This is a genomic window from Aeromonas sp. 2692-1 (assembly GCF_013085505.1).
Lineage (GTDB): Bacteria > Pseudomonadota > Gammaproteobacteria > Enterobacterales > Aeromonadaceae > Aeromonas > Aeromonas hydrophila.
The window spans coordinates 2,151,087-2,266,429 of record NZ_CP038513.1 but is presented as its reverse complement, the minus strand read 5'-3'; the positions used below and the strand labels follow the sequence as shown (position 1 = coordinate 2,266,429).

Here is a 115,343-nt window from a genome sequence, read left to right as displayed (position 1 = left end):
GCCGTGCCAGGCGGCCAGCAGGGGCGGTTCGCCGCGCTGCAGATGGTGGTGAATGTTCTCCACCACCACGATGGCGTCATCCACCACCAGACCGATGGCGAGAATGAGCGCCAGCAAGGTGATGAGGTTGATGGAAAAGCCGAGATACCAGGCCCCGATAAAGGCCGAGATGAGCGACACCGGCACCGTGATGGCCGGAATGAGGGTGGTACGCCCCTGCCCCAGGAACAGATAGAGCACGGCCACCACCAGCACGGCGCAGATGGCGAGGGTCTCGTACACCTCGTCGATGGCCTGCTTGATGAAGATGGTGGAGTCGTAGTCGACCTCCAGCGTGGCCCCCTCCGGCAGGAAGCGCTGCATCTCGGCCATCTTCTTCTCGACCCCCTGCGCCACCGCCAGCGGGTTGGCGGTGGACTGGGCGACGATGCCTATCCCCAGGCTCTCACGGCCGTTGCGCTGGTAAGCGCTGTCTTCGTTCTTGGCCCCCACCTCCACATCGGCGATGTCGGCCAGATAGATGCTCTGGCCGTTGGCGGCAGTGCGCACCTGCAGCGCCTGGAAATCGGCGGCGGTGTGATAGAGCCGGGCAATCTGCACCGCCATGGTCATGCTGTTGTTGCGGATCTCGCCGCCCGGCAGTTCGATGTTCTCGCGCTTGAGGGCGTCCTGCACGTCCGCCACCGTGACGCCGCGCGCCGCCATGTCGGCTGGGCGCAGTCGCACGTACATCACCTGGGTCAGATCGCCGGAGAGCGACACCTCGCTCACCCCGTCCACCAGGCTCAAGGGATCCACCAGTACCCGGTTGGCGTAGTCGGTCATGGCGGTGCGGTCCATCTGGGTGCTGCTGAAATTGAGCCAGACCGCCACGTCGCCGTTGCCGTTGTCCTTGGTGACCAGGGGTTCATCCACCTCGTCCGGCAGCTTGGGGCGGGCGCGGGAGATGGCGTCGCGCACATCGGAGATCCCCTCCACCATGTTCCAGCCGAGCTTGAACTCCACCGTGATGACCGAGCGCCCCTTGCGGGTCACCGAGTTGATGTTCTTGATGCCGCTGATGCCGGAGAGCTGATCCTCGATGGGCTTGGTGACCTGGCTCTCCATGACGGCGGGGGCGGCCCCCTCGTACATGGTGGTGATGGAGACGGACGGCGTCTGCACGTCCGGCATCTCCCGCACCGTCAGCTTGGAAAACGCCACCAGACCGAACACGGTGAGCAGCGCGCTCAGCACCACCGCCACCAGCGGGCGGCGGACAGAGATATCGGAGAGCCACATCAGCCTTTGACCTCCGCCAGATCGTGCACGCTGACGCCGTCACGCAGGTTGACCAGCCCCTCGACCACGATGCGATCGCCCACCTTGAGCCCTTCGGTCACCCACACCTCTTCACCATGGGTATCCCCCAGCACCACCGGCACCCGCTTGACCTTGCCATTGGGCTCGAGACGATAGACGAAGCGCTGCTCGCCGGCATACTCCACCGACTGGGCGGGGATCAGGGTCATCTTCTGTGGCGGCAGGGAGAGTTCGACGTTGAGCAGCATGCCGGGGCGCAGCTGACCGTCAGGATTGGGGATGATCACCCGCGCCTTGATGTTCTGGGTATCGTTGGAGACGCGGCTGTCCAGCGTCTCCAGTACACCGCGGAAAGATTGATCCGGCCAGGCCGAACTGGTCGCCGTCACCGCCATGCCGGGGCGCAGCAGCGAGAGGTAGCGCTCGGGCACCGCCAGATCGAGCCGCAGCTTGGCCAGCTCGTCCAGGTGGAGCAGGGTATCGCCGCTGTTGACCAGAGCCCCTTCGCTCAGATCGATGAGGCTGACCGAGCCGTCGAACGGCGCCAGCAGGGTGCGCAGGGAGAGCTCGTACTTGGCGGCATCGGCGCGGGCCTGAGCCTGGGCGACCGTGGCCTCCTGCCCCTCCAGCTCCGAGGTGGTGATGGCACCGCGCGCCACCAGCCGGCGCATGTCCCGCAGCTTGCGGCTCTCGTCGCGCACGCTGGCGCTCTGCTCGGCCAGCTCCGCCTGCTGCTTGCCGGCATCGAGGGCGATCAGCACGTCCCCCTGCTTGACCTGCTGGCCGGATCGCACCGCGATCTTGACGATGCGGCCGGTCACCTCCGGGCTTATCACCACGGAGCGGTTGGCGGCCAGCTTGCTAACCAGCTTGATGGAGGGTTCGGCCAGGCTCTGGCTGACCGTCTGCGCCCTGATGTTGACCTGACGTGGCTGGGGTTTGCCGGCAGGGGCGGAGTGGCGGTAATACCAGCCGGCGGAAATCAGCAAAGAGAGGCAGGCAAGCACCAGCCATATACGCATTTTCATCAAGCAATCCATGAAATTAAGAGAAAAGAGGGCACTTCATCAATGATGGTCACCATGTTACCCCCTGACTATGCCGTGACTATGTATAAATGTGACAAAACGTAACAGAAACGGCGATATTTGATTGAAATAGCAGTAGCAGAAGACGGGCTTCACGATTGTGCCCTAAACTGATGCTCCGAACCTGTCCGGATCCCGCCTAACGCCTATGCCTGAACCCAGATCTCATTTTGTTACCTGTCGCCTGCAATGGCTGCTCTGCGCCTTCGTCGCCCTGCTGCTGGCCATCACTCTCAAGCTGACCCTGACCCAGGTCACCGACCATTATCAGAGCGATACCCTCAGCACCGCCTCCCGCTTGAAATCCCAGTTTCAGCAGATGGAAACCTTTCTCGAGGCGATGCGCGGTCAGGCAGAGGAGCGGCTGCGCAGCAACCCGCAATCCGCCCTCACCCAGCAGCTCTATGGCGCCCTGCGGGAGAATGGCGACCAGGGCTTTGCGCTGGATAAGGTGCCCGCCAACCTGCCCAAAGGGCTGAGCGGCAACCTGACCGGACTGGGGCCGCTGCCAGCCCCCGGCAGCCCGCGCGCCGCCAGGTTACACCTGGCGCTGAGCCTCTCCCCCCTGCTCTCCACTGCCAGCAAGCTGCTGGGGGACAAGGTCGGCTGGCTCTACTTCACCGGGGTCGATGACTTCGTCTATCTCTACCCCTGGGTTCCCGCCAGCCAGTTTCACTTTAGGCGCAACATCTATCTCAAGTCCTACTGGCAGGATGCCCTGAAACAGAAGGAGAAGAGCCTGCACGCCACCGTCTCGCGCCCCTACGAGGACTTTGCCGGCGCGGGCCAGATGATCACCCTGTCACAACCCATCGTGAAGGATCAGGTGCTGGTGGGCGTCATCAGCATCGACGTGCTGCTCTCCCGGCTGGAGCAGCTGCTGCGCGAATCCACCCCCGGCATAGGCACTCTGTTTCTGGTCAACCAGCATCAGCAGATCCTCGCCAGCAGCAATCAGGAGGTCGACTTCGTCCCAAAGCCGTCAAAGGCTCGGGATGGCTACCACTGGCAGCAGGGGGCCTTTCAGTTCCAGTACGACATTCCTGACACCGAGCTCACCCTGCTTCACCGCATCCCCCTGTCCTCGCTGCTGTGGGCCCTGCTCTGCCAGTCCGCCCCGACCCTGATCGCCCTGTTCTTCATGGCCTGGGCCGTGCTCGCCAATCTCAAGTCCCGCCGCCTGAACCGGCAGCTGGACTACCTCTCTCGCCACGATGCCCTGACCGGTGCCTTCAACCGCCACTACTTCGATGAGTTTGAGCGCCGCCATCAGCAGCGCGGGGGCAGCGTCGGGGTGATCATGTTCGACTGCGATCACTTCAAGCAGGTCAACGACCGCTTTGGTCACGAGGTGGGCGATCAGGTGCTGATCCAGCTGGTGCGCCTGTGCCAGCAGCACCTGCGGCGGGAAGACGCCCTGATCCGCTGGGGCGGCGAGGAGTTTCTACTGCTGGCAACCAAAGGGAGCGAACCACTCGACCAGCTGGCCGAGCAGCTGCGTCTGCGCATCGCCCGCCACCCCTGGCAGGAGCTGGCGCCGGCCCTGGCGGTGACCGTCAGCCTGGGTTACCACCACAGCACTACCGATACCCAGATGCAGGAGGCCATTCGGCGGGCCGACGTGGCGCTCTATCAGGCCAAGGCCAACGGTCGCAATCGCAGCGAACGCTGGCAGGATGACGGCGCCGGCAACTGCGGGTAAGCTGGCTTTCTCACTCACTCCTGGAGAGACAAAGTGGCACGAAAACCCCGTGTGGGACTGGCTCTTGGCAGCGGCGCGGCCCGTGGATGGGCACACATCGGCATCATACGGGCGCTGGAGCGGCTCGGCGTCAAACCGGATCTGGTGGCGGGATGCTCCATCGGCAGCTTTGTCGGCGCCGCCTATGCCGCCGGTGAACTGGACAAGCTGGAGAGCTGGGTACGCGGCTTCAGCCGCTTGCAGGTGGTCAGCCTGCTCGATCCGGCCCTCTCCGGCGGCCTATTTCGCGGCGAGAAGGTGTTCGGCATCGCCGCCAACCACCTAGGCGATCCCGCCATCGAAACGCTGCCGCTGCCCTTTGCCTGCGTCGCCACCGAGCTCGATACCGGCCGCGAGATCTGGCTGCAGCAGGGGCCGCTGCGCCAGTGCGTGCGCGCCTCCTGCGGCATGCCCGGCATCCTGACCCCGACCCGGGTCGAAGATCGTTGGCTGGTGGACGGCGCCGTGGTCAATCCGGTGCCCATCTCGCTGGCCCGCGCCATGGGGGCCGAGGTGGTGATCGCCGTCAACCTCAACGCCGACATGCACCAGCCCTGGACTGACGAGCCGGATGAACCGAGCGGCGGCAACCGCTTCAGCCAGTGGTTCAACCGGGGCGACAGCCCCAACACGCCGGGCATGTGGAGCGTGATGACCGGCTCCATCAACATCATGCAGGAGCGCATCACCCGCGCCCGGATGGCAGGCGACCCGCCCGAGATCCAGCTCTGCCCGCGCCTTGGCAGCTTCTCCATCATGGATTTCCACCGCGCCAGCGACGCCATCAACGAGGGCGAGGCCTGCGTCGAGCGCAACCTCGACCAGCTCAAGGATGAACTCGGCCGCCTCGGTGTGCTCTAGCGCGGTTCACCATCTGCAAGACGGGACATCTCCAATGAAAAGAGCGCCTTGCGGCGCTCTTTTTCTATGCAAACTGCTGGCCCAGCACAGCTGGCTAGAACAGCCCCAACCCTTTGAGCATTACGATCAGGATCAGCAGCGGCGACACGTAACGGATGATGAAGAACAGCGGCTTGAGGATCGCCAGCTCCAGCTCGCCGCCGTTGGTCAGCGCCTCCTTCATCCGCTCGAAGCCCCACACCCAGCCCACGAACAGGCAGAGGAAGATACCGCCAAGAGGCATCAATACGTTGGAAGAGACGAAATCGAACAGGTCGAAGAAGGTCTTGCCGGCGATATGAACGTCCGCCAGCGAGCTGTTGGAAAGCGCGCAGGTCGACCCCACCGCACCCAGCACCAGCAGGTTGAGCAGGGTCGCTTTGGGGCGGCTCATGCCAAATCGCTCTGACACCACCGAGACCGGCACTTCCAGAATCGAGAGCATGGCGCCGGTGGCGGCGATGGCGGAGAGCACGAAGAACAGCACCATGAACAGGTGGCCGAACGGAATGCTGGCGAAGACCGCCGGAATGGTGATGAACAGCAGGGAGGGACCGGCAGTGGGCTCAAAACCGAAGGCGAATACCGCCGGGAAGATGGCGATGCCGGCCAGCATGGAGACGAACAGGTCGGCGCACATCACCCGGAAGGTGGTCAGCGGGATGTTCTGATCATCCCGAAAGTAGCTGCCATAGGTCATCATGCAACCCATGCCGATGGAGAGCTTGAAGAAGGCCAACCCCATGGCGGTCAGCACCACCCCGGCCGTTATCTTGGAAAAATCCGGTGAGAACAGAAAATGCAGCCCCTGGCTCGCACCCGGCAGGGTCAGACTGCGGATACCGATAACCAGCAGCAGGATAAAGAGCACCGGCATCAGCTTCTTGGTTACCGCCTCGATCCCCTTGGAGACCCCCATCAGCAAGATGCCGCCCATCAGAGCCAGCACCAGCCACTGCCAGAGCAGGCTCTGCAGCGGGTCGCTTATCAGCGCCCCGAAGGCCGCCCCGGTCACCTTGGGATCGGTCGACAGGATGGAGCCGTCAACGGCCTTGAAGATGTAGGCAAAGACCCAGGCTGCCACCTCGGAATAGAAAGACATGATAAGGAAGGCGGCCAGCACCCCCATGGCCGCGATCAACCACCAGGGCTGCCCCTTGGGGGCCAGCTTGCTGAGGGTGGTGACGGCATCGGACTTGCCTTTTCGCCCCAGCATGATTTCAGAGATCATCACCGGCAGCCCGACCAGCAGCGTCGCGATGACATAGACCAGCAGAAAACCGGCGCCGCCGTTTTCGCCCGTCAGGTAGGGAAACTTCCAGATATTTCCCAGCCCGACGGCTGAGCCCAGGGTGGCGGCAAGGACGCCGAATTTGCTGGTAAAGCCATCTCTGGCCTTGGGGGTGATTTGACTCATGCTTGTCTCACTGTGCGCATCATGCGAGGGATACCGCTAATTTTAGCGGTCAGAATTTTCTGAGGATTAATCCGGCTTGCCAAGGTATTTTCGTGAAAAGCCTTGGTGAGAGCACAATTAGCCAAATTTAATTAATTTCGCGGGTTATTTGATGGATAAAAAAATGCCGCCTCGATGGCGGCATTTTTGTCAAAGCTCAATCAAATCAAGCTTTGGCAATATCGTCCGGGCCGATCTGACCGATTTCGGCGACTTTTTTGTCAGCCAGCAGCCAGAGGGTGAACTTGTGCAGTTCCGGGTGATGAGCCAGTGCCACCAGGAAGGCGCCACCAACTTCACGATAACCCAGTTCGTAGTTCTTCAGGGTGGTCGGGGGAACGCCCAGCAGATCTGCAAACTTGGGACGGCTCAGGCCGACCGCTTCACGGATCTGACGGATCTTCTTGCCAACAGTTACGATATTTGAATTCATGTGTTCCATACTCCGTACGGCGGATTGACTCCACCTTTATTTTTCGCGACGACTCGTAGTCAAGTGTATCAGTTTTGAACGGACTCGTTATGGTCGAGCCTCTATCTTTAATCAGCGTCTTTCGACGACAACCCTTGCAAACATCGGGGATGGTAATCGCTCAACCGCCTCAGGTAAACAGTCTCGAAAAGAAACCTTTATTGTTGCCACAGGAATAACTCGTATAATTCGCCGGCTATCCCTTAAGAGTAAGAACTCATGGCGCTTCCCGGCATAATCTCCTGTTTACACCCTGTCACCCCCCCCGCAGAACTCGCTCGTCAACTGCAGCAAGGCCAGCAGACTCGTGCCGAGGCCTTCTGGTTGCCCACCGCGCTGCACGATCAGGCGGCAGCAGTTTTGGCTGAGCTCGATGACAAGAGCAGCCTGTTTCTTGAGCGGCCCGCAACCGGGCTGCCATTGCGCAGTCACGATGGCATCATGCAGGAAGATGGAACCCTGCTGCTTGGCAATGGCCAGCATCTGGCACTGGCCAAAGAGCCGGGCGATGGCGGCCTGGTCCCCGTCAACGGTCTGGCCGAGATGGCCGACTGGCTCGAAGCAGGCCACCTGCATTTCTGCTGTTCAGCTGCAGTACAGCCTGTGGCGCGGGCCATCCTCAACATCTGGCCGCTAGATCCCTACCTGGCCCGTCATTTTTTGTGCAGTTTTACACCCTTACTGTGCGAAGCAACCGAGGCCGATTACCTGGCCGTGTTCCAGGCGAGGGAATTTCCCGCCATGGCGCAATCTGACTGGGCTCAGGCCTATATGAAACTCGAGAAGAGACTGCACCGAGCCTATTTGGATCACTAATTAATTTGGATAAACAGCCAGTTATCCACACGACACAATTTGCCATATGGATTATGTGTGAGCTTGATCATGTTTTGAAATCGGCATAGAGTGCGCCACGTCATCGGAATGACATCGGCTGTTCGTGAAGGGTTGAAGGCATTGCTTACGCTGCCACCCGCTCGCTTGTGCACCAGGAATGTGTGCCTCCCGGATGGATCCGGGATCCCTGCCAGACTCAACGCTGTTGTTCGGCAGAGCCTGCAGCTTACATAAATTAAAAAGTGCGAAGCACGTGAACAACGTGCCATCTCAACGAGGATTTTTTTATGATGAAAATGGCTCCTTCCCTGATCGCCATCGCCATGGCTGCCATGGGTGCAACTGCAGCTCACGCCGCTGACGACATCTACTTCGGTGCCGGTGTCGGTGCTGCCCACTTCAACGGTCTGAACAAGATCGAAAGCACCAACGTTGGTGAAGAAGACGCAGCTGCAGCCAACGCCTTCGTCGGTTACAACTTCACCGAAAACTTCGGTACCGAGTTCGGCTACCAGTACGCTGGTCGTGGCAACACCGACGGCAACCGTTACGAGAACCAGGGTGCCACCCTGTCCGGTATCGCTCGTCTGCCGCTGGGCGGCGACTTCTCTGCCTTCGCTGAAGGCGGCGCCTACTGGGCTCACACCGATGGTCTGGGCGTAAGTGACACCAAAGTGTCCCCGCTGGCCGGCCTGGGCGTGACCTACAAGGTTAACGACGCACTGGATCTGCAAGCTCGCTACCGCTACATGTGGGACGTGGCTGACCTGCACGCTGACAATGGTGACCGTTACAAGTCCAACCAGAGCGTTGCAACCCTGGAAGCCGTGTACCACCCGTTCCGCACTTCCTACGTAGCCCCGGCTCCGGCCCCGGTTGTTGAAGAAGCGCCGGCTCCGGCTCCGCAGGTTGTCGAGAAAAACTTCGCCCTGAACTCCGACGTGCTGTTTGCCTTTGGCAAAGACAGCCTGAAGCCGGAAGGCGTTGCTGCCCTGAACGGTCTGTACCAGCAAATCGTTGAATTCCAGCCGAAAGATGGCAACGCTGTTGTCGTTGGTTACACCGACCGCATCGGTTCCGACGCTTACAACCAGAAGCTGTCCGAAGCCCGCGCTCGCACTGTTGCCAACTTCCTGGTCAGCAAAGGCATGGCCGCCAGCAAGGTTGCTGTTGAAGGTCGTGGCGAAGCCAACCCGGTCACCGGCACCAAGTGCAACGGCGTGAAAGCCAAAGCTCAGCTGATCTCCTGCCTGGCTCCGGACCGTCGCGTTGAAGTGCGCGTATCCGGCGTACAAGAAGTTCAGAAGTAATCTGACTCCGTTCAGATGATGCGAAAAGGGGATGCCACGGCATCCCCTTTTGTTTGCCTCCTCGCCGCCAACTGACCAAAAACACAGCAAGGCGCGTCACTTTCTGTCAAATCATTTCCCTCCGCCAGTTTTCTAGCCCCCCGTGCAGAGCCGCGCCAGCGCTGGATATCTGTACAGAAACTTGATCAACGCGAGTCAAAAGAATACAGTAACTCCGCTTGTAAGGCATTGGATGAACTATTAAAAGTGCTTCCGGCCCGGTTAGTTGTCCATGGAGCCAAGGCTTCGTGAGTATCCAGGAACCATCTCTTTTTTCATTCAGGCCAACCGTGGTTCACCATGGCGGTCGCAGCTGAATTGTCACTTGTGACCGGTATAACTGAAGAGTGCGCAGTACGCCCTAGCACGGCAAACTCAACGAGGATAAAACGATGAAAATGAAAATGGCACCCGCCCTGATTGCTCTGGCCATCGCGGCCATGGGGACTTCCACCGCTCAGGCTGCCAACGACTGGTACACAGGTATCGGTGCTGGTTGGGCTTATGGCCACGACCTGAACGACTTTGGCAAAGATGCCGACAAGGATGCCACCGCGCTCTCCCTGTTTGGCGGCTACAACTTCAACGATAACTTCGGCGCCGAGCTGGGTTATCTCTACGCCGGCAAGGGTGGCGTCGATGGCGTTGACTTCAAGACCCAGGGCGCAACCCTGTCCGGTCTGGCTCGTCTGCCGCTCGGCGACATCTTCTCCGTGTTTGCAGAAGGCGGCGCCTACTTCAACCACGTCAACGGCAACGGCAGCAGCGACAACGGTACCGCGCCGCTGGCCGGTCTGGGCGTGACCGCCAAGCTCTCTGACCTGATCGATCTGCAGGCCCGTTACCGCTACATGTGGAACCTGGGTGACGAGCAGAAGACCTGGGAAACCAACATGAGCGTGGCCACCCTGGAACTGGTGATGCACCCGAACCGCTCCACTTACGTGGCACCGGTAGCGGCACCGGCTCCCGAGCCGGTTCCTGAGCCGGTCGTGGTCGACAAGAACTTCGCCCTGAGTTCAGACGTGCTGTTTGCCTTCGGCAAATCCACCCTGAAACCGGAAGGCGTTGCCGCTCTGAACACCCTGTATCAGCAGATCGTCGACGTACAGCCGAAAGATGGCAGCGCCGTGGTCGTTGGTTACACCGACCGCATCGGCTCCGACGCCTACAACCTGAAGCTGTCTGAAGCCCGTGCCCGCACCGTGGCCGACTTCCTGGTCGGCAAGGGTCTGCCTGCCGGCAAGGTAGCCATCGAAGGTCGTGGCGAAGCCAACCCGGTCACCGGCACCCAGTGCAACGGCATCAAGGCCAAGGCTCAGCTGATCGCCTGCCTGGCCCCGGATCGTCGCGTAGAAGTGCGCGTCACCGGCGTACAGCAAGTCACCCAGTAAGTCACCTTGCTGACCGAAAAGGAGGCCATCAGGCCTCCTTTTTTATTGCCTGGCGCTCACCCTGAGCACCTCGGCTGACCAGCAGCTCCCCGCTCATTGCCATCCTCGATACCACCTAAGTGGTTAAAAACCCTGCATCGCCTATAAATAGTGGTGGTTGTACACAACAGGGCTTGCGCCCTACTACACCAGACATCGACGAGGATACGCGATGAACATAAGAGTAAAACCTGTTTGGATTGCATTGGCACTGGCAGCCACGGGCGCACAGGCGGCGCCGGACAACGACTGGTACGCCGGGGTGGGAGGTGGCTGGGCCATCGCTCACGATCTGGGTGACTTTGGCAAGGATGCGAGCAAGGACGCCACCGCGCTCTCCCTGTTCGGCGGCTACAACTTCACCGAGAATCTGGGGGCTGAACTGGGCTACCTGTCGACCGGTGACTGGGACGTGCAGGGCAACGACTTCAGCAGCCAGGGCGCCACCCTGTCGGTGATTGGTCGGCTGCCGCTGGGGGATATCTTCTCGGTGTTCGCCGAGGGCGGCGGTTATGTCTACCACGTCAAGTCCATCAACGGCGGCGACAACAACCTGGCTCCGCTGGCCGGGCTCGGCCTCACCGCCAAGCTGCACGACTGGGTCGACATCCAGGCCCGCTACCGCTACATGGTCCGGGTCGGCGACGATCCCGACAATGACAAGGTGGGCAGCGGCACCCAGCGCTGGGTCAGCGACATCAGCACCGCCACCCTGGAGCTGGTGATCCACCCCAACCGCAGCAAACCGGTCGAACCGGCCCCAGCCCCCATGGTCGTTCCCCCGCCACCGCCCGCTCCCGAGCCGGTGGATCAGACCTTCAACCTGAGTTCGGACGTGCTGTTTGCGTTCGGCAAGGCGGAGCTGAAACCGGAGGGAATGCAGGCGCTGGAGTCGCTCTATCAGCAGATAGCCGACGTCAAGCCCAAGGATGGCAACGCCGTGGTGATGGGCTACACCGACCGCATCGGGTCGGATGCCAACAACCAGGCGCTGTCGGAGGCCCGCGCCAGCACGGTCGCCAACTTCCTGATCGGCAAGGGGCTGCCCGCCGACAAGGTGAGCATCCAGGGCAATGGCGAGAGCAACCCGGTCACCGGCAGCCAGTGTGATGCCATCAAGGCCAGGGCCGCCCTCATCGACTGCCTGGCACCGGATCGCCGGGTGGAAGTCAGGGTCACCGGCACTCAGGGTGCCCCTGAAGCAGCCGCCGCCCCAGCCGAGCAGTAATTCCAGCTACGAAGAGAGCACAGCGCCAGACGTGTGAAGAGGTGCAGATAACAACAGGTGGTGAGCAAGCCCACCCACAACGCGATGCACAAAAAAGGGATGCCGAGGCATCCCTTTTGCTTTGCGCCTTCCCGCAGAAATCAGAAGGAGGTACGGCGATAGCGACGATACTCGGGGCGCCAGAAATTGGCCTCGATGGATTGATCGATCACCTCGTCCGGGGTCTGTACCGCCTTGCCCTGCAGCATGGCGGTCTTGGCCACCATCTTGGCGATGTAGCGGGAGACCTGGTGAATGTCCGCCAGATCCGGCAGCAAGGAGCCCTCCTCCCCTTTCACCAGCGGCGAGCACTCTGCCAGCGCGCGGCTGGCCGACATCAGCATGGCATCGGTCACCCGGGTGGCACCGGCGGCGATGACGCCAAGGCCGATCCCCGGGAAGATGAAGGAGTTGTTGCACTGGGCGATGACGTAGCGCTTGCCCTTGTACTCCACCGGTGCAAACGGGCTGCCGGTTGCCACCAGCGCCTGGCCGTCGGTCCAGCGGATCAGATCTGCCGGCGTCGCCTCGACCCGGGAGGTGGGGTTGGAGAGCGGGAAGATGATGGGGCGGGCACAGTGCTTGTGCATGGTCTTGACCACCTCTTCGGTGAACAGCCCCGGCTGGCCGGAGACCCCGATCAGGATGTCCGGGCGACCGTGCTCCATCACCTCCAGCAGGGAGATGTTGTCTCCCACCGGCCAATCGGCGATGCGCTCCACCGGCTGGGAGAGGCGGCGCTGGAAGTCGAGCTGGTTGGGAATCTTGTCGGTGATGAGGCCAAACCGGTCCACCATGAAGACCCGGCTGCGGGCCTGGGCATCGGTCAGCCCCTCGGCTTTCATCTGCGCCACGATCTGCTCGGCGATGCCGCATCCGGCGCTGCCGGCGCCGAGGAAGGCGACCCGCTTCTCGGAGAGCTTGGCGCCGGAGGCCTTGCAGGCAGCGATGAGGCTGCCCAGGGTCACGGCGGCGGTGCCCTGAATGTCATCGTTGAAGCAGCAGAGCTCGTTCTTGTAGCGATTGAGCAGCGGCATGGCGTTGTTCTGGGCGAAGTCCTCGAACTGCAGCAGGATGTCGGGCCAACGGCGCTTGACCGCCTGAATGAAGGCGTCGACGAACTCTGCATACTCTTCGCCCGAGATGCGCGGATTGCGCCAGCCCATGTAGAAGGGGTCATTCAATAGCTGCTGGTTGTTGGTACCCACGTCCAGCACCACCGGCAGGCAGTAGGCTGGCGAGATGCCGCCGCAAGCGGTGTAGAGCGACAGCTTGCCGATGGGAATGCCCATGCCGCCGATGCCCTGATCGCCGAGGCCCAGGATCCGCTCACCGTCGGTGACCACGATCACCTTGACGTTCTGCTTGGTGGCGTTTTGCAGCATGTCATCGATCCTGTCCTTGTCCGGATAGGAGATGAACAGGCCGCGGGCGCGACGGTAGATGTTGGAGAACTCCTCGCACGCCTTGCCGACGGTCGGGGTGTAGATGACCGGTAGCATCTCGGTCAGGTGGTTGGTCAGCAGCCGGTAGAACAGCGTCTCGTTGGTGTCCTGGATGTTGCGCAGGTAGATGTGCTTGTCCATGTCGTTGCCGAACGCCATGAACTGACGGTAGGCCCGCTCGGCCTGCTCTTCGATGGTCTCGATATTCTGGGGCAGCAGGCCTTCGAGGTTGAAGTTGCTGCGCTCTTCGCTGGTGAAGGCGCTGCCCTTGTTGAGCAGCGGGGTCTCCAGCAGGGCCGGACCGGCATAGGGGATGTAGAGGGGACGTTTCTGGTTATTATCTTCAAACATGGATCGGGTACCTAAACGATGACCTGGACGAAGGAGTCCGCCGATCCTATGGGCTTGCGCCATTAATTTCAAAGAGTTTGCACATCCGTTGCAAAAGGTTTGCGACCCAGGCGACGAAAGGCGCCGGGGGTCAGACCAGTGAGCCGGCGAAAGCGGTTGGCAAAGTTGGCGCCGTCGCTGTAACCGACCCGGCCGGCCAGCTCGCCGAGGGGCCAGTTGGTGTAGAGCAGCAGTTGGCGCGCCTTGTTCATCCTGAGCTCGGTCACCTTCGCCATGGGCCCCATGCCGAACGCCTGCTGGCAGAGCCGATGCAGATGGGGCACCGAGCAGGCCATCTGATCGGCCAGCAACGCCACGCTCCAGGGCTCGTCAAGGCGTGCCTCCACCCGCCGAAACAGCGCCTGCAGCCTGAGTTCCGGCGTGCCGCGCACCTCTCCCTGCAGGGTGCGCTCCAGGAGCGCCAGCAGCAGGCTCAGCAACTGGGGCTGCAGCGGTGAACGCGTGCCCTCCCCCTGCATCAGGCTGAGCAGGTGATAGATCTGCTCCCCCTCCTCCCCCTGCCAGATGCGGTGGCCGAGCCGGTGCAGGTGCTGCCAGCGCGGCACGTCATCCAGCAGGATCCAGCTGGTGCGCCACTGCGCCCTCACCAGCTTGAGACCACCGGGCACTGCCGCCGGCAAGAAGATGAGCGAACCGGCCGGGATGGGCTGCTCGCCGCCATCGGTGAGCAGGGCCCCCCCTCGTCGTGACTCACCATCAGGATGTGGAACTCCGGCCGGTTGCGACGGATCAGGTAGTGATCGCGGATGCTCGAGAGCCCGGTCAGGAAGATGCCCGCCTCGCCGAGCAGCGGCAGCCCTTCACGCCCCAGCATTCGCTCCTCGCAGGCCGGGGCGATTTCCAGACACTCGCTGACAAACGGCATAACACCTCAATAGGATAGTTTTACACAAGAAAGCCGAGAGAGGCTCACAGTGAAGCCGCCCGCCACTCCCCCTATCATACCCATGACGAACCTTGCTTTTTATCTACCCGGTTAACATAAATGAATTATTGGCAAGCGATTTTAAAACAAACCACCGATCGTGAGTTCATGACCCGATTGTGGCGGCTGGCCCTGCCGGTCTCGCTGCAATCCATGATGTTCTCCCTGCTCGGCCTCATCGACATCATGATGGTGAGCCAGCTTGGCACCACGGCTGTGGCGGCGGTCGGCTTGGGTAACCGGGTCTTCTTCTTCAATCTGCTGGTGATAGCGGGGCTCTCGGGCGGGGTCTCGGTGTTGGCGGCACAGTATTACGGTCGCGGCGAGATGGCCGGGGTGCGCCGCTCGCTGGCGCTGGCGCTGGTGGGGGCCCTGCTGGTGAGCCTGCCGTTTGCCCTGGTCTACGTGCTCTCACCGGGCAGCGTGCTCGGCTTTGCCAGCCAGGAGCCCGCGCTGCGCGAGCTGGCCGATCAGTTTCTGATGATCACCGGCGCCACCATCCTCTGCACCGCCGTGGTGGTACCGCTGGAGTCGGCGCTGCGCTCGGTCGGCAATGCCGCCGCCCCCACCCGCATCGGCATCATCGCCATCATCGCCAATGTCATCCTCAACTACGCCCTCATCTTCGGCCATTTCGGCTTCGAGGCCATGGGGGTAGCCGGCTCGGCCTGGGGCACCACCCTTTCCCGGCTGCTGCAAACGACCCTGCTGCTGCTCTACGTGAGACGCTATGAAGCGCGCCTGATCCCGCGAAAAGATGACTGGCTGGCCGCCTTCAAGCGCAAGGAGGTGGTGCGCTTCACCCTGATCGCCCTGCCGCTCTTGTTCCACGACGGGCTCTGGGCCTTTGGCATGCTGCTCTACGGCTTTCTTTACGCCCACCTTGGCACCGACTCGCTGGCCATCATGACCACCCTCGGGACGCTGGAGAGCATCCTCATCTCCCTCTTCTTCGGGCTGGCGGTGGCCTGCTCCACCCTGCTCGGCCACCGGCTCGGGGCGGAAGAGTACGAGGTTGCCTGGCAGCACTCCCAGCTCTTCCTGCTGCTCGCCCCCATCGGTGCCCTGCTGGTGGGGATCGCGGTCTGGCTGCTGCAGACCCACCTGCTGCAGTGGGTCGGCAACCTGCCGGGCGAGCTGATGACGGAGGCCGGCCAGGTGCTCGCCATCATGTGTCTGGGCATGCTGCTCAAGGTGTTCAACATGGTGGGCATCATAGGGGTGCTGCGCTCGGGCGGGGATGTGAACTACAGCATCTTCATCGACATCGTCGGCATGTGGTGCATCGGTCTGCCGCTCGCCTGGGGGGCGGTCAACCTGCTCGGCTGGCCCCTCTCCTGGGTGGTGGCGGTGGTGTTGCTGGAAGAGCTCAGCAAGGTGTTGCTGGTGCAGCGCCGCATTCGCCAGCGCCGCTGGCTCAGAAACCTGGTGCTGGGATAAGGGAAGAGAGCAAAGCGGGAAAATGCGGGGTCATATCAATGACAGAAAATCCCTGTTTGCAGTATGCTGGCCCCCTCTTCAATCAGAGGCAGGGCTCACCGCGTGCAGCGACATTATGCCCCTGCCCAGTAGTCGTTTAAGGAGACGAGCATGCAACCACAAAAAGAGCTGATCACCGAGACTGCCCTGCTGGAGATGGCCAACAAGATCATCAAGGAACACGAAGACTTCATCCACGGCATGCGTGCCGATTCGGTGGAGCAGAAGGGGGAGATCCTGGTGTTCAAGGGGGAGTTCTTCCTGGCCGAAGATGGCACCCCGACCGGCAAGACCATGGCGGTGTTCAACATGTTCAAGCTGCTGGCCCAGCAGCTCTCCGGCAAGTACCAGCTGGGCTGAGTCCGCTCAATCCCACTCAAGCAAGATGCCGCCCTCAGGCGGCATCTGTCTGTATCGCGGCAGGCTGTGCCGGCTTGCCACCCAGCTCCCCCACCACGCAGTTGCGCCCGGCCATCTTGGCCATGTAGAGGCACTCGTCGGCCCGGTTGAGCAGATCCTCGACCCCCTCGCCGCGTAGGGCCAGGGTCAGGCCGATACTCACCGTCACCTCCAGCAGTTCGTCGGAGGTGGGGCTCTTCACCAGCCGCGCCTCCACCGCCACCCGCAGCCGCTCGGCCACCCGCTTGGCCTGGGCCAGCTCGGCGCAGTTGGGCAGCAGGATGGCAAACTCCTCGCCGCCGTAGCGGCCCAGCACCATGCCGGGCTCCAGCTGCTCCGCCAGGGTCGCCGCCACCTCCTTGAGCACAGCATCCCCCGCCAGATGGCCGAAGGTGTCGTTGATGCGCTTGAAGCGGTCCAGATCCAGCAGCAGCACCGCGAACGGCGCCTGCTTGCGGATCATGCTCATCCTCGCCTTCTCCAGCTGTTTCATCAGCAGACGGCGGTTCATCATGCCGGTCAGCTCGTCGGTGGTGGACTCCCGGTAGAGTTGCAGCAGCATGTTGAGCTGGCCGCACTGCACCCAGCTGCTGGCCAGGGCAAACAGCCCCAGCAGCCAGATCTGGTTGAGGGTCTGCACACTCCAGAGCGGCTGCCCCACCAGCAGCCAGTTGCCGGCCAGCATGGTGACCAGAATGCCCCCCGCCAGCTGCAGGCCGAGGGAGAGCGGAATGGGGAAGATGGCGAACAGGCTGATGAGCAGGTAGGGGAAGGCCATGTAACCCGCCTGCAGCTCCTGATCCGCGCCGAAGCTGTGCAGGCAGATGAGGGAGAAGAGCATCATCACCGCCATCAGGTAGCCGAGCGCCAGCTTCATGCGTTCGCGTCTGAAGTGGATGAGGTAGGAGAAGGGGATGAGCGGGGAGAGGGCGAGCAGGCAGAAGATCCGGGCCTGAAACAGTTCATCGAACTGGGCGGAGGGCAAGGTCAGCCAGTCCACCACCGCCCAGGCGGGCAGGCCCACCATCAACAGACAGGTGAGCAGCCGAAGACGCACCGTCATAAAGCCCATGCGGGTCAGGGTAAAATCTTCGGAGTGGGCACGGGCACTCCAGAACTCCGACAGCTTCAGCATCCAGAGCCTCCAAATCGCAACAGAGGGCTCATTCTACGCCGTGCGGCGGCAAAATCCTATGCAACCGGCCCCATTTCCGGGCGAGCGCCGTCACACAAACCGGCGGATCATAATTGCCACGCGCAAACGTTTCAACCCATCAGAAAATAAACCCGTTGCAACCCGAATTAGCGCTGGTCAGCCCGTTCTCAATCACTAAAATAGCGCCCAATTTTCTGCCCCCTCCCCCACACATTCGAGGTATTTATGGAACAGGCTGCCGCCGTACGCGCAACCCGAGAGGCCCATCCACCCAGGCGAGCCCACAGCGAACAGGTCTATGGCATAGAGGATGTCCCGCCCCTGCCCCAGACCCTGTTCGCCGCCCTGCAGCATATGCTCGCCATGTTTGTCGCCATCATCACCCCGCCCCTCATCATCGCCAACGCCCTCGGCCTCCCTGCCGCCGACACCCGCTATATCGTCTCCATGTCGCTGGTCATGTCCGGCATCGCCTCCTTCATCCAGACCCGCCGCTTCGGCCCCATCGGTTCCGGCCTGCTCTCGGTACAGGGCACCAGCTTCAACTTCCTCGGCCCCATCATCGCCTCCGGCCTCGCCCTCAAACAGGCCGCCATGCCCACCGAGGATCTGCTGGGCACCCTGTTCGGCACCATGCTGGCGGCCGCCCTCACCATAGTGGTGATGAGCCGCTTCCTGCACCTGGTCAAACAGATCATCACCCCGCTGGTGACCGGCATCGTCGTGCTGCTGATCGGCCTGACCCTCATCAAGGTGGGCCTCATCAGCATGGGGGGCGGCTACGGCGCCCTGTCAGACGGCAGCTTCGCCAGCCACACCAACCTCTTCCTCTCCCTGCTGGTGCTCGGCCTTATCGTGCTGCTGCAGCGCAGCCGCAACCCCTGGTTGCGCCTCTCCGCCATCATGATCGCCATGCTGGTGGGCTATGCGGTGGCGCTGCTGCTGGGCAAGGTCAACGCCCCCACCTTCGACGGCCCGCTGCTGATGGTGCCGATCCCGCTCCACTACGGGCTCGGCTTTGACTGGCAGCTGTTCGTGCCGCTCGCCATCATCTTCGTGGTGACGGCGCTCGAGGCCATCGGCGACATGACAGCCACCTCCGACATCTCCGGCGAGCCGCTGGAAGGGCCGGTCTACATGGAGCGGATCAAGGGCGGCGTGCTGGCCGATGGCGCCAACTCCATGCTGGCGGCGGTCTTCTCCACCTTCCCCATGTCCACCTTCGCCCAGAACAACGGCGTCATCCAGCTGACCGGGGTGGCCAGCCGTCACGTCGGCCTGTTCATCGCCGCCATGCTGGCGCTGCTCGGCCTGTTCCCGGCGGTGGCCAGCCTGGTGCAGCAGATCCCCGAGCCCGTGCTGGGGGGCGCCACCATCGTCATGTTCGGCACTATCGCCGCCGCCGGCGTACGCATCATCTCCCGCGAGGAGCTCGATCGCCGCGCCCTGATGATCCTGGCGGTGTCGCTGGCCATGGACCTCGGGGTGGCGCAGGTGCCGGAAGTGCTGCAGCACCTGCCGGATCTGGCCAAGAGCGTGCTCTCCTACGGCGTCGCCACCGGCGGCCTCACCGCCATCATCATGAACCTGCTGCTGCCCAAGCGCGCCGCCGCACAGGCCTGACACTCCGCCATCCTTGCACCAAAGCCCCGCCATGCGGGGCTTTACCTCCTTCGCTGCCACGGGTAGTGTGCTGGGCAGCCTCTGCTCAGGATGCCTTTCATGCCCTATACCCTGCTTCCCTCCCTGCCCAGCAGTCACACCCCAGACCAGATCCTGGCCGAGGAGCAGCGCTGGCTGCGAGAATGTGCCCATGACCGCCAGCCCCGCGCCCACCTCTGGCAGGCACCCCAATGCCTCATCGTCACCCGCAAGGACACCCGCTTGCCCCGCTACCAGGCCGCCTGCGAGCAGCTTGCCGCCGAGGGCTGGCCCGTGCATGTGCGCGACAGCGGCGGCACTGCCGTGCCCCACGGCGCCGGCATCCTCAATCTGTCGCTCATGCTGCCTCGCACCACCACGGATCTGGCTCACTACTACCGGCTGCTGGGGGCGCCGCTGCTCGCCCTGCTGGGGGAATACGGTCTCGCGGGCAGCTATGACTTCGTGCCCGGCTCGTTTTGCGATGGCCAGTACAATCTGGTGATCGGGGGTCGCAAGGTGACCGGCACCGCCCAGCGCTGGCTGGCGCCGGGTCAGGATCACCGCGGGGCCGTGCTGGCCCAGGCCATGCTGCTGGTAGCCGGCAACGTGGACCAAGGCACCCGGATGGCGAGCCGCTTCTACGAGCTGGCGGGCGGCGAGCTGCGCTTTCTCCCCGCCACCTCCACCACCCTGGCGCAAGCCATCGCTTGGCAAGGGAGCGAGGGCGAATTGGTGGAGAGGGTGCGAACCCGGCTTACCGCGCTGCTGACCCAGGAGTGAGCCCAGCGCCCTGCTGCCGGGCACCACAACCCGCCCCCTCATCAAAAACGCCCATAAAAAAGCCACGACCCGGGTCGTGGCTTTCGTTTGGATGGATGGTCGCGGCATCAGGCTGTCTGCGGCTCGGGCTCGGACTCCGTATCCCGGTCCCGGCTGAAGTAGGCGCGGGTCTCGGCGATCACCACGTGGCGCAGGCCGATGAGACCGATGAGGTTGGGCACCGCCATCAGGCCGTTGACGATGTCGGCCAGCAGCCAGATCAGGTCCAGATGCAGGAAGGCACCGCTCGCCACCAGCACCAGATAGATGAGGCGGTAGGGTTTGATCGCCTTCACCCCGAACAGGTACTCGGTGCAGCGCTCGCCGTAGTAGTTCCAGCCAAGGATGGTGGTAAAGGCGAAGAACAACAGACCGATGCTCACCAGATACTGGCCGACATGGGCATCGAGCCCCTGGGCAAAGGCCAGACTGGTCATGGCCGCGCCGCTCACATCGCCGCTCCACACCCCGGTGACCACCAGAGTCAGGCCGGTCATGGTGCAGATGATGATGGTGTCGATGAAGGTGCCGGTCATGGAGACCAGCCCCTGTTCCACGCACGAATCGGTCTTGGCCGCCGCCGCCGCGATGGGCGCCGAGCCCAACCCCGACTCGTTGGAGAAGACCCCGCGCGCCACCCCGGACTGGATCGCCAGCATGATGCCGGCGCCGACGAAGCCGCCGGTGGCCGCATGGCCGGTGAAGGCACTCCCGATCACCAGGGCGATCGCCTCCGGCAGGGCGGCGGCATTGTTCACCAGCACACCCAGGCAGGCGACGATGTAGAAGATGGCCATGAAGGGTACCACCTTGCTCGACACGCTGGAGATGGACTGGATGCCCCCCAGGGTCACCAGCGCCACGATCAGGGTCAGCACCACGGCGGTCACTTCACGGGGTACCGAGAAGGAGAGGCTCATGGCGTCACTGATGGCGTTCACCTGCGGGAAGGTGCCGATGCCAAAAAACGCCACGCCGATGCCGAACAGGGCGAACAGCTTGGCCAGCGGCTTGGAGCCGAGCCCCTTCTCCAGATAATACATGGGGCCGCCTGCCATCTGGCCGTTGGCGTCCTGCTGGCGATATTTCACCGCCAGCAGACACTCGGCGTACTTGGTGGCCATGCCGAACAGGGCTGCCATCCACATCCAGAACAGGGCACCCGGGCCCCCCAGCTTGATGGCGGTGGCCACCCCGACGATGTTGCCGGTACCGATAGTGGCGGAGAGGGCGGTGCAGAGCGCGCCAAAGCTGGAGACATCCCCCTGCTTGCCATGGCCCTGATCGCGACCAAAGACCAGACGCAGGGCGAGCGGCAAGCGCACCACCTGAAGCAGACCCAGACGCAGGGTAAGGTAGATACCGGTCCCGACCAGCAGGATCAGCAGGGGTGGACCCCAGATAAAGCTATCGATGGCGGCGAGAGCCGATTGAATTGATGACATGCATCCTCCTTAAGAAACAGAAATTAAGGAGGAGAAGGATGATCTTCCCATAGGTGTCGCGATCCCCAAAGGCGATCGGATGCGGGCCAAGAACTTGTTTACGCTCTGACTGCGAGGCCGTGATCAAGGCTCATGCGCGACTCGGAATCCTCACGTATGTCTATACGCTCCGGTTCCTGCGCTGCTCTTTGCCTTGCTGACGACCTCTCGTTACCGATCGTGAACAGTTCCAAGCTCAGGTACAATCATCCCATCCCCTCTGTCCTTTTGCCTGAGAGTTTCCGGCGCCAGATTGCGATGCAATCACGGTGCCTTGCTCCTTCGGCGCCCGATTCAACGGGTCTCTCCAGAGTATCGTCCAGTAGCAGTCCACACCGGTTGCCCGGTACCTGAAAGATTCACTTCTTCGGTGGATGGTTGCCCATCGCTCTCCTGCTACCTTCATCCGAACTAGTTTGGATTAGGAAGCGGGCATGGTAATCCAAAAAGTGTGAGCTGTCTCCCACTCAGCCACCCCGGCCGCCGTTCTTTTTCGCACCGAACCATCTGTTATTTGTTCGTTAACTATCAATAAGTTATTCCCACTTGCCACAGATGGCCCAGCTTCACTAGCCGATACGGCCGCCATATCAAGATGATATTTCGTCTCGACCAGAAAAACTTGCCGACATATCCAATCAAAAGGGTTGCACACAAACGCAATAAGCCGATAATCCCGCGCATAACTAAGCACTTTGCAATGGAGTTATGCAATGTGCCTGGTTGGTCCCTCCGGACCGCTCGCCTGAGCCGGCCGTCGCCGGTTCAACCCCATATGGCTTGGGCATATCACGCCCCCTAAGGATGACCAAAAGAGAATGAACGAGACCCTGGTAGCACAAGATTACCGTCAGCTGGTTGAACAGTTCGGCTCCCCCCTCCTGCTGCTCGACAAGGCAGCCGTCCGCAAACAGTATCGGGCCCTGGCGGCCGCCCTGCCCGATGTACGATTGCACTATGCACTCAAGCCCCTGCCCCACGAGGCAGTGGTCTCTGTCTTGAAGGAAGAGGGGGCCTGTTTCGATCTGGCAACCAATGGCGAAGTGGATCTGGTGCGCAGTCAGGGTGTCCGCCCGGGACGCTGCATTCATACCCATCCCATCAAGCGCGACAGCGACATCCGCTATGCGCTGGAGTACGGCTGCACCGTGTTTGTCTACGACAACCCGCTGGAGCTGGAGAAGTTCATCCCCTACAAGGACGAAGTGAAACTGCTGCTGCGGGTCAGCTTCCCCAACCCCGAGACCAAGGTGGACCTCTCCAAGAAGTTCGGCTGCACCCCGGAGCAGGCGCTGCCGCTGCTGCAACTGGCCCACGCCAAGGGCATCAAGGTGATGGGGCTGTCGTTCCACGTCGGCTCCCAGGTGCCCCACGCCCGTCGCCACGTGCAGGCCATCGATGCCTGCCGCGAGATCATGGAGCAGGCCTGGGAGCTTGGTCTCAAGCCCTGGGTACTGGATATCGGCGGCGGCTTCCCGGTGGATTATGAGGGGGGCGAGTTCGACATCGACGGCTTCTGCGCGCCGATCCGCGAGGCGCTGGCCAAGCTGCCGGCCACGGTGCAGAAGATTGCCGAGCCGGGCCGCTTCATCAGCGCGCCGGCCATGACCTCGGTCTCCAGCGTGATGGGCAAGGCCCATCGCGGCGACAAGATCTGGTACTACCTGGATGACGGCCTCTACGGCAGCTACAACGGCCAGCTCTACGATCACGTCACCTACCCGGTGAGCACCCCGCTGGCGCGCGGCGAGCTGCACAACTCGGTGCTCTCCGGCCCCACCTGCGACAGCGTGGACGTGATCCGTGACGGCATCATGCTGCCGGACCTGGCCATCGGCGAGCTGGTGGTGGGCCGGGTGATGGGGGCCTACACCTGGGCCTCGGCCTCCACCTTCAACTTCTTCCCCAAGGCGAGCATCCTGATTCTGGACAGCAGCCAGAAAGGACAGAAGCTGGTGGCGGTCGCCTGACAACAGGTCGAATGCAAAGAGGGGAAGCCGCGGCTTCCCCTCTTTCGTTTCATCCAGCTCAAACGGCTAGATGAACTGACTGGCCAGCAACCAGCCGGTATAGCCGACGAAGCAGGCGAGCAGCAGGCCCCCCTCCAGCCGGTTGATCCGCCCCTGCCCCTTGCGGCCCAGGCACATCACCAGCAGCAACAGGGTCAGCCCCATCATCACGCTCCAGTCGCGGGAGAGCACTTCCGGTGCCACGTCGAGCGGGTGGATCCCCGCCGCGATCCCCACCACCGCCAGGGTGTTGAACAGGTTGGAGCCGAGCACGTTGCCAAGGGCCAGGTCGTGCTCGTTCTTGCGAATGGCGATGAGGGACGAGGCAAGCTCCGGCAGCGAGGTGCCGACGGCGACGATGGTGAGGCCAATCACCAGATCGCTGATGCCAAGCGCCTGGGCGATGGTCACCGCCCCCCACACCAGCAGGCGGGAGGCCGCAATCAGCAGCACCAGTCCGACGATGAGCCAGCAGATGGCCGCCTTGAGGGACATCCCCTCGCTGTCGATGCTCTCCTCGGTTTCCGCATCCAGCGCATCCCCCTTGCCGCGCATGCCGGCCCGGATCGACCAGCCCATCAGGCCGACGAACACCACGCCGAGGATGGTGGCGTCCGTGCGGTCCAGATGACCGTCCAGCAGCAGGGCGCCGGAGAGCAGGGTGATGCCGAGCAGGATGGGGATCTCCTTGCGCACCACCTGGGAGGCCACCGCGATGGGGCTGATCAGAGCGGTCAGCCCCAAGATCAGGGCGATATTGGTGATGTTGGAGCCATAGGCGTTGCCGAGCGCAAGGCCGGGGTTGCCCTGGGAGGCCGCCAGCGCGGAGACCACCATCTCGGGGGCCGAGGTGCCAAAGCCGATGATCACCATGCCGATCAGCAGCGGCGGCATGCCGGCGTAACGGGCGGTGGCGGCGGCGCCATCGACAAACTTGTCCGCACTCCAGACCAGCAGCGCCAGTCCGGCAATCAGGGCAACAAAAGCCAGGGTCATAACATCTCCATTCCATCGCCAGCAAACGCAAGAGCCAGGCGATGGCCCGGCTCTTTGCAGAAGTGGGCCCAGTGTAGCGGGCCGACTTTCCATTTCAAGAAGAAATCAAACGACGATTGATATTTTACAGCGCCGCCAGCAGGCTCTGGGCATCCGACACCTCGAACTTGCCGGGCGCCTCCACGAACAGCTGCTCGACCACGCCATCGTTGGCGATGAGGGCAAAGCGCTGGGCGCGCACGCCACCAAAGGCCCCGGTCTCCTTCGCCAGACCCAGTGCCCGGGTCCAGCTGCCATCGCCGTCGGCCAGCATGGTGATGGCCTCGGCGTTCTGGGCATCCTGCCACGCCTTCATCACGAAGGCGTCGTTGACCGACAGACAGCAGATGGTATCGACCCCCTTCTCCTTGAACTTGTCCGCCAGCACCACGTAACCCGGCAGGTGGGCGTTGGAACAGGTGGGGGTAAAGGCACCGGGCACCGCAAACAGCACCACCCGCTTGCCGCCAAACAGGCTCTGGCTATCCCGCTGCTGCTTGCCCTCGGCGGTGATGAAGGTGAATTCGCCCGCAGGCAGGGCTTGGCCAATCGCTATCATGATCTCTCGTCCTCAACTGGATGGCAGGGGCTCCAGTCTACCCCACTCCCGCCATGTGACACAGACCCCGATCCCATCCGCCTTTTGGGCTAACCTTGAGCAGGATCAGCCGACCAAGGAGGCCTCATGCAGCACTATTACGATGGACTGGAAATTCGCCCCTCCGCCTTGCGAGAGCAACAACAACTGGATCAACTCAATCACCTGCTTACCCATGTCGGCCAGTATTGCGCCGGTTATTCCAGTGCCTACCGCCAGCGTCGCCTGCAGGATCTGGGCGAGCTGACCAGCCTGCCCCTGCTCAATGCCAGCGAACTGTTCGCCGCCCAGCAGGCTCACCCGCCCTTTGCCGGCCTCACCGGCCGCCCCGCCAGCCAGGCGCTGCGGGTCTTCGCCTGCCCGGGCCAGCTGGCCATTCCCGAATACGCCGGTGCCGACTGGTGGGGGGCGGCCCGCGCCCTGTTCGCCGCCGGTTTCAAGGCCGGGGAGGTATTGCTCAACGGTCACGACTACCACATCAGCCCCACCGCCTTCATCTTCGACAACGGCGCCCGCCAGCTGGGTGCGCCCGTGGTGCCCTGCGGCCCTCACGATACCGGGCGCCAGCTGGAGGCGCTGCAGCGCTATGAGCCGACCGGGTTCGTCGGGCCGCTGGCGGTGCTGCTGGATCTGCTGGAAGCGGCAGAGCGGGCCGACGTACCGAGCGACAGCCTGCGCTGCGCCCTGCTGTGCGAATCCTCCCACCCCGATACCCGGCCGCTGCAGGCGGTGCACGGCATCCGGGCGCTCAACTGCCTGTTGCTGCAGGATGCGGGGGTGATCGCCTATGAGAGCCAGCCCGGTCAGGGCTTCATCGTCAACGAAAGCTGCCTCATCGAGATCATCGATCTGGCCAGCGGCGAGCCGGTCATCGGCGATGGTGTCGGTCAGCTGGTGGTGACCCGGCTCGATCTGGAATACCCGCTGCTGCGTCTGGTCACCGAGTGGCAAGGCCACTGGCTCGCCGGCGCCAGTCCGTGCGGGCGCACCAACCGCCGGCTCAGGCTGGTCTAACATCCCCCGCCCGAAACAAAACGGGCAGCCAGTGGCTGCCCGTTTTACATGCTGGGTACGCGTCAGCGCCGCGCCTGCCAGGTGGCGATGGCAAGCAGGGAGTCGGGGGTAAATTCGGCGGCCCGCGCGGCGATCTCCGCCTGGCTCATCCAGCACACCTCGCTCACCTCTTCGGCCTGCAGTCGCAACGGCCCCTGATAGCGGCAACTGAAGAGACCGCCCCAGACCCGATACCCCTCCCCTTCGGCATAGAAGTCACCGAATGCCTGCAGCGGCACATCGCGGATCCCCAGCTCCTCGGCCAGTTCGCGGCGGGCGGAGGGCTCCATCAGCTCGCCCGTGGTGACCACGCCACCGGCGCAGGCATCCAGCATGCCAGGGCAGAAGTCCTTGCTGAGGGTGCGGCGCTGCACCAGGATGCGGTCAGCCTCATCGAGCACCAGGATATAGCTGGCGCGGTGGCAGAGGTTCTCCCGCCGTACCTTGGCACGCTCGGCAACCCCGACCACCCGATTGTTTCCATCCACCACATCCACCCATTCCACACGCAGACCCTTCTTGTTCATGGCGTTAAACTGCCCGCAGTATATCGGGGCAACGGCTTGTCATGGCAGCCTTTTTTCACTCCCGCCCCACATGGACAGCCAATCCTGGTGGAGGACAAACCGGATTCATACAAACCTCCACAAACTGTCACATCCGTGTCACCTGACAACGCCATAGTGTGCCCTGTCCACGCAACAGGTGTTTTGTGATGAAGGTGTTCAAGAACTTGTCTCCCCGCCAGATTGCCCGCTACATCAAGAGCTTCCATCACGGCAGCTTCATGGTGGAGGCCCACGGGCGGTTCGAGTTCAGCGGTGGCGAGATCAATCTGGAGAGCCTGACCTGCCGGCAGACCCTGAGTCTGGCCCGGCAGATCAATCTGGAGGTTCGCGGCCTGCGTCACACCACCCTGCTGTTGGGGTAACTTCCATAGTCCTTTCTGTTTTGTAGTCTGCGTCCATGCACATCTTTGCCCACCGGCTACTCGCCGCGCGGGCCGTTTTCGATGTCGGTGATCACCCCGTTGCGCACGGTGACGAAGCGCATGAACTCGTTCTTGCCGAAGTTGTAGGTCCAGCGCTCCCCATACTTCACCTGCATCAGGTTGCCGAACTGGTTCTCCTCGTTGCGGGTCAGCTCCTCGCGCAGCATGGGTTCGCCGCACTTGAGCAGCATCTCGGCGGTGCTGTCCCCTTCGGTGATCAGCGCATTCTTGCAGCGCATGGCGCCGGCACTGGCCGGCAGACTCAACAGCAGGGCCAGCAGGGCCCCGCCAACCAGCGGTAGTGACTTCATCGGTGACTCCATTTGAACAGGGCGCTGCCCAGGGTGATGCAGCAGAGCGTAAACAGCAGGACCCAGCCCAGTGGCGCCGCCACCTCGGCCCAGCCTGCCCCTTCCAGCATGACGGCGCGGGCCGCCGCGATGATCTGGCTGAGCGGCAGCCAGACCGCCAATTGCTGCAGCCAGGCGGGGGCCCCTTCCAGCGAGAACCAGACGCCGGAGAGAAACATCATCGGCATGCTGATGACGTTGAGCAGCCCGCTCGCCAGCTCCTCGTTCTGGATGCGAGCCGCCACCAGCAGACCGAGGGATGCCATGGACGCCCCGCCCAGCAGGGCGATCAACAGCAGCAGCCAGCCCGAGCCCAGCAGCGGCACTCCGAGCAGTCCGTAGGCCACCAAAAATACCAGCAGGCTCACCACCAGGGTGATCAGGATGCGCGACAGCAGCTGGGCGCAGAGAAACTCGGCAGCCGAGAGCGGAGTGGCCCGCAGCCGCTTGAGCACCCCATTCTTGCGGTAGCGGACGATGACGAAGCCCACCCCGAACAGGCCGGAGAACATCAGGTTCATGCCGATCACTCCGGGCAGCAGCCAGTCACCGTAGCGAATGGCGCGCCCGCTCAGGGTCTCCCGCACCAGCTGCGCCGGCACGGCCTGGCGCAGCAGATACTCGGCCATGGCTCCCTGGTGAGCGTCCGGGTTGATCCAGTAACGGCCCGTGCCGGGTGAGAGCAACAGATCCAGCTGATGGTGGCGCACCTTGAGCCGGCCCTTCTCCTCCTCGTCATAGGGGATGAGCTTGAGCAGCGGCACGGCGCGCAGCGGGGCATAGGCTGCGGGCAGCTCCCCCACTACGCCCATCTGCACCAGCGGCTTGGGTGGGCCGGAGAAGATGAGGGTGAACCCCAGCACCAGCAGCAGCGGAAAGGCCAGGTTCCAGACAAGCGCCGCCCGATCCCGCACAAACTCCAGGTTGCGGGCATAGAAGAGTGCCCCGATGCGCTTGAGAGATCCGGTCATCTGGTGCTCCTTGGGCTGGCAGGCTGGGGCGACATGCAGGCAGATACCGCTGCGGGGTACCACGGGGCCGCCTTCATGCGCCGCTCCGCAGGCTGTGGCCGGTCAAGTGCAGGAAGAGATCCTCCAGATTGGGGGATCGCACCTGCATGCCAGTCAGCGGCACGCCCAGGCTCAGCAGCCGTGGCAGCAAGTCCGCCACGTCAGGACAGCTCAGCTCCACCTGCTCGCCCAGCGGGCGCAGGGGATAGCCGAGACTGGCGAGGGCCGGGTGAGCCGCAAGGCGCACCAGCACGCCGTCAAAATGCTTGGCCAGCAGGGCGACCGGGGTATCCAGGCTGAGCAGATGGCCGTGATCGACGATGGCAATCTGATCGCACAACTGCTGGGCCTCGTCCATGTAGTGGGTGGTGAGCACCACCGTCTTGCCCTGCGCCTTGATCGCCTCGATGCGCTGCCAGAAGTGGTGACGGGCCTGGGGATCGAGACCCGTGGTGGGCTCGTCCAGAAACAGCAGCTCGGGGTCGCCGAGCAGGGCCAGCGCCAGCAGCAGCCGTTGCCGCTGACCGCCGGAGAGCTTGCGGCTGTCCCGATCGATGAATTCCCCCAAGGCGCACAGTTCGATGAGCTGGGCCTGGGGCAAGGGGGCCGGGTAGAGGCTGGCGAACAGTCGCAGGGTATCGCGCACCGTCAGGAAATCCTGCAGCGCCGTGTGCTGGAACTGGATGCCGATGCGGGAGCGGTAGTCGGGGCCGCGCGGAGCACCGTGGAACAGGATCTGGCCGCTGTCCGGGGTGAGGATCCCCTCCAGTAGTTCGATGGTGGTGGTCTTGCCCGCCCCGTTCGGGCCGAGCAGGCCGAAACAGCTGCCAGCGGGAATGGCAAAGCTGAGCCCATCCACCGCCTTGACGCCGGGGAAGTGCTTGACGAGATCGACGACTTCAATGATGGCAGCCATGGGTGCTCTCCCAGCAGGAGCCATGACTATATCCAAAAGCGCAGGCGCTGCCCATGCCCCGCCGCGCGCGGCGCAAAAAAACAGACGGCGACCCGAGGGTCGCCGTCTGTATCAATCAAGCCAGCCGGATCACAGGATGTCCAGCAGCTCCACTTCGAATACCAGGGCAGAGTACGGCGGGATGGAACCGGCACCGCGTGCACCGTAGGCCAGATCCTGCGGAATGTAGAGCTTCCACTTGGAGCCAACCGGCATCAGTTGCAGCGCTTCTACCCAACCGGCGATCACGCCAGTGACCGGGAATTCGGCCGGCTGGCCGCGGGCGACGGAGCTGTCGAACACGCCACCGTGGGTGAAAGTACCGTGGTAGTGCACACGGACGGACTGACCGGCTACCGGTACGGCACCGTTGCCTTCCACCAGCACTTCGTACTGCAGACCGGACTCGGTGGTCTTCACTTCGGCGCGCTTGGCGTTGTCGGCCAGGAAGGCTTCGCCGTCGGCGGCGGCAGCCTTGGCAACGGCTTCCTGCTCTTCCTGCATGCGGGCGGTGATGACCTGGAAGGCATCGTTGATATCGTCACGGCTGACCGCGAACTCCAGACCATTCAGGGCATCTGCCAGACCTTGCTGCAGGGCCGGGATATCCAGACCGGCGAAGGCTTGCTGCGCCAGTTGATCACCCATGTTGCGGCCGATGCCATAGCTGGCCTTCTGTTCGATAGAGTCGTATTGGGACATTGAGAAGTTGCTCCGGGTCCTGAGGGTAAAAGAGACGGGATAATATCAGACTTTTGCGCCGGGTGCTGCCGGCCTGGCGCCTGATTTCCCCCACCGTGGGAGAGAGTTCACACTAGCCGGCAGAGGGGCGCCGACATGCGGCGCCCCATTTTTTCGTGCGGTTACCTCTCTCGCCGAGCCGGTATCAGGCCCTGTCCAGCAGAGCCCGTACCGCGGCAACTTTGGCGCCGTCGGTGATATTGACCCGGCCATCGTCCGAGGTACCCATGTTGACGCCATGGGGCACCATGCCGCCGCGCCAGCCCATGCCGGACATGTGCACTTCGTTCACCCCGGTGAACTCCACTATGGTGCGCACGTTGTCGGCATTGACCCCGGCCCCCGGCATCAGGCTGGCCCGCCCCGCCAGCGCCTGCTGCATCGCCTGCAGGGTCTCGAGGCCCGCCAGCGCGGTCGGCGCGTGGCCCGAGCTCAGAATGCGCTCGCAGCCGGCGGCGACTATGGTCTCCAAGTCGAGGCGCCAGTCGGAGGAGAGGTCGATGGCGCGGTGGAAGGTAACGCCAAGGGGCCCTGCCGCCTCGACCAGCTGGGTGAGTTTGGCGGCAGGCACCCGTCCCTGCTCGTCCAGCAGACCGACCACCACCCCTTGCAGGCCGGCGGCACGGGCCGCCGCGATATCCTGCAGCATCATCTCGAACTCCCCGTCGCCAAAGCAGAAGTCGCCGGCCCGGGGCCGGATCATGGCGTAGACGGGAACGGTGGCATGGCGCGCCGCCAGCTGCATGAAGCCATAGGAGGGAGTCAGGCCGCCCAGCCCCAGCGCAGAGCAGAGCTCGATGCGATTCGCGCCAGCCTCCTGGGCGGTAAACAGGGATTCCAGATTGTCGATACAGATTTCAAGAGAGGTCATGATGGACTCCTTTATTGGGGAGATCAGACCCCGGATCTGATCTCATAAATTGAGCAAGGCGGCCCCGCGCACCCCGCCGGCGCCGCCAAAGCGGGCCTCGCGGATCTCGGGCAGGGCGACCCCAGGCAGCAGATGGCCAGGCAGCCGCAGCGGCAGCTGTTCGTAGAGCGCGGGCAGGCCGCTCAGGCCGCCCCCCAGCACCACCACGTCGGGGTCGACCACCGAGATGGCGGTAGCCAGCCCGGCGGCCATGATTTCGAGCCAGCAGTCGACCGTGGCCACCGCATGGGGCTCGTGCGCCTCGAAGCGCCCCACTATCTGGTGGCCGCTGGCACGCTGACCGTGGAAGTGGTGGTAGAGCCGCTCCAGCCCGGTGCCGGAGGCATAGGTTTCAAAACAGACCAGACGGCCGCAGCCGCAACGGGGACGAGGCAGGTCGGGGTACTTCATCAGCATGGTGGCCGGCAGCGGGTAGTGGCCTATCTCCCCCGCCAGCCAGTTGCGGCCCTGGATCAGCTTGCCCGCCAGATAGACGGCGCCACCGATGCCGGTGCCGATGGTGACGCCGAGGGCGCTGTCGGCTCCCGCCGCCGCGCCCTGATGTACCTCGGACCAGAGGAAGCAGTTGGCATCGTTGTCCACCTTGACCGGGCGCTCCAGCAGTTCGGCCAGATCGGCGCCCAGGTGGCGACCATTGATGGAGGGCAGATTGGCCGCCACTATGCTGTGGTCGTGCCGGTTGAGAATGCCGGGGAAGCCGATGCCCACCGCACCACGGGCGCCGAAACGGGCATCCGCCTGTTCGACCCGCGCGCGGATCAGCTGCTGCAGCCCTTCGTAATCATTGCCGGGAGTGCTCATGCGCTCCTCGTGACAGAGATTCAAGGCGCCGTCATACACAGCGAACGCTATCTTGGTGCCACCAATATCAAAGCCGTAATACATGCCACACTCCCTTGTCGATGAGTCGCCTCACCTCAGCCTGTCCAGAGGGGGACATTGTATTAATTCGCAAAAAAAATAAAGTGACCGGAGGCGAAAAACGGGAGAGAGATCAAAGCAAACGAAACATTTGTCGCTGCAGGCAGGGCTGGCCGAGGCTCATCAGGGTTCGCTCCTGACCATCAAACATGAAGCCGCGGCGCAGGTAAAACCCCTCACCGATGTGGTTGCCATCGAGCAGCCACAATCTGACGCCTTCACAGCCGGCGCGCCGCATCTGCATCGCCACCGCCTGCCACAGCCGCTTGCCGTGGCCCTGGCGCCAGTGGTCGGGATGCAGGTAAAAGGCGCGGATCCAGGCGGTGGGGTGCTCCCCCGTCATCTCCGGCTGCCAGTAGAGCAGGCCGATGACCACTTCGTCCTGGCACAGCAGCATGGGCCTGGGGCCCGTCTCCGCCAGCCGGCGCTGCCAGATCTGCAGATGCTCGGTGACCGCCAGCTGGGCCAGCATGTCGGCACCGAGCACGCCGCCGTATGCGGCGAGCCAGCTGGCCCGCTGCATCACCGTCATGGCGGCGGCGTCATCGGGCCGCGCCATGCGCAGGCTTATGCCTTGCATTGGGGTACCAGTCCGGAGGCGCGGGCCTGCTCGTAGAGCGGCACGGCTTCAGCCTGCTGGGCCTGCAGCTCGGCGATCCGGTTCTCGTTGCTGGGGTGGGTGGAGAGCAGCTGGGGCGGTGCATTGCCGCCCGCGGCCGCGCTCATGTTCTGCCACAGCGGAATCGCTTCGGCCGGATTGAAACCAGCGCGGGCCATCAGATCCAGACCGAGGCGGTCCGCCTCGCTCTCCTGTTCGCGGCCATAGGGCAGCATGACGCCGACCTCCACCCCGAGCCCCAGCGCCGCCATGGTGGCGCCGCGGTATTCGCTGCTGCCCATGGCGATGTCGGCCGCCGCCAGGCCAAGGCCGGTCAGCTGGCTGCGGGAGAGCCGCTCGTTGGAGTGCTGGGCCAGCACGTGGGTCAGCTCGTGGCCGATGACGGTGGCGAGCTGATCCTGGTTCTTGGCCACCTTGAGCAGGCCGCTGTAGACCCCGATCTTGCCGCCGGGCAGGGCAAAGGCGTTGACCTGCTTGGAGTCAAACACCACCACTTCCCAGCTGGTGATGCCGTACTGGCTCGGCACCTGGGCGGTCACCGCCTTGGCGACGCAGGAGACATAGGCGTTCATCTTCGCATCCGTGCTCACCTTCTCCTGCTTCTTCATCTCTTCGAAGGAGTCGGCCCCCAGCTTGCTCATCTGCTGGGGCGAGAACAGCAGCATCTGGCTGCGGCCGGTAGGAGACTGGGCACAGCTGGCGAGCAGGGTGGAACAGAGTGCCGCCAGGCCGAGCTTGAACAGGGGAGATGTCATGGAGGTGTCCTTCACCATAAAGATGCCCTATTTTCGGAAATGCGGGCGTCCGGTGCAAGTCGACAAATCACCCGGTCTGGCGAAAGCGGTCACATACCGCCAACATGCGGCGGCCAAAAAACAAAACGGGCCCCGCAGGGCCCGTCTGGCAAAGGAAACCGGCTTACATGATGCCCAGTTTCTTCAGGTCGGCTTCGACCACCTTGGCCGGTACCGGTACGTAGCCATCTTTGGCAACGATGTTCTGGCCCGCCTTGGAGAGCACCATCTTCAGGAACTCTTGCTCCATCGGAGAGAGCGGCTTGTTCGGGTGCTTGTTCACGTAAACGTACAGGAAGCGCGACAGCGGGTACTTGCCGGTGATGGCGTTGTCAGAGGTCGCCTCGATGAAGGTCTTGCCATCCTTGGAGAGCGGTACGGCGCGCACGCCGGAAGTGACGTAACCGATACCCGAGTAGCCGATGCCGTTCAGGGAGGAGGAGACGGACTGCACCACGGAGGCAGAACCCGGCTGCTCGTTCACGCCGCTCTTGAAGTCACCGTTGCACAGGGCGTGTTCCTTGAAGTAACCGTAGGTACCGGACACCGAGTTGCGACCGAACAGTTGCAGATCCTTGGAAGACCAGTTGCCGTCCAGACCCAGATCAGCCCACTTGGTGGCGGCCTTGGCTTCGCCGCACTTGAGGGTGCTGGAGAAGATGGCATCCAGTTGCGGCATGGTCAGCCCCTTGATGGGGTTGTCCTTGTTGACGAACACCGCCAGGGCATCGACCGCGACGCGGATGGCGGTCGGCTTGTAACCGTAGCGCTTCTCGAAGGCCTCTTCCTCGCCGGATTTCATGGCGCGGCTCATGGGACCGAACTGGGCAACGCCTTCAGTCAGTGCGGTCGGCGCGGTGGAAGAACCGGCGGCCTGGATCTGCACGTTGACGTTGGGGTACATGCGCTTAAATTCTTCGGCCCACAGGGTCATCATGTTGGCCAGGGTGTCCGAGCCGACAGAGGACAGGTTGCCCGAGATGCCGCTGGTCGGAGTGTAATCCGGCAGGTTTTTATCCACACCGGCAGCCAGGGTGCTGACGGAAAACAGGGTAGCTGCGGTGAATCCGATTACACCAGCCAGTTTGTTGAGTTTCATCCAATCTCTCCAAGGTTGCAGAACGCAGTCCATCAAAACACGGGTTAACTTGGCTCACCGCCGGTCACGCCGGACGATGTGCTGAGTGTCATTTCCTGCCCTCTTCCCCCAGTCCTGTGGTGGCAGAAGGCAAGCGTCAATCTGAGGCCGAAAGTGGTCACATCCCGAGCACAGCGATCGGCCGGTCGCGTTTCGTACTCTCCCTGCGCCAAACCGGCGACAGGTCCGTTCTCAAGACGGCGCCAGTATCTGACCTGGCAGTGACAAATTTATGGATTTAATGTGACACTTTAATGACATGGGGGGCTTGTTGAACAAATGAAAAAAGGGCCGCCATCGCCGCCCTCTTTTGATGCCAACCCCTTGCTGGCAAAGACTATTTCACCACCACCATGCGGCCGGGGATGAGAAAGCTGAAGCGGCTGCCGAGGCCAACCCGGCTCTCGATGTCGAGCTGGCAGTCGTGGTGACTCAGGGCATGCTTGACGATGGCAAGCCCCAGCCCCGAGCCGCCGGTGTGGCGGGAGCGGGCCTTGTCGACCCGATAGAAGCGCTCGGTGAGCCGTGCCAGGTGCTCGGGCGGGATCCCCTCCCCCTCATCCTGCACCGCAAACAGCGCCATCGCCCCCTGCTTGCGCCACTCCACCGTGATCTTGCGCCCCGCCGGGGTGTAGTGGATGGCGTTGTAGACCAGGTTGGAGACGGCGCTGCGCAACTGATCCTGATCGCCACGCACCAGCAGATTGGGCTGCACCATGAACTCGATCTGGTGGGCCCGCTCGCCGGAGAGCGCCCGCGCCTCCTGCTCCAGCAACCCCAGCATGGCGGGCATGTCCACCAGGTGGGAGAGATCCACGGTCGGCGCCGCCTCGATGCGCGACAGGGTGAGCAGCTGATTGACCAGATTGTCCATCCGGATGGTCTGCTCCATCATCACCTTGTGCGCCTTGGCCCACATGGCGGGCGGCGGCGGCTCCTCGGTCATCTCCAGATAGCCCTTGAGCACGGTGAGCGGCGTGCGCAGCTCGTGGGAGACGTTGGAGACGAAGTGCTTGCGGGTCTTCTCCAGACTGCGCAGCCGGGTGACGTCCCGCACCACCAGCATGGCCTGATCCTCGGCGTAGGGCATGATGCGAAACTCGAGAAACTTCTCCTCGTTGATGGGCGAGGTCATCTCGAACGGTTCGTCATACTGCCCCTTGCCGAGGTAGGCGCCGAAGGCGGGATTGCGAATGAGGTTGCCGATGTGCTGACCGGCGTCTTCCGGCCAGCGAAAACCGAGCAGCTGCTCGGCCAGCCGGTTGCACCAGAGGATGCTGCCGTCGGTGCGAAACACCACGGCCGCATCGGGCAGAGCCTCCGCCCCTTCCCGAAAGCGGCGGATCAGCCCCGCCAGCTCGCGGCGGCGGGCCCGGTGGCGCTGCTGCAACTTGTAGATGCCGTTGAAGATGTACTCCCAGCTGCCGCTGCCGTTGGGGGGCACCAGGCTGCGATCGTGCCACAGCCAGTCCGACAGCCGCTTCTGGAAGCGATAGTGCCAGCCCAGGTGCAGCACAGTGGCCGCCAGCAGGCAGAGGGCGAGGGTATTCGTCAACCAGCCGACCAAGGCGAAGGGCGCATAGAAGAACGCCATTCGCCACAACTGGCGCCGCCAGGCATAAGGTTGCAACATAACTTCCTCTACAGACGGGTTGAGAAGCGATAGCCTGCGCCGCGCACCGTCTGGATCAAGCGATCGTGCCCCGTCTCTTCAATGGCCTTGCGCAGGCGACGGATGTGCACATCCACGGTTCTGTCCTCGACGTACACATTGGTACCCCAGACATTGTTGAGCAGCTGCTCGCGGCTGTAGACCCGCTCCGGGTGAGTCATGAAGAAGTGCAGCAGCTTGAATTCGGTCGGCCCCATGTCGAGCGCCTTCTCCTCGGCGCTGACCCGGTGGGAGACGGGGTCCAGCTTGAGCCCCTGCACCTCGATCACCTCGTCCACCGAGGTGGGAGAGACGCGGCGCATCACTGCATGCAGACGGGCGGTTAGCTCCTTGGGCGAGAACGGCTTGGTGATGTAGTCATCGGCCCCCGCTTCCAGCCCGCGCACCTTGTCCTCTTCCTCGCCGCGCGCGGTCAGCATCACCACCGGGATCTGGCGGGTCACCTCATCCTGCTTGAGCTGCTTGATGAACTGGATGCCGCTGCCGCCCGGCATCATCCAGTCCAGCACGATGAGTTCGGGGTAGGGTTCGCGCACCTTCGCCAATCCGTCGGCAAAATCTTCAGCTTCTACTGTTTCATATCCCTTCTGCTCAAGCACGAAGCAGAGCATTTCGCGGATCGGTGCTTCGTCCTCGACCACCAGAATTCGCTTAGCCATATCCCTTCTCTCTCCTCTGTGAAGATGGGTGCGCCAATTATTAGAACTTTCTGTGACACTTTTATGACTTTATGACAGGCGGGATGATAAACGTTTTCAGATTCAGTTGGCAGCAGCGAGTTGCAGCAGATCCCAGCGGTTGCCACTGATGTCCTCGAACACCACTACGGTGCCGTAAGCCTCGATACGCGGCTGTTCACAAAAGTGGACACCGTACGCCTGCATGCGCTGGTAATCGCCCCAGAAGTCATCGGTTTCGAGGAACAGGAAGACCCGGCCGCCCCCCTGTTGGCCGATGGCGGCCCGCTGCTCCGGGGTCGCGGCACGCGCCAGCAACAGGGCGGAACCCGGGGCCCCCTTGGGGGCAACCCGCACCCAGCGCTTGCCCGGTTTGCCCGGCTCGTCGAGGGGCGTGTCTTCCAGCAGCTCGAACCCCAGTCCCTGGGTAAAGAAGGTGATGGCCAGGTCGTAATCGGCCACCAGCAGGGCCAGGGCGCCAATGTGTTGTGCCATGGGAAGTTCCTCAACAGATGAATGGACGGGGCGCATCATAGCGGGGGACGGCCCCGGGCTCCAGCACCGGGGCAGATGAGAGAACAGAGGATAGAAGGCGGGAGCATCCCGCCGGACAGGTGCGACTTCCCGCCTAAAGCAACCGGTTCAGCCCTGCCCGAGCCAGTCGCGCAGGACGCTATCCCGGTCTCCGTCCAGCGCCGGCGAGGCGCGCCCGTAGCGCACCGGGGTGGCCGACAGATGCAGCGGATTGGCCAGGGTGGGCAAGGGCTGCTCGCCGCGTTGCACCTGCTGCACCCAGCCGCGCACCGCCCCCTGCTCGAGGGCAAACAGCGCATCCAGGGTGAGGATGGGGCCGCCCGGCACCCCGGCCGCCTCCAGCATGGCACTCCACTCGGCGCTGCTGCGCGCCAGCAGCCGCTCGGCAATCAGGGCATTGAGCCGGTGGCGCTGGCGCACCCGGGCGCTGTTGCTGGCAAAATCCGGGTCCTGCGCCCAGCCGGGCTCCCCCAGCAGGGCCGCCAGCGCGGCAAACTGGCCGTCGTTGCCCACCGCGAGGATCAGATGACCATCCCGGGTGGGATAGACGTCGTAGGGGACGATATTGGGGTGGCCGTTGCCAAGGCGCCCGGGTGCCTGACCGGTGGCGAGATAGTTCATCGCCTGGTTGGCCAGCACCGCCACCGACACGTCGAGCAGGGCCAGATCGATCTGCTGCCCCTCCCCGGTTCGCTCCCGGTGGCACAGGGCCGCCTGGATGCCTATGGTGGCGTAGAGGCCGGTGAGGATGTCGACGAGCGCCACCCCCACCTTGACCGGCCCGCCGCCGGGGGCCTCGTCCGGCTGGCCGGTGATGCTCATCAAGCCGCCCAGCCCCTGGATCAGCAGGTCGTAACCGGGTCGCTGAGCCCAGGGACCGTCCTGGCCAAAACCGGTGATGGAGCAGTAGATGAGCGCCGGACGGCGGGCCTTGAGGCTCGGGTAATCGAGGCCGTAGCGCGCCAGCCCCCCCACCTTGAAGTTCTCGATCACCACGTCGGCCCGGTCCACCAAGGCCAGCAGGGTTTCGCGATCGCGGGCCAGGTCGAGGGCGATGGAGCGCTTGCCCCGGTTGGCGGCATGAAAGTAGGCCGCCTCCCCCGCCACCAGCTCGGGCGGGCCCCAGTGACGGGTGTCGTCACCGCGCCCAGGGGCCTCCACCTTGACCACGTCGGCGCCGAGATCGGCAAGCAGCTGGCTGGCCCAGGGGCCGGCCAGCACGCGGCTGAGATCCAGCACGCGCACGCCGGCAAGGGGCCCCATCACTCAAACGCCTGCAAGTCGGTCTGGGCCCGCCCCAGGATCAGGGCGTGGATGTCGTGGGTCCCCTCGTAGGTGTTAACCGCCTCCAGGTTCATCACGTGGCGAATGACGTGAAACTCGTCGCTGATGCCGTTGCCGCCGTGCATGTCGCGGGCAACGCGGGCTATTTCCAGCGCCTTGCCGCAGCTGTTGCGCTTGATGAGCGACACCAGCTCCACCGGGCAGCGCCCCTCGTCCATCAGGCGCCCGGCCTGCAGGCAGCCCTGCAGACCGAGGGCAATCTCGGTCTGCATGTTGGCCAGCTTGAGCTGGAACAGCTGGGTGGCGGCCAGCGGGCGGCCGAACTGCTGGCGATCCAGCCCGTACTGGCGGGCGGCATGCCAGCAGAACTCGGCGGCGCCGAGCGCCCCCCAGGCAATGCCGTAGCGCGCCTTGTTGAGGCAGCCGAACGGCCCCTTGAGGCCGCTCACCCCGGCCAGCCGGTTCGCTTCCGGCACGAAGACCCGCTCCATCACTATCTCGCCGGTGACGGAGGCGCGCAGGGAGAACTTGCCCTCGATCTTGGGGGCAGAGAGCCCGGCCATCCCCTTCTCCAGCACGAAGCCGGTGATCTCGCCATCCAGCTTGGCCCACACCACGAACAGATCGGCGATGGGGGAGTTGGTGATCCACATCTTGTTGCCGCTCAGCAGATAACCGCCGTCGACCCGCTCGGCACGGCTCTTCATGGAACCCGGATCGGAGCCCGCATCCGGCTCTGTGAGGCCAAAGCAGCCCACCAATTCACCCCGGGCCAGCCCCGGCAGCCAGCGCTGGCGCTGGGCCTCGTCGCCATAGGCGTGGATCGGGTGCATCACCAGGGACGATTGCACGCTCATGGCCGAGCGGTAGCCACTGTCGACCCGCTCCACCTCCCGGGCGATGAGGCCGTAGGCCACGTGATTGACCCCGGCGCAGCCGTACTGCTCCGGCAGGGTGGCGCCTAGCAGCCCCAGCTCCCCCAGCTCGTTCATGATGGTGCGGTCAAATTGCTCGCGGCGGTTCGCCTCCAGCACCCTGGGCATCAGCCGTGCCTGGCAGTAATCGCGGGCGGCGTCGCGGATGAGCCGCTCCTCTTCGCCGAGCTGGCCATCGAGAAAGAAGGGGTCTTGCCAATCAAATCGGGTACGCGTCATAAAGCACTCCATGCCATGCAAAAGAATCATCAAAGGGTCTCTTGTGGACCCATCTTAACCACGAAAAAGCTCGGGTAACAAACACCTCAGCCTGCCTCCCGCAGCGCCCGATAGAGGGTGGTGCGGCTGATGCCGAGCCGGCGCGCCGCCTCGCTCACGTTGCCATCGCACTCCGTCAGGGTCTGCTGCACCCGTTGCCGGTTCTGCTGGCGCAATGTGCTGCCCGCCACCACCGCGGTGGCGGCCGGCGCCACCGCCACGGCCGGCAGATGCAGATGGGCAGGCTCAATCCAGCCCTGCCCCTCCGCCAGCACGCAGGCCACTTCCAGCGCCTGCTTGAGTTGGCGCACGTTGCCGGGCAGCGGGTGGGCCAACAGTTGGCGCTCGGCCTCATCGGTCAGGCGCAGGGCAGGATCCATCTCGGCCAGCAGCCGCTGGAGCAGCGCCTGCCGCTCGCGGGTCGGCCAGTCGCGCAGCGGCGCCAGCTGCTGGCGCCAACCGCAGATGCGGTAGTAGAGATCCTCGCGAAAGGTGCCGGCCGCCACCATGGCCGCCAGATCCCGATGGCTGGCGCTGACCAGCCAGAAATCCACTGCCTCGGGTTTGTGGCTGCCAACCGGGGTGACGGCGCGCTCCTGCAACACCCGCAGCAAGCGGGTCTGGGCCAGCAGCGGCAGCTCGCCGATCTCGTCCAGCATCAGGATGCCGCCGTGGGCGGCGCGCAGATACCCCTGGCTGCCCTGGCTGCGAGCGCCGCTGAAGGCCCCGCCGACGTAGCCAAACAGCTCGGCCTCCACCAGATCGGCCGGCAGGGCGCCGCAGTTGACGCACACCAGGGGCTTGTCCTGCCGACTCGACTGGCGGTGCAGGGCCCGCACCAGGTGCTCCTTGCCGCTGCCGGTCTCCCCCTCGATGAGCAGCGAGATGCCGCGCTCCAGCATCTTGAGCGGCACCTGCTGGCCGTGCGAGCCGCCGGCATCGGCCGGCAGGCCGGGCTGGGCCAACACGGGACTGGCCTCCGGCACCAGCCGCAAGCCGCGCCGATCCCGCAGCAGCTGCTTGCCGTCGAAGGGGTGCTGGCCGAGCCAGAGCCGACCGGCCCGGTTGGCCCCGAGCAGTTCGCCCTCCTCCCCCAGCAGCAGACGGGCGGACCAGAGACTCTGGGGCTCGAGATCCACCAACCAGCCCGGCTGGCGCGCCAGCAGGGCGTTCTCGAGCGTCATGGCCAACAGTCGCACCGTGCCCAGCATGTCGCCATCGTGATGGGCCGCGTCAGTGGAGATGTCGAGCACCCCGAGCAGTTGCCCGTCTGGCCCGAGCAACGGGCAGGCGCTGCAGCTGAGAAAGCTGTGCTGGGCGAAGAAGTGCTGATTGCCGAGCACCTGCACCTCGCTCTGCTCGGCCAGTGCAGTGCCGATGGCGTTGGTGCCCTTGCTCGCCTCCCCCCAGCGGGCGCCGCTGCGCAAAAAAATGCGCTCGGCGTGGCGGGCGAAGCCGTCGTCACCGCTGGCGGCCAGGATGGCGCCCTCGCCGTCGCACAGCAGCAACCGACAGGGGCGCCCTGCCAGCAACTGGCCAAACAGCGGCAACACGAAGCGCTGGAAGCTGGCGATCAGCACCCTGTGCTGCTCCTGACGGGCCGACAGCTCCCCTGGGGCAGCAAGTCCAGCTCGGCGCTCTGCCGGCGGCTCAGCCCTGATGCAGGCAGCGCTGCCAGGAACGCTCGATCGGGCTGGCACTGGATTGAGATAATTCGCTCATCACGCCTCCTGTTCACAAACGGCACGACTGTCACGGTCACTGTCCAGAATCGGCACAGTTTCCTCACCTTCGCCCTGGTCATTGGTTAACCAAGATACGCTGCCGCACCTCGTTTGATAACGTTTTTGTAACTTTCCCTGTGCTGGTCAGACCCTCTGGCACGCCCCTTGCGATACACAGCAGCAACCGGGTTGCCCGCCAGCCCGGTCAGGACCACACACATAAAGGATGATGAGATGATTTATACCGCTCCCGGTCAGGCAGGTGCCCTGGTCAGCTTCAAGTCCCGTTACGACAACTTCATCGGTGGTGAGTGGGTGGCGCCGCGCGCCGGCCGCTACTTTGAAAACATCTCGCCGGTGGACGGCAAGGTGTTCTGCGAAGTGGCCCGCTCCGACGCCGCCGACATCGAGCTGGCACTGGACGCCGCCCACAAGGCGTTCGCCAGCTGGAGCAAGACCAGCGTCACCGAGCGCAGCAACCTGCTACTGCGCATCGCCGATCGCATCGAACAGAACATCGAAGTGCTCGCCATCGCCGAAACCTGGGAGAACGGCAAGGCGGTGCGCGAGACCCTGGCCGCCGACCTGCCACTGGTGGTGGATCACTTCCGCTACTTCGCCGGCTGCATCCGCGCCCAGGAGGGCTCGGCCGCCGAGCTGGATCAGAACACCGTCAGCTACCACTTCAAGGAGCCCATCGGGGTAGTCGGCCAGATCATCCCGTGGAACTTCCCGCTGCTGATGGCGGCCTGGAAGCTGGCCCCGGTGCTGGCGGCCGGCTGCTGCAGCGTGCTCAAGCCCGCCGAGCAGACCCCGGTCACCATCATGCTGATGATGGATCTCATCAAGGACATCCTGCCTGCCGGGGTGGTCAACGTGGTCAACGGCTTCGGCGCCGAGGCGGGCCAGGCGCTCGCCACCAGCAACCGCATCCAGAAGCTCGCCTTCACCGGCTCCACCGAGGTGGGCGCCCATATCCTGCGCTGCGCCGCCGACAAGCTGATCCCCTCCACCGTGGAGCTGGGCGGCAAGTCCCCCAACATCTACTTCGCCGACGTGATGCAGCACGAGAGCAGCTACATCGACAAGGCGGTGGAAGGGATGCTGATGACCTTCTTCAACCAGGGCGAGGTATGTACCTGCCCCTCCCGCGCCCTGGTGCAGGCCAGCATCTATGACGACTTCATGGACAAGGTGCTGGCCCGCGCCCGCACCATAGTGCAGGGCAACCCCCTCGACACCGCCACCCAGGTCGGTGCTCAGGCGTCGCGCGAGCAGTTCGACAAGATCCTGAGCTACATGGAGATCGGCCGCGGCGAAGGGGCCAAGATGCTGATCGGCGGCGGCCCGGCCAGAGTGAGCGGGCTGGAGGGGGGCTTCTACATCCAGCCCACCATCTTCTCGGGTCAGAACAAGATGCGGGTGTTCCAGGAGGAGATCTTCGGGCCGGCGCTCGGGGTCACCACCTTCAAGGACGAGGCGGAGGCGCTGGCGATTGCCAACGACACCCAGTACGGGCTGGGGGCGGGCCTGTGGACCCGTGACAGCAACCTGGCCTGGCGCATGGGACGCGGCATTCAGGCCGGCCGGGTCTGGGTCAACTGCTACCACGCCTACCCGGCGCACGCGGCCTTTGGCGGCTACAAGAAGTCAGGGATCGGCCGCGAGACCCACAAGATGATGCTGGACCACTACCAGAACACCAAGAACCTGCTGGTGAGCCACGACATCAATCCCCTCGGCTTCTTCTAAGCCCCTCTTATGATCAACAAGGGCGCCTGCGGGCGCCCTTTTCATTGCTGGAGCGTTCCTTGCTAGAGCGCCGCCTGCCCGGCACCGATGCCCAGCTGCTGGCGATAGCGCTGGGGCGAGCAGCCCAGCTCCCGATTGAACATGGCGATGAAGGCCGAGGTGGAGCCGTAACCGAGCCGCCAGCCAATCTCCTGCACCGGCAGTTCGCCCTTGAGCCAGGCCAGCGCCTTGAGCAGCTTGAGGCGGGCCCGCCACTGGCCGAAGTTCATCCCCAGTTCCCGCACGCAGCGCCTGGCCAGGGTGCGCTCGGTGGTGTGCAGCTGCTCGGCCCACTGGGCCAGGGTGCGCGGGTCGGCGGGGTCGCTGTAGAGCGCCGCCAGCATGGGAGCCAGCAGCTTGTCCTGACTCATGGGCAGGTAGCTGTCCTGGCAGCGGGTGCGGGTCAGCTTCTCCACCAGCAGCTCCGCCTGGCGCACGTCCCACTCATCCGCCATGTGGCCCAGCTTGCGATCGCAAAAATCGGCCAGGATGGCGCGGATCAGCGGGGTCATCTGCAGCAGCCTGGGCTCGGCCGGCAGCCGCGCCGCCAGGGCGTGATTGACGTAGATGGAGGTGTAGTCGAGGGCCTGCTGGTTGTAGGAGGCGTGCTCCAGATCCGCCGGCACCCAGATGAGGTAGTCGGCCGGTGCCACCAGCCGGTGATCGTCCAGCACTATCTCCATCACCCCCAGGCTGATGAGGCTGAGCTGGCCCCAGGGGTGGCTGTGGGGCGCACATGCGCTCTCGGCCTGGATCTGCTGGTAACGCAGATAGAGCGGGTTGGGCTCTGGCAGATGCAGGTCCGTCGGATGGTAGTGACGTATGGCCATGGCGGGCTAATTGTCCTTTGCGCGGGATGATTTGTCAGTTTTACGTTACTTGATATCAGAAAGACAAGGGTAGACTGGTCACCTCGATAATAAGGAGTCTTTGATGCGTATCTTCTACCCGCTGATGTTTCCGCTGCTCGCCGTGCTGATCTGGGCCACCAATACCGTGGTGTCCAAGGCCGCCGCCGATGTGCTGGATCCCGCGGCCATCTCCTTCTACCGCTGGGTGATCGCCGCGCTGGCACTGACCCCCTTCTGCCTGCCGCAGCTGTGGCGCCGTCGTGGCGAGATCCGCCCCTGGCTCGGCAAACTGCTGGTGCTGGCGGCCCTTGGCATGGTGCTTTATCAGTGCCTCGCCTACTACGCAGCCCACACCACCTCGGCCACCAACATGGGGGTCATCGGCTCCCTCATCCCGCTGCTGACCCTGCTGCAGAGCGCGCTCTTCTTCGGCCAGCGGCCGGGCAAACAGGCGCTGCTCGGCATGAGTATCTCCCTGTTCGGGGTATTCTGGCTGCTGAGCCTGGGTCAGCCGCTGGCGCTGCTGCACGACGGCATCAATCAGGGCGACGGCCTGATGCTGCTCGGCTCCGCCAGCTACGCCCTCTATGGCCTGTTGATCCGCCGCTGGCAGCTGCCGTTCGGCCCCTGGCTCAATCTCTACCTGCAGATCCTGCTGGCGGTCTTGCTGCTGGTCCCGGTCGCCCTCTGCGCCGAGTCGCTGGCGGTGCCGGCCGAAGGCTGGGGCCTGGTGCTGTTTGCCGGCATCGCCTCCTCCCTCTTCGCCGCCTACTGCTGGATGCGCGGCCTCGCCTGCATGGGGGCGGAGCGCACCTCGGTGTTCATGAACCTGATGCCACTGTGCACGGCGCTGATCGCCGTCATCAGCCTGGGGGAGCCCATTCACGGCTATCACCTGCTCGGCGGCGGTCTCATCCTGGCGGGGGTCATGCTCTCCCAGTTCAAACCGAAGGCCCGCCCGGCCCTGCTGGAAGAGGCCTGAGCGGCCTGCCGTACCGGTTTTTACACCAACGGCAGACACAAAAAAGGGAGCTCAGGCTCCCTCTTTTGTTGGTATGCATCCGCGTGCGGCAAACGGCTCAACTGCCCCGCCGCCAGTGGTAGCGGCGCTCGGGCCGGCCGCGCTGACCGTAGTTGAGGTCCACATCCACCCGGTCCTCCGACTCCAGATACTCCAGATAGCGGCGCGCCGTGGTGCGGCTGAGGGACAGGCGCAGCGCCACCGTGTCGGTGGAGAAGGCGCTGTCCGGCTCGCCCGCCAGCAGCTCCAGCACCTGGCGCAGGGTGATGGCGTCGATCCCCTTGGGGGTGTCGCGCACCTCGCGCCCCTGGGGCCTCACCTTGCCCATCAAGCGGTCCAGGTCGCTCTGCTCGAGGGAGCCGCGCTCGCAGATGCGCCGGTGCAGGGTGAGGATCTCGTCCAGGCTCTGCTGGATGCGAAACAGCCGCAGCGGTTTGATGATGTAATCCTGTACCCCTGATTGAGGGCCTGCTGGATGGTCTCCACGTCGCAGGAGGCGGTCACCATGATGACGTAGGCTTCGCGGTTGTGGCTGCGCAGCCGGTTCACCCACTCCAGGCCTGAGCCGTCGGGCAGCGAGATGTCCACCAGCAGCAGTTGCGGCTGGGCCGCGCGCATCATGAGATCGGCCTGGGTCAGGCTCTCGGCCCGACCCAGCAGGGAAAATCCGGGGGTGGAGGAGACCAGCTCGGCCAGAATGGATCCTATCCGTTCGTCATCCTCGATCACCAGAGTGAAAATGGGCTCCATAGATCACACCAATTGGTTTTTATTCAAGTAGATACCGAACAGCGTCGTCTGTTCGGCGGTGCGGCGCCATTCTATCACACCCCCTCGCCTGGCCACCGTCTCCTTGACCAGGAACAGGCCGACACCGTGATCGCCGGTCTGGCGACTGATGCCGTAATCAAACAGATGGTCCGCCAGCGCCTCGTCCACCCCCTCACCGCTGTCCTCCACCTCGATCACCAGCCGGCGCCCGAAGTCATTGAGGGAGATGAGCACCCGTGGCGGGCACTGCTTGCGCCGGGCCCAGGCGGCGCGGATGCCGTTGTCCAGCAGGTTGCCGATGAGGGTGATGAGATCCGCCGACACCGCCGCCGGGTATTCGCCCAGCGCCGAATCGGGATCCAGCACCAGCTCCACCCCGAGCTCACGGGCCCGGCTGAACTTGCCGAGGATGAGCCCGGCCACCGGCTTGTCCTCGATGGCCCGCAGCAGATCGTGCAGTATGGTCTGGCACGCCTCGCTCTCCTGCTGGATAAGCTCCACCGCCTGCTCCACGTGGCCCAGCTGCAGCAGGCCGGAGAGGCTGCTGAGCTTGTTGGCGAACTCGTGGGTCTGCATCCGCAGCATCTCGGCATACTGGCGCAGGTGAGTCACCTGCATGCCGAGGCTGCCGGTCACCTCGGGGCGGCTGAAGATCAGCAGCCGACCGGGGATCTTGCCCTCCACCGCCTGCCAGCGCCCGATGAACGACTCGCCGTGCACGGTGAAGCCGAGCTCGGTCTCGAGCTGGGTCAGGGCGGGGGCGAGCGGCGGCGACAGCTCCGCCAGTGGCTGACCGAGCAGGGAGTGGCGGCCGGTGCCGGGCAGGCGCAGCTGGTAAAAGGCGGCGCTGTTGAGCATGCGGATGTGGCCCTGGCTGTCGAGGGCGATCACCCCCTCCGAGATGTGCTCCAGCACCAGCTCCTGCAGCACGAAGCGGTTGACGATGGTCTCCGGCTCCAGATCCAGCAGGGTGCGCCGCAGCCGATACTGGATCCAGAGCGCCAGCAGCAGGCCGCAGCCCAGCACGGCGCCGATGGCGCTGATGAGCAGGGCGATCCGATCCAGATAGATGCCCTCCACCGTCTGCATCAGATAGCCCACCACCACGGCGCCGATGGCGCGTCCGTCCGCCCCGATCACCGGGGCGAAGCAGCGAATGGCCGGCCCCAGGGTGCCCACATCCTTGGAGCAGTAGCTGCTGCGCTCGTTGAGGGAGGGCCAGATATCCTCGCCGCGAAACAGGCCGCCCACCAGCTCCGGGGAGGGGTGGCTCAGCCGGCGGGCGTGCTCGTCGGTCACCACCATGTAGGCGGCGTCGGTGCGGCTGCAGATCCCCTGCACATAGTCGCGCAGACCCGGATCGCTCCCCCACTCCAGCGCCTGTACCACTCGGCTGTCCGCCGCCAGTACCCGCGCCAGATCCCCCCCTTCTCCTCCAGGTTCACTTCCAGCAGGTGACGGATAAAGAGCGCCAGCAGGCTGCCCAGGATGACGATCAGGAGCAGTGACAGGCCCAGGGAGAGGGTGACCAGTTGGTGACGCAGTTTCATCGATTAGCCTTGCAACATCAGGACGCGGACCAATAGTGCGGGCGCCACCAGGTCTGGTCAATCAAAGGTGCGGGATCGCCGGCAAAATCGGCCAGCCCCTCGGCACGGGCACACAGTGCCACCGCCCTCGCCACGGCGCGGGCCACCTCCCCCACCTGTTCGATGGGGGCAGCAGCCGCCCTTCGGCCAGCGGATAGGCGCCCACCGCCTGCACCGCCGCCCGCAACATGCCGTCGCTGATGCGCCGCGCCTTGACCGCGCAGGCGCCGAGGCCGATACCCGGGAACACATAGACGTTGTTGCACTGGGAGACCACCCGCGGTGCCCCGTCCACCGCCACCGGCGGGAAGGGGCTGCCGGTGGCGAGCAGGGCGCGCCCGCCGGTCGCCTGCCACACCTGGGCCGGGGTCGCCTCGGCGCTGCGGGTGGGGTTGGAGAGCGGCAGGATCACCGGCCGCTCGCACACCTCCCCCATGGCCGTCAGCACCGCCTCGTCGAACAGGCCGCCCTGACCACTCACCCCGATCAGCACCCCGGGGCGCAGCCACTCGATGAGTGCGACCAGGGAGTGGCACGCCTCCGCCGCCGGACGGGCAAACGGCTGCTGGGCCGGGGTGAGCCCGGCGCGGTCCTGGCAGACCAGGCCATCCTGATCGAACAACTGCACCCGCTCCGTGCTGCCCGCCAGCTGGGCCAGCATGGAGGCAATGCCACAGCCGGCTGAGCCGGCCCCGACGATCAGCACCGGGGTCTCGGCCAGCGCACTGCCCGCCTGCTGTAGGCCCGCCAGCACGCAAGCCGATGCCACCGCCGCCGTGCCCTGGATGTCGTCGTTGAACATGCAAAGCTCATCGCGGTAGCGAGCCAGCAGATTGGCGGCATGCTTGCCGGCAAAGTCTTCAAACTGCAGCACTACCTGGGGCCAGCGCTTGCGAATGGCGGCCACCACCTTGTCCATGAACTGGTAATAGGGCTCGCCATCCACCCGCGGCGCCTGCCAACCGAGGTAGGAGTCATCTTCCAGCAGCTCGGGGTTGTTGGTGCCCACGTCCACGCACAGTGGCAGGGTGCGCGCCGGGTTGATGCCGCCAGCGGCGGAGTAGAGCGCCAGCTTGCCGATGCAGATCCCCATGCCGCCGATGCCGAGATCGCCGAGCCCCAGCACCCGCTCGCCATCGGAGATGACGATGACGTCCACCTCCTGCTTCACCGCCGCGAAGATGTCGTCCAGCTCGTCCCGGTCGTGCCAGGAGAGGTAGAGGCCGTGGCTGCGCAGATAAAGGTCGCTGTGGCGCTGGCACGCCTCCCCCACCACCGGGGTGTAGATGATGGGCAACAGCTCCGGCAGGTGGTGGCGCACCAGCTCGTAGAACAGTACCGGGTTGTCCTCCTGCAGCTGGCGCAGCAGCAAGTGCTGATCAAACGGGCTCTGCATGGCCGAAACCAGCCGGTAGATACGGCGCCGCTGCTGGGCCAGCGACTCCTCCTTGTGGGGCATACGCCCCATCAGTCCCTGTCGCTTGCGTTCGGCATAGGGCAGGCTGGTACCCATCATGATGTCGTTCATTATCTTGTTCCTTATGCCAGCAGCGAAATGAGCAGGGTGGCCAGGATCAGCATGACGGCGCCCCCGAGACGAGAAGAGATCTGGGCAAACGGCATCAGGGTCATGCGCTGGGCCGCCGAGAGCACGGCCACGTCGCCGGTGCCCCCCATGTTGGCCATGCACAAGCCGCCGGTGATGGCCGCCTCGATGGGGTAGAAGCCGATCATCCGGCCCACCAGCGCCGCCCCCAGGGCACCGCCGACCACGGTCACCAGCACCAGCACGAAGTAGCTGACCGAGAAGGCGCTGATGAGCTCGGGGATACTGGTGTAGGCGACACCGATCCCCACCAGCAGGGAGGGCGTCAGGTTGCTGACCACGAACTGGTACCAGTCGGCCGCCGCCTGCTCGTAACGACGGGGCAGCAGGCCGCTCACCTTGATGACGGCCACCGCCAGGATCATCAGGGCGAAGGGGTGCATGGGGATGAAGTTGCCGAGCAATGAGCCCAGCACGAACATGCTGGAGCTGATGAAGAGCCCGAGACCCAGGCTCTCCAGCGTCGGCGCCTGCACCTTCTCTTCGGCCACGCCAGCGGCACTCTCTTTTATCATCAGCTTGCCGTTGCCGGTCAGGGAGGGGTAGCGGCGACCGAGGCGGGCCAGCAAGGTCCCCACCAGGATGGCCAGGGTGTTGGCGATCACCACCGCCGGCACCATGCGCGACAGCAGGTCGGCGCTCGACATCTGCAGCGGCCCGGAGAGGATCTCCACCAGCGGCACGGCGCCGGCCCCCATGCCGCCCCCCATGATGGGCAGGCCGATCAGCAGCACCGCATTCTTGAAGCCATACCCCATCAGGGCACCCACCAGACCGACGCTGAGCAGCGCCAGCGCGACGCCCCCCAGGATCACCGGCAGGTAGCGCATGGCGGCGTTCTTCAGCAGGGCGCCGCTCATGCCGAACACCGAGCCGGTCACCAGGCTGGCGATGAAGAAATTGAGAAAGCCCCCCTCCTTCATGAAGCCGATGATCACCTGGCCCGCCTCGACGGGCAGGATCCGGTATTCAAACAGGGCGGCGCCGCCGAAGATGGCGAGTATGGTGCCGCCCCCCAGGTATTCACGGATGGGGGTGATGCGCTCCCCCAGCTCGGTCAGCAGGGTGCCGAGCACGAACATCAATGCCAGCGCGCCGACCATGCCGAGTGGCAAAGAGCCGTTCCAGCCCGAGAAGAGTACGCAGGTGGCAAGTCCGAGGAAGATCATCATGGGCATGCCGGCAATCTGTCGGTCGCCAAACAATGCGATCCGGGTCTGTGGGGTAGAGAGGTTTTTCATTGTTATGCTCCAGCGTGTGGTGTGGCGCCACTCTAGCCATCTCTCTCCCCCCTGTCGGTTAGCCTGTCTGCAAAGGCATATAAAAACATTAAATTCTTAAACGTTATGGCTGCTGCCCGGCCTGTCATTGGCATTATTCGGGCGCGCTATTGTGCCGCGCCAATCAAACCGGTGAGCCCTCATCCCTCAATGCCAACAGGCTCTTGATGGTGCCATTATCAAATAACGATTAAATAATGGGCGGCATGCTTCTCAATAATGGGAAACCATGCTTGTACCGCTCCATGCTATTTCGATTGATCACCGGCAAGGATTGAGTGGCGATCTCAAGAGCAGCAAATGCCAATCGGATAAACCGCCACAGACCGGAAGAGACAACTGGAAGATTGCGGGTGTGCGATCACTCCGAGGCCCGCAAAGAGGATCTGCCCATGGCAGGCCGTGCCTGCCTCAGGGGAGCGTTTGAGCCGATACAAGCGGGCCCTGCAACAGACCGTCAAATGATGATGACGGCCTCATGACACCAACCGAAAAACTATTCGGCTAATAACAGTGGAATATTGGCAGGGTCAAATTCATGACAGGTTTCGGTACTTTCCAGGCTGAGCCCATAATGGCCATCGGCAACATATTCCACCTCCACCAACAGGCTCTCGATGGAGAAATGGGGGTCACCCGATTCATATCGTTCCACAGCTATCGTCTCCCTGTTTAGCTGACCCATCAATATTAGTGGATAAAAAACAGTCTGCCGAATTCGGATAATATTTTTCTGCCACCAACATTATCGGCCATGGCTATTCCAAGGCTATTTTCAGCATGATTGGTGAGATGATTTGGTTATTTCGCCGGCCCATGGCGAGAATGGTTCACCCAAATAGTCTCGCGGCAGACACGGGTTGCTGCCGGCGGGGTGCTCAAGCCCAGCAAGCAAGCTCCATAAGAAACCTACCTCCAATTTTCATAAACAAGATCGCGATCACACTATTTACTTAGCCTGCTAAACAACTACAATGCTTAGCAAGCTAAGTAAATGGAGAATCTCATGATGAAGGATCTGGAAATGCTGCGCGAGCTGTCCCTCGCCGAGCGGGTCGGCCGACTGCATCGGCTGTGGCGCACCGTGGCCGATCTCGAACTGGCCCCCTCGGCCTCACCCACCCCCGCTGGACGGCGCTGTGGAAGCTGAGCCGGCTCGGTGGCCACCTCAGCCAGAAGACCCTGGCCGAAGCGCTGGAGATCGAACTGCCCTCCCTGATGCGCACCCTGGGCCAGCTGGAAGAGCAGGGGCTGGTGGAGCGCCACTGCTGCAGTCAGGACAAGCGGGCCCGCATCGTCACCCTGACCCCGGCCGGCAAGGCGCTGCTCGACCAGATTGAAGATCGCATCATGGAGATACGCCGGGAGCTGCTCGCCGGCATCAGCCAGCGGGAGCTGGAACAGTTTGAAGATATCGTGCACCGCATCTGCGCCAATGCCCTCGGCAAGATAGGTGCACAGAGTGAAGAGAGAGAGTGAAATGACCCCGGATCAACAATTCAAGCGCTGGATAAAATGGGCCATGGGCGCCTTCGTACTGGTCTTTGCCTACTTCCTGCTGGCCGACCTCAAGATGCCGCTCACCCCGCAAGCCATGGCCACCCGCGTCGTGACCAAGATGGCGCCCCAGGTCAGCGGCAAGGTGGTCGAGGTGGCCGTCGGCAACAACCAGCACGTCAAGCAGGGCGACCTGCTGTTCGTGCTCGATCCCGCCCCCTTTGAACTGGCGGTGGAGCAGGCCCGCCTCGCCCTGGCCCAGGCCGAGCAGCAGAATCGCCAGCTCGATGCCACCCTCAATGCCGCCAGCGCCGACTTCAGTTCGCTGCAGACCCAGGCCGCCCTCAAGCTGCGGGAAGCGGAGCGCATCGACGCCCTCTATCGCCGCCACATGGTCTCCGAACAGCAGAAGGATGATGCCGACAGCGCGTTTCGCACCGCCCAGGCCAACCTGCTGGCCAGCAAGGCTCGCATGACCCAGGCCCGGGTCAACCGCGGTCTGCCCGGCGACGACAACCTGCTGCTGCGCCAGGCCCGCAACCGCCTCGCCCAGGCCGAGCTCAACCTCGCCTACAGCCGGGTGCACGCCAGCCAGGACGGCATCATCACCAACCTGCAGCTCAAGCCGGGCAGCTTCGCCGCGGCGGGTGCACCGCTGCTGGCGCTGGTCTCCGAGCAGGTGGACGTGATCGCCGATTTTCGCGAGAAGAGCCTGCGCCACGTCAATCAGGACAGCCAGGCACTGGTCGCCTTCGATGGCGAGCCGGGTCGCCTCTATCCGGCCCGGGTCACCAGCCTGGATGCCGGGGTCAGCGCCGGCCAGTTCGATGCCAACGGCCTCCTGGCCAGCCCCACCGAGTCGGATCGCTGGGTGCGCGACGCCCAGCGCCTGCGTCTGCACCTGGCGCTGGAACAGCTGCCCGCCCATCTGCCGGCCGGTGCCCGCGCCACCGTGCAGCTGCTGCCCGACAACGCCCTGACCGGACTGCTGGCCCGCGCCCAGATCCGCCTACTCAGCCTGCTGCACTACATCTACTGAGGTGACGGCAATGACGCTATGGCACAGGCCCCTCACCGCCAACGAACTGCGCCAATGCCTGCGCATCGCCTTTGGCAGCACCACCGGCTTTCTGCTCTGCAAGCTGTTCGGCTGGAACTATGGCGTCTTCTACACCGTCACGCCGGTGCTGCTGCTGGGCATGGTGCCGGTGATGAACGGCCATGCCGCCCGCCAGCTGATCGCCGCCGCCGTGGTCTGCGGGCTGGAAGTGGGGCTGCTGGGGGGGCTGTTTGGCGGCCATCCCGGCCTGATGGTTCCCATCGCCTTCCTGCTGTTTCTCTACCGCTTCGCCGCCATGTCGCGGGGCAGCCTGTTCCTGTTCGGTGCCAACGGGGTGTTGAGTCTCAGCATCATGCTGCACTTTGCCAGCTACCCGCAGACCGATCTCAACGACCTCATCTTCAGCAACCTGTGGGCCAGCGTGCTGTCGGTGCTCATCGCCTACCTGATGACGGCGCTGATCCCGGACGTGGAGGAGCGCCCCAAACCGGCCCCCTCCCCCAAGGCACCGCACCGGATGCGGCACGAGGCGCTGCTTGGCGCCAGCATCGCCACCCTCTCCTTCATGGTGTTCCAGATCTTCGATCTGCGGGACTCCATGTCGGCCCAGGCCACGACCCTGCTGGTGCTCTTCCCCATGCACTGGGACGGCGCCCTGAGCTATGCCCGCAAACGGGCCATGGGCACCCTGCTCGGGGTGAGCTTCGGCCTGGTCAGCCAGCTGGTGCTCTACGACTGGTCGGGACTGCTGTTGCTGGTCGCCCCCATGCTCTGGCTCGGCGCCATGCTGTTCAGCCATGCCCACGTGAAGGAGGCGAGCGGTTCCGGGGTCGGCTTCGGCGCCCTCACCACCCTCGGCATCCTGTTCGGCCAATACCTGACGCCGGGCAACGATCTGGTGTTCAGCGCCCTTTACCGGGTCAGCAGCATCTTGTTTGCCATCGTCGCCACCCTGCTGGCCTGTTACCTCATCCACCGACTGCTTAACCGTTTCGAGGCCACTCGGTTCGGTTATTGACCCCCTGTTGTTGGCTCAAGGATGTGCTGCCTTTCGCCCCGCTATGCCTACCGGGGCGTTTTTTTGCCTTCCGTTTGGCGGCACCTGCGGCCAGCCCCAGCAACTATGCTTGCTAGGGCAGTCGGCAACAGGAGAGAGACCATGGCACGAGCAGCATACATCCACTGGTTGGCAATCACTCTGCTGCTGGGGATGACCTGTGCCCGGGCAGAGCAGGTGCTCATTGCCGCCGAGGATGACTGGGCCCCCTACTGCGCCCTCGACAAGCAGAGCGGTCAGCCGCAGGGGCTGGCCCCCGAGCTGGTGAAGGCGGCCTTTGCCGCCGAGGGGGTCGACGTCGAGTTTCGCACCATCCCCTTTGCCCGCTGCATGTACGAGGCACGCAGCGACAAGGTGCTAGGCTGCTTCGATGCCACCATCACCGAGGAGAACCGCTACCAGTACTTCTGGCACGAGACCCCCATGTTCGAGGAGGATCTCGCCATCTTCGCCCTGGCCCGCGAACCGCGCCGGGACCTGAAGCTCACTTCGCTGGAACAGAAGACGGTGGGCATCACCCTTGGCTACACCTACCCCACCGACTTCATGGAAAACCCCAGGATCACCCGCTTCCAGGCCAAGTCCGACGCCCAGATCATCGAGATGCTGGTGCGCGGCCGGGTCGACTATATCCTGATGAACGAGATGCCGGGCTACCTCAAGATCCAGCAAAAGCAGCTGAGCGGGAAGGTGGTCAAGGTGGGCAAGATCTCCACCGACGGTTTCTGGCTCGCCTTCTCCCGCGCTCATCCCCAGGGTGAGGAAATGGCCAAACGCTTCGAGGAGGGGCTGCAGAAGATCCGCAACAACGGCACCTACGAGACGCTGGTGCGCGCCTTCGAGGCCAGACTCGGTCTGCATTGAGCCACTGCTCATTAGCGCTTCTTTTGACGCCCATGGACGCATATCGACGCAAGCCGGGTCGAGGCGCATTGCGCCCCTTTGGCAAGCTGTTAGGATCACGCCCGGATGACACCGATGGAGAATCAACATGAAGCACGCCAACCTTCTGCTGCTGGGCATCACGAGCCTGACCCTGCTGAGCGGCTGCGAACGCGGCGCCGGTACCCTGAGCGTGACCGGTGGCGACCCCGTCACCTATCTGTGTGAACAGGGCCAACGGGTGCAGGTACGCTACTTCGCCCTCTCCGATCAGAGCCTCAACTTCGTCAAACTGGCACTGCCAGATGGCAAGGATTACACCCTGCCGCAGAGCGTTTCCGCCTCCGGCGCCCGCTACACCGACGACCATGAGGCCGTCTGGTGGAACAAGGGAGATGAAGGCTTTGTCGAGATGCGCGACAAGGATGGCGAGTGGCAGAGCGTCTACAACGACTGCAAGCAGCAGTAAACAACAACCCCGGCCAGGCCGGGGTTGTTCATTACTCCACTTCAATCTCGTAGCGACCCACCACTCGTACCGGAATGGCCTGCGGGTTCTGCTCCGACACGCGATAGCGGGTCTTGGCCAGCCCCGACAGGGCGATCAGGTCCAGCACGCCGGGCGGCTCCGAGGCCAAAATCTCTGGGCTGAACAGATTGCCGTTGGAGTCGATGAGATAACAGATCTCCACATAGCCCTTGACGGGCCGCTTGGCTGGCGCACCGCCCACTGGTTCAAACGGAGGCACCTCGCCATCCTGCACCCAGTATTTGCCAAGCTCCGCCATGGTCACCTCCAGCGGCGGCTGGTTCAGTTTCACGGTGGGACTGGGGCTGGCACAGCCCCCCAGCAGACCGAGCACAATGCCCAGCAGCAAGACCTTCAAACCCATTCAACACTCCTTGTTGAGTCAGATCAGAGGGGTCACCCCTCCCCGGCAGGGTTACCGGCCCGTTACTGTAACAATCGGAACCCGTTTGAGCAGCATAAAAAAAGCCAACCCCATCGGGTTGGCTTTTAGCAAAGCGGCTCAGCGTCAGCCGCGCTTGTCGCTGACCACCAGCCAGAGCGCATGCACCATGCCGGGCAGGCCGCCGAGCAGGGTCAGCACTATGTTGATCAGAAAATGCAGGCTGAAGCCCACCTGAAGAAAGGCACAGACCGGGGGCAGAAAGATGGCCAGCAGGATCTTGAGCAGATTGTTCATCTCGGATTTCCTCGTCAACGATGTCACAGGGATAGCAATGGGCTAACCATAAACATCCCTGGCTTCAACTGCAAACCAGACAGGGAATGCGCTCACCCCCTTCCCGCCAGGCGTTGAGGTCGTGGATGACCTGATTGCTGCTGCCGCGCCAGAGCAGGCCGGGATCCGCCAGCCCCTTCTCGAACTTGCCGTCCACCAGCACGTCCAGCAAGGCCACCAGCTCGCGCTGGGCCGGGCTGAGATCTGCCAGCAGATAGCCGGTCCAGCACCAGATGTCCTTGCCGGGGCACTCGGCGCGCACCCGTTTCACCAACGCCAGCACCTGGGGCACGTTGGCGGGGTGAAGCGGATCGCCGCCGGAGAGCGACAGCCCGCGCCGCTTGATGCGCGTGTCGTTGAGATCCGCGATGACGCGATCGTTCATCGCCTCATCGAACGGCTTGCCGCCATCGAGCCGCCAGGTGCTCTGGTTGTAGCAGCCGGGGCACTGGTGCTCGCAACCCGAGACGAACAGGGTGGCGCGGGTGCCGGGGCCGTTGATCACATCGACCGGGTAGTATTGGTGGTAGTGCATCGCTTGTTTCCTGCCTCCTTCATGGGTGTGCAAACGGTCGCCACCCCATGAAAATGGCCCCTTGCAACAGGGGCCAGAGCTTCATCGTTACCGCACTTACATATGTTTGACGCGGCGCTTCACCTCTTCCTGCTTGCCCGCATTGAAGGGGCGCGCATCCGGGCTGCCGAGGTAGCCGCAGACACGGCGGGTCACCGACACCTTGGCCGGGTCGTGGTTGCCACAGCGCGGGCAGGTGAAGCCCTTGGAGGTGCACTCGAACTCGCCAGTGAAGCCGCAGTCGTAGCACTCGTCGATGGGGGTGTTGGTACCGTAGTAGGGCACCTTGTCATAGCTGTAGTCCCAGACGTTCTCCAGCGCTTCCAGGTTGTGCTGGATATTGGGGTACTCGCCATAGCAGATGAAGCCGCCGCTGGCGATGGGCGGATAGGGCGCCTCGAAGTCCAGTTTGTCGTACGGATTGACCTGCTTCTCCACGTCGAGGTGGAAGCTGTTGGTGTAGTAGCCCTTGTCGGTCACCCCCGCCACCACGCCAAACTCCTTGGCGTCGATGCGGCAGAAGCGCGAGCAGAGGTTCTCGCTCGGGGTGGAGTAGAGGCTGAAGCCGTAGCCGGTCTCCTCCTTCCACTCGTCGGTGGCCGCCTTGAGCCGCGCAATGATGGCGATGGCCTTCTGCTGCAGTTCGGCGCTGTCAAACAGGTGCACCTGATCGCCAAACAAGGCGTTGATGGTCTCGTGTACCCCGATGTAACCAAGCGAAATGGAGGCGCGGCCGTGCTTGAAGATCTCGCTGACATTGTCGTCCGCCTTCAAGCGGACCCCGCAAGCCCCTTCCATGTAGAGGATGGGCGCGACTCGGGCCTTGACCCCGTCGAGGCGCTTGATGCGGTACATCAGTGCGGTCTTGGCTACCCGCAAGGCGGCGTCCAGCTTGCCCCAGAAGTCCGCTTCATCGCGGGATTTCAGGGCGATGCGCGGCAGGTTGAGGCTCACCACGCCTAAGTTGTTGCGCCCTTCGTGGACCAGCTCGCCGTGCTCCTCGTAGGCACCGAGGAAGGAGCGGCAGCCCATGGGGGTCTTGAAGGAGCCGGTCACCCTGACCACCTGGTCGTAGTTGAGGATGTCCGGGTACATCCGCTTGGAGGCGCACTCCAGCGCCAACTGCTTGATGTCGTAGTTGGGATCGCCCTGCTTGTGGTTGAGGCCATCCTTGATGGCGAACACCAGTTTCGGGAACACGGCGGTCTTCTTGTTCTTGCCAAGGCCGGCGATGCGGTTGCTCAAGATGGCGCGCTGGATCAGGCGTGACTGCCAGCTGTCGCCGAGGCCAAAGCCGAAGGTGACGAACGGGGTCTGACCGTTGGCGGTGTGCAGGGTGTTGACCTCATACTCCAGCGACTGGAAGGCGTCATAACACTCCTTCTCGGTGCGGGCCATGGCGTAGGCATCCACATCGCTGATGCCCCACTCCAGCGCCACTTCCCGGTGCTTCTCCCAGCTGATGGTCACATAGGGAGCCAGTACTTCGTCGATGCGGTTGATGGTGGTGCCGCCATAGATGTGGCTCGCCACCTGGGCGATGATCTGGGCCGTGACCGCGGTGGCGGTGCTGATGGACTTGGGAGTGTCGATCTCCGCATTGCCCATCTTGAAGCCGTGGGTCAGCATCCCCTTCAGGTCGATCAACATGCAGTTGAACATGGGGAAGAAGGGGGAGTAGTCGAGATCGTGGAAGTGCAGATCGCCGCTCTCGTGGGCCTGCACCACATCGCGGGGCAGCATGTGACTGGTGGCGTAGTGCTTGGCGACGATGCCCGCCAGCAGGTCACGCTGGGTCGGGATTACCTTGGAATCCTTGTTGGCGTTCTCGTTGAGCAGGGCTGCGTTGGTCTGCTCCACCAGGCCGCGGATCTCCTGGGCCAGCCGGCCGCGGGCCTCGCGGGCCTGATCCCGGTCGTGACGGTATTCGATGTAGGCACGGGCGATGGCCTTGTCGTCGGAGGCCATCAGGTGGTTCTCGACCCGGTTCTGGATCTCGTGGATGTCCACTTCCCCTCGTCCTTCCAGCCCCTGGGTGACGGCGGCGGCAATGCGCTCGGCCAGCGCCGGACTGGCCTGATTGACCGCTTCTGCCGCTCGGCCCACCGCCTCGGCAATCAGCTGGGCATTGAATGGTGCGCGACATCCATCACGTTTGATCACAACCGGTTTCATGGATTTTCCCCGTTAAAAAGGCCAGGCTCTCGCCCTCGGCTTACCCTTGTTTGGCCCCCTCCTCCACGCCTCGTCCTCGGCGCAAATAAATTCAGCCTAGGCTTGACAAGCCAGGGCTGACGATGAGAAGGGAACAGCTTGTACACAGCTTAATAACACAACATATAGGGATTAAAAACGAATGCAGCCCTATATGTGGTGTCTATTAGGCACCAAAGCGTGACCGTATTTCTTGATCCAGAACAGGTTTTGAGGCGAGTGGCGCAGTTCCCGACCAGTCACAAACGGCCCCATACAAGACCCAATTCAAGCCTGATGCGGGCTGGCGCCCGATACCGGCCAGAGGGAAAAAGATTTCCCTTCCGACAGTAATTGACCGGGACAGGTTTGCACCAAGATGGACATAATGAATGACAACTCCTCTTGTTCGATGGGAAGCGACATGACCAACCCGCTATTGCTGTTACTGCTGCTGTGTGCCCTCCCGTTGCGGTTGTGGGCGGCCGAGATTCTGGTGATCAGCAGCTACCACCCCGAATACCTGTGGGATCAGAGCTACAACGCCAGCCTGGCCGCCAACCTCAAGGGCGACCACCACATCAGCCACTTCTACATGGATACCAAACGCCGCCCCGCCGAGGAGTTTGATCAGATAGCCGAGCAGGCGCTCGCCTACTATCGCCAGGTGAAACCGGATCTGGTGGTGCTCGGCGATGACAACGCCATCAACTACCTGGCCAGCGACATCGCCTCCCTCGGCACCCCGGTGGTGTTTCTCGGCATGAACGAGAACCCGCGCCACAAGGGGCTGGTCGGCCACCCCAAGATCACCGGCGTGCTGGAGCGCCCCCTGCTCAAACGCAACATCAGCGAGATGAGCCAGCTGATGGGGGGATCAAGAAGGCACTGGTGCTGTTTGACTCGAGCAACGTGGCGCTCACCGCCATCGAGGATGAATTCAAGACCCAGACCGAGCTGCGGGTCGGCCAGACCCGGGTCAACAGCCAGCTCATCGGCGACTACAGCCTGTGGCAGGAAGCCGTGCTCAATGCCAAGCAGAGTGGTTATGAAGCCATCTTCATCGGCCTCTACCACACGCTGGTGGACGATGATGGCAAGCACGTGAGCGAGCAGACTGTGCTGGAGTGGACCAGCGCCCACAGCCCGGTGCCGCTGTTCTGTTTCTGGGAATTTTCGGTGGGCAAGGGCAAGGCCATCGGTGGCCTGGTGCTGGATGGCCGCGATCAGGGGGCCAAGGCGGCCGAGCTGGTCAACGCCATCCTGGCGGGCGCCCAGCCCAAAACCCTGGCACCGCGCGCCGCCCTGCGTGGCGAGTACGTGTTCAGCAAGAGCGAGCTGGCCCGCTGGCAGCTCACCCTGCCGGACAAGTGGCGCTACAAGATCCTCTGGCGCGATTGAGCGCTGATCAGTGCCCCCATAACAAAGAACCCGGCCATGCCGGGTTCTTTGTTTCTCTTTCTGCGTGAGCGACTCAGCCCTGCAACGCCTGTTGCAGCTCCTCTTCACTCCAGACCGTGATGCCGAGCTCCTGGGCCTTGACCAGCTTGGAGCCTGCCGCCTCCCCCGCCACCAGCACATCGGTCTTGGCCGACACCGAGCCCGCCACCTTGGCCCCCAGCGCCTGCAGCGCCGCCTTGGCGTCGTTGCGCGACAAAGTGGTGAGGGTGCCGGTCAGCACGAAGGTCTTGCCGGCAAAGGGTTGCTCCGCGGCCTCTTTCTTCTCGATGGCAGGCCAGTGGATGCCGGCGGCCAGCAGGGCCTCCAGCACCTCTATGTTGTGGGGCTGGCGCAGGAAGTAGTAGACATGCTTGGCCACTATGTCCCCCACGTCGGCCACTTCCAGCAACTGCTCCACCGAGGCGGCGCGCAGGGCGTCCAAAGTGAGGAAGTGGTTGGCGAGGTTCAAGGCGGTCGCCTCCCCCACTTCGCGGATCCCCAGCGCAAACAGGAAGCGGGGCAGCGTGGTGCTGCGGGCCGCATCGATGGCCGCCACCAGATTGAGGGCCGACTTTTGCCCCATCCGCTCGAGCCCGGCCAGCTGAATGGCGTTGAGGCTGAACAGATCGGCCGGAGTCTTCACCAGCCCCTTGTCCACCAGTTGCTCCACTATCTTGTCGCCAAGGCCGTCCACGTCCATGGCACGGCGGGCGGCGAAGTGCTTGATCGCCTCCTTGCGCTGCGCCTCGCAGAACAGGCCGCCGGAGCAGCGGGTCACCGCCTCTCCCTCCAGCCGCTCCACCGCCGAACCGCACACCGGGCACTCAGTCGGGAACAGGATCGCGCGGGCATCCGCCGGGCGCTGCGCCTCCACCACCGCCACGATCTGCGGGATCACGTCCCCGGCCCGGCGCACGATCACGGTATCGCCGATCATGACGCCAAGGCGCTCAATCTCGTCGGCATTGTGCAGGGTGGCGTTGGAGACGGTGACGCCACCGACAAACACCGGTTTGAGCTTGGCAACCGGGGTCACGGCGCCGGTGCGGCCGACCTGGAACTCGACGTTCTCAAGCTCCGTCATCTCCTCCTGGGCCGGAAACTTGTGGGCGGTGGCCCAGCGCGGGGCGCGGGCCACAAAGCCCAGCTCCTCCTGCAGGGGGATGGCATCCACCTTGTAGACCACGCCGTCAATCTCGTAGGGGAGCTCGCCACGGCGCGCCAGGATATCGTCGTGGAACGCCTGGCAACCGGCCGCCCCCTCCTTGAGCTTCACTTCAGGGCTGAGCGGCAGGCCCCACTCTTTGAGCTGATTGAGGCGACCGAAGTGAGAGCCACCGAGCTGCTCACCACCCACCCCCACTCCATAGGCGTAGAAGGCCAGCGGGCGGCTGGCGGTGATGCGTGAGTCGAGCTGACGCAGGCTGCCGGCGGCTGCATTGCGCGGGTTGACGAACACCTTCTCGCCGGCGGCCAGCGCCTTGGCGTTCATCGCCTCGAACCCCGCCTTGGGCATGAACACCTCGCCACGCACCTCAAGCCTTGCCGGCCAGCCCTCGCCGCGCAGGGACAAGGGAATGGCCTTGATGGTGCGCACGTTCTCGGTGATCTCCTCACCCGTGGTGCCATCGCCCCGGGTGGCGGCCTGCACCAGCTGGCCATCCACATAGAGCAGGCTCACCGCCAGCCCGTCCAGCTTGGGCTCGCAGCAGAAGGTAAAGCTCACCTCCCGCTTGAGGCGATCGCGCATGCGCTGCTCGAAGGCCTGCAGCTCCTCACCGCTGAACACATTGTCCAGACTCAGCATGGGGATCTCGTGGCGCACCTGTTTGAAGGCGGTCAGCGGCTGGCCACCCACCCGCACGCTCGGCGAGGCTGGCGTCTTCAGCTCGGGGTGCTCGGCTTCCAGCGCGATCAGCTCGCGCATCAGGCGATCGTATTCGGCGTCCGGCACCGTGGGGTTGTCCAGCACATAGTACTGATGACCGTACTCGATCAGCAGCTCACACAGTTGACGGTGGCGGGAGAGGATATCGCTCATGAAAAAGTCTCGAAGTGTGATGGAAAAACCGGCCAGCGGACCAATAAAAATGCGGCACCTGGGTACCGCACTTTTTATTCATTCGACCCGCATGGCGTATTAGTCGCGACTGGCCTCGTAGGCGGCCAGCTCATGCCGGTAACGGGCGATGGTCTCGTCGCTCAGCGGGCTGCGATCCATATCCGTCAGCATGGCATCGAGATCGCTTGCCAGCTGATCGGCGGCCTGCAGCATGTCCTCGAAGGCAAACGCAGCGTTGCTGCGCAGCGGCAGCTGCATGAAGAGTGACACGCCCGGGGTGGCGAACTGCTCCATCCGGTACGGGTTGAAGGTGCCCGGCTTGACCATGTTGATCATGGAGAAGAGCACTTCACCCTTGCCGTTCGGGTCTTCGTGACGGTGGAAAATATCCATCTCGCCAAACTTGAAGCCCAGCGCCAGCAGGGAAGAGAGCAGGGTGGCCCCTTGCAGATCGTGACCCGGACGGCCCATCAGGTTGATGACATAGACATCCTGCCAGATCTTCTCGACCGGCGCGGCACGTACCGGCTCCTCATAGACGGGCTCCTCGTAGGCAGGCTCGGGGGCTGCATGACGGGGCTGTGCCTGGTATTCGGGAGCGGCGACCGGGGCCGGCTCGCGGGCACCGAAAGTGGGTGCGGTCGCGTAGGCGGGCTCGACCAGCGGCTCTTCGTCCAGCGGTTGCAGCAGCGGCTCGCGCTGGGGACGGGAACGGTGGACCGGGGTACGGCGAATGACCTGGGCGGGCTTGCGCACCGGCGCGGCAGGCACTTCCTCGACGGCTGCGGCAACCGGCTCCTCGAACTCCTCCTCGTCTTCTTCATAGACGGGGGGCGGCGGCACGGGGCGGGCGGCAGGCTTGCGTACCACGGGCGGCGGCAGATCGGCGTCGTCATCTTCATCATCGAAGGCGGGCGCAGGCGCACGACGGCTGACTTCCGGCTGGCGGGGCTCATCATGGTGGAGTTTGGGCTCGGCACGACGGCCACCGCTGACCACTCGCACCTGACCGATGCCATCGCTGTCGAAGGCGTCGTTGTCACGATCCCGTGATTTGGATTCCATCCGGCCCAGAGGTTTCTCTTTGATCGGTGCCTGACGATTCTTTCTGTTGCTCCACAACCCGTGAATGAGCAATGCCGCGATGGCAATACCGCCCAGGGCAACCAAGATGTAACGCAATTCCTGCATTAGCTGCTTCTCTTTCTAGTTTTGCTCAGCCAAAGCGACGGCTTCACCGATATCGACCGACACTATGCGCGAAACCCCGGGCTCTTGCATCGTGACGCCAACCAGCTGCTCAGCCATCTCCATGGAGACCTTATTATGACTGATGTAAACGAACTGTACTGTGCTCGACATCTCTTTGACAAGAGAACAGAAGCGACCGACGTTCACTTCATCGAGCGGTGCATCCACCTCATCCAGCAGACAAAATGGTGCTGGGTTGAGTCTGAAGATGGCAAAAACCAGCGCAAGTGCGGTTAACGCCTTCTCCCCCCCGGAAAGCAGGGCAATGGTAGCATTCTTCTTACCCGGAGGTCTCGCCATGATGCTCACTCCGGCCTCCAAAAGATCATCGGAGGTGAGCTCAAGCCAGGCACTGCCCCCCCCGAACACTTTCGGAAAGAGGGATTTTAAATCTTCGTTGACCTTATCGAAAGTATCCCGGAACCGTATTTGTGTCTCTTTATCAATTCTTTTAATGGCTTGGCTCAAGGTTTCCAGCGCCTGTTCCAGATCCTGACACTGGTTTTCCAGGTAGCTTGAGCGGGTTTTCGCCTCTTCATACTCCTCGAGGGCCGCCAGGTTGATGGCGCCAAGCGCCTCCACCTGTGCCTCCAGGGTCTGGATCTCCTGGCGCAGCTTGCCGCGATCAGCGGCAATCAGCACCGCCTGATCGAGATCCACCAGCCGCACGCCCAGCTCTTCGAACTGCTCGTGCAGCCCCTGCCGGCGCGTCAGGTTGCGTTCACGCTCAAGGCGCAGGGTCGCCAGCTTCTCCTGAATTTGCACCAGCTGCTTGTGATCGGCGCTTCTGGCCTGCTCCAGTTCGGTCAGCTGACGCTCCAGCTCCGCAAGCCGCTGATGACAGGCAAGCTGCTGTGCCTCAAGATTGCGCTGCTCGGCCAGCAGGGGCGACAGATCCTGACCCGGCGTAGCGCCCGGCTCCTTGAGCTCGGCCAGCTCCAGCCCGAGGCGGGCCAGCTCCTGTTCGCGCAGGGCGATGAGCTGGCGCAGGTTCTGCTGCTCCAGTTGCAGCCGCTGGCAGGCGGCCTGCTGCTGCTCCCGGCGCAGGCGCGCCTCCTCCAGCGCCCGCTCCGCCCCGCTTGCCTGCTCCTGGGCGAGCAGCAGCGCCTCGGCGAGCCCCTCGCCCTGTTCCTGCAACTCGCCAAGGGCCGCTTCGCCCTGCTCAAGCCGCTCCCCAGCCGACGCCAGCCGCTCGGCCTCCTCGGCCTGCTCCTGGTCGAGCCTGATCAGCTCTTCCCCCAGCTGGCCGAGGCGCTGCAACCGCTCCTGCCGTTGCCCCTCGCGCAGGCTCCAGGCTTCGCGCAGTTGCTGCCACTGCAGCTCCTGCTCGCGCAGGGTACGCTGAGCCAGCTCATGGGCGCCGTGCAGCTGGGCCCGCGTCGCATCGGCGGCGGCAAGCTGCTCATCGAGCCGGCGCAGCGCCTGCCGACCTGCGCTCTGCTCGGTGTGCAACCGCTCACGCTCGCCGAGCAGCGCCAGGGTACCGAGGGCCATGCCCTCCCCCAGATCCGCCCAGTTGGGACCAAACCAGTCGCCCGCAGGAGTGAGCAGCGACTCACCGGCCGCCAGGCTCGGCTGGCGGGCCAATGCAGCCTCCTGGCTCTCCACCAGCCAGATGGCATTGAGGAAGGAAGGAATGTGCTCGCCGTCCAGTTGCGCCGCCAGGGTACCGGCAACCGCCGGTTGGGCCGGGCCGATCCAGAGCCCGGATTGCGTCAGATTGCACTCATCCGCCGGGGTGGCGGTGAGCCAGCGGCCGAGCACCTTGTCCAGCCCCCGGGCCCACTCGGGGGGCACCTGCAGCCGATCCGCCAGGGTGGCGCCCGCCATCTGCTCTCCCAGGATCTGATCCAGGGTGGCGAGGCGAGCCTCCAGCTCGCGCAGCAAGCCCTGCTGGTGACCCTGCTCTGTCTTGAGTGCTTCATGATGTGCCACCGCGGCCTGCCACGCCGCTTCGGACTCCTCATGGCGGGCGCGGGAGAGCGCGAGCTCCGCCGCCAGCGCATCGAGCGCCGGTTGCAGGTTCTCCCCTTCCCCGCCAAGGGGCCCGGCCTGTTCATCTTCCAGCTTGAGACGGGCCAGCCGGGTCTTGGCCTGCAGTTCCTGCAGACCGTTCACCTCGGCGCGGGTCTGGTTTAGCCGTCCCTGTAACTGGCCCAGCTGCTGCTGCCACTGCTGCTGGCGCTGACGCGCCTGCTCGAGCCGCTCGGTCGCCGCCGCGCGCACGCTCTGCTGGTCGGTAAGCAACTGCTCACACTGCTCGAGGCGCGCCGACGCGACCTCGCCCTGCAACGTGCTTTCGCTCAGCTGTTCCAGCTGGCCGGCCAGCTGGGCCTTGAGCCCCTCGCTACGCTCGCCGAGGGCTTGCCGCCTTGCCTGCCAGTCGCGGCCAAGCTCGCTCTGGTGCAGTTGCTGCTGCTCGAGACGGGCGATGGCCTGCCCGCCGAGAAAAATCTGTTGCTGGCGGCTGGCCTGCTCGGCCTGCGCCTCCTGGCGGGCCACCGACAGCGTGACGTGACGCCCCTCGTCAGCAGTGCGCTTGGCATCGAGCGCCGCCAGCGCCTGCTCGGTCTGGGCCAGTTCGGTCTTGGCCTCGCCGAGGCGCGTCTCCAGCGCCCACAGTTCCGAGCCGATCAGCTCGGCGCGGGCGGCGCGCGAACGGCTCTTGAGCTGCTTGTAGCGCTCGGCGGTCTCGGCCTGGGCCTTGAGATGCTCGAGGCGTGAGCCCAGTTCGCCGCGGATGTCGCCGAGGCGCTCCAGGTTCTCCTGGGTATGGCGGATGCGCTGCTCGGTCTCGCGGCGCCGCTCCTTGTAGCGGGATACCCCGGCGGCCTCTTCCATGAACAACTTGAGATCGGCCGGGCGGGACTCCACCAGCCGACTGACGGTGCCCTGTTCGATGATGGCGTAGCTGCGAGGCCCGAGGCCGGTGCCGAGAAAGAGGTCGGTCACGTCCTTGCGACGGCACTTCTGGCCGTTGATCTGGTAGTGGTTGGAGCCGTCGCGCAGCACTTCGCGGCGCACCGAGATCTCGGTAAAGCGGCCGAACTCGCCGGGCACCCGGTTGTGGGGATTGTCGAACACCAGCTCCACCGAGGCACGGCCGTGGGCGCTGCGGTTGACGGAGCCGTTGAAGATGACGTCGGTCATGTTTTCGCCGCGCAGATGGCGGGCGGAGCTCTCCCCCAGCACCCAGCGCACGGCGTCGATCACATTGGATTTGCCGCAGCCGTTGGGGCCCACCACGGCGGTCATGTCGGCGTTGAGTTCGATGCGGGTCGGCTCGACAAACGACTTGAAACCGGCGAGTTTGATCAATTTCAGACGCATGGCGGCCTATGTGGGTAACGAAATAAAGAGGAGGCGGGCAGGCGACTTTACCAAATCAAAAGCTTGTTTGTAATATGCAGGCAGTTTCCCATGAACAGATGGAGCTCAGATGAGCCACTCACCCCGTATGGTAAAAGACTCGATCAGCGGCGCAGACTACTTCCTGCGCGGCTTCTCGCTCATTCGCCAGCCCGGCATCCGCACCTTCGTGCTGATCCCCCTGCTGGTCAACTTCGTGCTGTTTGCCGGGGCCTTCTACGCCCTGCTGCTGCAGCTGGACGGCCTGTTCGGCTGGCTGCACCAGCAGATCCCGAGCTGGCTCGACTGGCTGGACTATCTGCTCTGGCCCATCGCCCTCATCACCATCCTGGTGGTCTTCTCCTTCCTGTTCAGCTCGGTGGCCAACTGGATAGCGGCTCCCTTCAACGGCCTGCTGGCGGAGAAGGTGGAACAGGCCCTCACCGGCGAGACCGTCAGCGATACCGGCATGCTGGACATCGTCAAAGACGTGCCGCGCACCTTCGGCCGCGAGTGGACCAAGCTCAAATACTACCTGCCCAAGGCCATCGGCTGCCTGATCCTGTTCCTCATTCCGGTGGTGGGCCAGACCCTGGCGCCGGTGCTCTGGTTCCTGTTCAGCGCCTGGATGATGGCGATCCAGTACGTCGACTATCCGTTCGACAACCACAAGATCGACTTCATCACCATGCGCGACGCCCTCAAGCAGCGGCGCGGCAAGTGCCTGAGCTTCGGCGCCCTGGTCACCCTCTTCTCCGCCATCCCGGTGGTGAACCTGTTCGTGATGCCGGTGGCCATCTGCGGCGCCACCGCCATGTGGGTCGATCACTACCGCGCCGAACAGCTCAGACGCTGAGCCGGTTGGTGGTGACAACGGGGCTCCCTTGGGGGCCCCGTTTCATTTTTGCATTATAAAAAATAATGCATGGCCTTCATTGCTTGTCCACTATAGCGCGAGTTGATAGGATGCGGAGCTTTCTCGCACCCTGGGATATCTCATGTTACATGCACTCTTCTTGCTGGGCCTGGTGGCCGAAGGGATGACAGGCGCGCTGGCCGCGGGCCGGCGACGGATGGATCTGTTTGGCGTGGTGATCATCGCATCGGCGACCGCCATCGGGGGCGGCACCATTCGCGACGTGCTGCTGGGCCATTACCCCCTGCTCTGGGTCGAACACCCGGAGTATGTGCTGCTGGTCGCCGGCGCGGCCATGGCCGGCGTCATCTCGGCGCCGCTGATGCGCTACCTCGGCAAGCTGTTCATGGCGCTCGATGCCCTGGGGCTGGTGGTCTTCTCCATCTTCGGCGCGGCAAGGGCGCTGGAGATGGGCCACGGCGCCGGGATCGCCTGCATCATGGCGGTGGTGACGGGGGCCTTCGGCGGCGTGCTCAGAGACCTGCTCTGCCAGCGCATTCCGCTGGTGTTTCGCCGCGAGCTCTATGCCGCCATCTCGCTGGTGACGGCCGCCATCTACTGCCTGGCGCTGGATCAGGGCCTGCCCAACGACTGGGCCGCCTTCGGTGCCATCGGCATCGGTTTCGTGCTGCGTCTCCTGGCGGTGCGCTTCAAGTGGGGGCTGCCTACCTTCCACTACCAGTACGCCACGCACTGAGCGCGCCAGCTTCTGGCAAGCCGGTACGGATTGCAGCCAACAAAAAAGCGCCGGTCAGGCGCTTTTTTATATGGGCAACCGGGCTGTGGCTGCTTCAGTTGATCCCTTCCGAGCTAAAGAAGGTCGCCTTGTCGGCGATGAAACGGATCTTGATGTTCTTGCCCTCGTCGCCCCAGATGCAGCTGGTGGTCCCCAGTGCATCGTCACAACGCTCGGCCTTGCCGAGGATGCTGCTCGCCTCGGCGTAGCTGATCCCCATCTTGAGCTTGTCGTAGTTTTCACGGTTGAGCTTGCCGCAACCGGTCAGCAGCAGGGCAATCAGCCCGCCAAGCAAAATATGTTTCATCTGGTTCTCCTCTGCATGGTGTCCAGAGCCTACCAGCTCGGCCACCCCGCTGACCAGTCACCCGCCGGGCAGCGGTGGCCGGCAGCCGGCCGTTACCAGCTGCGCACCGGCCCGGTGTCGAGGTGCACGAAGTTGTCGCTCGGGTAGTAACCGACGCCGCCCACCTTGAGATGGAGCGCAGCCTTGCGCAGGTGCGCCAGCTGTACTCCGGGAATGCGCACGTCCACCGCCTGCCCCAGGGTATGGTAGCTGTGCTTGGCCACGGCGCGGCTGCGGCTGCGCTTCTGGCGGTTGGTCACGGGGGAGCGATAGCCAGAGATGAGCTGGATTTCACCGTGACGACCCAGCTTGTGCTGCAGCAGGTAGAGCTGGTCAAACAGCTTGCGGTCGATGTTGAACACTTCGTTGCGACGGTAGTCGCGAAAGATGTGGTTGAGCTCGGCCAGCCCGTCTTTCAGGTAGCGGCCGTCTTCCCAATAGCTGGCGCGCACCCGCTCGCCGGTATTGAGATTGAAGAAACTGAGTTCACGTCCTGCCGTACTGCGGCTCGCCATGGCGGGGAAGGACAGCAGCGAGCCCCCCAGCAGGCAACCGGCACCCAGCAGCAGGCGACGTCGGCTTATCTCTTGATCAAGCATCCCTTGTCCGTCCATCGCTATGTTGAGGTGAAACCGTTGAATGAATTTGATACAGGCGCTTGAAACTACCCGCCGAGCCGGCCGCTGTCAAACCGCAAGGGGCCATGAAAAAGCCCGGCGCAGGCCGGGCTTTTCACTCTGTGGCGAGGATCACAGCAAGCGACTCTGGTAGCTGACTCGATCAAATCCATAGATGTCGTTGCGCAGTTGCTGACGTCCATCCTCGTCGATCCAGCTGCTCCAGTAGACGGTGAACACCGGGATCGGGGTGGTCAGCGGCAGCCACTTGGTCTGGGTCTCTTTCAGGATGCTGGCCACCTTGTCCGGCTGGTAGCGGGAGTCCGCCAGCAGCAGCTCGGCCAGATCGTCGGCGTGCTCCACCCGGATGCAGCCGGAGCTGAAGGCACGCGCGCCCTGCTCGAACAGCGCCTTGCGCGGGGTGGAGTGCAGGTAGATGGCCTCGTTGTTGGGCAGATAGAACTTGTAGCGACCCAGCGCGTTGTGATCACCCGGCTTTTGCCGCAGCCGGTAGGGGAAGCCGGACGCCAGCGCCTGCTGCCAGCCCTCTTCGGTGAACTGCACCGGATTGCCCTCGCCGTCGATCACCTCGAACTGCTCGCGATTGAGGTAGGCGGGATCCCGTCCCAGCTTGGGCAGAATGTCCTTGCTCAGAATGGAGCGCGGCACGTGCCAGGCCGGGTTCAGCACGATGGAGCGGATCTCGCTGGCGAGGATCGGGGTCGCCCGCTGCTCCTTGCCCACGATCACCCGGCTGGTGAATACCTCGTTGCCGGACTCCACCACGCTCAGCCGATAGTCGGGGATGTTCACCAGCACGTAGCGGGCGCCGGAGAGCTGATCCACCAGGTCACGTCGCCACAGGTTGCGCAGCAGCAGGCTGGCGCGCACCTCGGGCCCGGTATTGAGCCAGCTGCGGGTCTGCCGGCCTATGATACCGTCGGCAGTCAGGCCGTGGCGGCGCTGGAACTGCTTGACGGCCTGCAGGGTCTCGGCGTCGTAGGTGGCGTCATCATGGCGCGGGGCCGTGTCGCCCAACTCGTTGAGGATGGAGCGGATCTGGCCCAGCTCCGGGGAGACTTCACCGGCCCGCAGGGTCGGCATGGTCAGGGTCGGCCACTTCTTGGCCATGGGCAGCGCCAGCAGCTTGCGCACTTCTTCGCGCACCGCGTCATATTCCGCGACCTGTGGTCTGAGCTGCCTGACCTGCTCCAGCAGGTTGTCGCCGGCCGGCTCGTGGGCCAGCGGCTTGTTGAGGTTGAGCTTGAGGGTCTGCATCTGCTCGCGGGAGACCAGATCCATGGCCCGCCACGCCTGCTGGAACCGGGCCAGCTTGCCGAACGCCTCGTCGTAGAGGGCGCCACGCTGATCCGCCGGCTTGGCCTGCAGCTTCTTCCAGAGCGTGTAAAAATCCGGGTGCAACTGGGCCAGTACGGCCTCCTGCAGCTGCAGCTCCAGCTCACGTCTGGCCTGCTCCGCGGTGCTGTTCTGATACCAGTCGTGCTGCATCGCAGCATTGCTCACCACCACCTGGCCCTCGCTGGCCTGTACCATGGCCGCCGGCCAGCAGCCCAGCCAGATCAGGTTTGCCAATGCCAGCCAATACTTCTTCCCCATGCTTACCTCAAGATCGGTTCACTTCAGCCTGTCAGACCCGGCGGTCAAGGCGCTCATGATGCGTGAATGCCCGCGACTTTACTAGCTGGCGGGCGCGTAGCGCCGCCAGATAATGTCATACTCATTTGTTGCTTTAAATTCAGCCAGTTCGCGATTGAACGCACTGACAAATTCGGGTGACAGCCGCTTCTTGCTGAACATGAAGAAGGTCGGCGCTTCATATACGGCCATGGTGTGGGGGACGATCAGATCGCTCAGCCCCTCCTCCTTCAGGCCCCAGGGGGTGGCCAGCACATCGCCGAGAAAGCCGTCGATGCGCCCCAGTACCAGCTTGCCATAGTTTTGCTCGTCATTGACCACGCTCACCTGGGCGGCATAACGGCGCAGCAACTCGCTGATCTCGGCCCCATAGTAGTAGTCCTTGGTGATGCCCAGGGTATGGCCGCTGGCCAGCCAGCTGGCCAGATCGGTTTCGGGGTAGGAGGATGACTTGCGGATCCAGAGCGCACTGCGGCCCGGATTGTAGGCATCGGAGAACCAGGCATAGCGGGCGCGATCCTCGTTGAAATAGGCCTCCATGGCGATGTCGACCGAGCCCAGTGACAGACCGTGCAGCACCCGCTTCCAAGGCATCTCCACGTAGCTGGCCTTGCAGTCGAGCCGCTTGAGCATGGCGGTGAGCGCTTCAACGGCAAAGCCGCGCAGCTCTTTCTGCCCGGCCGCCGTGCCGGCGTAATAGTGATAAGGCGGCCAGTTGTCAAAACCGACCCGCAAGGGCGAGGGACACAGACTGTTTGCCGAGGCCAGCGGCGCCAGCAAGCAGAGCATCCAGCAGCAGAGTTTCAGCTTCATGGGTCATCCTTGACTGCGTGATACGCCATCATAAATCGGCCTAGGCAAAATGGCGACAGATCCTGCCACAGCGATGCAAGCTCCCGGCCGTGTGAGCGGCGCCCTCACTTATGCTTGTCAGAGCCGGGCCCGAAATGCCCCTGGCCTGCGCCAGATCTCCGGCTCGCCAGGGCAGGTAAAATACGGGAACAGCAACATTTGGAACACCGGCCGGAAAGGGGTTAATATGTGACCAAATATATTTTTGTGATCCACTATGCTTTTTTTGCAATTGGATTAGCATATGCGCGAAATCAGCCTACAAACCGTGAGGCGCAGAGAGTGATATGACGTACAAAAAGTTTGGTTTTCTGACCGCCATCATGGCGCTGAGTGGTTTCTACCTTTATACCCTCTACCTGGCCGCCCACCCCAACGTGAGCCTGGCCTACAAGCTCTATTACCTGGAAGGCAAGACCCGCTTCTGGGAGCACAACTCCAGCATGACCTACCAGCCCGGCAACGAGCTCAATCTGACCAAACCGAGCCGTTTTCTCTCCAGTGAAGGCTGGGCCAAGAAACCGAGTGCGGACGGCACCGAACTGAGCGGCCAGGGCGGCCTCTACTTCGTGCTGCCCAAACAGCAGGCGCAGCCGGAACAGCTGACCATCCAGGCCCGGGTCAACAGCCCGCAGGCCGGTGCTCTGCTCAAGGTGGCACTGGGTCACGATTTCACCACCACCGTCAAGCTGGCCAAGGCCGGCATCAACGAGATCCGTCTCAGCCTGCCGGGCGAGTCGCTGACCTCGGACCCCAAGCGTCCCAACTTTCTGGCGCTCTCCGCCCCGACGCCGCTCAATGTCCAGTCGGTGCGCTTGACCGTCGCCCAATAAGACGTATTCTCCAATACGCTGTTTTATAAAATAATTTTCCAAATAAGGAAGTTTTCATGTCGCATGCCGATTTTCGACTCTCTCTGATCGTTCCCGTTTACAACGAGGAAGAGAGCATAGATGCCTTCATCAACGCGATAGATAACGAACTGGCGCCGCTCAAGGATCAGCTGGAAATTGTATTCGTCAACGACGGCAGCCGCGACCGCACCCGTGAGGTAGTCGAGCAGGCCATCGCCCGCGACCCGCGCGTCACCCTGGTCAACCTGGCCCGCAACTTCGGCAAGGAAGCAGCCATGACCGCCGGTCTGCATCACGCCAAGGGTGATGCCGTGGTGCCGATGGACGTGGATCTGCAGGATCCGCCCGCGCTCATTCTCGAATTCGTCAAGCTGTGGCAGACCGGCGACTACGACACCGTCTACGGCATCCGGGTGGATCGCAGCGCCGACACCCCGATGAAGCGCCTCACCGCCGGCGGCTTCTACCGCTTCTTCAACGCCCTCTCCACCAGCACCAAGCTGCCGGAGAACGCCGGTGACTTCCGCCTGATCGACCGCAAGGTGGTCGAGGCGATCAAGCAGCTGCCGGAGCGCAACCGCTTCATGAAGGGCCTGTTCGCCTGGGCCGGTTTCCGTGCCGTCGGCGTGCCCTACGAGCGCCCCGCCCGCCATGCCGGCGAGACCAAGTTCAACTACTGGAAGCTGTGGAACTTCGCCCTCGACGGCCTGATGAGCTTCTCCAGCTGGCCGCTGCGGGTATGGAGCTACGTCGGCGTCGGCGTCTCCTTCGTCGCCTTCCTCTACATCCTCAAGATCGTCACCCAGGTGGTCTTCTTCGGCATCGACGTGCCGGGTTACGCCTCCCTGATGTCGGTGGTGCTGTTCCTCGGCGGCATCCAGCTGCTGTCGCTCGGCATCATCGGCGAGTACATCGGTCGCATGTTCGTGGAAGTGAAGCAGCGCCCCGTCTACCTCATCGAAGGGGTGTACGGCCAGTATGCCAAGCAGGATGAAGAGCCGAAGCAGGATGCCACCACCGGCAGCAAGAAGAGCGCCGGCAAGAAGGCTTCTGCCGCGAAAGCCGCTGATGACCAGCAGGAGCAGGCTTCTCAATGATCTCCCGCGAGGAATTCTGGCGGCTGGTACGTTTCGGGTTTGTCGGCGGGGGGGCCACCCTCGTCGATCTGGGCACCTCCATCGCCCTGTTTCACACCTGGCCCACCATCTCGGAGCACCTGGTGACGACGCTGGCCTTTGCCATCGCCTTCTGGTTCTCCTTCTTCGGTCACCGTTACATCACCTTCCAGAAACAGGGTGCCGCCAGCAAGTTCTTGCTGGTCGCCCTCTTCTCGCTGGCGGTGCGTAACCTGATATTGAGCGGTCTGCTGTTTGCGGGTCTTTCCGGTCTGTTGCCGGTGGTGATCGCCACCCTGACGGTCACCGTGCTCACCTACCTCCTCTCCAGGATCTGGGTATTTGCCTGATGAATGACATGACTACCTCCATCACCCCTGACAATGCGGGCCCCTATCGCCCGTCACTGGCCATCAGCAGCCGTGACTGGCTGATGATCATCGCCGCCTTCGTGCTGAGCCGTGCCGCCCTCTACGGCATGGGCTATTTCGGCGTGCAGCTCTACGGCTCCCCCGACATAGGCCCGCTGCAGGCCTATTGCCAGTTCGACTGCGTCTGGTTCCAGCGCATCATCGAGAACGGCTACGATCTCTACCCGCGCTGGCTGAGCAAGGGCAATGCGGCCAACTGGGCCTTCATGCCACTCTACCCGATGATCTCCGGCACCATCTCCAACCTGCTCAACGTCGAGAGTCTGATCGGCCTGATGCTGGTGGCCAACCTGGCGTTCTTCATCAGCCTGCCGTTGATGCTGCTGGTGCTGCGCCAGCTCAAGCTGGGTGACGATACCGCCCGTTTCGGCGTCTGGCTGCTCGCCTTCTCCCCCTTCTCCGCCTACTTCGTCTCCGGCTATACCGAGTCGATGTTCATGGCGCTGATGCTGGGGATGTTCCTGTTCGCCTATCGCCAGCAGTGGCTGATGGTGGCGCTGCTCGGCGTGTTCATCTCCGCCACCCGCAACCTGGGGGTGATGATGGTGTTCCCGGTGCTGATCCTGGCGCTGCAGGCCTACGGCTGGCGCGAGTTCTTCCGCTTCACCGAGCGCGCCTTCAAGGTGGTGTTCACCCTCTGGATGATCCCGCTCGGCCTGTTCGCCTACATGTTCTACCTCTATCACCTCACCGGTGACGCGCTGGCGTTCAAGCACATCCAGGTAGCCTGGGGCCGTTACATGGACAGCCCGCTGGACTGGTGGCTGAGCGGCTTCGAGCTGGGCGGACGCAAATCCTACCTCTCCATCATGGTGATGTTTGGCTGGGCTCTGAACCTCTATCTGTTCAGCCAGAAGCGCTGGGCCGAGGCGACCCTGATGTTCATCTGCTGCACCATTCCGCTGATGACAGGGCTCAACGCCATGCCGCGCTACATGTTCGGCCTCTATCCGACCATGCTGGCGATCATCCTGCTGACCCATCGCTGGCCGGCCATTCGCCCGGCCGTGCTCTGCCTGAGCGGCATGGTGGCCTCCTTCATCGCGGTGGCCTTCGTCAACTTCAAGTTCTTCACCGTGTGACGAAAGTGGCAATGCAACAAGCCGGTCTATCGACCGGCTTTTTTATGGGCGCGACACCCCGCTCACACTTTTCCATTCTTGAAAACGTAACCATTTGAACTGATGTCACAAATCGACGGTTTGCCTGTCCAAGCCCGCCCTCATGCCTCCTAGAATGAGCCCCATTGACGGCAATCTGGTCCGCTTAACCCCAGCAAGGAATGGCTTATGCGTCGCACTCCCTCGGTTTCTCCCCTCTGGCTCGCCCTGCTGGCCAGCCCCCTCTTCCTCCATCAGGCCATGGCCGCCGAGGTGCGCCTCTACGTGGATGACCAGCCGGTCGGCGCGCCGCTGACGCTGGACAAGGGGGCCGTGCAGCTGACCCATCCGCTCACCAAGGGGAGCCACCAGATCCGCATCAGCGACGCGGGCAACAGCTGCGGCACCAGCTTCGGCCCGAGCGAGGCCAAGCCGCTCCCCTTCGGCACCGCCCAGCCCATGGACAAGTGCAGCAAGGGGCAGCACTTCAACCTGCGGGTGATGCTGGCGGGGGATTATCAGTTCACCTTCAACCCCGATACCCCCAGCCTCAAGGTGCTGCGAGCCACCAAGAAGAGCGAATTCAAGCGCCAGCCGCCAGCAGAACCCTGCATCAGCTGGGATGGCGGCCCGGTCACGGTATCCCTGAAAGGAGTCTGGCCCGACGGCACCCAGCTGCGGGACGCCTACTCCGGCCAGCAAGGGGTGGTCAAGGGCGGGAAGCTGACCCTGACGCCCAGTAAAGAGAGCGGCGGCCTGCTGCTGCTCGAGCCGGTCAAGGCGGCCACCGCGGCCCCCTTCAGCTGGGATCAGGCGAGCGTCTATTTCCTGCTGACCGACCGCTTCAACAACGGCGATCCCGCCAACGACCACAGCTTCGGACGCCAAAAGGACGGTCAGGATGAAGTGGCCACCTGGCACGGCGGTGACTTCAAGGGGCTGACCGCCAAGCTCGACTACATCAAGCAGCTTGGCATCAACGCCATCTGGATCACCCCCATGGTGGAGCAGGTGCACGGCTTCATCGGCGGTGGCGAGCAGGGCAACTTCCCCTTCTACGCCTACCACGGCTACTGGGCGCTCGACTTCACCAAGATAGATCCCAACTACGGCGACGAGGAGAGCCTCAAGACCCTGGTGGACGAGGCCCACAAGCGCGGCATCCGCATCATCCTCGACGTGGTGATGAACCACGCCGGCTACGCCACCCTCGCCGACCTGCAAGATCTGGGGCTCACCGATCTCACCCAGAACACTGGCAAACTGCCAGCCCGCTGGAACCAGTGGCAACCGAGCGGCGGCCTCAACTGGCATGGCTACAACCAGTTCATCGACTACCAGTCGCCGAAGTGGGACCAGTGGTGGAGCGGTGACTGGGTGCGGGCCGGCCTGCCCGGCTACCCGCAGCCCGGCACCGATGACGTCACCGGCTCGGTGGCAGGGCTGCCGGACTTCCTCACCGAATCCACCAAGCCGGTGGGGCTGCCGCCGCTGCTGGCGGCTAAACAGGACACCAGGGCCAAGGTGCTACCCAACGCCACCGTGAGCGACTATCTGATTGCCTGGCACACCGACTGGGTACGCCGCTTCGGCATCGACGGCTTCAGAGCCGACACCGTCAAACACCTGGAGCCCGAGGTGTGGGCCCGTCTCAAGCAGGCCGGCACCGCCGCCCTCAAGGAGTGGAAAGCCGCCAACCCCACCAAGAAGCTCGATGACCTGCCCTTCTACATGGTGGGCGAGGTGTGGGATCACGGGGTGGCCAAGGATTTCTGGTATCAAAACGGCTTCGATTCGCTGATCAACTTCGACTATCAGCGCGAGTTCGCCCTGCCCCAGGCCCAGTGCCTGGCCAGCGCCGAGCCCACCTATGCCGGCTACGCCAGCCGCATCAATCAGGACCCCGAGTTCAACGTGCTGAGCTACATCAGCTCCCACGACACCAAGCTGTTCTTCGGCGACTATCAGGACGTGCCGTTGCAGCGCCGGGTCGCCAGCAGCTTCATGCTGCTGCCGGGCGGCATCCAAATCTACTACGGCGATGAGTCCGGCCGCGGGCTCGCCAAGGATGGCGGCGTGTTCGATCAGGCACTGCGTTCCGACATGAACTGGCAGGAGCTGGCCGGCGGCGAGAAGGCCGAGCTGGTCAAACACTGGCAACGGCTCGGCCAGTTCCGCGCCGCCCACCCGGCGGTGGCGGCGGGCAGCCACAAGAAACTGGCCGACAGCCCCTATGCCTTCGTGCGGGAGAAGGGGGATGACAAGGTGGTGGTGGTGTTCGCCGGCCGCCAGCCGTAATCCAGCTTAAGGAATCAAACCCAAACTAGAGAGGGGAGCCAGTGGCTCCCCTCTCTGTTTACACCAGTCGTTCAAACAGGCTGTTTCACCCGCGGGTTCACTGCGGCTGATGAGCGGCTGCCGGCCACTGCAGGCGTGCCTTGACCAGGGTCTGCTGCCACAGCGGCCAGGCCAGCAGCGCCTGCTGATAGGCGCCCGCCTGCCCGGGCAGCTGGATGCCGTAGCTCGCCAGCCGGTAGGCCATCACCGCATAGAAGGCATCGAGGATCCCCGCCTCGCCAAAATAGAAGGGGCCCCGTGCCTGGGACCAGATGGTCTGCAGCCGGGCCAGCTCGCCGATGGCCTCCACCGGCGGTTCGCTGCGGGTCGGGGCGCCGAGGAAGAAGGGCAGCAGGGTGCGAATTTGGCGAAAACCGGCGTGCAGCTCGGCGCAGAGACTGCGGGCCAGCGCCCGCTCGGCTCGCGCTTCGGGATAGAGCCGGCGCGCGGGGCAGAGCTCATGCAGGAACTCGGCGATGGCCAGCGAGTCGTGTATCCGCACGCCATCGTGATCGAGCCAGGGCACCAGGCCGGCGGGGGCCAGTCGCTTGAGCCGCTGCAGCTCCTTGGCATCCTCCAGGTCGAACACCTGCTCCTGCCACTCCAGCCCGCTCATGGCCAGCACCAGTGCCGCCCGCATCGCCCAGGTGGAGCCAGTGCCCACCGTCAATACCAGAGATCCCATCTATTGCCTCCTGCATGGGTTGTTCATGACCATCCCATCTGCCCCAATGGCCCGACATCCGACGGTCGCTTCACATTTGCACGCCGGCAGGTTTGACCCTCTCCGGGAGCGGTGCTAGTTTGATTTTCCAAAACAATCAGTTAGCAACTAATGTGAGCAATGGACAGCCAATTTACCATCGTCATCGCAGATGACCACCCCCTGTTTCGGGGCGCCCTCTATCAAGCGGTGCACATGGCCATCGACGATGCCCAGCTGCTGGAAGCGGACTCCATCGACAGCCTGGCCCACCTGCTGGGTGAGCACCCGGAAGTCGACCTGCTGCTGCTCGATCTCAAGATGCCGGGGGCCAACGGCTTCTCCGGCCTCGCCCACCTGCGCGGCCAATATCCCGACCTGCCTATCGTGGTGGTGTCGGCTTCGGAAGAGCCCGCCATCATCCAGCAGGTGCTGCGGCTCGGCGCGCTCGGCTTCATCCCCAAATCGGCGCCGATGAAGGAGCTGGTCAACGCCCTCAATACGGTGATCGGGGGTGACAACTGGGTGCCGGCCGGCATCTCGCTCCACCCCGAGCCCACTGACGGCGCCGATTTCGCCAGCAAGCTGGCCAGCCTCACCCCCCAGCAGTACAAGGTGCTGGTGATGCTGCGCGACGGCAGCCTCAACAAGCAGATCGCCTGGGAGCTCAACGTCTCCGAGGCCACCATCAAGGCCCACATCACTGCTATCTTCAGAAAACTCGGTGTCAAGAACCGCACCCAGGCGGTTATCGCCCTGCAGCAGATGGATATCAAGGAGGGTTAGCCCTCCCATCCAGCCCTCAACGTATCTGCCGCTCGACAAATAGCACGGTCGTACTTTATGCTGCCCAGATCAATGAAGGAGAGTGCGATGAGCAAGGGCCGGCTGACCCGCGACAACATTTTGCAGACTGCGTTCGAGCAGGCTAGCCAGCAGGGGCTGGAGAGCCTCACCATCGGCTCCCTTGCCAGCGCCTGCGAGATGTCGAAAAGCGGCCTGTTCGCCCACTTCCAGTCCCGCGACAACCTGCAGATTGCCGTGCTGGAGTACGCCGCCGAGGTGTTCCGGGAGCGGGTGATCCAGCCGGTGCGCCAGCAGCAGCACGGCAGCCAGCGAGCGAAGCTGACGGCCCTGCTGCAGGCCTGGCTGGCCTGGAACCAGTGCTTCGCCGGTCGCTGCATGTTCCTCGACGCCTGGACCTCGGCCCAAGAAGGTGAGGTGCAACAGGCCGCCCGCCAGCTGGTGCGTTTCTGGCTCGACTACCTGGCCCGCCAGGTGGTGCAGGGACAGAGCGAGGGCGAGTGGCGCAGCGACATGGATCCCTGGCGCGCCGTCTATCGCCTCTATGGTCTCTATCTGGCGGATCAGGTATTCAATGCCCTCGATCTGTGTCAGGATCCGGCCCGCCACTTCTGGCCCGAAGTGGAGTTGCTGCTGGATGGCTGGCGCTGATGGATTGACCTCTCTTTTTTAAAACCGACAAAAAAGCACGACCGTTCGCACATAAAAACCACAGGATGACCATGAGCAGCAAGATCTACTTCAACACCCGCCGCTTCAGCCCGAGCAAATGGCTGCTTGGCCTTGGCACCCGCTTGCATCACACCCTGGCCCCCGCTCACGCCAAGCGCACCGCCAGCAAGCTGCTGCTCACCCCCCAGCGCAACCAGCGGGATGACACGGCACCGGCCGAACTGGTCAAACAGGCCGTGCACACCAGCGAAGGCACCCTGATGAGCTACCGACTCGGCCAGGGGCCGGTCTGGCTGCTGATGCACGGCTGGTCAGGCAGCGCCGGCCAGTTCTACCCGCTGATGAGCCACATCGCGGCCCAGGGCTTCACGGCCATTGCCTACGATCACCCGGCCCACGGCCACAGCGCCGGCCATACCGGCCACCTGCCCCGCTTCGTGCGCGCCTTCGACGAACTGGTGGAAAAGATGACCGCGGAGTGCGGCCCACTGCAGGGCGTCATCGCCCACAGCATGGGGGGCGCCGTCACCCTCTCCAGCCGCCGACGCGAGCTGGATGCCCTGCCGCTGCTGCTCATCTCGCCGGTGCTCGACTACGTGCCCCAGCTCTACGGCATGGTGGCGCGCTCCGGCTACTCCATCCGGCTGTTCGATGCGGTGGTCAAGGAGATTGAGCAGGAGTACCAGCACCCCCTGAGCACGGTCGACCCGCTGGGGCGGCTCGCCGGCCGCAGCGGGCCCGCCATCATAGTGCACGACGAGGAGGACCGCTTCGCACCGCACGGCGATTCCCTGCGCGCCACCCAGGATGGCCGCACCCGGCTGGTGAGCACCCGCGGCCTCGGCCACGGCCGCATCCTCGCCAGTGCCCCCGCATTCGCCGCGTTCGATCAGCTGAGCGCCGCCCGCCGCGCCAACTAAACAGCCTCAAAAAGGGCCTGCAAAAAATGGTTGGCAGGCCTGTTTTTATATTTGATACAGCGTCTTATAGTTAAATTGCTCGGTGGCAACACCCCCAGTGGCATGCATAAGGCGCAGTATCATGGCCAAACCCAACACAGCTCTTCTGTTGACCGGTGGTGGTGCCCGTGCCGCCTATCAGGTCGGCGCCCTCAAGGCGATCGCCGAGTTCTATCCCCGCAATCTCGGCATTCCGTTTCCCATCCTGTGCGGCACCTCGGCCGGCGCCATCAATGTCACCGCGCTGGCCTGCTACGCCTCCTGCTTTCATCTGGGGGTACGCAAGCTGGAGTGGGTCTGGCGCCGCTTCGAGACCCACCACATCTTCGACTTTCACCCGGGGCGCCTGTTGTGGCGGCTGATGTATGAGGGCTCGGCGGGGCTCATCAATCCCCACACCAACCACGCCTTTCACCTGTTCGACAACGCGCCGCTGCGCCGCCTGCTGGATCAGCTCATCGACTATCACCGCATCGACGACAACATCCTCTACGGCAGTCTGGAGGCGCTGGCCATCACCGCCTCCGACTACGACGACGGCCTCTCAACCACCTTCTTTCAGGGGCGAGCCGAGCACCTGCCGTGGGAGCGGGCCAGACGGCGCGGGCTGCGCACCCTGCTCACCTCGGATCACCTGCTCGCCTCCTCGGCGCTGCCGTTCGTCTTCCCGGCCACCCACATCGGCGACAAGTTCTACGGCGACGGCTCCATCCATCAGTTGAGCCCGCTCAGCCCCGCCATCCACCTGGGGGCGGAGCGGATCCTGCTGATCACCCTGGATCCACCGGCGCACACGGCGCCCACCTTCCACCATGGCCACCTGACCAGCTCCAACATCGCCAGCCACCTGCTGGACACCGTCTTCACCGATACCCTCAACTCGGACCTGGAGCGGTTGTGGCGCATCAACCAGACCCTGGATCTCATCCCGGAGCGGGAGCGCAACCGGTTGAAACTCAAACGGGTGGAGACCTGCGTGCTCAAGCCGAGCCAGGATCTCGACCTGCTGGCGCTGGCCTATCTGCGCAAACTGCCGGTGCACCTGCGCCGCCTGCTGCGGGTACTGGGGGTGACGGGGGACGAGACCAGCAGCCTGGCCAGTTTCCTGATGTTTTATCCTGGCTACTGCCAGCAGCTGATCAAGCTGGGCTACCTGGATACCTTGAACGAGCGCCGGCGGGTCGAAGCGTTTCTGGGGATAGAGGAGATGGTACCGGTCGAAGCCTGAAATGGGCTCTTGAAGGTGGGCCGGCGCGCCCACCAGCAAGCGGCTCACTCACCTTCGGCGAGGATAAATATACCTTGAGGGAGGGCTAGCGCCCCTCCAGCAGGCGCTGCTCCGCCTGCTCCACCGCCACCCCATTGCCGAACAGCACCAGCCGATCCCCTGCCGCCAGCACCAGCTCAGGCTTGGGCTCCAGCCTCAGCTCGCCGCGTTGTACCTCCTTGATCCGCACCGTCTCCAGCGCCAGAGCCTGCACGCTGCGCCCCACCGCCCAGGCCTGTTCGTGCAGCAGCACCGGGTGCAGCCGCTCGAGCAGCTGATCCGTCTCCAGATTGCCGGCGCTTTGATCCCCCCAGTAGAAACCGTGCAGAAAGCGGTACTGGCTGCTGCGCTCGTGCTCCATGCGCCGGATCACCCGGCCGATGGGGATGTCGCAGTTGAGCAGCAGGTGGGAGACCAGCATCAGGGCCCCCTCCTGGGATTCGGGGATCACCTCAAAGGCCCCTGCCCGCTTGAACGCCTCCAGAAAACTGTCATCCCGGGTGCGCACCAGCACCTTCACCTCCCCCGCCAGCTCCCTGATCAGCGCCAGCATGGCCTCCACCCGCTTGTGATCGTCAAAGGTGATGAGCACCAGCCTGGCCCGCAGCAGGCCGGCGGCCAGCAGGATGTCGCGGCGGCTGGCATCGCCAAACGCCACCTGCTCCCCCGCCGACTTGGCCTCGCTCACCCGCTCCGGATCGAGATCCAGTGCCAGGAAGGGGATCTCCTCCTGCTTGAGAAAGCGGGCGCAGGTCTGGCCGGCCCGACCAAAGCCCGCGATGATCACGTGCTGGCTCTTGCTCAGGCCCGACTGGGCCACCTCGGAGCGGGTAAGCAGGGCCGGATCGGTGAGGGAGCGGGCCAGATGATGGGCCTGCAACACCAGCCAGGGCGTCATGGCGATGGAGGTAACGCCGATGCCGATAAGCAGGGAGACCAGCCGATGGTCGAGCAGACCGTGGTGGTTGGCCAGTGCCAGCAGCACGAAGCCGAACTCCCCCACCTGGCTCAGCATGATCCCCGCCGCCATGGCATCGCGCTTGCGCTCCCCCATCAGCCGGCCGGCCAGCAGCACCAGCAGGGACTTGAACAGGATCAGGCAGAGCACGCTGGTTGCCACCAGCCACCAGTCCTGTGCCACCCGCTGCCAGTCCATGGTCATGCCGATGGTGATGAAGAAGAGCCCCATCAGCACATCCCGAAACGGCCGGATGTCCACCTCCAGCTGATGGCGATAGTGGGATTCCCCCAGCATCATGCCCGCCAGAAAGGCCCCCAGCGCCATGGAGAGCCCCATCCACTGGGTCAGCGAGGCCGCCAGCAGCGCCACCAGCAGGGCGCTCAGCACGAACAGCTCGTCGGAGCGGGCTCGCGCCACCTCGTGAAACAGCAGCGGCAGCAGCCACTTGCCCACCGCCAGCAGGCTCAGCAGGGCAAACAGTCCCTTGAGGGTAGCCCAGGCGATCTCCGCCAGCAGGGCGCTGCCCTGGATCTCGGGCCTGGCCAGGATGGGGATCATCACCAACAGCGGCACCACCGCCAGATCCTGAAACAGCAGCACGCTCACCCCGAGCTGGGCGCGGCGGGTGTGCAGCTGCTTCTGCTCCCCCAGCTGCTTGATCACCACGGCGGTGGACGAGAGCGCCAGGGTGCCAGATACCACCAGCGCCTGGGGCAGGCTCAGGCCCCACCACCAGGCGATGGCGAAAAACAGCAGGGAGGTGAGCAGCACCTGCAGACCGCCCACCCCGATCACCAGCCGGCGCATGGCGATGAGCCGAGGCAGCGAGAATTCGAGGCCGAGCGAAAACATCAGAAAGACGATGCCAAGCTCGGCGATGGTCTGCATGATCGCCTGGCCGGTGATCACGGCGACGCCATAGGGGCCGAGCAGTACCCCGGCAAGCAGGTAAGCGAGGATCACCGGCTGGCCGAGGCGCCGGAAAATCGCCACCAACAAGACGGCGGCAAGCAGCAGGATCAACACATCTGCGTACAATATTTCCTCCCTTTTTATCTACTTAAGCCTAGCCAGCCACTCTTGTTCGCATCGAACATATTTTGGGCACAAGGATTGCAGGTAAGTGTCAGGAAGTAGGTTGTTTGAGGGCTGTACCGTGGAAAACACATCATCATTGAATGGTCTGGGACATGGCATCGAGCAGTGGGTTCGCCAGATGGAGCGGCTCACGCCGCTGGCCAGTCAGGATCGCAACCAGTTGCTCGAGTTGTTGTTGGTGCAGATGGACCTCGGCAGCCTGCTGGCAACCTTTGCCGATCGTGCGGCAAGAATTGTCCGGATCCACAGCCTGCACTTCGACTGCGGCCAGCCTCATACCCTGATCCAGCATCCGCCCCAGGCCAGCCTGACCCTGCACAGCTACCCGTTCGAGCTGCGCGGCCAACATGGTCAGCTGATCGGCCAGTTGCACTACACCCTGGAACATGCCCTGAGCGGCAGCCAGCAGCGGATCCTGCAGCAGTATCACCAGCTGCTCTGCCTGCCCCTGCCCCTCTACCTGCGCCTGTCACAGCTGGAGCTGCAGGTCAGGCTCGATCACCTGACCGGGCTCGGCAACCGCTCCTACTTCGACGAGGCCATCGGCCGGGCGGTGGAGCAGCACAGCCGGGAATCCCACGGCCTGGTGCTGGTGCTGCTGGATCTCGACAACTTCAAGCAGATCAACGACACCTGGGGTCATCCGGTCGGCGATCTGGTATTGAGCCGCTTCGCCCAGTTGCTGACTCACTGCATCCGCAGCACGGATCAGGCGTTTCGCCTCGGCGGTGACGAATTCGCCCTGCTGCTGCAACCCGCCGAGCCCGAGGCCTGGCGCCCGGTCTGGCTGCGCCTGCAGCACATGCTGATGATCCACAAGGAGCTCAGCACCTTCTCGGTCGGCTGCAGCCTGGGAGCCGCCAGCTGGCAGTCCGGGGTGGACGTGCACAGCTTGTACGAGGCTGCCGATGCCCACCTCTATGCCCGCAAGAAGGCGGGCAAGGCCGGCCTGCTGGACTGAACCGGCCCGCCGCTGAATACGACAAGGCCGGCATATGCCGGCCTTGTGCGTTATCCGCGTTGGCGAAGGAGAGAGTCATGCCGGGGGCTGACAGGCCGCGACCGGCAGCCAGTGCCAGGCCAGACCGGCGCCCTGCGTCATGAATCCGTCACAGAGAAACAGCTCGCCCACCGCCGCCACCTGCTCGCCGTAATAGAGGATGGGAATGCGGCCGCGCTGCCAGGAGGGAACCCCGTACTCCTGCAGCAGCTTCTTGAGGCGCCGGCTGCCGCCGCGCCCTACCGGCTTGAGCATGCTGCCGGCTGCCACCCCGAAGCGCACCGACAGCGGCTCGTCCGCCCTTGGCAGCCGCAACCCCTCCCCTTCCAGCCGCGGCAGCAAGCGCACCTCCCCCAGCCCGTCCGGCAGGATCAGCGTCTCCCCCACGGCCAATGTCAGCTGTTCGTGGCGAGGCTGCAGCCCGGGTCGCACCAGATGGAGCCGGCCCTGAAAGCGGCGGCAGCTCTGCCCGCCCCAGTTGAGCTGGGGATTGGCGTCTTCCCGTGCCAGCGCCACCTCCTGCCAGAGCAGACCGAGCTGCTCGCGGGAGGGCATCTCGCCCCCCTGGCGGCGGATCCAGTAACGCAGCAGGTTGTTGCGCCGGGTGCCTGACAGGGCCAGCAGCGGCGCGATCTGCAGCGCCTCTCCTGCTGCCGCCAGCCGCCAGTCGGCCTCTGCCAGCTCCTCCAGCAGCGCCTCCTGCTCGGCGCACAGCGCCATGCTGCGTGCCGCGGTCTGGGCCATGGCGGGCCAGCGGGCCTTGAGCTGGGGAATGAGCCGTTGGCGCAGGAAGTTGCGGTCATAACTCTCATCCTGATTGCTCTCATCCTCCACCCAGCCATAGGGGAGACTGGCCGCCGCCTCGGCCAGCTCGGCCCGGCTCACCTCGAGCAAGGGGCGCAGCAACAGGCCACCGGCAAAGGGCTGGCTCGGCACCATGCCCGCCAGCCCGCGCAGGCCGGCGCCGCGCTTGAGCGCCAGCAGCAGGGTCTCCAGCTGATCGTCCTGATGGTGGGCGGTGAGCAGCCACTCCCCTTCCCCCAGCTGAGCGGCGAGACGCAGATAGCGGGCCTCCCGCGCCTGCGCCTCCAGGCTGTCGCCACTATCCCGCTGCAGTTGCACCCGCTCGACCAGCAGCGGCACCGCCAGTTGCTGACACACCGTTTCGCAGTGAGCTACCCACTCGTCGGCATGTGGGCTCAGGCCGTGATGGACGTGCAGGGCACGCAGGGCAAGGCCGTGGGCGCGGGCAAAACGTGCCGCCAACATCAGCAGCACGGTGGAGTCGAGTCCGCCGCTGAAGGCCACCAGCAGACCGCGGGAACCTTCCGGCGCTGGCAGAGTCTGACAAAAACGAGAATAAATACGAGAAATCATAGGCTTCCCCAATACGACCAGGCCGATCTTAGCAGACTCGGGCTTATCAAGCGCTAACCCGGCTGCTAGAGTGAGACGCTCCCTGCGTGGGCAAGGAAGCCGCATAACCCGAATTGGAATCCAACATAATGAACAACAAAAAAAGCATACTGGCCGCCCTCGTCGGGCTGGCCCTGCTGGCCGGCTGCAGTCAGGCCCCGGACGGCGCAGACAAACACTCCGGCCTCGCGCTGGCCAACATGGACACCAGCGTCAAACCCGGTGACGACTTCTTCCGCTACGTGAACGGCCACTGGCTCTCCACCGCCAAGATCCCGGACGACAGGCCCGCCGACGGCGCCTTCTACATGCTGCGTGACAAATCCCTGGCGGACGTGCGGGTGCTGGTAGAAGGGCTGGACGGCAAGGCTGCCGCCGGCACACCGGCCCAGCAGATCCACGACCTTTACCAGAGCTATCTGGATCAGACGACCCGCAATGCCAAGGGCACGGCGCCGTTGATGCCGATGCTGAGCGAGATCGAGCAGATCCGCACGCCGCAGGATCTGGCCCGGGCCTTCGCCCAGAGCGGTCGCAACGGCGGCGGTGCCCCGTTTGGTTTCTGGGTCGATGCCGACGCCAAGGCGCCGGACAGCTATGCGGTCTACCTCTACCAGGCCGGGCTCGGTCTGCCGGATCGGGACTACTACCTCAAGACGGATGCCGCCAGCCAGGCGCTGCGCCAGAAATACGAGCAGCACATCGCCACCATGCTGGGCCGCTTCGGCGAGGCGGATGCGGGGGCCAAGGCCAAGCACATCCTGGCGCTTGAGAGCAAACTCGCCCGGATCCAGTGGGACAACGTCACCCTGCGGGATCGGGAGAAGAACTACAACAAGGGGCCCCAGAGCGAGCTCAAACGCCTCGCCCCCGCCATCGACTGGAATGCCTACCTGACCCAGGCCGGCCTCGCCGGCCAGAGCAGCCTCATCATCGGCCAGCCCACCTATCTCGCGGCCCTCAATGAGGTGATGCAGCAGACTCCGGTCGGCGACTGGCAGGCCTACCTCAAGTGGCACCTCATCACCGATTACGCCCCCTACCTCGACAGCCAGACCGATGCCCAGAACTTCGCCTTCTTCGGCACCACCCTGAGCGGCACGCCCAAGCAGCGCGCCCCCTGGGAGCGGGCCCTCGGCGTGCTGGACGATCATCTGGGCGAGGCGGTGGGCAAGCTCTACGTGGAGCGCTACTTCCCGCCCCAGGCCAAGGCCCGCATGGAGCAGCTGGTGGAGAACCTGCGCACCGCCTACGGCCAGAGCATCGAGGAGCTGGACTGGATGTCGCCGGCCACCAAGGCACAGGCCCAGGCCAAGCTCGCCAAATTCCGTCCCAAGATCGGCTACCCGGACAAGTGGAAGGACTACAGCGCCATCGCGATCCGTGCCGACGATCTGGTGGGCAACCTGCAGCGGGCTCGCGCCTTCGAATACGCCGACAACCTGGCGCGCCTCGGCAAGCCGGTAGACAGAGACGAGTGGCACATGTCGCCGCAGACGGTGAACGCCTACTACAACCCGAGCAACAACGAGATCGTCTTCCCGGCTGCCATCCTGCAGCCCCCCTTCTTCGACATGACGGCGGATGACGCGGTCAACTACGGCGCCATCGGCGGGGTGATCGGCCACGAGATGGGTCACGGTTTTGATGATCAGGGCGCCAAATCCGACGGTGACGGCGTGATGCGCGACTGGTGGACGCCCCAGGATCTCAAGGAGTTTCGCTTCCGCACCAGCCGGCTGGTGGCCCAGTACAACCGCTTCGAGCCCATCAAGGGGCAGTTCGTCAACGGCCAGTTCACCCTGGGGGAGAACATCGGCGATCTGGGTGGCCTCACCATCGCCCACAAGGCCTACCTGCTGTCGCTGGATGGCAAGGAGGCCCCAGTGCTGGACGGCTTCACCGGCGAGCAGCGCTTCTTCCTCGGCTGGGCCCAGGTGTGGAAAGGCATGTATCGCCCCGAGCTGATGCAGATGCTGCTCGCCTCGGATCCCCACTCGCCGCCGGAATACCGGGTCAACGGCGTGGTACCGAACATCCCCGCCTTCTACGAGGCGTTCAAGATCCAGCCTGGTGACAAGCTCTATCTGGACCCGGCCAAACGGGTCAAGATCTGGTAATGACCGCCCCGATGAGGGGCGGATGACGCGAACCGGCGGGGATTGCCCGGCCGGTTCGCACAGTGACACAGGTGGCGGGCAACCGCCGCCGCAGTAACAAGGGTCAAACCGATGAAAGCCTTGCTCATGACACTCGGCCTGCTCACCCTGCCCCTCGCCAGCCAGGCGGCGGACGGGTTCTTCAAACAGCTGACGCTGCCCTCAGGCCAGGTAGTGACCGTCAGCGAAGGGCGCGGCGAACCGGCCTCCACCGGCAGCTACGACGTGCGCCTCTACTCCGGCGCCAACCCCCAGTTCCCGCTGGATCAGTTCATCGACGGCAAGGTGTTGCCGCGCGATGGCAGCATCAAGGAGCTCAAGCTGCTGGATCTCAACGGCGACAAGCAGCCCGAGCTCATCGTCGTGGTCGAGAGTGCCGGCAGCGGCAGCTACCTGAGCGCCGACGCCTTCACCATCAACCCGCAGGAGGGGCTGGACAGCTTCAACCATGTGGAGGGGCTGGCCCCCAATGAAGATGTGATCCAGGCGCTCAAGACCCCGCGCGACTGACCCCCATCATCACGCCCCGTCCAGCGGGGCGTTTTTTTGTCCTGCCGCTGACAAAGCACCTTCCCGCCTCACCCGCAGGGCACCGCCATGGATAGACGGTTATTTTTTCTGCGCTTATAATCGCCGCACCGTGCCATCACGAAACACAAGGAGGTAAAAAATGGTTATCCAAGCGTGTCCGATGTTCTCGGCTCGCCTGTTCGGCACATTCGCGTGCTCTTGCCTGCATACCATCGCGCTGCGATAGCGGGTTCGAGCAAAGCCGACTCCCTTCCATACCGAGACCTTTCTCGACTCTGCCGTTGTCGCCAGCGCTCCTGATGACAGGGATCTTCGATCCCGCGATTTAAGAGAGCAAGAGCATGACAACCCTGATGAGTACCCATTCCCTGCAAATGAGTGCGGGGCACCTTCCGTTATTTGACCACCTCGAACTCGGCATCCGCGCAGGCGACCGGCTTGGCCTGATTGGTGCCAACGGCTGCGGCAAGAGCACATTGCTGGCACTGCTGGCGGGCGAGCGCACACCCCAGGCTGGCCGGGTCGTGCAGGCGGCCGCCTGCCGCTGCGAGTTCGTGGCCCAGCAACTGCCGGCCAGGCTTTCAACCCTCAGCACCCGCGCCGTGCTGCTGGATGCACTGGGCAACGATCCGAGCGCGGAGTGGCAGGTGGACAAGCTGCTGGCCGAGCTGCAGCTGGAGGCCCAGGCCGCGCTGCCGGTCAGTGCGCTGAGCGGCGGCCAGCACAGCCGGCTGCAGATAGGCCGCGCCCTGCTGCGCCAACCCAACCTGCTGCTGCTCGATGAACCCAGCAACCACCTGGATCTGCCCGCCCTGCTCTGGCTCGAGCAGTTTCTGCTGGGCTGGCGCGGTGCCTTCGTGCTGGTCTCCCACGATGGTCGCCTGCTGGACCGGGTCACCGAGCAGACCCTGATCCTGCGCGATGGCCAGCTGCACCGCTTCGCCCTGCCCTGCAGCCAGGCGCGGGCGGCGCTGGCCGCCGAAGATGAGCAGGCCCGCCTGCGCCGGGCCGACGAGCAAAAGGAGATCGACCGCCTGAGCGCCAGCAGCAAACGCCTTGCCATCTGGGGGCGGGAGCATGACAACGAGAAGCTGGTGCGCCAGGCCAAGTCCATGGAAAAGCGCATCGCCCGCCTGCAGGAGGAGCAGAGCCAGGTCGCGGCGCTGGCCCCCTGGCGGCTCGAGCTGCGCGGACTGAGCCTGCCCGCCGACACCCTGCTGCGGCTGGAGGCCCTCGACGTGGCACCGGCGCCAGCATTGCCGCCGCTGCTGCGCGCCGAAGGGCTCTGGCTGCGGGCAGGAGATAAGGTCGCCCTGCTCGGAGCCAACGGCACCGGCAAGTCCTCCCTGCTGCGCCAGTGCTGGCGCGAACTGGCCGCGCAGAGCCCGCAGGCGGGCTGGTACTGCCACCCCGGCGCCAGCATCGCCTATTACGATCAGTCCCTGCAGCAGCTGGCGGACGACGCCACCCTGAGCGACGCGCTGTACCCCCTGGCCCCTCTGCCGGAGACCACCCGGCGTCAGGCGCTGATCCGGGCGGGCTTCCCCTATGTCCGCCACGGCCAGCAGGTGCACACCTTGAGCGGGGGCGAGCGGGCACGGCTGCTGTTTCTCGCCCTGTCGCTCGGCAGCCACCACATGCTCTGGCTCGACGAGCCCACCAACCACCTGGATCTGGCGGGCAAGGAGCAGCTGGCCGAGGCGATTGCCGCCTTCCCGGGGGGCGTGCTGCTGGTCTCCCACGACCGGGAGCTGATCGAGCGCAGCTGCAACCGCTTCTGGCTGATCAAGGATGGGCGCATCCAGGAGGCTCACAGCGCCGAGCGGGCCTATGCCGAGCTGCTCGGCGATGCGCCCTCGCCGGCAGCAGACAAGGCAGACCTGGCCGCCCTCGCCATGGGGCAGGCCCCGGCCGGCCCGGCGGATGACGAAGAGGCGCTGCTGGCACGCTGGTATGAACTCGATGCCCTGCTCGCCGCCGATCTGGCCCGCAAGCCCAGGCACCAGACCCCGCGCCTGCAGCAGCAGTGGCGTGACGAGCTGGCCAGGCTCACCGACCAGCTCGGGTTGGTCGGATCATGAGCAGAGCCATAAACCGGCTCTGCCAGCCATCCCTGTTTGACTCACCACTCGCGGCCAACTCTGGTTGGCCGCAAGGAGACACCATGACAGCAACGCAACAACCCCACATCAGGCTGGATCCGGTCAGCGACGCCGATCTGCCCCACATCTTCCGCGGCCTGTCGGATCCGCGGGTCGTCGCCTACTACGGCGTCAGCTACGACAGCCTGACGGCGTGCCAGGCCCAGATGGCCTGGTATGCCGAGCTGATCCGCACCGGCCGCGGCGCCTGGCACCTCATTCGTGACCACCACACGGGCGAACCGCTCGGCGCCATCGGCTACAACGATGCCGACCCGGCTCACCGGCGGGCCGAGCTGGGCTACTGGCTCTATCCCGAACACTGGGGCAAGGGGGTGATGAGCGCGGCGCTGCGGCTGTGGCTGCCGCTCACTTATCGCACCAGCGAGCTGCACCGGCTGCTGGCGGTGGTGGAGGAGCCCAACCTCCCCTCCGCCCGCCTGCTCGAGCGGGCGGGCTTTCACTACGAGGGCACCGCGCGGGAGTGCGAACGCAAGGGGGATGGCTTCATCTCCCTGCGCCACTACGCCATCTTGCGCAGCGACCTGCCCGCCAGCCTGTGACCCGCAACAAAAAGCCCCGCACTGCGGGGCTTTTTTTCGGGTTACTTGATGACGCAGACACCCTCATCGGACGCCGAGCGGCGGCGTCTGCGCCGCCACAACGAGAAGCAGCCGTACCCCAGACTGAGCACCACGGCATAGAGCACCTGGGAGGCGAGTGCCACCAGCACCAGGGCACAGAGCAGCACGCTCACCCCCGCCAGCCCCTTGCCCACCCCGCCGAGCAGACGCCAACCCGCCGCCATGCAGAGCAGGTAGACCAGCACGAAGTTGCCGTTGGCGTAGCGGATCAGCTCGTCGAGGGGCAGTCGCAACCAGATGATCAGGGTGATGCAGACCAGACAGATGGCGAGCACCAGACTCAAGGCCCGCAGCGGCGCGCCACGGGCGGTGAGGCGGGCCAGCGAGACCGGCAGCTTGCCTTCGCGCGCCATGCTCCAGATCAGCCGGGCAAATCCCTGCAGGTAGATGTTGATGCTGGCAAAGCAGGAGAGATAGCCGAGCACCGCCACCAGCCACTTGGCGGTGGGGCCGAACAGCAGCGAGAGCAGGGCCGGAATGGCGGTGGCGTTGGTCGCCTCATCGCCGTAGAGGCCATATTTGAGCACCACCAGCGAGTGCACCCAGTAGATGAGCCCCGCCAGCAGCACCCCGCCGAGCAGGGCAATAGGGTAATCCCGCTCCGGTCGCTTGAACTCTTCCCCCATGTGGGCGAAGGCCTCGAGCCCGACGAAACACCAGAACATCACCGCCAGTGCGGTGGCCATGGCAGGCCACTCGTCCGTCGTCGGCAGCGGCCGGGCGGCGTCGCGCCAGCTGATATCCCCCTTGAACCAGATGAGCAGGGTGAGCCCCAAAATGGCGAGCGCGATCAGCAACTGCAGGTTGCCGGAAGAGCGTGCCCCGCGCAGCCCCAGCAAAAATACCCCGAGCAGGGTGAGCAGCTGGATGCCCCACAGGGTCCACTCTCCCAGATCGAACAGGGCGTGCCAGAAGCCGGCGGCGATCATCAGGGCGGCAGGCAGGCCCACCGGCAGCACCGCCAGAAACAGGAAGGCGGAGAAGCGCTCGGCGCCGTTTCCAAAGGCAAGGCCAATCAGGTGTGGTGCCCCGCCGGCGTGGGGGTAGCGGCGGCCGAGGCGAGCAAAGGTAAAGGCAATCGGCAGCACCAGCGCAATCAGCAGCAACCAGGCCCACAGCGACGCCCCACCCGCCAGCGAGGCGGCAGTCGCCGGTACCACGAAGATCCCGGTGCCGAGCAGCGAGGTGGCGAGCAGCCCCATCCCCTGCCAGAGCCCGAGATCCTTTTTCAACCCAGACATATCCTTTTGTCCCAACTAGAAAAACATCCCGCCATGTTAGGCCTGCCCCGCCCCTTTGTTAAGCACGATAGTTAAGCAGGATGGCAAGAATATGCAGTGCTTTATTCAGGCCGGGAGGCTCGCGGGTGAGTCGAGGTCAGCTGCGGTGGCGCAGCGCCTCCAGCAGCAACGAGAAAGCGGGCGAGGCCTGCAAGCGGCTGGTGTAGTAGAGGTAGTAACCGGGGTGCACCATGTTGTAACCGGCCAGCACCTCCTCCAGCCGGCCATCCGCCAGATAGGGCTCAGCCATGCTCTGGGGCAGGTACGCCAGCCCGTAACCGTCGAGCGCCGCCTCAAGCACGTTGCCGATGCTGTTGAACACCAGTTGCCCTTCGCCACGGATCTTGAGCTCCCGCCCCCCTTCCAGAAAACTCCAGGAGAAAAATCCGCCCTGGGTCGGCAAGCGCAGATTGATGCACTGATGGATGCTGGCGATCTCCTGCGGCCGGCTCGGGCGGCCATGAGCCGCCAGATAGCGGGGGGCGGCAGCCACCAGCATCCTGATCTCGGGGCTGATGGGAGTGGCAATCATGTCCTTGGCGATCAAACCGCCGCGACGCACCCCGGCGTCGTAGCGCTCGGCGACGATGTCCACCAGGCCGTAATCGGTGCTGAGTTCGACCCGGATATCCGGATAGTGGTGCAAAAAGGTGCTGATCTTGGGCCAGAGCACGGCGCGAATGGCGTATTCGTCCGCCGTGATGCGGATGGTGCCGGCCGGTTTGTCCCGCAGCGCTGTCAGCTGGCTGAGGCCGCTGTCGATCTGCGCCAGCGCCGGTCCCACCAGCGCGATCAGCCGCTCACCGGCTTCAGTGGGGGTGACGCTGCGGGTAGTGCGTGACAGCAGCTTGAGGCCGAGTCGCTGCTCCAGGGTCTTCACCGTCTGGCTGATGGCGGACTGGGACGTCCCGAGCTGGGCAGCCGCGCGGGTGAAGCTTTGCTCCCTGGCCACCACCATGAAGGTCGTCAGCTCGTTGAGGTTCTCTTTCATCATTGATTAGTCATGGTGATAATACTGCCCCGATTATACGCGCCATCCAGATAAGTTTTCTCACCGCTGCTACCCTGCTGTGCCAGCGTCCATCCGCGTCCCGCTCGCAACGTCACCCGATTCTTGCCGCTATTCATAAGAAATCAGTATTAAAGCATTCGGATTGGGCCATCTAATCAAATCAAAGGTGGCGGCATATGCTCTCTTCGTCGCCGCATCCTGGCGCCCCACTCCCAAGGAGCACACCATGTACCCCGTTCGTTTTGCCAATCAACACCTGAGCCTGGCCGGCCACCTTCATCTGCCTGCCGATCTGCAAGCGGGCGTACGCTACCCCGCCATCGTCTGCGTTCACCCTTCCGGTGGCGTCAAGGAGCAGACCGCCGGCCTCTATGCCTCACACCTGGCAAAGGCCGGTTTCATCGCGCTGGCCTTTGATGCCAGCTATCAGGGAGAGAGCGAGGGTGAACCGCGCCAGCTGGAAAATCCCCATGTGCGTGTGGACGACATCAGCGCCGCCGTCGATTACCTGACCACTCTGGCCGAGGTCGACCCTGAGCGCATCGGCGTGCTCGGGATCTGCGCCGGAGGCGGTTACGCCGCAGCTGCAGCCATGATGGACACCCGGCTCAAGGCGATCGGTACCGTGAGTGCGGTCAACTACGGTCAGATGTACCGCCAGGGTTGGGACAAGCGCGGCACGCCGACCGAGTGTCTGGCCTTGCGCGACCTAGCGATGGCCGCACGCACTGCCGAGGCGACCGGTGCAGCCATCCAGTACCTGCCCACCACGCCGCTCAGCCGTGAACAGGGAGAGCAGCTTCATCCGGATTGGGCGGAAGCCTTCGATTACTACCGTACGCCACGGGCCCGGCATGACAACGCCCCGAGTCGGCTCACCACCCGCAGCCTGGCCCAGCTGGTGACGTTTGATGCCTTCCACCAGGCCGAACTGTTCCTGACCCAGCCCCTGCTGCTGGTGGCAGGCAGCGAAGCCGGCACCCGCTGGATGAGCGAAGTGCTGCATCAGCGGGCCGCCAGTGCGCACAAGGGGTTGTTCATCGTCGAGGGAGCCACCCACATCGGTTTGTACGACCAGCCCCAATGGGTCGACGGCGCGCTCACCGGCCTCATCCCCTTCTTTCGTACCCACCTTTAATTCTTTGTGAGGAACAACAGATGACACAGCAACAATCGGTCCGCTTTGCCCACCACCACTGGGACGTTGCCGCCACCCTGCGCCTGCCTGAGGGATTTGATGCCGGTAAACACTATGCGGCTATCGTCTGCGCCCACCCCATCAGCAGTTGCAAGGAGCAGACTGCCGGCGCCGTCTACGCCGAGGCCCTGACCCGGGCCGGCTTCATCACCCTGACCTTCGATGCTTCCACCCAGGGAGAGAGCGGCGGCGAGCCGCGTTTTAGCGAAGACCCCGCCACCCGGGTCGAAGATTTTCGCTGCGCCGTCGACTACCTGGTGACCCTGCCCTTCGTGGATGCCGACAGCATCGGCGTACTCGGGGTGTGCGGCGGCGGTGGCTACGCGGTCAACGCCGCCATGACCGAGCGCCGCTTCAAGGCGGTGGCCACCGTGGTGGCGGCCAACTACGGCCGCATCCTGCGCCAGGGGGATCTCACCCCGGATGCGGCCCTCAAGACTCTGGAGGCCATCGCCGCCCAGCGCACCGCCGAGGCGCGCGGCGCCGACACCATGGTGACGGGCTATATCCCGGGCTCGGAGGCAGAACGCGAGCAGGCGGGGCTGCACGACATCGACATCGTCGAAGCGGTGCAGTACTACACCACGGCGCGCGGCCAACAACCCGGCTCCCCCAACAAGCTGCGCATGAGCAGCCTGGGGCCGGCCATGAACTGGGATGCGTTTGCCTTTGCCGAACTGCTGCTGACCCAGCCCCTGCATATCGTCATCGGTGGCGGAGCGCCCGGGGCCTTCGGCTCATATCGGGACGGGTTCGAGCTCTTTGGCCGTGCCCGCTCACAGCAAAAACGCTTGCAGATTGTCGAGGGGGCCAGCCATTACGATCTTTACGACCAGCCCGACGCCACCGGCCAGGCACTGGCACAGATAGTCCCCTTCTTCAGGCAACACCTGGCGCAGGCATAACCCAATCACCGCAGCCGGCTCATGCCGGCTGCGGTGATTTGTCGGCCAGCGCCTCCGCCAGGAAATCCCCCAGCAGGGTGATCTTGAGTACCTGCCGGCGCGCCGCCGGGTAGATGAAATGAAGGGTCTTGTCCGGAATGCGGTAGGTATCGAGCAGGGGCAGCAACCGCCCCGCAGCGATATGCTCTTGCACCTGTTCGGCCGGCTGCAAAGTGATGCCGGCCCCAGAAAGCGCTGCCGTCAGCAGTGCGGGCCAGTGGTTGATGCGCAGGCGCGAGGTCACCCGAACCTCCTCGCTCTGGCCATTCTCCCCGACAAACTGCCAGCGCTCGTGCTCGCCCCAGTTGCCGTGCAGACACTGGTGGCGAGCAAGATCGGCAGGACGGCGCGGCACGCCGTGGCGATTGAGGTAATCAGGTGAGGCGCAGAGGCGGTAGTACTGGGTCAGCAGCGGACGGGCAATGAGCGCCTCATCCTGCGGACGCAGGGTGCGGATGGCGGCGTCAAACCCCTCCTCCACCAGATCGACCCAGCGCGGGGTGAGCTGCAGATCCACCTCCAGCCTGGGGTAGCGGTCGAGAAAAGCGGGCAGCAGCGGCACCAGCCGATGGTGGCCAAAGCTTAAGGGAGCTGCGATGCGCAGCCGCCCGGCCGGCTCGGCCAGCAGGTGCTGGGTGAGCGACTCGGTCAGCGCCAGCTCCTCCAGCACTCGCTGGCATCGGGCCAGAAACAGCTGGCCCAGCTCGGTCAGGGTCTGCTGGCGGGTGGTCTTGTGAAACAGCTTGCCCCCCAGCCACTGCTCCAGCCCCTGCACATGCTTGCCCACCATCTGGGCGCTGATCCCCTCTTCGCTCGCCACCGCGCTGTAGGAGCCGAGATCCACCACCCGGGTGAAGATACGCATGCTGGTCAATCGGTCCACAATCCCTCCTTTGCCCACGTTTCGAGGCCATTTGGCCCGCTGCAAGCGGCCCACATTCACAACCAAAAGTTTAGTGAGAAATGGTTTTTGGCCAATTTATCGCATTTTTGGTTACCAATATAGTGATCAGCAACCTCACCCATCAGGACATACATCCATGAAAAGTACCTATCTGGCCGCCCTGCTGGTCGGTCTGCTGGCCACCGGTGTCAGCCAGGCTGCCGAGAGCAGTTTTATCAACACTCAGCAGAGCGCCCCTGTCAGCGCCACCCTGACCGCGACTCAAGCCCAGCCCGATATCTTCCGGGTCAGCCTGCTAGGTACCGGCACCCCGGTGCCCCAGATCAGTCGCGGTGGCTACAGCACCCTGGTCGAAGCGGGCAACCAGAAGCTGGTGTTCGACTTTGGCCGCAACTCCACCACCCGCTTGTGGCAGCTGCATATCCCCATCGGCCGGGTCAACGCCTTCTTCCTCACCCACTTCCACTCGGATCACACCAACGGGCTGGCGGATCTCTGGCTGACCGGCTGGCTGCAACCGGCCTATGGCCAGCGCCACGCGCCGATGGAGCTTTACGGGCCCAAGGGCACCGATGCCCTCGCGAACGGCCTGCAGCAGGCCTACGCCACCGACATCGCCACCCGGGTCAAGGATGAGGGGACGCCGCTGGACGGGGTGAAGATCAACAGCCACGAGGTGACCGCCGGGGTGGTCTACGACCGGGACGGGGTCAAGGTGACCGCCTTTGACAACGACCACGGGGTCAACATCAAGCCATCGTTTGGCTATCGCATCGACTACCACGGCCACAGCGTGGTGCTCTCCGGCGATACCCGCTACAGCCCGCAGGTGGTGAAAGAGGCCAAGGGGGCGGATCTGCTGGTGCACTGCGTCTCCATGACCTCCGCCGCCCGCATGAAGGCCAACCCGGGCTACCGGGCGATCGCCGGTCACCTCGCCTCCTCCGAGCAGGCCGCCCGGGTGATGAACGAAGCCAAACCGGCGCTGACCGTGTTCAGCCATATCGGCCTCAACGGCCAGCTCGGGGTGAAGGATCTGGCGCAGAGCCTGCGCGCAAGTTACTCGGGCCCCTTCGTCATCGGCAATGACCTGATGCAGATTGACCTGCCCACCACCGCCTCTGGCAAGGGCTACGCCCTCTGGCAGGCGGAGAACATCGACAACGCCCAGCCCTGAATCCCGGCCATAAAAAAAGCCGCCTCTTGCGAGGCGGCTTCTTCATTCAAGCGGGTAACCCGTGTTATCAGGCAATCAGCTTGTAGATGATACCGGACATGGCGATCAGGCCGATGATGGTCACGAACACGTTGCTGATGTTGCCAGCGTATTTGCGCATGGCCGGCACCTTGGTGATGGCGTACATCGGCATCAGGAACAGCAGCATCGCGATGATGGGGCCGCCCAGGTCTTCAATCATGCCGAGGATGCTCGGGTTGATGGTGGCGATGGCCCAGGTGGTCAGGATCATGAACACTGCGGTCACTTTGTTCAGTTGCTTGACGTCAACGTTCTTGCCTTTCTCACGCAGGGACTTGGCCATCAGACCGTTCATGCCCTCTTGTGCACCCAGGTAGTGACCCAGGAAGGACTTGCTGATGGCGACCATGGCGATCAGCGGAGCCACGGTGGCGATAACCGGGTTGTCGAAGTGGTTGGCCAGGTAGGACAGGATGGAGATGTTCTGTTCCTTGGCAGCAGCCAGGTCAGCCGGGGAGAGGCTCAGTACGCAGCTGAATACGAAGAACATAACGGTCATCACCATCATGACGTGGGCGCCCAGCAGGATGTTGCTGCACTTCTTCTCGGCACCTTCACCGTAGCGACCCTTGTTGTCCACCGCGAAGGAGGAAATGATCGGGGAGTGGTTGAAGGAGAACACCATGACCGGGATGGCCAGCCACAGAGTTTTCAGGAAGTCGCCGTTGAAGGCATCACCCAGAGCCGGAGCTTCAGTGATAATGGCACCGTTCCAATGCGGGATCAGGTAGAGCGCCAGGCCCATCAGGGTGATCACGAACGGGAATACCAGCACGCTCATCGCTTTGACGATAACCTGGCCGCCGAGGCGAACGATCGCCATCAGACCTAGGATCAGCGCCAGAGACAGGATGGCACGGGGAGGTGCAGTCATGCCCAGCTGGTGCACCATCAGGCTCTCGACGGTGTTGGTGATGGCTACCGAGTACATCAGCAGGATCGGGTAGATGGCGAAGAAGTAGAGCAGGGTGATGAACTTGCCTGCGGTCTTGCCGAAGTGCTCTTCTACTACCTCGGTGATGTCGCCATCACGGGTGGAGCCGGACAGCACGAAGCGGGTCAGGCCACGGTGTGCGAAGAAGGTCAGCGGCAGGGCCAGGACCAGCATGGCAACCAGCGGCCACAGACCACCTACACCGGCGTTGATCGGCAGGAAGAGTACACCGGCACCGATGGCGGTACCGTACAGACCCAGCATCCAGACCACATCGGCCTTGTTGATGCCACGGGAAGACGCATTACTGGCTAAGCTGCCTTCTACTGCAATGTTCATGTCAGACATAGGGGTGTTCCTGTCATCAAGGAAAATAGAAAATTTCTAGTCAACCGGGCGCAATGCCCTGTTCCATCTCCCTGGAACTCCTGCAGTCCATCCCTGTTATTCTCATCCCGTCGGCCCGGCAAGCTGGTCATCACTCCATGTAACAACCAAATTGCAACAAACAAGCCGGCGGGTCATAGGCCCGAGGGCCACAAACGCGTCAGACTTTACAACTCGCTAACACGCTTTTGTTCCGATGCGCTGACTCTAATTAAATCCCCTTAGCGATCACAGTGTTTTTTTGAATTAATCAACCAAAGTTTGACTGGAATCGCCTTTCTGGCGTCAGAGATCACGTTACGAGCCCAATTTTGTGAACAGCCGTTAACAAATAGAGGTAGTTTCACCCGTATCTATATCCTTGTGGGTACAACAAATTGCTTACATTTGCCCATTTCTTGCTCAGGTTGTGCCCTGCCGTCCGCTGACGTACCCTGTTGCTCAACATTTTTTCGCTGAATTAATATGGCCATCACCCGTACCGATCTCGCCGAACTGGCGGTGTTTGCCGCCGTCGCCCGCCACCAGAGTTTCAGCAAGGCCGCCCTCGAACTCGGCGTGTCTGCCTCCGCCCTGAGCCACAGCCTGAAAGGGCTGGAGACCCGTTTGGGGGTGCGTCTGCTCAATCGCAGTACCCGCGCCGTGGTGCCCACAGATGCCGGTCAGCGCCTGCTGACCCAGTTGCTGCCGACCTTGAGCCATCTGGAGAGTGCACTGGGTGAACTGGCCCGTCACAGCGACGAACCGGTAGGAAGGCTGAAGATCAGCGCGCCGCGCGGCGCCATCGATGAGTTGCTGGCCCCGGTGCTGATCGATTACATGGTGCGTTACCCGCGCATGCAGGTGGAGGTGGTGGAGCAGGAGCTGATGCCGCGCCTCATCGAAGATGGCTATGACGCCGCTCTCTTTTATGGGGATCTGCTGCCCAAGGAGATGATCGGGGTACCGCTCGGCCCGCCCCAGCGCTATCTGGTGGTGGCCTCCCCCGCCTATCTGGCCGAGCACGGCACCCCGCAGCACCCGCGCGAATTGACCCGGCACGCCTGCATCGGCTATCGGCTCACCCCCTCCCATCACTATCGCTGGGCCTTTGCCGGCGAGGAGGGCTCCATGCTGGAGATCGAAGTGACCGGACCGCTCACCACCAGCACGCCGGCCCTCTACCTGGGAGCGGCCGAGGCGGGACTGGGGCTGGCCTACTGCCTGGAAGAGGAGGTGAGCAGGCAGCTGGCCGAGGGCACCCTGGTGAGCGTGCTGGAGCCCTGGTGCCCCACCTTCGTCGGTTTCTCGCTCTTCTATCCCAGTCGCCATCAGCTGGGCAACGGGCTGCGCGCCCTCATCGACATGCTCAAGGGACACTACCAGCAGTGCTGATTGATGAATATGGCTCAGCAATTCATCAAATAGAAACCGGATTATCGATAAAAAAATATTAATCTAGACTATCTGCTCGATAATCGAACTCCCCAAGAGAACAGATATGTCTGCCTACTTCACTCTGCGCCAGCGGGCGATGACCCGCCGTTTCTGGGGCTATGCCCTTCCCTCCATCATGGCCATGCTGGTATCCGGCGCCTATTACCTGGTCGATGGCATCTTCGTCGGTCACTACGTGGGGGCCGCCGGCCTCGCCGGCATCAACCTGGTCTACCCGGTCATCATGGTGCTGATCGGTCTCGCCGCCATGATCAGCATGGGGGCGGCTACCGCCATCTCCTTCCAGCAGGGCGCCAGGCATTTCGGCCTGGCCCGCCAGGCGCTGGTCAATGCGCTCTGGCTGCTGGGGCTGCTGGGCGCCGTGGCGCCGCTGCTGCTGCACTACTGGCACGTCGACATCCTGCTGGCACTGGGCATTGAACAAGGTACCGACACCTGGCAACAGGCCAGCGACTACCTCTACTGGATTGGCGGCGGCACCCTGCTGCTGGCCTGCAACCTGGCGGTGCCCTATCTGCTGCGCAACGACGGCCGCCCCCGTCTCGCCATGCTGCTGGTGAGCAGCGGCGCCATCCTCAACATCATCCTCAACTACATCATGGTGGGCCGGCTGGGGCTGGGTCTGATCGGTACGGCGCAGGCCACCCTCATCTCGGAAGGGGTCGTCAGCCTGCTCGGGCTGGGTTATTTCTTTACCCGCCATGCCAAGCTGCGCATAGAGTGGCGCCACCTGGTGCCCGACTTCCCGGCCATGCCGAACCTGCTGTTCACCGGCCTGCCGAGCCTGATCGCCCAGTTCAACCTCGGCCTGCTGCTGCTGCTGCACAACAGCCAGCTGATGGTGCACGGTTCGGTCAAGGATCTGGCCGGCTTCACCGTGGCCGGTTACACCGAGGCGGTGTTCATCGTCATCCTGCAGGGGCTGGCCTTCGGCATCCAGCCGCTGGTCAGCCAGGCGGCCGGTGCCAAACGCCATCGTGACCTCAAGTTCCTGATGGAGATGGGGCTCAAGATCACGCTCATCTACGGTCTGGCGGTCTGGCTGCTGATCCAGCTGCTGCCGCGTCAGGTGGCCATGCTCTACACCGGCGATCAGGATGGCGAGCTGCTCGCGGCCGCCATCAGCAGCCTGACCCTCAACCTCGGCGCCATTCCGCTGGAGGGGATCATCATGTTCGGCATCGTGCTGCTGCAGTCCATGGCCCGTACCCGCCAGGCGCTGCTCATCTCGGCCGCCAAGACCCTGCTGCTGCTGCCGCTGATCTTCATGCTGCCGCTCTGGTGGGGCCGGGACGGCGTGCTGCTGGCCCAGCCCACTACCGTGGTGTTGCTGACCCTGCCGCTGTGCTGGTTGCTGTGGCGCGAGTGGCGCCGTCTCAAGCTGGCCTGTGCCCCGCTGAGCCGACCCAATCGCAAGCCGCTTGGCGCGCGCCAACAAGTGCAACTGGCCAGGCGCGCCGGCTAAGCGCCGCCATCAGACCGGCAGCCGGCGGGCACAGGTGCGGATCTCGGGCTCGACCATCGCCTGCTGGGCGGCCACCAGCTGCAGTTCGTAGGCGCCCGCCAGCCAGGTCTGGGCCAGCACCGCATCCACGCTGGCATTGGTGCGCTCGAACGCCGCCACCGGCGTAAAGCCCGCCAGCAGGTTGGCCAGCATGGTGGCACTCAGCAGATCCCCCACCCCGATGGGCTGACGCTGAAACTCATAGAGGGGGCGCGAGATATGAAACGCCCCCTCTTCGCACACCAGCAGCATCTCGAACCGGTCCAGGCTCAAGCCGGCGCGGCCCAGATGCTTGACCATCACCAGCTCCACTCCCCCTTCACGCAGTTGCTGGCAAGCCGCCAGCGCCTCGCTCAAATTGCAGATTTCGCGGCCGGTCAGCTGCTCCAGCTCCAGCAGATTGGGGGCCAGCAGGTCGGCGCAGGCCAGCGCCCGGTTTTTCAGAAAATCGGCGACGCCGGGCGCGACTATGCACCCCTTGTCGGGATGCCCCATCACGGGGTCGCAAAAATAGCGGGCATTCGGATTGAGTGCCTTGAGGTGAGCCACCGCCGCCAGGATCTCCTCCCCCTGCTCGGCCGAGCCGAGATAACCGCTCAGGATCGCATCGCACTGCCCCAGTACGCCGATGTCGGCCAGCCCCGCCATCAACTGGCGGATATGGCCGTTTGGCATCACCATCCCCTGCCAGCCTGCGCTGTACTGGGTATGGTTGGAAAATTGCACCGTGTTGACGGGCCACACCTCCAGCCCCATGCGGCGCATGGGAAACACGGCGGCGCTGTTGCCGGCGCAGCCGAACACCACGTGGGACTGGATGGAGAGAACTCGCTTCATGCTGACTCGCAAAAAAATGGATGAACCCAGATGGGAAAAACGGGCCTTGCGGCCCGTTGTTGTCACTCTCGCTTAGCGCAGCACCTTGACGGTGTAGCTGCCATCGGCCTGACGATAGAGGCCGTGGATGTCGGTCTCGAAGCCCGGGTAGTGGGCGCCGATCTCGCACAGCATCTCGAGGAACTCGAGCACCGGCAGAGAATCCTGGGTCACCATCTCGCCCGGCAGCACCAGCGGTACTCCCGGCGGGTACGGCAGGATCATGTTGGCGCTGATGCGGTCCACCATGTCACGCAGCGGCACTTCCACCACGTTGCCGGCCAGCTCTTGCTGCCAGGCGGCGTGCGGGGTCATCTTCATCTCCGGCAGTACGTCGAACGCCTTGAACATCAGCTCCGGCAGGCGGTACTTGCTGGTCAGCTCGTGAATGCGCTGGGCCAGCTCCTGGATGCGCATCCCTTCGTAGAAGCTCGGGTCTTCACGATAGAGGCTCGGCAGTATGCTCTTGATGGTCAGGTTCAGGTCATAGCCACGCTTGAACTCGGTCAGGGCACGCAGCAGCTGCATCGCCTTGGACTGATCGATACCGATGGAGAACAGGAACAGCAGGTTGTAGGGGCCGGTCTTCTCCACCACGATGCCGCGCTCGTCCAGGAACTTGGAGACCAGCGAAGCCGGGATGCCGTTCTCCAGCAGTTGACCATTGCGGCCCATGCCCGGGGTCAGCAGGGTGACCTTGATGGGATCCAGGTACATGTGGTTGTCGTCGATGTCCTTGAAGCCGTGCCAGTCATCTTTCGGATCCAGCTTCCAGCACTCGACGGTGTCGATATCGTCCGGCTGCCATACGTCGAAGAACCAGCCTTCGCTCTGCTCACGCAGACGCTTGATCTCTTTGCGGAAGGAGATGGCGCGATCGATGGAGTCCTTGATCAGCCGCTTGCCGGTGTTGCCCCGCATCATGGCGGCAGAGATCTCGGTGGAGGCCACGATGCCGTACTGCGGCGAGGTGGAGGTGTGCATCATGAAGGCTTCGTTGAAGGTCTCTTCCTCCACGTCGCCCTTGATGTGGATCATCGAGGCCTGGGAGAAGGCCGCCAGCAGCTTGTGGGTGGACTGGGTTTCGTAGAAGACCTTGCCCGGCATGGCTTCGCCGCTCATGCCGCACTTGCCTTCGTAGATCGGGCTGAAGTTGGTGTAGGGCACCCAGGCACTGTCGAAGTGAATGTAGGGAGTGTCCAGCGCCTCCTTGATGAAGCCGGTGTTGTAGAGCAGGCCGTCATAGGTGGAGTTGGTGATCACGGCGTAGCGCGGCGCCTGGGCACCCGGGGTGGCGGCGACCTTGGCTGCAATGGTCTCGCGGCTGAATTCGCTCTGCGGGATGCCACCCAGAATGCCGTAGGCGTTGCGGGTCGGACGGAAGTAGAGCGGGGTCACGTCGTTCATCATCATCAGGTGAGTGAGCGACTTGTGGCAGTTGCGGTCCACCAGCACAGTGCTGCCGGCCGGCGCAGAGTACATGCCGACGATCTTGTTGGCGGTGGAGGTGCCGTTGGTGACGATGTAGGAGCGATCGGCATTGAAGGTACGGGCGATGTACTCTTCGGCTTCCTTGTGCGGACCGGAGTGATCCAGCAGGGAGCCCAGCTCCGGCATGGAGATGGAGACGTCGGCCTTGAAGGCGTTCGGGCCGTAGAAGTCATAGAAGATGCTGCCGGCCGGGCTCATCTGGAAGGCGGTACCGCCCATGTGACCCGGGGTACAGAAGGTGTACTTGCCCTCTTCCACGTACTTGAACAGCGCCTTGGTGAACGGCGGCAGGATGGCGTCCTGATACTCCTGAGTGGCCTGGCCCATCTTGAGGGCGATGTCGTCGGCCATGCCGAGACGGTACTCGAAGAAGTGCACGTTCAGACGCAGGTCGGTCAGGTGAATGTCCAGAGTGGACTGGTCGTTGGCGAAGGCGAAGATCGGCAGCTTCTCGTTGCGATCGTGGATCTCCTTGCACAGGCCCAGGGAGTATTTGTCCCAGTCGAAGATGGCGCCGCAGACGCGAGGGTTCTTCTCAATCAGCTTCAGCAGGTCGGCCACGTCGACCGGATAAACGACCTCGAAACCCTTGCGCTCGAGGGAGGCTTGCAGCTGGCGAATGGGTTCTTCTTTGAAGAAAACGCCCAGGTGGTTGAGGATGGCAATGATGTTCATCGTAATGCTCCACACGTGATGGGGCGCTCTCCATCAGGGATGGTGAGTGAAGAGCGCTCGGAAAAGGAAAACGGAATTAGTGGCTGGTCTGCTCTTTGAGCAGGGCGTCGTGCTGACGCAGACCCTGTTTCTTGGCGTAGAACATCAGGATGATGAGCGACACCACGAAGGTAGCGGTGAGGTTGGAACCCTTGGCACCCATCAGGGCTACCAGGCAGAAGACGCAGGCGACACCGGAGAAAATCATGGCGCCGATGCTGCGGGAGGTCATGCCTTCAAAACGGATCAGGTTAATGCTGGAGTAGAAGTAGGGCAGCATGGTCAGCAGCACCGCATCTGTGGTCAGCACGTTGAAGAGATCGGCCGCGTGGGCGGACTGGGAGGTGAAGGCGGTCAGGCCGACCATCAGCGCAGTCATCTTGAGGGAGCCCAGGATCAGACCCTTCTTGGCAACGCCGTTCTTGTCCACTTCGCCATAGATTTTCGGGAAGTTGCCGTCGTGGGCGGCACGCTTGCCCGCCTCGCCCACCAGCATCATCCAGGAACCCAGCGAGGTGAAGCAGGCCAGCGCGGTGAAGGCGGAGACGAACGGTGCGGACCAGTTGCCGAAGATGGCGGAGGAAGCCATGGCAAACGGGGCGCCGGAGGCAGCCACTTCACCGGCCGGGAACATGCCGCTGATCACCTGGGTGGAGAGGATGTAGATGACGCCAGCGATACCGGTGCCCAGCATGGTGGCGAGCGGTACGGTGCGCTTGGGGTTCTTCACCATGCCGGAAGAGACGGCGGCGGACTCGACGCCCACGAAGGACCAGAGGCAGATCAGCACGGCGCTGATGACCGCATGCAGGTCGCTGCCGCTGGTGGTGTTCCAGTTCTGGCTGTAGACGGTGGCATCAAAATGGCCCCAACCCATCACGGCGGTACCCACTACCGGCAACAGGATCAGCACCAGACCCAGGGTACAGAGCCGGCTCACCCAGCTGCCGCCAAGCAGGTTGACGAAGGTGAAGATCCAGACGGCGGCGATGGTAGCCGCGGCGGCCGGGATCGGGCTGTTGAGAATGGGGAAGAACACGGAGAGGTAGGAGACGCCGGTAATGGCGATGGCCAGGTTGCCGATCCAGTTGGCGTGGTAATAAAGCACACCGGTCTGGAAACCGAACACCGGAGAGATCTCGCCGGCGTAGGCGATGGGGCCGCCCTCTTGCGGGTTCTTGGTGGCGAGGCGGGCAAACACGAAGGCCAGACCCATGGCGCCGACCAGGCAGATGGCCCAGCTGAACACAGAGATGGAACCTATAGTGGCCAGGGCCGAGGGCAGCAGTGCAATACCGCTCCCCATCATGTTGCCGGCCACCACACCTGTACAGGCGACAAGGCCGATCTTCTTGCTCGTATCTAGGGACATAAAATCTCCGGGTCGATATTAAGGCATCAAACACACGCTTGGCGGAGCCTCCCGCCAACCAATGGCCACAGACTAGGCTCCTCGGCCCCGGAAAACATAAAGACCAGCTAAGGGATAAAAACATGAGTGAACTTTTTCGACCGGGCGGCCGAAATCGATAAAAACACTTTGAAAACAAATAGCTGGCCAATGCGCTATCAAGCGCCTTGATAAAACCTTGATATCCGCAGTCCCCTTGATGCGGCCGATAAGCGCCAGTCGGCACGCCTTGATATTTTTCTGAGGGGTGCAGCGGCATAAAGCGCGTCATTCATGACCCACCGAGTCCGGCCATGCCCGACAGACGGGTTCGCACAGCCCCCTTTGCTGGATGTTTTTGCTCCTCCCTCGGCCGTGGGCACGCTCTCGCCTTCGGCCGGTGGTGCTGGGTCGCCGCAACAGGCACCGGCTGGCGACCACAACCCTGCCGCGCTCCAGGCTCAAGACAATATCAAGACTGAGATCGAGCACCTTGAGTGCCACAGGACGGTACACACCGGCACCAACTCGGCTGGTTCAGCGGTTCGGCGGTTCGGCGGGGAGACAGAGAAACAGTTCGATGCTGGCGCCAAGGATGGCAACAACCATGGCTTATGCCTGCACGGGGCAGACCTGGGATGGGGAGGGCTGAGAGATGATGTCTGGCGGCGCACCCGCCGGCGCCCCTAGGCAACCGGCGGTGAGCGCCGCCTTGGCGACAGGGCCAAGATGGCCCCGAAAGAAGTCAGAACAGCTTCACCTTGCTCTGGCCAAGGGCATTGAACAGGGCCGGAGTGAGGGTTTCCATATTGCTGTAAAAACCGAGCTGCTGGCAGAGCAGATAGGTCTGCTCGGTCGCCTCCATCAGGAAGGCCTGGCTGTAGGCATCCCCCGCCGCCTCGGGGCGCCCATCCAGCTCGGCCAGCTTGCCGCGCAGAATGTGATAGAGCACGGAGCGGCCCCGGCTGGCGGCCTCGGCCAGCAACCGGGTAGCCTCCTGCTGCTGTCCGTTCAGGATCGCCTGCAAGGTGAGGGCCTCCCAGACACGGGCCGGCAGGGCGGCCTGATCCCGTACCACGCTGGCCAGATGGGCACCGATGCCCTGCAGGCGCTCGCTCTGGGGAGTCCCCGTCAAGGTCGCCAGCGCCTCCCCGGCCAGATAACGCTCCGCCAGCAGCAGCGGCTGATCCGGCTGACTGGCCAGCGACTTGTCGAGCAGCTCGACGCCGCGTCTGAGGGCCACCGGATCCTGGCTGTTGATGTAATAGTGCGCCTCCATCATGGCCATCAGCGCCCCGTCATCCGTCGGCCAGCCCATGCCGGGCAGCACGTCCGGCTGGTCGAGGGCACGCAGCAGATCCTGGCTGCTCGCCTGCAACACCCCGTGCACGTTGTGACGGCTGAGCTGGTACTGGTGGCTGAACAGCACCCGGTTGGTGTTGATGTTGCGGTACTCCAGATCGAGATAGGTGCCCCCCGGCTGGCGGGAGACCCGCACGCTCAGCTCCTTGCCGGGCAGGATGCCCCCCATCAGGGTGTTGGCACCATACTGCACCCGCAGCGGTGTGGCGGCGGCCACCTCCCCCATCAGGGCGCGGGTGATGCCGTCGGCCAGGCGCACGTTCTCGTTGCTGCCATCCATGCCGGAGTGAAAGCGAAATACCAGCAGGTCGGGATCCAGCATGGAGTGCACCTGGGGGCTGGCGTGCTGATAGCTGAGCAGGCTGACGATGGAGACCAGGATCACCGCCACGAAGACATCGAAGCCGATCATCTTCCAGCGGCTGCGGCCATCCTGGGCGTGGCTCGAGATGGCCCGGGTCAACGGACCGGCCGGGAACGGAGCCGCGGTGACCACGGCCTCCGCGTCCTCCTCTGCCAGCGGCGGGCTCGGATCGCTCTGGATCTCGTCGCCGGCTGGCGCCATCACCACCGACACCACTTGCAGCGGCCGCACCGGCGCCACCAGCTTGTAGCCGCGCTTGGGCACGGTGACTATGTAGTCGGCGGCATCGTTGCGGCCGTCTTTGAGGATCTTGCGCAGCTCGAAGATGGACTGGGTCACCACCTGATCGGTCACTTCGGCGCCATCCCACACCTCGTTGATCAGGCAGTCGCGCCCAAATACCGTACCCGCGTTGCTGGCCAAGAAGCGCAACAGATTGACCAGCCGGGGCTCGAGGTAGACCTCGCGGTCGGGACGACACAGCATGTTGTCGTCGACGCTCAGGGTCCAGTCATGGATCTCAAAAACCGATTCGCTCATGATTCACTCGCTGCAGATGGAGACGATGCACGATGAGAGTGACGTAACACCGGGGCGGCTGGACGCAGCAGGGTGCTGCACAAGACTGGGCCGCCGGGAAGGTGAACATTCCTGTGAGTCAGGCCGGGCTGGCCTGTTTACGTCCGCAGAGCGTCCTTGCGGGCATGCCGATCGGGTCGATCGGAAACAATCACTTTAAGCAAAACGGGAGCGCGATCCCACTTTTTTCGGCCACAAATCGCCGTTGAATTGATCCAACAGGGGAGTTTTGGCAAACATCGTGCCAACAGGTATCCATATGAACAGGATTTTTCACTGCCCCGCTCTCGCCCAAACTCTCGCCCAAAAAAGAAGGCCCCCGCAGAGCGGGGGCCTTCCAGCATGGTGCGATACCATAGCGGGCTTAGCAGTAGCCGTAGCCCAGCAGGCGCTGGTAGCGCTGCTCCAGCAGCTGCTCGGTCTCGAGCGGGCGCAGGGCGTTCAGATCCTGCTGAATGCGGTCTTTCAGGCGCTTGGCCATCTTTTCCACATTGCGGTGGGCGCCACCGAGCGGCTCCTCGACGATGTTGTCGATGAGTTTCAGCTCTTTCAGACGCTGGGCGGTGATGCCCATGGCATCGGCCGCGACCGGCGCCTTGTCGGCGCTCTTCCACAGGATGGAGGCGCACCCTTCCGGCGAGATGACCGAGTAGGTGGAGTACTGCAGCATGTTGACGCGATCGCCGACGCCGATGGCCAGCGCGCCGCCGGAGCCGCCTTCACCGATCACGGTGCAGACCACCGGCACGGTCAGACCGGCCATCACTTTCAGGTTGCGGGCAATCGCCTCGGACTGGCCGCGCTCCTCGGCACCCACGCCAGGGTAAGCACCCGGGGTGTCGATGAAGGTGATGATCGGCATCTTGAAGCGCTCGGCCATCTCCATCAGGCGCAGGGCCTTGCGATACCCTTCCGGACGCGGCATGCCGAAGTTGCGCTTGATCTTCTCCTTGGTCTCGCGCCCCTTCTGGTGGCCGATGACCATCACCGGCTCGCCGTCGAGACGGGCGATGCCGCCGACGATGGCCTTGTCATCGGCATAGGCGCGATCGCCGGCCAGCTCGTCGAAGTCGGTGAAGATGTGCTCGATGTAGTCGAGGGTATAGGGGCGCTGGGGATGACGCGCCATCTGGGATACCTGCCAGGCCCCCAGATCGCCGAAGATCTTCTTGGTCAGCTCTTCGTTTTTCTTCTCCAGCCGACGGATCTCTTCTTTAAGATCCACGGCGTGATTGCCTTCACTCACATGACGGAGTTCGTCAATCTGCGCCTGCAACTCGGCGATCGGCTGTTCAAAATCCAGAAAAAGACTCATAGGGACTATAGATCCTCTAATCAAAAACCAATTCAACCCGCTCTCGTCCAAGCAGGACGCGCAAGTCATCTATCAGTTGATCGGTGGGCGTCACCCGCCACTCGGTACCGAGCGTCAATCGCACCCGGGAGCCGGGGCGACGATAGTTTACCTGAACCGGACAAACTCCGGCACGGGCGGGTTCCAAAATCTCGCACAAACGCGGGAAAAAACGATCATCAATCTGCTGTTCATCGAGAGAGATGCGGATCGCCCTGGCAAAACGCTCTCTCGCATCGTTGATATCCAGTAATTCACGGGCCGACATTTTAAGGCCACCGGAGAAGTCATCAAAGCTGACCTGTCCAGAAACCACCAAAATACGGTCTTTTTGCATCAATTCTTCATACTTTTCCAGCGCTTCACTGAACAGGGTCACGTCGAGGCGACCGGAACGGTCGTCCAGGGTGAAGATCCCCATCTTGTTGCCACGCTTGGTCACCATGCTGCGCGCCGCAATCACCAGCCCCGCCGCCGTGGTCACGGTATCGCGGGAGGTGGGGTGCAGATCGCACAGCCGGCCCGAGGTATAACGACGCAACTCGCCGCTGTACTGGTTGATGGGATGACCGGTGAGGTAGAGCCCGAGGGTCTCGCGCTCCCCTTCCAGCCACACCTTGTCAGGCCAGTGCGGTACGTTGGCGAACGCCTTCTTGACGTCGTCTATCTCTTCGGTGAGCACGCCAAACATGTCGACCTGACCCACCGCCTGCGCCTTGGCGTGCTGCTCGGCGGCGCGCATCGCCTCCTCCAGGGTCGCCATCAGGGCGGCGCGGTGCGGACCGAGCCGATCCATGGCGCCGGAGAGGATCAGCTTCTCCATCACCCGCTTGTTGAGCTTCTTGATGTCGACCCGGTTGCAGAAGTCGAACAGATCGCGGAACGGGCCGTCCCGATCCCGCGCTTCCAGGATCGCATCGATGGGGCCTTCCCCCACCCCCTTCACCGCGCCGATGCCGTAGACGATGTGACCGTCTTCGTTGACGCTGAAGCGGTAGCGACCGGTGTTCACGTCCGGCGGGATCACGGTCAGCCCCATCCGCTGGCACTCGTCCACCAGGGTCACTATCTTGTCGGTGTTGTCCATGTCGGCGGTCATGACCGCCGCCATGAATTCGGCCGGGAAGTGAGTCTTGAGCCAGAGGGTCTGGTAGGAGACCAGCGCATAGGCGGCGGAGTGGGATTTGTTGAAGCCGTAACCTGCAAACTTCTCCACCAGATCGAAGATCTTCATCGCCAACTCGCCATCGACGCCGTTCTTGACCGCGCCCTCCTCGAAGCCGGCCCGCTGCTTGGCCATCTCTTCCGGCTTTTTCTTGCCCATCGCCCGGCGCAGCATGTCAGCGCCGCCCAGCGTATAACCCGCCAGGGTCTGGGCAATCTGCATCACCTGCTCCTGATAGAGGATGATGCCGTAGGTGGGCTCGAGGATCGGCTGCAGGCTCTCGTGCTGCCACTTCTCGTCCGGATAGGAGATGGCCTCCTTGCCGTGCTTGCGCTCGATGAAGTTGTCCACCATGCCCGACTGCAGCGGGCCCGGGCGAAACAGCGCCACCAGTGCGATCATGTCTTCGAAGCAGTCAGGCTGCAGCCGCTTGATGAGATCCTTCATGCCGCGGGATTCCAGCTGGAATACCGCGGTGGTCTCGTAGCGCTGCAGCAGGTCGAACGAGCGCTTGTCGTCGATGGGGATGGCGGCGATGTCGACCGGCGGCTTGCCCTCTTTGGCAAGGCGCGGATTTATCATGCCGAGCGCCCAGTCGATGATGGTGAGCGTGCGCAGGCCGAGGAAGTCGAACTTCACCAGCCCGGCGTACTCCACGTCGTTCTTGTCGAACTGGGTGACCGGGTGATGGCCTTCGTCATCGCAGTAGAGCGGCGCGAAGTCGGTGATCTTGGTAGGCGCGATCACCACGCCACCGGCGTGCTTGCCGGCGTTGCGCACCACCCCTTCGAGGCGGCGCGCCATGTCGATGAGGTCCTTGACCTCCTCGTCCTGCTCGTAGAGCTCGGGCAGCTTGGGTTCGGCCTCGAACGCCTTGGCCAGGGTCATGCCCGGATCCGGTGGGATCAGCTTGGAGATGCGATCGACGAAGCCGTAGGCGTGGCCCAGCACCCGGCCCACGTCCCGCACCACCGCCTTGGCCGCCATGCTGCCGAAGGTGATGATCTGCGATACCGCTTCCCGACCGTACATCTCGGAGACGTGGTCGATCACCTCGTCGCGCCTGTCCATGCAGAAGTCGACGTCGAAGTCGGGCATGGATACCCGCTCGGGGTTCAGGAAACGTTCGAACAGCAGGTCAAATTCCAGCGGATCGAGATCGGTGATCTTGAGGGCGTAGGCCACTAGGGAACCCGCCCCCGAGCCCCGACCCGGGCCAACGGGGATGCCGTTGTCCTTGGACCACTGGATAAACTCCATCACGATGAGGAAGTAACCCGGGAAGCCCATCTGGTTGATCACTTTGAGCTCGATGTCGAGACGATCGTCGTACTCGGGACGACGCTCGGCCCGCACGGCCGGATCCGGGAACAGGAATTCGAGTCGCTCCTCCAGCCCCTCTTTCGACTTCATGACCAGGAAGTCTTCGGTGGTCATGTCACCGGTCGGGAAGTTGGGCAGGAAGTATTCACCGAGGCGCACCGTCACGTTGCAGCGCTTGGCGATCTCCACCGTGTTCTCCAGCGCCTCGGGGATGTCGGCAAACAGCTCCGCCATCTCCTCCTGGCTGCGCAGGTACTGCTGCGGGCTGTAGCGGCGCGGGCGGCGCTTGTCCATCAGGGTGTAGCCGTCGTGGATGGCGACCCGGATCTCGTGGGCGTCGAAGTCATCGGCGGTGAGGAACACCACCTCGTTGGTGGCCACCACCGGCAGCGCGAACTCGGTGGCAATCGCCACCGCCATGTGCAGGTAGACCTCTTCATCGGGGCGGCCGGTACGCAGCAGCTCGAGGTAATAGGCGTCGGGGAAGTGGCTCTGATAGAAGGCGAGACACTGCTCGGTCATCTGGCGGTTGCCCTTGAGCAGGAACTTGCCCACGTCCCCCTCGCGCCCGCCGGAGAGCACGATCACTCCCTTGGCATGCTCGGCCAGCCAGGCCTTGTCGATGACCGGGCGCCCCTGCACGTGACCGCGCTGATAGCCGCGGGAGATGAGCAGGGTGATGTTCTGGTAGCCGTCGTTGTCCATGGCGAGCAGGGTGAGGCGGAACTGCTCGTCGCCAAGCTCGTCACTCTGCACCCAGAAGTCGGCCCCGACGATGGGCTTGACGCCCTTGCCGTGGGCGGCGCCGTAGAAGCGCACCAGGCCGCACATGTTCATCTGGTCGGTCAGCGCCAGCGCCGGCATGTTGTTGGCCACCGCCGCGCCGACGATGGGGTTGATCTTCTGCAGGCCGTCGACCATGGAGAAGTCGGAATGGACCCGCAGGTGGATAAAACGGGGTTCAGCCATCGTCATCCCCTCTCGTTGCTCGGACTAAATTGCATGGTCTATTCGATCCCCAGTGCGCGACGCACCGGTTTGAAACTTTTGCGATATTCGGGCAGCGGGCCGCGCTCGGCCAGGATGGCGAGGTGCTCCGCGGTCGGATATCCCTTGTGACGGGCAAAACCGTACTCGGGATGACGGCTGTCCAGCTCGGTCATCTCCGCATCACGAGTCACCTTGGCCAGAATGGA

General features: G+C 63.7%; 92 protein-coding genes, 7 pseudogenes and 1 riboswitch (2 of these 100 cut by a window edge). Of the genes and pseudogenes, 42 read left to right on the top strand and 57 right to left on the bottom strand.

Annotated features, from left to right (window positions below):
* Window positions 1-1,281, bottom strand: the start of a protein-coding gene (locus tag E5E97_RS10955; protein WP_171280260.1) for an efflux RND transporter permease subunit. 1,839 nt of this gene lie to the left of the window's left edge; the window shows 1,281 of its 3,120 coding nt (coding positions 1-1,281); the start codon lies at window positions 1,279-1,281; the stop codon falls past the left edge of the window.
* Window positions 1,281-2,330, bottom strand: a complete 1,050-nt coding sequence (locus tag E5E97_RS10950; protein ID WP_024944721.1) for an efflux RND transporter periplasmic adaptor subunit — start codon at window positions 2,328-2,330, stop codon at window positions 1,281-1,283. The genes E5E97_RS10955 and E5E97_RS10950 overlap by 1 nt, the downstream gene beginning before the upstream one ends.
* A gap of 208 nt (window positions 2,331-2,538) precedes the next feature.
* On the opposite strand from E5E97_RS10950, the gene E5E97_RS10945 reads away from it, so the two are divergent.
* Window positions 2,539-4,092: a diguanylate cyclase gene (locus tag E5E97_RS10945; protein ID WP_171280259.1), complete on the top strand. Its 1,554-nt coding sequence runs from the start codon at window positions 2,539-2,541 to the stop codon at window positions 4,090-4,092.
* 33 nt (window positions 4,093-4,125) lie between these two features.
* A complete protein-coding gene (locus E5E97_RS10940) occupies window positions 4,126-4,992 on the top strand; it encodes a patatin-like phospholipase family protein (RefSeq protein ID WP_011705198.1) in 867 nt (288 codons plus the stop codon).
* Between the two features lie 94 nt (window positions 4,993-5,086).
* Here E5E97_RS10940 and E5E97_RS10935 read toward each other — a convergent pair whose 3' ends face one another.
* Together E5E97_RS10935 and E5E97_RS10930 are read right to left on the bottom strand one after the other, a co-directional pair.
* The gene (locus E5E97_RS10935) at window positions 5,087-6,448 is read right to left on the bottom strand and encodes a sodium-dependent transporter (RefSeq protein ID WP_011705197.1); all 1,362 of its coding nucleotides are present in this window, start codon (window positions 6,446-6,448) and stop codon (window positions 5,087-5,089) included.
* A gap of 205 nt (window positions 6,449-6,653) precedes the next feature.
* Window positions 6,654-6,920 carry a DNA-binding transcriptional regulator gene (locus E5E97_RS10930; RefSeq protein ID WP_005298604.1) on the bottom strand — a complete coding sequence of 89 codons (267 nt, stop codon included), beginning with the start codon at window positions 6,918-6,920 and terminating at the stop codon, window positions 6,654-6,656.
* A 258-nt stretch (window positions 6,921-7,178) separates the two neighbouring features.
* Between E5E97_RS10930 and E5E97_RS10925 the strand changes: the two genes are divergently transcribed.
* The 4 genes from E5E97_RS10925 (at window position 7,179) to E5E97_RS10910 (ending at window position 11,806) form a co-directional block, all read left to right on the top strand.
* Entirely contained in the window at window positions 7,179-7,775 is a 597-nt protein-coding gene (locus tag E5E97_RS10925; protein ID WP_118881682.1) for a hypothetical protein, read from the top strand.
* Window positions 7,776-8,083: 308 nt separating this feature from the next.
* Entirely contained in the window at window positions 8,084-9,106 is a 1,023-nt protein-coding gene (locus E5E97_RS10920; protein ID WP_016349944.1) for an OmpA family protein, read from the top strand.
* 431 nt (window positions 9,107-9,537) lie between these two features.
* Window positions 9,538-10,539, top strand: coding sequence for a porin OmpA (gene ompA / locus E5E97_RS10915; protein ID WP_016349943.1), 1,002 nt, complete (start codon window positions 9,538-9,540; stop codon window positions 10,537-10,539).
* A gap of 211 nt (window positions 10,540-10,750) precedes the next feature.
* Entirely contained in the window at window positions 10,751-11,806 is a 1,056-nt protein-coding gene (locus E5E97_RS10910; protein WP_011705192.1) for an OmpA family protein, read from the top strand.
* A 140-nt stretch (window positions 11,807-11,946) separates the two neighbouring features.
* Here E5E97_RS10910 and E5E97_RS10905 read toward each other — a convergent pair whose 3' ends face one another.
* On the bottom strand, window positions 11,947-13,641 hold the full coding sequence (locus tag E5E97_RS10905; protein WP_011705191.1) for an NAD-dependent malic enzyme: 1,695 nt from the start codon (window positions 13,639-13,641) through the stop codon (window positions 11,947-11,949).
* Window positions 13,642-13,709: 68 nt separating this feature from the next.
* A pseudogene (locus E5E97_RS10900) lies at window positions 13,710-14,566 on the bottom strand (helix-turn-helix transcriptional regulator).
* 120 nt (window positions 14,567-14,686) lie between these two features.
* Here E5E97_RS10900 and E5E97_RS10895 point away from each other — a divergent pair.
* Together E5E97_RS10895 and E5E97_RS10890 are read left to right on the top strand one after the other, a co-directional pair.
* The gene (locus E5E97_RS10895) at window positions 14,687-16,066 is read left to right on the top strand and encodes an MATE family efflux transporter (protein WP_039215328.1); all 1,380 of its coding nucleotides are present in this window, start codon (window positions 14,687-14,689) and stop codon (window positions 16,064-16,066) included.
* Between the two features lie 150 nt (window positions 16,067-16,216).
* The gene (locus E5E97_RS10890) at window positions 16,217-16,465 is read left to right on the top strand and encodes a YciN family protein (protein ID WP_005298586.1); all 249 of its coding nucleotides are present in this window, start codon (window positions 16,217-16,219) and stop codon (window positions 16,463-16,465) included.
* 34 nt (window positions 16,466-16,499) lie between these two features.
* On the opposite strand, the gene E5E97_RS10885 is transcribed toward E5E97_RS10890, so the two are convergent.
* Entirely contained in the window at window positions 16,500-17,639 is a 1,140-nt protein-coding gene (locus E5E97_RS10885; RefSeq protein ID WP_011705188.1) for a diguanylate cyclase, read from the bottom strand.
* Window positions 17,640-17,885: 246 nt separating this feature from the next.
* On the opposite strand from E5E97_RS10885, the gene E5E97_RS10880 reads away from it, so the two are divergent.
* Together E5E97_RS10880 and E5E97_RS10875 are read left to right on the top strand one after the other, a co-directional pair.
* Window positions 17,886-19,283, top strand: a complete 1,398-nt coding sequence (locus E5E97_RS10880) for a nucleobase:cation symporter-2 family protein (RefSeq protein ID WP_171280258.1) — start codon at window positions 17,886-17,888, stop codon at window positions 19,281-19,283.
* Between the two features lie 99 nt (window positions 19,284-19,382).
* A complete protein-coding gene (locus E5E97_RS10875; RefSeq protein ID WP_118881685.1) occupies window positions 19,383-20,084 on the top strand; it encodes a protein ligase in 702 nt (233 codons plus the stop codon).
* A gap of 107 nt (window positions 20,085-20,191) precedes the next feature.
* On the opposite strand, the gene E5E97_RS10870 is transcribed toward E5E97_RS10875, so the two are convergent.
* Entirely contained in the window at window positions 20,192-21,568 is a 1,377-nt protein-coding gene (locus E5E97_RS10870; protein ID WP_118881686.1) for a sodium:alanine symporter family protein, read from the bottom strand.
* Between the two features lie 249 nt (window positions 21,569-21,817).
* Window positions 21,818-21,928: riboswitch (glycine riboswitch) on the bottom strand.
* A gap of 497 nt (window positions 21,929-22,425) precedes the next feature.
* Here E5E97_RS10870 and E5E97_RS10865 point away from each other — a divergent pair.
* Window positions 22,426-23,577: a type III PLP-dependent enzyme gene (locus tag E5E97_RS10865; protein WP_011705184.1), complete on the top strand. Its 1,152-nt coding sequence runs from the start codon at window positions 22,426-22,428 to the stop codon at window positions 23,575-23,577.
* Between the two features lie 66 nt (window positions 23,578-23,643).
* Here the strand turns inward: E5E97_RS10865 and E5E97_RS10860 are convergent, their stop codons facing one another.
* Together E5E97_RS10860 and E5E97_RS10855 are read right to left on the bottom strand one after the other, a co-directional pair.
* Entirely contained in the window at window positions 23,644-24,612 is a 969-nt protein-coding gene (locus E5E97_RS10860) for a calcium/sodium antiporter (RefSeq protein WP_118881687.1), read from the bottom strand.
* Window positions 24,613-24,736: 124 nt separating this feature from the next.
* Window positions 24,737-25,210 (bottom strand): peroxiredoxin, encoded by a 474-nt coding sequence (locus E5E97_RS10855; protein WP_049048349.1) that lies wholly within the window; start codon window positions 25,208-25,210, stop codon window positions 24,737-24,739.
* Window positions 25,211-25,336: 126 nt separating this feature from the next.
* On the opposite strand from E5E97_RS10855, the gene E5E97_RS10850 reads away from it, so the two are divergent.
* Window positions 25,337-26,263: a phenylacetate--CoA ligase family protein gene (locus tag E5E97_RS10850; RefSeq protein ID WP_041218244.1), complete on the top strand. Its 927-nt coding sequence runs from the start codon at window positions 25,337-25,339 to the stop codon at window positions 26,261-26,263.
* 62 nt (window positions 26,264-26,325) lie between these two features.
* Here the strand turns inward: E5E97_RS10850 and yfcD are convergent, their stop codons facing one another.
* Window positions 26,326-26,829 (bottom strand): NUDIX hydrolase YfcD, encoded by a 504-nt coding sequence (yfcD, locus tag E5E97_RS10845; RefSeq protein WP_171280257.1) that lies wholly within the window; start codon window positions 26,827-26,829, stop codon window positions 26,326-26,328.
* A 188-nt stretch (window positions 26,830-27,017) separates the two neighbouring features.
* Between yfcD and E5E97_RS10840 the strand changes: the two genes are divergently transcribed.
* A complete protein-coding gene (locus E5E97_RS10840) occupies window positions 27,018-27,233 on the top strand; it encodes a DUF1107 domain-containing protein (protein WP_016349931.1) in 216 nt (71 codons plus the stop codon).
* Window positions 27,234-27,289: 56 nt separating this feature from the next.
* Here the strand turns inward: E5E97_RS10840 and E5E97_RS10835 are convergent, their stop codons facing one another.
* From E5E97_RS10835 to E5E97_RS10765, 15 genes and pseudogenes are all read right to left on the bottom strand, one after another.
* Window positions 27,290-27,616, bottom strand: a complete 327-nt coding sequence (locus E5E97_RS10835) for a DUF2845 domain-containing protein (RefSeq protein ID WP_029303666.1) — start codon at window positions 27,614-27,616, stop codon at window positions 27,290-27,292.
* A complete protein-coding gene (locus E5E97_RS10830) occupies window positions 27,601-28,614 on the bottom strand; it encodes an ABC transporter permease (protein WP_171280256.1) in 1,014 nt (337 codons plus the stop codon). The genes E5E97_RS10835 and E5E97_RS10830 overlap by 16 nt, the downstream gene beginning before the upstream one ends.
* Before the next feature lie 73 nt (window positions 28,615-28,687).
* Window positions 28,688-29,569 (bottom strand): ABC transporter ATP-binding protein, encoded by an 882-nt coding sequence (locus E5E97_RS10825; protein WP_171280255.1) that lies wholly within the window; start codon window positions 29,567-29,569, stop codon window positions 28,688-28,690.
* Between the two features lie 129 nt (window positions 29,570-29,698).
* Window positions 29,699-30,310, bottom strand: coding sequence for an FKBP-type peptidyl-prolyl cis-trans isomerase (locus E5E97_RS10820; RefSeq protein WP_043124444.1), 612 nt, complete (start codon window positions 30,308-30,310; stop codon window positions 29,699-29,701).
* Between the two features lie 184 nt (window positions 30,311-30,494).
* Window positions 30,495-31,220 carry a copper homeostasis protein CutC gene (locus tag E5E97_RS10815; RefSeq protein ID WP_016349927.1) on the bottom strand — a complete coding sequence of 242 codons (726 nt, stop codon included), beginning with the start codon at window positions 31,218-31,220 and terminating at the stop codon, window positions 30,495-30,497.
* A gap of 42 nt (window positions 31,221-31,262) precedes the next feature.
* Window positions 31,263-32,165 carry an ROK family protein gene (locus E5E97_RS10810; RefSeq protein ID WP_017408554.1) on the bottom strand — a complete coding sequence of 301 codons (903 nt, stop codon included), beginning with the start codon at window positions 32,163-32,165 and terminating at the stop codon, window positions 31,263-31,265.
* Between the two features lie 109 nt (window positions 32,166-32,274).
* A complete protein-coding gene (locus E5E97_RS10805; protein ID WP_171280254.1) occupies window positions 32,275-32,781 on the bottom strand; it encodes a GNAT family N-acetyltransferase in 507 nt (168 codons plus the stop codon).
* Window positions 32,769-33,575 (bottom strand): M48 family metallopeptidase, encoded by an 807-nt coding sequence (locus tag E5E97_RS10800; protein ID WP_011705171.1) that lies wholly within the window; start codon window positions 33,573-33,575, stop codon window positions 32,769-32,771. The genes E5E97_RS10805 and E5E97_RS10800 overlap by 13 nt, the downstream gene beginning before the upstream one ends.
* A gap of 163 nt (window positions 33,576-33,738) precedes the next feature.
* On the bottom strand, window positions 33,739-34,713 hold the full coding sequence (locus E5E97_RS10795) for a PstS family phosphate ABC transporter substrate-binding protein (RefSeq protein WP_011705170.1): 975 nt from the start codon (window positions 34,711-34,713) through the stop codon (window positions 33,739-33,741).
* A gap of 376 nt (window positions 34,714-35,089) precedes the next feature.
* Window positions 35,090-36,385, bottom strand: a complete 1,296-nt coding sequence (gene phoR / locus E5E97_RS10790) for a phosphate regulon sensor histidine kinase PhoR (RefSeq protein WP_011705169.1) — start codon at window positions 36,383-36,385, stop codon at window positions 35,090-35,092.
* 8 nt (window positions 36,386-36,393) lie between these two features.
* A complete protein-coding gene (phoB, locus tag E5E97_RS10785; protein ID WP_005298527.1) occupies window positions 36,394-37,083 on the bottom strand; it encodes a phosphate regulon transcriptional regulator PhoB in 690 nt (229 codons plus the stop codon).
* Between the two features lie 102 nt (window positions 37,084-37,185).
* Entirely contained in the window at window positions 37,186-37,596 is a 411-nt protein-coding gene (locus E5E97_RS10780; RefSeq protein ID WP_171280253.1) for a VOC family protein, read from the bottom strand.
* Window positions 37,597-37,743: 147 nt separating this feature from the next.
* A complete protein-coding gene (locus E5E97_RS10775; protein WP_171280252.1) occupies window positions 37,744-38,898 on the bottom strand; it encodes a CaiB/BaiF CoA-transferase family protein in 1,155 nt (384 codons plus the stop codon).
* On the bottom strand, window positions 38,898-40,073 hold the full coding sequence (locus E5E97_RS10770) for an acyl-CoA dehydrogenase (RefSeq protein ID WP_118881698.1): 1,176 nt from the start codon (window positions 40,071-40,073) through the stop codon (window positions 38,898-38,900). The genes E5E97_RS10775 and E5E97_RS10770 overlap by 1 nt, the downstream gene beginning before the upstream one ends.
* 86 nt (window positions 40,074-40,159) lie before the next feature.
* Window positions 40,160-41,834 (bottom strand): annotated as a pseudogene (locus tag E5E97_RS10765) (sigma-54-dependent Fis family transcriptional regulator).
* Window positions 41,835-42,070: 236 nt separating this feature from the next.
* Between E5E97_RS10765 and E5E97_RS10760 the strand changes: the two are divergent.
* Window positions 42,071-43,588 carry an aldehyde dehydrogenase family protein gene (locus E5E97_RS10760; protein WP_005343899.1) on the top strand — a complete coding sequence of 506 codons (1,518 nt, stop codon included), beginning with the start codon at window positions 42,071-42,073 and terminating at the stop codon, window positions 43,586-43,588.
* A gap of 62 nt (window positions 43,589-43,650) precedes the next feature.
* Here E5E97_RS10760 and E5E97_RS10755 read toward each other — a convergent pair whose 3' ends face one another.
* A complete protein-coding gene (locus E5E97_RS10755; RefSeq protein ID WP_044799451.1) occupies window positions 43,651-44,457 on the bottom strand; it encodes a helix-turn-helix transcriptional regulator in 807 nt (268 codons plus the stop codon).
* A 103-nt stretch (window positions 44,458-44,560) separates the two neighbouring features.
* Between E5E97_RS10755 and E5E97_RS10750 the strand changes: the two genes are divergently transcribed.
* Window positions 44,561-45,460 carry a DMT family transporter gene (locus E5E97_RS10750; protein WP_017408562.1) on the top strand — a complete coding sequence of 300 codons (900 nt, stop codon included), beginning with the start codon at window positions 44,561-44,563 and terminating at the stop codon, window positions 45,458-45,460.
* 97 nt (window positions 45,461-45,557) lie between these two features.
* Here E5E97_RS10750 and E5E97_RS10745 read toward each other — a convergent pair.
* The 5 genes and pseudogenes from E5E97_RS10745 to E5E97_RS10725 form a co-directional block, all read right to left on the bottom strand.
* A pseudogene (locus E5E97_RS10745) lies at window positions 45,558-46,249 on the bottom strand (response regulator).
* A gap of 3 nt (window positions 46,250-46,252) precedes the next feature.
* Window positions 46,253-47,820: pseudogene (locus E5E97_RS10740) on the bottom strand (ATP-binding protein).
* A 17-nt stretch (window positions 47,821-47,837) separates the two neighbouring features.
* Window positions 47,838-49,387: pseudogene (locus E5E97_RS10735) on the bottom strand (NAD-dependent malic enzyme).
* An 11-nt stretch (window positions 49,388-49,398) separates the two neighbouring features.
* Window positions 49,399-50,706: a 2-hydroxycarboxylate transporter family protein gene (locus E5E97_RS10730; RefSeq protein WP_039213362.1), complete on the bottom strand. Its 1,308-nt coding sequence runs from the start codon at window positions 50,704-50,706 to the stop codon at window positions 49,399-49,401.
* Between the two features lie 535 nt (window positions 50,707-51,241).
* Window positions 51,242-51,433, bottom strand: a complete 192-nt coding sequence (locus E5E97_RS10725) for a hypothetical protein (protein ID WP_073349272.1) — start codon at window positions 51,431-51,433, stop codon at window positions 51,242-51,244.
* 318 nt (window positions 51,434-51,751) lie between these two features.
* Here E5E97_RS10725 and slyA point away from each other — a divergent pair.
* From slyA to E5E97_RS10700, 5 genes and pseudogenes are all read left to right on the top strand, one after another.
* Window positions 51,752-52,224, top strand: a pseudogene (gene slyA / locus E5E97_RS10720) (transcriptional regulator SlyA).
* 1 nt (window position 52,225) lies between these two features.
* Window positions 52,226-53,281 (top strand): HlyD family secretion protein, encoded by a 1,056-nt coding sequence (locus E5E97_RS10715; RefSeq protein WP_016349913.1) that lies wholly within the window; start codon window positions 52,226-52,228, stop codon window positions 53,279-53,281.
* 10 nt (window positions 53,282-53,291) lie between these two features.
* The gene (locus E5E97_RS10710) at window positions 53,292-54,320 is read left to right on the top strand and encodes a DUF2955 domain-containing protein (RefSeq protein WP_011705154.1); all 1,029 of its coding nucleotides are present in this window, start codon (window positions 53,292-53,294) and stop codon (window positions 54,318-54,320) included.
* Window positions 54,321-54,461: 141 nt separating this feature from the next.
* Window positions 54,462-55,223, top strand: coding sequence for an ABC transporter substrate-binding protein (locus tag E5E97_RS10705; RefSeq protein ID WP_118881701.1), 762 nt, complete (start codon window positions 54,462-54,464; stop codon window positions 55,221-55,223).
* A 127-nt stretch (window positions 55,224-55,350) separates the two neighbouring features.
* A complete protein-coding gene (locus E5E97_RS10700) occupies window positions 55,351-55,710 on the top strand; it encodes an MliC family protein (RefSeq protein WP_029303683.1) in 360 nt (119 codons plus the stop codon).
* A gap of 31 nt (window positions 55,711-55,741) precedes the next feature.
* Here the strand turns inward: E5E97_RS10700 and E5E97_RS10695 are convergent, their stop codons facing one another.
* The 4 genes from E5E97_RS10695 to nrdD all read right to left on the bottom strand — a co-directional run bounded on the left by E5E97_RS10695 (window position 55,742) and on the right by nrdD (window position 59,237).
* Entirely contained in the window at window positions 55,742-56,134 is a 393-nt protein-coding gene (locus tag E5E97_RS10695; RefSeq protein WP_118881702.1) for an energy transducer TonB, read from the bottom strand.
* Window positions 56,135-56,278: 144 nt separating this feature from the next.
* Complete coding sequence (locus tag E5E97_RS10690) at window positions 56,279-56,449, bottom strand: YqaE/Pmp3 family membrane protein (RefSeq protein WP_005303354.1); 171 nt, start codon at window positions 56,447-56,449, stop codon at window positions 56,279-56,281.
* A gap of 64 nt (window positions 56,450-56,513) precedes the next feature.
* The gene (gene nrdG / locus E5E97_RS10685; RefSeq protein ID WP_118881703.1) at window positions 56,514-57,023 is read right to left on the bottom strand and encodes an anaerobic ribonucleoside-triphosphate reductase-activating protein; all 510 of its coding nucleotides are present in this window, start codon (window positions 57,021-57,023) and stop codon (window positions 56,514-56,516) included.
* 96 nt (window positions 57,024-57,119) lie between these two features.
* Complete coding sequence (gene nrdD / locus E5E97_RS10680) at window positions 57,120-59,237, bottom strand: anaerobic ribonucleoside-triphosphate reductase (protein ID WP_171280251.1); 2,118 nt, start codon at window positions 59,235-59,237, stop codon at window positions 57,120-57,122.
* Window positions 59,238-59,643: 406 nt separating this feature from the next.
* Here nrdD and E5E97_RS10675 point away from each other — a divergent pair.
* Window positions 59,644-60,656, top strand: a pseudogene (locus E5E97_RS10675) (ABC transporter substrate-binding protein).
* Between the two features lie 73 nt (window positions 60,657-60,729).
* On the opposite strand, the gene ligA reads toward E5E97_RS10675, so the two are convergent.
* The 3 genes from ligA to E5E97_RS10660 all read right to left on the bottom strand — a co-directional run bounded on the left by ligA (window position 60,730) and on the right by E5E97_RS10660 (window position 67,338).
* Window positions 60,730-62,736, bottom strand: a complete 2,007-nt coding sequence (gene ligA, locus E5E97_RS10670; RefSeq protein WP_130632820.1) for an NAD-dependent DNA ligase LigA — start codon at window positions 62,734-62,736, stop codon at window positions 60,730-60,732.
* Between the two features lie 99 nt (window positions 62,737-62,835).
* Window positions 62,836-63,948 carry a cell division protein ZipA gene (zipA, locus tag E5E97_RS10665; protein ID WP_011705144.1) on the bottom strand — a complete coding sequence of 371 codons (1,113 nt, stop codon included), beginning with the start codon at window positions 63,946-63,948 and terminating at the stop codon, window positions 62,836-62,838.
* 15 nt (window positions 63,949-63,963) lie between these two features.
* Window positions 63,964-67,338, bottom strand: coding sequence for an AAA family ATPase (locus tag E5E97_RS10660; RefSeq protein WP_118881706.1), 3,375 nt, complete (start codon window positions 67,336-67,338; stop codon window positions 63,964-63,966).
* 109 nt (window positions 67,339-67,447) lie between these two features.
* On the opposite strand from E5E97_RS10660, the gene cysZ reads away from it, so the two are divergent.
* Both cysZ and E5E97_RS10650 read left to right on the top strand, forming a co-directional pair.
* Window positions 67,448-68,212: a sulfate transporter CysZ gene (gene cysZ / locus E5E97_RS10655; protein WP_011705142.1), complete on the top strand. Its 765-nt coding sequence runs from the start codon at window positions 67,448-67,450 to the stop codon at window positions 68,210-68,212.
* Window positions 68,213-68,354: 142 nt separating this feature from the next.
* Window positions 68,355-68,969 carry a trimeric intracellular cation channel family protein gene (locus E5E97_RS10650; RefSeq protein ID WP_011705141.1) on the top strand — a complete coding sequence of 205 codons (615 nt, stop codon included), beginning with the start codon at window positions 68,355-68,357 and terminating at the stop codon, window positions 68,967-68,969.
* 94 nt (window positions 68,970-69,063) lie between these two features.
* On the opposite strand, the gene E5E97_RS10645 is transcribed toward E5E97_RS10650, so the two are convergent.
* From E5E97_RS10645 to E5E97_RS10630, 4 genes are all read right to left on the bottom strand, one after another.
* Window positions 69,064-69,315, bottom strand: a complete 252-nt coding sequence (locus tag E5E97_RS10645; protein ID WP_005303367.1) for a hypothetical protein — start codon at window positions 69,313-69,315, stop codon at window positions 69,064-69,066.
* Window positions 69,316-69,407: 92 nt separating this feature from the next.
* Entirely contained in the window at window positions 69,408-69,953 is a 546-nt protein-coding gene (locus tag E5E97_RS10640; protein WP_011705140.1) for a DUF882 domain-containing protein, read from the bottom strand.
* Window positions 69,954-70,103: 150 nt separating this feature from the next.
* Window positions 70,104-71,588: a murein L,D-transpeptidase gene (locus E5E97_RS10635; protein WP_049048373.1), complete on the bottom strand. Its 1,485-nt coding sequence runs from the start codon at window positions 71,586-71,588 to the stop codon at window positions 70,104-70,106.
* A gap of 81 nt (window positions 71,589-71,669) precedes the next feature.
* Window positions 71,670-72,440, bottom strand: a complete 771-nt coding sequence (locus E5E97_RS10630; RefSeq protein ID WP_016349903.1) for an ABC transporter substrate-binding protein — start codon at window positions 72,438-72,440, stop codon at window positions 71,670-71,672.
* A gap of 326 nt (window positions 72,441-72,766) precedes the next feature.
* Between E5E97_RS10630 and E5E97_RS10625 the strand changes: the two genes are divergently transcribed.
* The 5 genes from E5E97_RS10625 to E5E97_RS10605 all read left to right on the top strand — a co-directional run bounded on the left by E5E97_RS10625 (window position 72,767) and on the right by E5E97_RS10605 (window position 78,277).
* Window positions 72,767-73,312: a hypothetical protein gene (locus tag E5E97_RS10625; RefSeq protein ID WP_016349902.1), complete on the top strand. Its 546-nt coding sequence runs from the start codon at window positions 72,767-72,769 to the stop codon at window positions 73,310-73,312.
* Window positions 73,313-73,368: 56 nt separating this feature from the next.
* The gene (locus E5E97_RS10620; RefSeq protein ID WP_118881707.1) at window positions 73,369-74,430 is read left to right on the top strand and encodes a glycosyltransferase family 2 protein; all 1,062 of its coding nucleotides are present in this window, start codon (window positions 73,369-73,371) and stop codon (window positions 74,428-74,430) included.
* Window positions 74,427-74,798, top strand: coding sequence for a GtrA family protein (locus tag E5E97_RS10615; RefSeq protein ID WP_005303379.1), 372 nt, complete (start codon window positions 74,427-74,429; stop codon window positions 74,796-74,798). The genes E5E97_RS10620 and E5E97_RS10615 overlap by 4 nt, the downstream gene beginning before the upstream one ends.
* Window positions 74,798-75,961: a membrane protein gene (locus tag E5E97_RS10610; protein WP_011705134.1), complete on the top strand. Its 1,164-nt coding sequence runs from the start codon at window positions 74,798-74,800 to the stop codon at window positions 75,959-75,961. The genes E5E97_RS10615 and E5E97_RS10610 overlap by 1 nt, the downstream gene beginning before the upstream one ends.
* Window positions 75,962-76,168: 207 nt before the next feature.
* Window positions 76,169-78,277 (top strand): alpha-amylase, encoded by a 2,109-nt coding sequence (locus E5E97_RS10605; RefSeq protein WP_118881709.1) that lies wholly within the window; start codon window positions 76,169-76,171, stop codon window positions 78,275-78,277.
* Between the two features lie 97 nt (window positions 78,278-78,374).
* Here E5E97_RS10605 and E5E97_RS10600 read toward each other — a convergent pair whose 3' ends face one another.
* Window positions 78,375-79,001, bottom strand: coding sequence for a glutathione S-transferase (locus E5E97_RS10600; RefSeq protein WP_118881710.1), 627 nt, complete (start codon window positions 78,999-79,001; stop codon window positions 78,375-78,377).
* A gap of 159 nt (window positions 79,002-79,160) precedes the next feature.
* Between E5E97_RS10600 and E5E97_RS10595 the strand changes: the two genes are divergently transcribed.
* The 4 genes from E5E97_RS10595 to E5E97_RS10580 all read left to right on the top strand — a co-directional run bounded on the left by E5E97_RS10595 (window position 79,161) and on the right by E5E97_RS10580 (window position 82,682).
* Window positions 79,161-79,805, top strand: a complete 645-nt coding sequence (locus E5E97_RS10595) for a response regulator transcription factor (protein ID WP_118881711.1) — start codon at window positions 79,161-79,163, stop codon at window positions 79,803-79,805.
* Between the two features lie 87 nt (window positions 79,806-79,892).
* A complete protein-coding gene (locus E5E97_RS10590) occupies window positions 79,893-80,474 on the top strand; it encodes a TetR/AcrR family transcriptional regulator (protein WP_043163093.1) in 582 nt (193 codons plus the stop codon).
* 71 nt (window positions 80,475-80,545) lie between these two features.
* Entirely contained in the window at window positions 80,546-81,415 is an 870-nt protein-coding gene (locus E5E97_RS10585; protein ID WP_171280250.1) for an alpha/beta hydrolase, read from the top strand.
* Between the two features lie 121 nt (window positions 81,416-81,536).
* On the top strand, window positions 81,537-82,682 hold the full coding sequence (locus tag E5E97_RS10580) for a patatin-like phospholipase family protein (protein ID WP_024946021.1): 1,146 nt from the start codon (window positions 81,537-81,539) through the stop codon (window positions 82,680-82,682).
* Window positions 82,683-82,767: 85 nt separating this feature from the next.
* Here E5E97_RS10580 and E5E97_RS10575 read toward each other — a convergent pair whose 3' ends face one another.
* Complete coding sequence (locus E5E97_RS10575; RefSeq protein WP_171280249.1) at window positions 82,768-84,720, bottom strand: cation:proton antiporter; 1,953 nt, start codon at window positions 84,718-84,720, stop codon at window positions 82,768-82,770.
* Between the two features lie 100 nt (window positions 84,721-84,820).
* On the opposite strand from E5E97_RS10575, the gene E5E97_RS10570 reads away from it, so the two are divergent.
* On the top strand, window positions 84,821-85,741 hold the full coding sequence (locus tag E5E97_RS10570) for a GGDEF domain-containing protein (protein WP_029301567.1): 921 nt from the start codon (window positions 84,821-84,823) through the stop codon (window positions 85,739-85,741).
* A 75-nt stretch (window positions 85,742-85,816) separates the two neighbouring features.
* Here E5E97_RS10570 and tilS read toward each other — a convergent pair whose 3' ends face one another.
* Window positions 85,817-87,157, bottom strand: a complete 1,341-nt coding sequence (gene tilS, locus E5E97_RS10565; protein WP_118881712.1) for a tRNA lysidine(34) synthetase TilS — start codon at window positions 87,155-87,157, stop codon at window positions 85,817-85,819.
* A gap of 128 nt (window positions 87,158-87,285) precedes the next feature.
* On the opposite strand from tilS, the gene E5E97_RS10560 reads away from it, so the two are divergent.
* The 4 genes from E5E97_RS10560 (at window position 87,286) to E5E97_RS10545 (ending at window position 92,590) form a co-directional block, all read left to right on the top strand.
* The gene (locus E5E97_RS10560) at window positions 87,286-89,316 is read left to right on the top strand and encodes a M13 family metallopeptidase (RefSeq protein ID WP_162902005.1); all 2,031 of its coding nucleotides are present in this window, start codon (window positions 87,286-87,288) and stop codon (window positions 89,314-89,316) included.
* Window positions 89,317-89,427: 111 nt separating this feature from the next.
* Entirely contained in the window at window positions 89,428-89,865 is a 438-nt protein-coding gene (locus E5E97_RS10555; protein WP_016349890.1) for a PliI family lysozyme inhibitor of I-type lysozyme, read from the top strand.
* A 362-nt stretch (window positions 89,866-90,227) separates the two neighbouring features.
* Window positions 90,228-91,967 (top strand): ABC-F family ATP-binding cassette domain-containing protein, encoded by a 1,740-nt coding sequence (locus E5E97_RS10550; protein ID WP_171280248.1) that lies wholly within the window; start codon window positions 90,228-90,230, stop codon window positions 91,965-91,967.
* Window positions 91,968-92,050: 83 nt separating this feature from the next.
* Window positions 92,051-92,590 carry a GNAT family N-acetyltransferase gene (locus E5E97_RS10545; RefSeq protein ID WP_171280247.1) on the top strand — a complete coding sequence of 180 codons (540 nt, stop codon included), beginning with the start codon at window positions 92,051-92,053 and terminating at the stop codon, window positions 92,588-92,590.
* 41 nt (window positions 92,591-92,631) lie between these two features.
* On the opposite strand, the gene yjeH is transcribed toward E5E97_RS10545, so the two are convergent.
* Both yjeH and E5E97_RS10535 read right to left on the bottom strand, forming a co-directional pair.
* Entirely contained in the window at window positions 92,632-93,912 is a 1,281-nt protein-coding gene (yjeH, locus tag E5E97_RS10540; protein WP_171280246.1) for an L-methionine/branched-chain amino acid transporter, read from the bottom strand.
* Window positions 93,913-94,048: 136 nt separating this feature from the next.
* Window positions 94,049-94,945 carry a LysR family transcriptional regulator gene (locus E5E97_RS10535; protein WP_029303702.1) on the bottom strand — a complete coding sequence of 299 codons (897 nt, stop codon included), beginning with the start codon at window positions 94,943-94,945 and terminating at the stop codon, window positions 94,049-94,051.
* 244 nt (window positions 94,946-95,189) lie between these two features.
* On the opposite strand from E5E97_RS10535, the gene E5E97_RS10530 reads away from it, so the two are divergent.
* Complete coding sequence (locus E5E97_RS10530) at window positions 95,190-96,101, top strand: alpha/beta hydrolase (protein ID WP_029303703.1); 912 nt, start codon at window positions 95,190-95,192, stop codon at window positions 96,099-96,101.
* A 20-nt stretch (window positions 96,102-96,121) separates the two neighbouring features.
* Window positions 96,122-97,066 (top strand): alpha/beta hydrolase, encoded by a 945-nt coding sequence (locus E5E97_RS10525; protein WP_029303704.1) that lies wholly within the window; start codon window positions 96,122-96,124, stop codon window positions 97,064-97,066.
* A gap of 19 nt (window positions 97,067-97,085) precedes the next feature.
* Here E5E97_RS10525 and E5E97_RS10520 read toward each other — a convergent pair whose 3' ends face one another.
* Window positions 97,086-97,988, bottom strand: a complete 903-nt coding sequence (locus tag E5E97_RS10520; RefSeq protein ID WP_171280245.1) for a LysR family transcriptional regulator — start codon at window positions 97,986-97,988, stop codon at window positions 97,086-97,088.
* A gap of 157 nt (window positions 97,989-98,145) precedes the next feature.
* Between E5E97_RS10520 and E5E97_RS10515 the strand changes: the two genes are divergently transcribed.
* Window positions 98,146-99,186, top strand: a complete 1,041-nt coding sequence (locus E5E97_RS10515) for an MBL fold metallo-hydrolase (RefSeq protein WP_171280244.1) — start codon at window positions 98,146-98,148, stop codon at window positions 99,184-99,186.
* A gap of 67 nt (window positions 99,187-99,253) precedes the next feature.
* Here E5E97_RS10515 and E5E97_RS10510 read toward each other — a convergent pair whose 3' ends face one another.
* On the bottom strand, window positions 99,254-100,549 hold the full coding sequence (locus E5E97_RS10510; protein WP_024946034.1) for an HAAAP family serine/threonine permease: 1,296 nt from the start codon (window positions 100,547-100,549) through the stop codon (window positions 99,254-99,256).
* A gap of 504 nt (window positions 100,550-101,053) precedes the next feature.
* Here E5E97_RS10510 and E5E97_RS10505 point away from each other — a divergent pair.
* Window positions 101,054-101,962 carry a LysR substrate-binding domain-containing protein gene (locus E5E97_RS10505; RefSeq protein ID WP_118881721.1) on the top strand — a complete coding sequence of 303 codons (909 nt, stop codon included), beginning with the start codon at window positions 101,054-101,056 and terminating at the stop codon, window positions 101,960-101,962.
* A 106-nt stretch (window positions 101,963-102,068) separates the two neighbouring features.
* Window positions 102,069-103,490, top strand: coding sequence for an MATE family efflux transporter (locus tag E5E97_RS10500; RefSeq protein WP_118881722.1), 1,422 nt, complete (start codon window positions 102,069-102,071; stop codon window positions 103,488-103,490).
* 9 nt (window positions 103,491-103,499) lie between these two features.
* Here the strand turns inward: E5E97_RS10500 and pdxY are convergent, their stop codons facing one another.
* The 7 genes from pdxY to rnhB form a co-directional block, all read right to left on the bottom strand.
* On the bottom strand, window positions 103,500-104,366 hold the full coding sequence (pdxY, locus tag E5E97_RS10495; RefSeq protein ID WP_118881723.1) for a pyridoxal kinase PdxY: 867 nt from the start codon (window positions 104,364-104,366) through the stop codon (window positions 103,500-103,502).
* 72 nt (window positions 104,367-104,438) lie between these two features.
* A complete protein-coding gene (locus E5E97_RS10490; RefSeq protein ID WP_065476253.1) occupies window positions 104,439-106,571 on the bottom strand; it encodes a lysine decarboxylase CadA in 2,133 nt (710 codons plus the stop codon).
* A 76-nt stretch (window positions 106,572-106,647) separates the two neighbouring features.
* Window positions 106,648-107,982, bottom strand: coding sequence for a cadaverine/lysine antiporter (gene cadB, locus E5E97_RS10485; RefSeq protein WP_118881724.1), 1,335 nt, complete (start codon window positions 107,980-107,982; stop codon window positions 106,648-106,650).
* Window positions 107,983-108,745: 763 nt separating this feature from the next.
* On the bottom strand, window positions 108,746-110,266 hold the full coding sequence (cadC, locus tag E5E97_RS10480) for a lysine decarboxylation/transport transcriptional activator CadC (protein WP_171280243.1): 1,521 nt from the start codon (window positions 110,264-110,266) through the stop codon (window positions 108,746-108,748).
* A gap of 403 nt (window positions 110,267-110,669) precedes the next feature.
* The gene (gene accA / locus E5E97_RS10475) at window positions 110,670-111,620 is read right to left on the bottom strand and encodes an acetyl-CoA carboxylase carboxyl transferase subunit alpha (RefSeq protein ID WP_016349878.1); all 951 of its coding nucleotides are present in this window, start codon (window positions 111,618-111,620) and stop codon (window positions 110,670-110,672) included.
* Window positions 111,621-111,636: 16 nt separating this feature from the next.
* Window positions 111,637-115,116, bottom strand: coding sequence for a DNA polymerase III subunit alpha (gene dnaE / locus E5E97_RS10470; protein WP_171281214.1), 3,480 nt, complete (start codon window positions 115,114-115,116; stop codon window positions 111,637-111,639).
* Between the two features lie 38 nt (window positions 115,117-115,154).
* Window positions 115,155-115,343 carry the end of a ribonuclease HII gene (rnhB, locus tag E5E97_RS10465; RefSeq protein ID WP_026080161.1) on the bottom strand. It continues 402 nt past the right edge of the window, so the window shows 189 of its 591 coding nt (coding positions 403-591); the start codon falls outside the window, past its right edge; it ends in the stop codon at window positions 115,155-115,157.

Bases quoted from the DNA above. Each gene is read 5' to 3' on its own strand.
- E5E97_RS10950 (WP_024944721.1), bottom strand. From the start codon at position 2,330: ATGAAAATGCGTATATGGCTGGTGCTTGCCTGCCTCTCTTTGCTGATT.
- E5E97_RS10945 (WP_171280259.1), top strand. From the start codon at position 2,539: ATGCCTGAACCCAGATCTCATTTTGTTACCTGTCGCCTGCAATGGCTG.
- E5E97_RS10935 (WP_011705197.1), bottom strand. From the start codon at position 6,448: ATGAGTCAAATCACCCCCAAGGCCAGAGATGGCTTTACCAGCAAATTC.
- E5E97_RS10930 (WP_005298604.1), bottom strand. From the start codon at position 6,920: ATGAATTCAAATATCGTAACTGTTGGCAAGAAGATCCGTCAGATCCGT.
- E5E97_RS10925 (WP_118881682.1), top strand. From the start codon at position 7,179: ATGGCGCTTCCCGGCATAATCTCCTGTTTACACCCTGTCACCCCCCCC.
- E5E97_RS10920 (WP_016349944.1), top strand. From the start codon at position 8,084: ATGATGAAAATGGCTCCTTCCCTGATCGCCATCGCCATGGCTGCCATG.
- ompA (WP_016349943.1), top strand. From the start codon at position 9,538: ATGAAAATGAAAATGGCACCCGCCCTGATTGCTCTGGCCATCGCGGCC.
- E5E97_RS10910 (WP_011705192.1), top strand. From the start codon at position 10,751: ATGAACATAAGAGTAAAACCTGTTTGGATTGCATTGGCACTGGCAGCC.
- E5E97_RS10905 (WP_011705191.1), bottom strand. From the start codon at position 13,641: ATGTTTGAAGATAATAACCAGAAACGTCCCCTCTACATCCCCTATGCC.
- E5E97_RS10895 (WP_039215328.1), top strand. From the start codon at position 14,687: ATGAATTATTGGCAAGCGATTTTAAAACAAACCACCGATCGTGAGTTC.
- E5E97_RS10890 (WP_005298586.1), top strand. From the start codon at position 16,217: ATGCAACCACAAAAAGAGCTGATCACCGAGACTGCCCTGCTGGAGATG.
- E5E97_RS10885 (WP_011705188.1), bottom strand. From the start codon at position 17,639: ATGCTGAAGCTGTCGGAGTTCTGGAGTGCCCGTGCCCACTCCGAAGAT.
- E5E97_RS10880 (WP_171280258.1), top strand. From the start codon at position 17,886: ATGGAACAGGCTGCCGCCGTACGCGCAACCCGAGAGGCCCATCCACCC.
- E5E97_RS10875 (WP_118881685.1), top strand. From the start codon at position 19,383: ATGCCCTATACCCTGCTTCCCTCCCTGCCCAGCAGTCACACCCCAGAC.
- E5E97_RS10870 (WP_118881686.1), bottom strand. From the start codon at position 21,568: ATGTCATCAATTCAATCGGCTCTCGCCGCCATCGATAGCTTTATCTGG.
- E5E97_RS10865 (WP_011705184.1), top strand. From the start codon at position 22,426: ATGAACGAGACCCTGGTAGCACAAGATTACCGTCAGCTGGTTGAACAG.
- E5E97_RS10860 (WP_118881687.1), bottom strand. From the start codon at position 24,612: ATGACCCTGGCTTTTGTTGCCCTGATTGCCGGACTGGCGCTGCTGGTC.
- E5E97_RS10855 (WP_049048349.1), bottom strand. From the start codon at position 25,210: ATGATAGCGATTGGCCAAGCCCTGCCTGCGGGCGAATTCACCTTCATC.
- E5E97_RS10850 (WP_041218244.1), top strand. From the start codon at position 25,337: ATGCAGCACTATTACGATGGACTGGAAATTCGCCCCTCCGCCTTGCGA.
- yfcD (WP_171280257.1), bottom strand. From the start codon at position 26,829: ATGAACAAGAAGGGTCTGCGTGTGGAATGGGTGGATGTGGTGGATGGA.
- E5E97_RS10840 (WP_016349931.1), top strand. From the start codon at position 27,018: ATGAAGGTGTTCAAGAACTTGTCTCCCCGCCAGATTGCCCGCTACATC.
- E5E97_RS10835 (WP_029303666.1), bottom strand. From the start codon at position 27,616: ATGGAGTCACCGATGAAGTCACTACCGCTGGTTGGCGGGGCCCTGCTG.
- E5E97_RS10830 (WP_171280256.1), bottom strand. From the start codon at position 28,614: ATGACCGGATCTCTCAAGCGCATCGGGGCACTCTTCTATGCCCGCAAC.
- E5E97_RS10825 (WP_171280255.1), bottom strand. From the start codon at position 29,569: ATGGCTGCCATCATTGAAGTCGTCGATCTCGTCAAGCACTTCCCCGGC.
- E5E97_RS10820 (WP_043124444.1), bottom strand. From the start codon at position 30,310: ATGTCCCAATACGACTCTATCGAACAGAAGGCCAGCTATGGCATCGGC.
- E5E97_RS10815 (WP_016349927.1), bottom strand. From the start codon at position 31,220: ATGACCTCTCTTGAAATCTGTATCGACAATCTGGAATCCCTGTTTACC.
- E5E97_RS10810 (WP_017408554.1), bottom strand. From the start codon at position 32,165: ATGTATTACGGCTTTGATATTGGTGGCACCAAGATAGCGTTCGCTGTG.
- E5E97_RS10805 (WP_171280254.1), bottom strand. From the start codon at position 32,781: ATGCAAGGCATAAGCCTGCGCATGGCGCGGCCCGATGACGCCGCCGCC.
- E5E97_RS10800 (WP_011705171.1), bottom strand. From the start codon at position 33,575: ATGACATCTCCCCTGTTCAAGCTCGGCCTGGCGGCACTCTGTTCCACC.
- E5E97_RS10795 (WP_011705170.1), bottom strand. From the start codon at position 34,713: ATGAAACTCAACAAACTGGCTGGTGTAATCGGATTCACCGCAGCTACC.
- phoR (WP_011705169.1), bottom strand. From the start codon at position 36,385: ATGTTGCAACCTTATGCCTGGCGGCGCCAGTTGTGGCGAATGGCGTTC.
- phoB (WP_005298527.1), bottom strand. From the start codon at position 37,083: ATGGCTAAGCGAATTCTGGTGGTCGAGGACGAAGCACCGATCCGCGAA.
- E5E97_RS10780 (WP_171280253.1), bottom strand. From the start codon at position 37,596: ATGGCACAACACATTGGCGCCCTGGCCCTGCTGGTGGCCGATTACGAC.
- E5E97_RS10775 (WP_171280252.1), bottom strand. From the start codon at position 38,898: ATGGGGCCCCTTGCCGGCGTGCGCGTGCTGGATCTCAGCCGCGTGCTG.
- E5E97_RS10770 (WP_118881698.1), bottom strand. From the start codon at position 40,073: ATGACGCGTACCCGATTTGATTGGCAAGACCCCTTCTTTCTCGATGGC.
- E5E97_RS10760 (WP_005343899.1), top strand. From the start codon at position 42,071: ATGATTTATACCGCTCCCGGTCAGGCAGGTGCCCTGGTCAGCTTCAAG.
- E5E97_RS10755 (WP_044799451.1), bottom strand. From the start codon at position 44,457: ATGGCCATACGTCACTACCATCCGACGGACCTGCATCTGCCAGAGCCC.
- E5E97_RS10750 (WP_017408562.1), top strand. From the start codon at position 44,561: ATGCGTATCTTCTACCCGCTGATGTTTCCGCTGCTCGCCGTGCTGATC.
- E5E97_RS10730 (WP_039213362.1), bottom strand. From the start codon at position 50,706: ATGAAAAACCTCTCTACCCCACAGACCCGGATCGCATTGTTTGGCGAC.
- E5E97_RS10715 (WP_016349913.1), top strand. From the start codon at position 52,226: ATGACCCCGGATCAACAATTCAAGCGCTGGATAAAATGGGCCATGGGC.
- E5E97_RS10710 (WP_011705154.1), top strand. From the start codon at position 53,292: ATGACGCTATGGCACAGGCCCCTCACCGCCAACGAACTGCGCCAATGC.
- E5E97_RS10705 (WP_118881701.1), top strand. From the start codon at position 54,462: ATGGCACGAGCAGCATACATCCACTGGTTGGCAATCACTCTGCTGCTG.
- E5E97_RS10700 (WP_029303683.1), top strand. From the start codon at position 55,351: ATGAAGCACGCCAACCTTCTGCTGCTGGGCATCACGAGCCTGACCCTG.
- E5E97_RS10695 (WP_118881702.1), bottom strand. From the start codon at position 56,134: ATGGGTTTGAAGGTCTTGCTGCTGGGCATTGTGCTCGGTCTGCTGGGG.
- E5E97_RS10690 (WP_005303354.1), bottom strand. From the start codon at position 56,449: ATGAACAATCTGCTCAAGATCCTGCTGGCCATCTTTCTGCCCCCGGTC.
- nrdG (WP_118881703.1), bottom strand. From the start codon at position 57,023: ATGCACTACCACCAATACTACCCGGTCGATGTGATCAACGGCCCCGGC.
- nrdD (WP_171280251.1), bottom strand. From the start codon at position 59,237: ATGAAACCGGTTGTGATCAAACGTGATGGATGTCGCGCACCATTCAAT.
- ligA (WP_130632820.1), bottom strand. From the start codon at position 62,736: ATGAGCGATATCCTCTCCCGCCACCGTCAACTGTGTGAGCTGCTGATC.
- zipA (WP_011705144.1), bottom strand. From the start codon at position 63,948: ATGCAGGAATTGCGTTACATCTTGGTTGCCCTGGGCGGTATTGCCATC.
- E5E97_RS10660 (WP_118881706.1), bottom strand. From the start codon at position 67,338: ATGCGTCTGAAATTGATCAAACTCGCCGGTTTCAAGTCGTTTGTCGAG.
- cysZ (WP_011705142.1), top strand. From the start codon at position 67,448: ATGAGCCACTCACCCCGTATGGTAAAAGACTCGATCAGCGGCGCAGAC.
- E5E97_RS10650 (WP_011705141.1), top strand. From the start codon at position 68,355: ATGTTACATGCACTCTTCTTGCTGGGCCTGGTGGCCGAAGGGATGACA.
- E5E97_RS10645 (WP_005303367.1), bottom strand. From the start codon at position 69,315: ATGAAACATATTTTGCTTGGCGGGCTGATTGCCCTGCTGCTGACCGGT.
- E5E97_RS10640 (WP_011705140.1), bottom strand. From the start codon at position 69,953: ATGCTTGATCAAGAGATAAGCCGACGTCGCCTGCTGCTGGGTGCCGGT.
- E5E97_RS10635 (WP_049048373.1), bottom strand. From the start codon at position 71,588: ATGGGGAAGAAGTATTGGCTGGCATTGGCAAACCTGATCTGGCTGGGC.
- E5E97_RS10630 (WP_016349903.1), bottom strand. From the start codon at position 72,440: ATGAAGCTGAAACTCTGCTGCTGGATGCTCTGCTTGCTGGCGCCGCTG.
- E5E97_RS10625 (WP_016349902.1), top strand. From the start codon at position 72,767: ATGACGTACAAAAAGTTTGGTTTTCTGACCGCCATCATGGCGCTGAGT.
- E5E97_RS10620 (WP_118881707.1), top strand. From the start codon at position 73,369: ATGTCGCATGCCGATTTTCGACTCTCTCTGATCGTTCCCGTTTACAAC.
- E5E97_RS10615 (WP_005303379.1), top strand. From the start codon at position 74,427: ATGATCTCCCGCGAGGAATTCTGGCGGCTGGTACGTTTCGGGTTTGTC.
- E5E97_RS10610 (WP_011705134.1), top strand. From the start codon at position 74,798: ATGAATGACATGACTACCTCCATCACCCCTGACAATGCGGGCCCCTAT.
- E5E97_RS10605 (WP_118881709.1), top strand. From the start codon at position 76,169: ATGCGTCGCACTCCCTCGGTTTCTCCCCTCTGGCTCGCCCTGCTGGCC.
- E5E97_RS10600 (WP_118881710.1), bottom strand. From the start codon at position 79,001: ATGGGATCTCTGGTATTGACGGTGGGCACTGGCTCCACCTGGGCGATG.
- E5E97_RS10595 (WP_118881711.1), top strand. From the start codon at position 79,161: ATGGACAGCCAATTTACCATCGTCATCGCAGATGACCACCCCCTGTTT.
- E5E97_RS10590 (WP_043163093.1), top strand. From the start codon at position 79,893: ATGAGCAAGGGCCGGCTGACCCGCGACAACATTTTGCAGACTGCGTTC.
- E5E97_RS10585 (WP_171280250.1), top strand. From the start codon at position 80,546: ATGAGCAGCAAGATCTACTTCAACACCCGCCGCTTCAGCCCGAGCAAA.
- E5E97_RS10580 (WP_024946021.1), top strand. From the start codon at position 81,537: ATGGCCAAACCCAACACAGCTCTTCTGTTGACCGGTGGTGGTGCCCGT.
- tilS (WP_118881712.1), bottom strand. From the start codon at position 87,157: ATGATTTCTCGTATTTATTCTCGTTTTTGTCAGACTCTGCCAGCGCCG.
- E5E97_RS10560 (WP_162902005.1), top strand. From the start codon at position 87,286: ATGAACAACAAAAAAAGCATACTGGCCGCCCTCGTCGGGCTGGCCCTG.
- E5E97_RS10555 (WP_016349890.1), top strand. From the start codon at position 89,428: ATGAAAGCCTTGCTCATGACACTCGGCCTGCTCACCCTGCCCCTCGCC.
- E5E97_RS10550 (WP_171280248.1), top strand. From the start codon at position 90,228: ATGACAACCCTGATGAGTACCCATTCCCTGCAAATGAGTGCGGGGCAC.
- E5E97_RS10545 (WP_171280247.1), top strand. From the start codon at position 92,051: ATGACAGCAACGCAACAACCCCACATCAGGCTGGATCCGGTCAGCGAC.
- yjeH (WP_171280246.1), bottom strand. From the start codon at position 93,912: ATGTCTGGGTTGAAAAAGGATCTCGGGCTCTGGCAGGGGATGGGGCTG.
- E5E97_RS10535 (WP_029303702.1), bottom strand. From the start codon at position 94,945: ATGATGAAAGAGAACCTCAACGAGCTGACGACCTTCATGGTGGTGGCC.
- E5E97_RS10530 (WP_029303703.1), top strand. From the start codon at position 95,190: ATGTACCCCGTTCGTTTTGCCAATCAACACCTGAGCCTGGCCGGCCAC.
- E5E97_RS10525 (WP_029303704.1), top strand. From the start codon at position 96,122: ATGACACAGCAACAATCGGTCCGCTTTGCCCACCACCACTGGGACGTT.
- E5E97_RS10515 (WP_171280244.1), top strand. From the start codon at position 98,146: ATGAAAAGTACCTATCTGGCCGCCCTGCTGGTCGGTCTGCTGGCCACC.
- E5E97_RS10510 (WP_024946034.1), bottom strand. From the start codon at position 100,549: ATGTCTGACATGAACATTGCAGTAGAAGGCAGCTTAGCCAGTAATGCG.
- E5E97_RS10505 (WP_118881721.1), top strand. From the start codon at position 101,054: ATGGCCATCACCCGTACCGATCTCGCCGAACTGGCGGTGTTTGCCGCC.
- E5E97_RS10500 (WP_118881722.1), top strand. From the start codon at position 102,069: ATGTCTGCCTACTTCACTCTGCGCCAGCGGGCGATGACCCGCCGTTTC.
- pdxY (WP_118881723.1), bottom strand. From the start codon at position 104,366: ATGAAGCGAGTTCTCTCCATCCAGTCCCACGTGGTGTTCGGCTGCGCC.
- E5E97_RS10490 (WP_065476253.1), bottom strand. From the start codon at position 106,571: ATGAACATCATTGCCATCCTCAACCACCTGGGCGTTTTCTTCAAAGAA.
- cadB (WP_118881724.1), bottom strand. From the start codon at position 107,982: ATGTCCCTAGATACGAGCAAGAAGATCGGCCTTGTCGCCTGTACAGGT.
- cadC (WP_171280243.1), bottom strand. From the start codon at position 110,266: ATGAGCGAATCGGTTTTTGAGATCCATGACTGGACCCTGAGCGTCGAC.
- accA (WP_016349878.1), bottom strand. From the start codon at position 111,620: ATGAGTCTTTTTCTGGATTTTGAACAGCCGATCGCCGAGTTGCAGGCG.
- dnaE (WP_171281214.1), bottom strand. From the start codon at position 115,116: ATGGCTGAACCCCGTTTTATCCACCTGCGGGTCCATTCCGACTTCTCC.